Source organism: Bacillota bacterium (assembly GCA_030019365.1).
Taxonomy (GTDB): domain Bacteria; phylum Bacillota; class Sulfobacillia; order JACIYH01; family JACIYH01; genus JACIYH01.
Window position 1 is genome coordinate 288,358 of the sequence record JASEFA010000003.1, and the last position, 85,370, is coordinate 373,727.

At 68.7% G+C, this 85,370-nt stretch carries 74 protein-coding genes, 1 tRNA gene, 2 pseudogenes and 3 riboswitches (1 of these 80 running past the window's edge); of the genes and pseudogenes, 62 read left to right on the forward strand and 15 right to left on the reverse strand.

The window, feature by feature from the left end; translation table 11 throughout:
• From QME70_07485 to QME70_07530, 10 genes are all read left to right on the forward strand, one after another.
• Positions 1-2,610: the 3' portion of a BTAD domain-containing putative transcriptional regulator gene (locus QME70_07485; protein ID MDI6894436.1), read on the forward strand. Its footprint begins 1,107 nt before the window's first position; only the last 2,610 of its 3,717 coding nucleotides appear in the window; its start codon lies off the left edge, out of view; its stop codon occupies positions 2,608-2,610.
• A gap of 444 nt (positions 2,611-3,054) precedes the next feature.
• Positions 3,055-4,704, forward strand: a complete 1,650-nt coding sequence (locus tag QME70_07490) for a crosslink repair DNA glycosylase YcaQ family protein (protein MDI6894437.1) — start codon at positions 3,055-3,057, stop codon at positions 4,702-4,704.
• 303 nt (positions 4,705-5,007) lie between these two features.
• Positions 5,008-5,166, forward strand: coding sequence for a hypothetical protein (locus tag QME70_07495; protein ID MDI6894438.1), 159 nt, complete (start codon positions 5,008-5,010; stop codon positions 5,164-5,166).
• A gap of 86 nt (positions 5,167-5,252) precedes the next feature.
• Positions 5,253-7,046, forward strand: a complete 1,794-nt coding sequence (locus QME70_07500; GenBank protein MDI6894439.1) for an S-layer homology domain-containing protein — start codon at positions 5,253-5,255, stop codon at positions 7,044-7,046.
• 224 nt (positions 7,047-7,270) lie between these two features.
• A complete protein-coding gene (locus QME70_07505) occupies positions 7,271-9,760 on the forward strand; it encodes an O-antigen ligase family protein (protein ID MDI6894440.1) in 2,490 nt (829 codons plus the stop codon).
• Between the two features lie 30 nt (positions 9,761-9,790).
• Positions 9,791-11,122, forward strand: a complete 1,332-nt coding sequence (locus tag QME70_07510; protein ID MDI6894441.1) for a Wzz/FepE/Etk N-terminal domain-containing protein — start codon at positions 9,791-9,793, stop codon at positions 11,120-11,122.
• A 4-nt stretch (positions 11,123-11,126) separates the two neighbouring features.
• Positions 11,127-11,822, forward strand: a complete 696-nt coding sequence (locus QME70_07515) for a CpsD/CapB family tyrosine-protein kinase (protein MDI6894442.1) — start codon at positions 11,127-11,129, stop codon at positions 11,820-11,822.
• Between the two features lie 30 nt (positions 11,823-11,852).
• A complete protein-coding gene (locus QME70_07520) occupies positions 11,853-12,650 on the forward strand; it encodes a phosphotransferase (GenBank protein MDI6894443.1) in 798 nt (265 codons plus the stop codon).
• Positions 12,651-12,714: 64 nt separating this feature from the next.
• On the forward strand, positions 12,715-13,374 hold the full coding sequence (locus tag QME70_07525; protein ID MDI6894444.1) for a response regulator transcription factor: 660 nt from the start codon (positions 12,715-12,717) through the stop codon (positions 13,372-13,374).
• 252 nt (positions 13,375-13,626) lie between these two features.
• Entirely contained in the window at positions 13,627-14,901 is a 1,275-nt protein-coding gene (locus QME70_07530) for a GNVR domain-containing protein (protein MDI6894445.1), read from the forward strand.
• Positions 14,902-14,941: 40 nt separating this feature from the next.
• Here the strand turns inward: QME70_07530 and QME70_07535 are convergent.
• Positions 14,942-15,416: pseudogene (locus tag QME70_07535) on the reverse strand (FAD-dependent oxidoreductase).
• A 144-nt stretch (positions 15,417-15,560) separates the two neighbouring features.
• Here QME70_07535 and QME70_07540 point away from each other — a divergent pair.
• Positions 15,561-16,034: an NUDIX hydrolase gene (locus QME70_07540; GenBank protein MDI6894446.1), complete on the forward strand. Its 474-nt coding sequence runs from the start codon at positions 15,561-15,563 to the stop codon at positions 16,032-16,034.
• Positions 16,035-16,098: 64 nt separating this feature from the next.
• Positions 16,099-16,215: riboswitch (TPP riboswitch) on the reverse strand.
• A gap of 85 nt (positions 16,216-16,300) precedes the next feature.
• Here the strand turns inward: QME70_07540 and QME70_07545 are convergent.
• Both QME70_07545 and QME70_07550 read right to left on the reverse strand, forming a co-directional pair.
• Positions 16,301-16,741 carry a HEPN domain-containing protein gene (locus QME70_07545; GenBank protein MDI6894447.1) on the reverse strand — a complete coding sequence of 147 codons (441 nt, stop codon included), beginning with the start codon at positions 16,739-16,741 and terminating at the stop codon, positions 16,301-16,303.
• Positions 16,656-17,129 carry a nucleotidyltransferase domain-containing protein gene (locus tag QME70_07550; protein ID MDI6894448.1) on the reverse strand — a complete coding sequence of 158 codons (474 nt, stop codon included), beginning with the start codon at positions 17,127-17,129 and terminating at the stop codon, positions 16,656-16,658. Before QME70_07550 ends, QME70_07545 begins: the two co-directional genes overlap by 86 nt.
• Positions 17,130-17,525: 396 nt before the next feature.
• Here QME70_07550 and QME70_07555 point away from each other — a divergent pair, with 396 nt between their 5' ends.
• On the forward strand, positions 17,526-21,173 hold the full coding sequence (locus tag QME70_07555) for a DNA polymerase III subunit alpha (GenBank protein ID MDI6894449.1): 3,648 nt from the start codon (positions 17,526-17,528) through the stop codon (positions 21,171-21,173).
• 43 nt (positions 21,174-21,216) lie between these two features.
• Here QME70_07555 and QME70_07560 read toward each other — a convergent pair whose 3' ends face one another.
• The gene (locus QME70_07560) at positions 21,217-21,552 is read right to left on the reverse strand and encodes a helix-turn-helix domain-containing protein (GenBank protein ID MDI6894450.1); all 336 of its coding nucleotides are present in this window, start codon (positions 21,550-21,552) and stop codon (positions 21,217-21,219) included.
• Positions 21,553-21,811: 259 nt separating this feature from the next.
• On the opposite strand from QME70_07560, the gene QME70_07565 reads away from it, so the two are divergent.
• The 9 genes from QME70_07565 to QME70_07605 all read left to right on the forward strand — a co-directional run bounded on the left by QME70_07565 (position 21,812) and on the right by QME70_07605 (position 29,922).
• On the forward strand, positions 21,812-23,770 hold the full coding sequence (locus QME70_07565) for a sodium-translocating pyrophosphatase (GenBank protein MDI6894451.1): 1,959 nt from the start codon (positions 21,812-21,814) through the stop codon (positions 23,768-23,770).
• 19 nt (positions 23,771-23,789) lie between these two features.
• Complete coding sequence (locus QME70_07570; GenBank protein ID MDI6894452.1) at positions 23,790-24,401, forward strand: YeeE/YedE thiosulfate transporter family protein; 612 nt, start codon at positions 23,790-23,792, stop codon at positions 24,399-24,401.
• Positions 24,401-24,655 (forward strand): sulfurtransferase TusA family protein, encoded by a 255-nt coding sequence (locus QME70_07575; GenBank protein ID MDI6894453.1) that lies wholly within the window; start codon positions 24,401-24,403, stop codon positions 24,653-24,655. The genes QME70_07570 and QME70_07575 overlap by 1 nt, the downstream gene beginning before the upstream one ends.
• Entirely contained in the window at positions 24,648-25,157 is a 510-nt protein-coding gene (locus QME70_07580) for a YeeE/YedE thiosulfate transporter family protein (protein ID MDI6894454.1), read from the forward strand. The genes QME70_07575 and QME70_07580 overlap by 8 nt, the downstream gene beginning before the upstream one ends.
• A 217-nt stretch (positions 25,158-25,374) precedes the next feature.
• Entirely contained in the window at positions 25,375-26,439 is a 1,065-nt protein-coding gene (locus QME70_07585; protein ID MDI6894455.1) for a radical SAM protein, read from the forward strand.
• Positions 26,436-27,758 carry a glutamyl-tRNA reductase gene (gene hemA, locus QME70_07590; protein ID MDI6894456.1) on the forward strand — a complete coding sequence of 441 codons (1,323 nt, stop codon included), beginning with the start codon at positions 26,436-26,438 and terminating at the stop codon, positions 27,756-27,758. The genes QME70_07585 and hemA overlap by 4 nt, the downstream gene beginning before the upstream one ends.
• Entirely contained in the window at positions 27,730-28,995 is a 1,266-nt protein-coding gene (locus QME70_07595; protein MDI6894457.1) for a radical SAM protein, read from the forward strand. The genes hemA and QME70_07595 overlap by 29 nt, the downstream gene beginning before the upstream one ends.
• The gene (locus QME70_07600; protein MDI6894458.1) at positions 28,983-29,462 is read left to right on the forward strand and encodes an AsnC family transcriptional regulator; all 480 of its coding nucleotides are present in this window, start codon (positions 28,983-28,985) and stop codon (positions 29,460-29,462) included. Before QME70_07595 ends, QME70_07600 begins: the two co-directional genes overlap by 13 nt.
• Entirely contained in the window at positions 29,455-29,922 is a 468-nt protein-coding gene (locus tag QME70_07605; GenBank protein ID MDI6894459.1) for an AsnC family transcriptional regulator, read from the forward strand. Before QME70_07600 ends, QME70_07605 begins: the two co-directional genes overlap by 8 nt.
• 22 nt (positions 29,923-29,944) lie before the next feature.
• On the opposite strand, the gene QME70_07610 is transcribed toward QME70_07605, so the two are convergent.
• Complete coding sequence (locus QME70_07610; protein MDI6894460.1) at positions 29,945-30,844, reverse strand: LysR family transcriptional regulator; 900 nt, start codon at positions 30,842-30,844, stop codon at positions 29,945-29,947.
• Between the two features lie 322 nt (positions 30,845-31,166).
• On the opposite strand from QME70_07610, the gene QME70_07615 reads away from it, so the two are divergent.
• From QME70_07615 to QME70_07770, 32 genes and pseudogenes are all read left to right on the forward strand, one after another.
• Positions 31,167-33,395, forward strand: coding sequence for an ammonia-forming cytochrome c nitrite reductase subunit c552 (locus QME70_07615; GenBank protein ID MDI6894461.1), 2,229 nt, complete (start codon positions 31,167-31,169; stop codon positions 33,393-33,395).
• Positions 33,396-33,505: 110 nt separating this feature from the next.
• Positions 33,506-34,342 (forward strand): hypothetical protein, encoded by an 837-nt coding sequence (locus tag QME70_07620; protein ID MDI6894462.1) that lies wholly within the window; start codon positions 33,506-33,508, stop codon positions 34,340-34,342.
• Complete coding sequence (locus tag QME70_07625) at positions 34,339-35,145, forward strand: cytochrome b/b6 domain-containing protein (protein MDI6894463.1); 807 nt, start codon at positions 34,339-34,341, stop codon at positions 35,143-35,145. Before QME70_07620 ends, QME70_07625 begins: the two co-directional genes overlap by 4 nt.
• A 107-nt stretch (positions 35,146-35,252) precedes the next feature.
• Positions 35,253-35,780: a cytochrome c maturation protein CcmE gene (locus QME70_07630; GenBank protein ID MDI6894464.1), complete on the forward strand. Its 528-nt coding sequence runs from the start codon at positions 35,253-35,255 to the stop codon at positions 35,778-35,780.
• Complete coding sequence (locus QME70_07635; GenBank protein ID MDI6894465.1) at positions 35,780-37,864, forward strand: cytochrome c-type biogenesis CcmF C-terminal domain-containing protein; 2,085 nt, start codon at positions 35,780-35,782, stop codon at positions 37,862-37,864. Before QME70_07630 ends, QME70_07635 begins: the two co-directional genes overlap by 1 nt.
• Positions 37,857-38,588 carry a heme ABC exporter ATP-binding protein CcmA gene (gene ccmA / locus QME70_07640; protein MDI6894466.1) on the forward strand — a complete coding sequence of 244 codons (732 nt, stop codon included), beginning with the start codon at positions 37,857-37,859 and terminating at the stop codon, positions 38,586-38,588. Before QME70_07635 ends, ccmA begins: the two co-directional genes overlap by 8 nt.
• Positions 38,585-39,274, forward strand: a complete 690-nt coding sequence (locus tag QME70_07645; GenBank protein MDI6894467.1) for a heme exporter protein CcmB — start codon at positions 38,585-38,587, stop codon at positions 39,272-39,274. The genes ccmA and QME70_07645 overlap by 4 nt, the downstream gene beginning before the upstream one ends.
• 74 nt (positions 39,275-39,348) lie before the next feature.
• Positions 39,349-40,038 (forward strand): cytochrome c biogenesis protein CcsA, encoded by a 690-nt coding sequence (gene ccsA, locus QME70_07650; GenBank protein ID MDI6894468.1) that lies wholly within the window; start codon positions 39,349-39,351, stop codon positions 40,036-40,038.
• A complete protein-coding gene (locus QME70_07655) occupies positions 40,035-40,199 on the forward strand; it encodes a CcmD family protein (protein MDI6894469.1) in 165 nt (54 codons plus the stop codon). The genes ccsA and QME70_07655 overlap by 4 nt, the downstream gene beginning before the upstream one ends.
• Before the next feature lie 36 nt (positions 40,200-40,235).
• Positions 40,236-40,332 (forward strand) — tRNA-Sec (locus QME70_07660).
• 72 nt (positions 40,333-40,404) lie between these two features.
• Positions 40,405-40,650 carry a twin-arginine translocase TatA/TatE family subunit gene (locus QME70_07665; GenBank protein ID MDI6894470.1) on the forward strand — a complete coding sequence of 82 codons (246 nt, stop codon included), beginning with the start codon at positions 40,405-40,407 and terminating at the stop codon, positions 40,648-40,650.
• A gap of 3 nt (positions 40,651-40,653) precedes the next feature.
• Positions 40,654-40,869 carry a twin-arginine translocase TatA/TatE family subunit gene (locus QME70_07670; protein ID MDI6894471.1) on the forward strand — a complete coding sequence of 72 codons (216 nt, stop codon included), beginning with the start codon at positions 40,654-40,656 and terminating at the stop codon, positions 40,867-40,869.
• A 32-nt stretch (positions 40,870-40,901) separates the two neighbouring features.
• Positions 40,902-41,630: a twin-arginine translocase subunit TatC gene (gene tatC, locus QME70_07675; GenBank protein MDI6894472.1), complete on the forward strand. Its 729-nt coding sequence runs from the start codon at positions 40,902-40,904 to the stop codon at positions 41,628-41,630.
• A 90-nt stretch (positions 41,631-41,720) separates the two neighbouring features.
• On the forward strand, positions 41,721-42,944 hold the full coding sequence (locus QME70_07680) for a glycerate kinase (protein MDI6894473.1): 1,224 nt from the start codon (positions 41,721-41,723) through the stop codon (positions 42,942-42,944).
• Positions 42,945-43,045: 101 nt separating this feature from the next.
• Positions 43,046-43,477 (forward strand): NUDIX domain-containing protein, encoded by a 432-nt coding sequence (locus tag QME70_07685; protein MDI6894474.1) that lies wholly within the window; start codon positions 43,046-43,048, stop codon positions 43,475-43,477.
• Positions 43,478-43,523: 46 nt separating this feature from the next.
• Entirely contained in the window at positions 43,524-43,694 is a 171-nt protein-coding gene (locus QME70_07690; GenBank protein MDI6894475.1) for a hypothetical protein, read from the forward strand.
• Positions 43,678-43,938: pseudogene (locus tag QME70_07695) on the forward strand (ABC transporter permease subunit). The gene QME70_07690 and the pseudogene QME70_07695 overlap by 17 nt, the downstream one beginning before the upstream one ends.
• 95 nt (positions 43,939-44,033) lie before the next feature.
• A complete protein-coding gene (locus QME70_07700; protein MDI6894476.1) occupies positions 44,034-44,750 on the forward strand; it encodes a hypothetical protein in 717 nt (238 codons plus the stop codon).
• Positions 44,750-47,488, forward strand: a complete 2,739-nt coding sequence (locus QME70_07705) for a PKD domain-containing protein (GenBank protein MDI6894477.1) — start codon at positions 44,750-44,752, stop codon at positions 47,486-47,488. The genes QME70_07700 and QME70_07705 overlap by 1 nt, the downstream gene beginning before the upstream one ends.
• 264 nt (positions 47,489-47,752) lie before the next feature.
• Positions 47,753-48,007 (forward strand): FeoA family protein, encoded by a 255-nt coding sequence (locus QME70_07710; protein ID MDI6894478.1) that lies wholly within the window; start codon positions 47,753-47,755, stop codon positions 48,005-48,007.
• Between the two features lie 143 nt (positions 48,008-48,150).
• Positions 48,151-49,977 (forward strand): ferrous iron transport protein B, encoded by a 1,827-nt coding sequence (feoB, locus tag QME70_07715; protein ID MDI6894479.1) that lies wholly within the window; start codon positions 48,151-48,153, stop codon positions 49,975-49,977.
• Between the two features lie 9 nt (positions 49,978-49,986).
• Complete coding sequence (locus QME70_07720) at positions 49,987-50,751, forward strand: DUF1405 domain-containing protein (protein MDI6894480.1); 765 nt, start codon at positions 49,987-49,989, stop codon at positions 50,749-50,751.
• Positions 50,724-51,764 (forward strand): quinate 5-dehydrogenase, encoded by a 1,041-nt coding sequence (locus tag QME70_07725; protein MDI6894481.1) that lies wholly within the window; start codon positions 50,724-50,726, stop codon positions 51,762-51,764. Before QME70_07720 ends, QME70_07725 begins: the two co-directional genes overlap by 28 nt.
• Before the next feature lie 249 nt (positions 51,765-52,013).
• A complete protein-coding gene (locus QME70_07730) occupies positions 52,014-52,184 on the forward strand; it encodes a YHS domain-containing protein (protein ID MDI6894482.1) in 171 nt (56 codons plus the stop codon).
• Between the two features lie 37 nt (positions 52,185-52,221).
• The gene (locus tag QME70_07735; GenBank protein MDI6894483.1) at positions 52,222-54,543 is read left to right on the forward strand and encodes a heavy metal translocating P-type ATPase; all 2,322 of its coding nucleotides are present in this window, start codon (positions 52,222-52,224) and stop codon (positions 54,541-54,543) included.
• A gap of 84 nt (positions 54,544-54,627) precedes the next feature.
• Positions 54,628-55,317 carry a response regulator transcription factor gene (locus QME70_07740; GenBank protein ID MDI6894484.1) on the forward strand — a complete coding sequence of 230 codons (690 nt, stop codon included), beginning with the start codon at positions 54,628-54,630 and terminating at the stop codon, positions 55,315-55,317.
• Complete coding sequence (locus QME70_07745) at positions 55,314-56,891, forward strand: ATP-binding protein (protein ID MDI6894485.1); 1,578 nt, start codon at positions 55,314-55,316, stop codon at positions 56,889-56,891. Before QME70_07740 ends, QME70_07745 begins: the two co-directional genes overlap by 4 nt.
• 63 nt (positions 56,892-56,954) lie before the next feature.
• Complete coding sequence (locus QME70_07750; protein ID MDI6894486.1) at positions 56,955-57,533, forward strand: glycerol-3-phosphate acyltransferase; 579 nt, start codon at positions 56,955-56,957, stop codon at positions 57,531-57,533.
• Positions 57,534-57,606: 73 nt separating this feature from the next.
• Positions 57,607-57,900 (forward strand): metal-sensitive transcriptional regulator, encoded by a 294-nt coding sequence (locus QME70_07755; protein MDI6894487.1) that lies wholly within the window; start codon positions 57,607-57,609, stop codon positions 57,898-57,900.
• Between the two features lie 166 nt (positions 57,901-58,066).
• Positions 58,067-59,017: a thioredoxin-disulfide reductase gene (gene trxB, locus QME70_07760; GenBank protein MDI6894488.1), complete on the forward strand. Its 951-nt coding sequence runs from the start codon at positions 58,067-58,069 to the stop codon at positions 59,015-59,017.
• 13 nt (positions 59,018-59,030) lie between these two features.
• Positions 59,031-59,219, forward strand: a complete 189-nt coding sequence (locus QME70_07765) for a zinc ribbon domain-containing protein (GenBank protein MDI6894489.1) — start codon at positions 59,031-59,033, stop codon at positions 59,217-59,219.
• 515 nt (positions 59,220-59,734) lie between these two features.
• On the forward strand, positions 59,735-60,496 hold the full coding sequence (locus tag QME70_07770; protein MDI6894490.1) for a DUF6062 family protein: 762 nt from the start codon (positions 59,735-59,737) through the stop codon (positions 60,494-60,496).
• Positions 60,497-60,544: 48 nt separating this feature from the next.
• Here the strand turns inward: QME70_07770 and QME70_07775 are convergent, their stop codons facing one another.
• Genes QME70_07775 through QME70_07785 form a run of 3 tightly spaced genes read right to left on the reverse strand, consistent with a single transcriptional unit; the run spans position 60,545 to position 62,852 of the window.
• Positions 60,545-61,054 carry an NUDIX domain-containing protein gene (locus QME70_07775; protein MDI6894491.1) on the reverse strand — a complete coding sequence of 170 codons (510 nt, stop codon included), beginning with the start codon at positions 61,052-61,054 and terminating at the stop codon, positions 60,545-60,547.
• The gene (locus tag QME70_07780) at positions 61,047-62,312 is read right to left on the reverse strand and encodes a cation:proton antiporter (GenBank protein MDI6894492.1); all 1,266 of its coding nucleotides are present in this window, start codon (positions 62,310-62,312) and stop codon (positions 61,047-61,049) included. Before QME70_07780 ends, QME70_07775 begins: the two co-directional genes overlap by 8 nt.
• Positions 62,313-62,336: 24 nt before the next feature.
• Complete coding sequence (locus QME70_07785; GenBank protein MDI6894493.1) at positions 62,337-62,852, reverse strand: HEAT repeat domain-containing protein; 516 nt, start codon at positions 62,850-62,852, stop codon at positions 62,337-62,339.
• A 19-nt stretch (positions 62,853-62,871) separates the two neighbouring features.
• Positions 62,872-62,935: riboswitch (Fluoride riboswitch) on the reverse strand.
• 204 nt (positions 62,936-63,139) lie between these two features.
• Positions 63,140-63,200: riboswitch (Fluoride riboswitch) on the forward strand.
• Between the two features lie 42 nt (positions 63,201-63,242).
• On the opposite strand from QME70_07785, the gene QME70_07790 reads away from it, so the two are divergent.
• Entirely contained in the window at positions 63,243-65,315 is a 2,073-nt protein-coding gene (locus QME70_07790) for a sodium-translocating pyrophosphatase (GenBank protein MDI6894494.1), read from the forward strand.
• Here the strand turns inward: QME70_07790 and QME70_07795 are convergent.
• Positions 65,281-66,021: a hypothetical protein gene (locus QME70_07795; protein ID MDI6894495.1), complete on the reverse strand. Its 741-nt coding sequence runs from the start codon at positions 66,019-66,021 to the stop codon at positions 65,281-65,283. The genes QME70_07790 and QME70_07795 overlap by 35 nt on opposite strands.
• Before the next feature lie 264 nt (positions 66,022-66,285).
• Here QME70_07795 and QME70_07800 point away from each other — a divergent pair, with 264 nt between their 5' ends.
• On the forward strand, positions 66,286-66,861 hold the full coding sequence (locus tag QME70_07800) for a PepSY domain-containing protein (GenBank protein MDI6894496.1): 576 nt from the start codon (positions 66,286-66,288) through the stop codon (positions 66,859-66,861).
• Between the two features lie 177 nt (positions 66,862-67,038).
• On the opposite strand, the gene QME70_07805 is transcribed toward QME70_07800, so the two are convergent.
• The 4 genes from QME70_07805 to QME70_07820 form a co-directional block, all read right to left on the reverse strand.
• Positions 67,039-68,535, reverse strand: coding sequence for an ATP-binding protein (locus tag QME70_07805; protein MDI6894497.1), 1,497 nt, complete (start codon positions 68,533-68,535; stop codon positions 67,039-67,041).
• Positions 68,532-69,209: a response regulator transcription factor gene (locus tag QME70_07810; protein MDI6894498.1), complete on the reverse strand. Its 678-nt coding sequence runs from the start codon at positions 69,207-69,209 to the stop codon at positions 68,532-68,534. The genes QME70_07805 and QME70_07810 overlap by 4 nt, the downstream gene beginning before the upstream one ends.
• 126 nt (positions 69,210-69,335) lie before the next feature.
• Entirely contained in the window at positions 69,336-70,535 is a 1,200-nt protein-coding gene (locus tag QME70_07815) for an MFS transporter (protein MDI6894499.1), read from the reverse strand.
• A gap of 35 nt (positions 70,536-70,570) precedes the next feature.
• The gene (locus QME70_07820; protein ID MDI6894500.1) at positions 70,571-71,119 is read right to left on the reverse strand and encodes a chromate resistance protein ChrB; all 549 of its coding nucleotides are present in this window, start codon (positions 71,117-71,119) and stop codon (positions 70,571-70,573) included.
• 70 nt (positions 71,120-71,189) lie between these two features.
• On the opposite strand from QME70_07820, the gene QME70_07825 reads away from it, so the two are divergent.
• The 6 genes from QME70_07825 (at position 71,190) to QME70_07850 (ending at position 77,060) form a co-directional block, all read left to right on the forward strand.
• Positions 71,190-71,363, forward strand: coding sequence for a hypothetical protein (locus QME70_07825; protein ID MDI6894501.1), 174 nt, complete (start codon positions 71,190-71,192; stop codon positions 71,361-71,363).
• A 218-nt stretch (positions 71,364-71,581) separates the two neighbouring features.
• Positions 71,582-72,850, forward strand: coding sequence for a homoserine dehydrogenase (locus QME70_07830; GenBank protein MDI6894502.1), 1,269 nt, complete (start codon positions 71,582-71,584; stop codon positions 72,848-72,850).
• Positions 72,851-72,894: 44 nt separating this feature from the next.
• A complete protein-coding gene (gene thrC / locus QME70_07835) occupies positions 72,895-74,055 on the forward strand; it encodes a threonine synthase (protein ID MDI6894503.1) in 1,161 nt (386 codons plus the stop codon).
• Positions 74,052-74,969 carry a homoserine kinase gene (gene thrB / locus QME70_07840; GenBank protein ID MDI6894504.1) on the forward strand — a complete coding sequence of 306 codons (918 nt, stop codon included), beginning with the start codon at positions 74,052-74,054 and terminating at the stop codon, positions 74,967-74,969. The genes thrC and thrB overlap by 4 nt, the downstream gene beginning before the upstream one ends.
• Positions 74,970-74,997: 28 nt before the next feature.
• Entirely contained in the window at positions 74,998-76,215 is a 1,218-nt protein-coding gene (locus tag QME70_07845; GenBank protein MDI6894505.1) for an aspartate kinase, read from the forward strand.
• Between the two features lie 101 nt (positions 76,216-76,316).
• Positions 76,317-77,060: a LysE family transporter gene (locus QME70_07850; GenBank protein ID MDI6894506.1), complete on the forward strand. Its 744-nt coding sequence runs from the start codon at positions 76,317-76,319 to the stop codon at positions 77,058-77,060.
• A 50-nt stretch (positions 77,061-77,110) separates the two neighbouring features.
• Here QME70_07850 and QME70_07855 read toward each other — a convergent pair whose 3' ends face one another.
• On the reverse strand, positions 77,111-81,613 hold the full coding sequence (locus tag QME70_07855) for an FAD-dependent oxidoreductase (protein ID MDI6894507.1): 4,503 nt from the start codon (positions 81,611-81,613) through the stop codon (positions 77,111-77,113).
• 414 nt (positions 81,614-82,027) lie between these two features.
• Here QME70_07855 and QME70_07860 point away from each other — a divergent pair, with 414 nt between their 5' ends.
• Positions 82,028-83,935, forward strand: coding sequence for an alkaline phosphatase family protein (locus QME70_07860; GenBank protein MDI6894508.1), 1,908 nt, complete (start codon positions 82,028-82,030; stop codon positions 83,933-83,935).
• Here QME70_07860 and QME70_07865 read toward each other — a convergent pair.
• Complete coding sequence (locus QME70_07865; protein ID MDI6894509.1) at positions 83,928-85,235, reverse strand: aminotransferase class I/II-fold pyridoxal phosphate-dependent enzyme; 1,308 nt, start codon at positions 85,233-85,235, stop codon at positions 83,928-83,930. The two genes, QME70_07860 and QME70_07865, sit on opposite strands and share 8 nt — an antisense overlap.
• Positions 85,236-85,370 lie beyond the last annotated feature (135 nt).

Consider the following 85,370-nt stretch of genomic DNA (forward strand, 5'->3'; position numbering starts at 1 on the left):
GTGGAGAGGGTGCCCATGGTGTTTCCCCTGGGCGAGGGGCGGTACACGTACCATCCCATGTTGCGGGTCTTCCTGGTAGACAAGCTCCGGGAGGTAGCGGGGAACCGGCGTTTCCAGATGCTGCAGCGGCGGGCGGGAGACTATCTTGCCTCCCGCGGATGGCGCGAGGAGGCCCTTGATTGCTATGTGCAGGGCCGGGCGTGGAGCCGCGTGGCCCGGGTGCTCAGGGAACATGGCCGGACGTTCGTACGCAGTGGCTCCCTGCACGCCCTGGAAAGCTGGCTGGCACCTCTCCCTCCTGAGGTCCTGGGCCGCGAGCCCGAACTGCTTAACGTGCTGGCTGCCGTCCGGAGTGCGCAGGGGAAGGGTGATGCGGCCCTCGCGCTGTGGGAGAAGGCGGTAAGACTGAGCGAGGAGGCACTGGCCGGCACCGGGCAGGCAACCGTAGGGGTCGAGGTGGCCCCGGGCGGCTCCGGGGAGGCAGCGGCCGGTTCGACGGGAGCCGCATGGCGCCCAAAGTACCCGCGAGCGAGGCTGCCCTCTCTCCTCGTGGATTGCCGCACCCAGATGGCGGATGTCTTCACCGACCGTGGGCAGGCAGAGCGGGCCCGTGACACCCTGGCGCCCCTGATAGAGCAGACGGACGACGAAGTACCGGCGGATGCCCGCGCCAGGGTGTACCATTCCCTGGCGCGTGCCACCTGGATGAGCCTGGACTGGAATCGCACCCGGGTCCTGGTTGAGCAGGCTATGGAGCATTACGGGCGGGCCGGCGACCACCGGGGGCAGGCGGCCATGCTCAACGTCCTCGGGGCGACTGTTCACGAACCTCGGGGTGACCTGGAAAGGGCCCTGAGCGCGTACAGGCGGGCGCTGGAACTGGTTGAGGGAGAGCTGGCGTCTCCCCAGATGCTGCTGTACCGGGTCAACCGCGACCACATCCTGGCCGAGCTGGGCCTGACCGCGGAGGCCACGGCCGGGCTCGAGGAGACCGTGTCACTGGCGCGGCAGTGGGGCCTCGACAAGGTGCTGACCCTGGCCACCCTGTTCCTGGGGGAGGCCTACCTGGACGCGGGGCGGGTGGCCGATGCCCTTGCCACCCTCGAGCGGGCGCTGGAGATGGCGGCCGAGTCGGGCGACAAGCTGCGGGTGGCGGGTGCGCAGTACGGTCTGGCCAACGTGCACCGGGCCCGGGGCGAGCCCGACCGGGCCCTTGAGGCTGCGCAGGAAGACCTCCGTTTGGTCCGAGAGATCGGCAACCCCTACTTCCTGGCTCAGTCTCTGACCAATCTGGCCTTTCTCCACCTGGACCGGGGCGAGGCGGCAGCCATCGCGTACCTGGAAGAAGCCGAGTGCTCACTCGCGCAGCACCCCAACGCCTGGGAGCAGGTGCGGGTTCACCTGGGGCTGGCCCTGGCCCATCGTGAGGATGACCCGTCCCGCAGCCGGCATCATCTGCAGCGGTGCCTGGAGATGTGTGAGGGGCGCAACTACACCATGATCTTCCGGCGGGAGCGGGACCTGTGTGCGCCGCTGCTGGCCGATGCGTACCGCGACGGGGTCTGCCCCGCCACCGTATCGCGCATCCTGGCGGAACTCGGGGTGGGGATCCCTGAGTTGGGGTCGAGGGAGCCTGAGGCGCATGAAGCAGCGGCCGGCGGCGGCTTCGGGCCGGTGCCCACCCGCGCAACTCCTGCGGCACTGCCGGTCCTCGGGGCTGGTGCCGGGGAGGCGCCCTGTCTGGCGGGCGTCGCGGTGCAGTGCCTGGGGTCCCTGCGCGTCTGGGTGAACGGTGAGGAGGTAGCGAGGTCCGCCTGGGGCAAGGCCAAGGCCCTCCGGCTTTTCAAGTACCTGCTGGCCCACCGCAGGCGGTGGGTAGCCCTGGAGGACGTCCTGGACGCCCTCTGGCCGGAGATGGAGGCCGACGCGGCAGCGGCCAACTTCCGGGTGCTCCTCCACCATGCGCGACGGGCCCTGTCGGGGACCGCGCCGCCGGCGGCGCGCCGGGCGTGCACGGTTGCGGCGACGCCGCTTTCTCCGGGGGAGCGAGGGTCGGCTGCAGGGCGTGCTGCGGAGCCGGCGGCGGTACTCCTGTACGCGTCCGGGCGTTGCCGGGTCGACTGGCGGGCGCTGGCCTGGGTGGATGCGGACGAGTTCGCCCGTTGCGTAGAACAGGGGCGCGGCCTGGCACGGGAAGGGCGGGCGGAGGACGCGACCGCTCACTTTGCCCGGGCGGTCGACCTCTACCGGGGGGACTTCCTGGGGGAGGAGCCGCACGAGGAGTGGGCCGAGGCAGAACGGGAGATGTTGCGGGGGCTGGCCCTGGAGGCGCTGGAGTGGCTTTCCCGGCACGCTGCTGGCGGGGGCGATCACGGCCGGGCCGTCGCCCTGCTCCGGCGCGCCCTGGCCCTCGATCCTTACCGCGAGGATCTGCACCGTTTGCTGATGATTGAGCTGGTGGAAAGCGGTCGCCGGGCAGAGGCCCTGCAGCAGTACCGGCGCTGCGAAGAGATCCTGGCCCGGGAGCTGGATGCCGCCCCGGCGCCGGAGACGACTGAGCTTTACCGGCACCTGCTACGGGGCGCCGCGCGGCCGGCGGCCCTCGCCTGACCGCACTCGCGGTTCTCGCCGCCTGCGCACCCTGCAGCAGGAATACTTCCGTTTGGGTAACATATGGTTAACGCTCTGCTGCTATGCTTGGTGGGGGTGGCGGCGGGGGGTTGCTGGTTGGTAGCCCGCCCCCAGGGGCCCCTCGCCCTACCCACTTACATTGACCACTCCGCCTGACGGCCTATCCCTGGCGGGTGACGCACAGGCGGGCGCAAGATCAGGCTCGGGAGAGCACGACCCTGGGACATATGGGCTTCTCGGTCAAGGAGGACCGGTGGATCGGGCCGCGAACCGGCCGTCGGGCACAGGAGCGCGTTTTCGCCCGAATTGATTGGTGCGATGACGGGTTTAAGCAGGGGAATATCGCGTTATGCCATTGCATTCCAGCCTGATTTACCCCTATAATCGTTGTTTAGAGGGGGTTCCGCGAGAGGGTGAACCGCTGTGGATGAGGTGACCTTGCGTAGCCTGGTGGCTAGAGGCGAGGGGGAACAGCTCGAGTTCAAGCGGGGGACGGCGGAGTTCTCGGACCTGGCGGAAGCGGTGGTGTGCCTGGCCAACCACCGGGGAGGATGGGTGCTCCTGGGGGTGGATGACAGAGGCCGCATAACGGGTTGCGACCACGACGTGGGCCTGCTCAAGCGGGCGATTTTCGACAGCACCCAGCCCCCCCTTACCGTGGATGTCGAGGAGGCGGAAGTTTCCGAAGGCCGGGTCCTCTGCATCCGGGTGCCCGAGACTCCCTGGGTGGTGGCGACGGCCCGGGGGCGGTACCTGCGCCGGTCGGGGACGGATTGCCTGCCGGTGCCGCCCACCGCCCTGTTGGAACTGATGGTCTCCAGGGGGCAGGTGGACCTGTCCAGGTTAGTGGTGCGAGGTGCGTGCCTCCACGACCTGGATCCGGCCCAACTGGGTTCCCTCAGGGAATTGCTGCGCCTCAGAGGGCGGGCTCCGGACCTGGTGGCTCTGCGAGAGATGGACCTCATGGTGACACTGGGACTGGTCGAGCAGGCCGGGGATGAAGCCCGTCCCACCGTCACCGGCATGGTGGCGCTCGGGTATCCCGCCGCCTTGACACGGTTTGTGACCCAGTGGGAGATCAAATACCTGCATTTTGATGCGTCGGGAAGGCCGGAGACGAGAGAAGAGATCCGGCTTCCCCTGGTGCTTGCTCTGCGCCGCCTGGAGGAATTGGTCGAACTGCGCAACAGCAGGGTTGCGGTGCCGGTGGGCATGGCCCGGGTGGAGATCGCCGAGTTCCCGCCTGAGGTGTACCGCGAGGCGGTGCTCAACGCGCTGTGTCACCGCGACCTGAGCCGGGTGGAACCCATCTACGTGTATCATCACCCCGATCGTCTGACCGTGAGCAGTCCCGGAGGCCTGCCCGGAGATATCACCCCCGACAACATCATCCGGCACCGCGCCTACCATCGCAATCCCACCCTGGCCCTGCTGGTGGAACGCCTGGGGTACGTGGAGCGGGCGGGCATCGGTGTGGACATGATGTTCCGCGTGTGCCTGGAACAGGGCAAGGAGCCGCCGGAGATACGTGCCACTCCCGATTCGGTGGAGGTTATTCTGCGCAACGGCAAGGTCGCCGCGTCCTTTGTGAGGTTCGTGCAGCGCCGGGTTGAGCAGGGGAAGTTGCTTTCTCTGGACGAACTGCTTGTACTCAACCATTTCCGCCGTCATCCTGAGATAGACCGGGCGGGAGCCGCCCGTGTGTGCCAGTGTTCTGATCGCGAGGCCGCCGACATCCTGGACGGCATGGTGAACCGGGGCCTGCTGGTGCGGCTGGGCCGCACGAGGGGAAGCACGTACCGGCTGCATAGTGCGGTGATCGGGGAACTGGGCGACTGGGCCGCCAAGGCGATGCCTCATCCGCCCTATCCCGACACGGCCGCGCTGCGCCTGGTGGCGGAAAGGGGATTTCTGACCGCGGGTGATTGCCGCCAGGTTCTTGGGTTGACGCCTGCCCAATCGCGCAGGTTCCTGAAGGCCCTGGTGGAAAAGGGATGGCTCGAGAGGCGTGGCACCGGGAGGGGAGCCCGGTACGTAAGAGGGCCGGTTCAGCCCGAACCCCAAGATCAGTGAGTGCCGGTCGGCCGCCCTCCGCCCGTGAGGTGTCTCACCCCCCACCACAGCCCCGCCTGACCCCGTCGCCTTTGCAGAACAGGTAGGGGCGTGGCTTGCTCGTGTGCAGGGCGGGGCGTTAACGCCCCGTTAACGCCCGTCGGGTATGCTTGGTGGGGGATGGGTCCCCCGTCAGCCGATGACGGAGGAGGATTTACCTTCCTCGTGTGGTATTCTGCAGGTAGGCGACCCCCAGTTTTACTGCAACATGCCGCCTACCTGTGGCCACGGGTTCCGGCCTGATGAAGGCCGGGGTGGAATGCCATGGACGGCGCTTCACTGGAAGTGGCACTGGTGGGGGTAGCGGCCGGGGTCGCGGTCGCTCTTGCTGTGGTGGCCGTGGTGTGGTTCGCACGTGGCTGGCGTTTCCGGTTGTGGAAGTACCGCGTCCGGCGCTGGTTCGGTCGGCGTTACGGCACCTGATCGGAGTCGCCCCCCGTTCGCCGGTCCTGCGAGCGCGGGGTTACTTACCACACAAGAGAATACACACGGAAAGGAGGTGAAAACGGATGAGCACCATACGTCGCACAACTCTCGGGAACCTGGCCCTGGTCCTCTTCGTGGCCTTCCTGTTGCAGGTCGTGATGGCCACCGGCGGCCTGGTGGGCGACGCCCGCGCGGCTACGTCTCTCACCACCACCGGCGCCACGCTGTCCAAAACACCCGATGGGAAGGTGCACGTGACGGTCAGGTTGTCGCCCATCACAGCCGCCGATTTCAACGCTGGCTGGACGCTGAGGTTCAGCCTCCCGGGCCGCCAGGGCGTTGAGATCACCATGCCGGGCCTCACCTGGGACGTCGCTGGCCAGGTATACACTAGCGTGTACACAACTGGAGTCTACGCCAAGGTTTACGCCACGGTGTATGCCAACGTGTACCAGATGCTTCTCGCTCTGCACTACCTGCCGAGCCCTGACGTGTACGTAGGCCCCGGCTATTACGTGCGCTTTACGCGAGCCGAACTCGACGGCACACCGCCCACGGTGTACCTTGAGGGCGTGTTCGAACCGCCGGAAGCGCCGCCGGTGACGCCGGTGCCCACCACGGTGCCGACCGACACTGGCGTGTTGCGCATCGACCCGGCGCGGGATGAGGCTGTGCTGAGGGTCGATGCCGCCAAGGTCGAGACGCTGTTGAAAGATCCCCAGGTGGCGGAGGTCCGGCTGGGCATCCCGGCCACGGTCGACGCCGGAACCCTGGCGGTGGACATACCGCCGGCCACGGTGACGGGCTCCGAGACATACCAGAAGCCCCTGGTGGCTGAACTGGGGGCGGCGGGGCAAATCGAATTGAGGCCGGGCACGGTCACGGCCGACGACCTGAAGTACACCGACGAGCGGGGTGTCGAGCGGCAGGGTAACCTGCGCATCGCCGCCTCCCGTCTCAGCCAGGATGAGGCTGCGCCGCTGCTGGCGACGGCAGACAGGTCCCAGTTCGGGAACCAGCAGCCGGTGGCCCAGGTGTACGAAGTCGAGGCCCAGGTGGTGGCCGACGGCAAGGTGGTAGGCACCGCGCCGCGAGCGAAGAAGCCCCTGGTCCTGGTGCTGACCTTTGACAAGGGCAAAGTGGACGCGTCCGGGGCACCCATCGAGACCACCATGATCTACGTGTGGAACGAGACGGCCCAGACCTGGGATCCCTGCGCCAGCAAGGTGGACCCGGTTACCGGCAAGGTCACTACGGAGCGGCCTCGCCTGAGCAAGTACACCGTGATGGCATACAGGCGCACGTTCGCGGATATCGCGGGTCACTGGGCGCAGCGGGACATCGAGATCATGGCGGGTCGGTTGGTGGCCAGGGGTGTGACCCCCACCACCTTCCTGCCCGACGGTAAGGTGACCAGGGCGCAGTTCGCAGCCTTCCTGCAGCGGGCACTGGGCATCCCCGAGGAGAAGCCGGCGCAGCCGACCTTCTCCGACGTGGCTCCTGATGCCTGGTACTACGGCGCCGTGGAGGGTGCTGCCAAGGCCGGCCTGGTGCTGGGATGGGAGGGCAAGTTCCGGCCGGACCACCTGGTGACCAGGGAAGAGATGGCCACCATGGTGGTCCGCGGGATCGCCTACGACGGCAAGAAGGTGACCCTGGGTGAGCAGGAAGTGGCGACACTGCTGGCCGGGTTCACGGACCGTGGTTCGATCAGTGACTGGGCGCGCGATAACGCCGCCATAGCGGTGAAGGCCGGGATCGTCCTGGGCCGCAAGGTGGACAGCGAGCCGCCAGTATATGCTCCCAAGGACGATGCCATGAGGGCGGAAGCGGTGACCATGATCAAGCGCCTGCTCAAGTACCTGGGCTGGTTCTAGGGCAGAAGCGGAGCGCGGGGGTCGCCGGTTCCGCGGCGACCCCCGGTTCGTATTTCTGGGGCAGCGATGCTCGCGCGGGGGGCGTCACGGGGCGATGGTCGCGGCGGCGGCGTCACGGGGCGATGGTCGCGGCCGGGGCGCCCGGTGCGAAGCAGTTTAGCGAGAGAGATGAAGTATTCAGGAGGCGCGGGGTAGAACGCGCCGATGGCGGGGGAGGTCGGGTTTTGGCGGGTGTTGATGCGGCTCCACGCCCGCGCGACGGTGCGGCGGCGCGCGCGGGTGTGGGAGCCAGGCGGGTACTGAATATCGATACCGGGCCCCTGTACCGGGGCGGGCTGTACATATGCCTGGCCCTGGCTCCCTTTTTCCGCGGGCTGTTTTTCCCGGCCGAACTGTTGCCGGCTCAACTGGTGGTGGGGTTCCTCGGCCTCCTGTGGGTGCTGGACCACCTGGCCCGGGGGACGTCCCCCCTCGCGGAAGAGGCGGCGCTGAGGCCCTGGCACCGCCTGCAGGACTGGGGTGTGATCGCACTCTTTGCCTGCTATGCCCTCACGCTGGCCTGGGCGGTGGATGCCCAGGGGGCGGTGCGCGAGGCCCTCAAGGCGCTTACATACGTGCTGGTGTTCCTGATGGCGGCGGACCTGGCGGGGTCACCGCGGCGGGCGGAGGCCCTCCTGCAGGCGCTGGCGGTGGGTGGTGCCCTGGTGGCCCTGGTGGGGATCGGGGCCGCCTGCGGGGTGGTGGGCTTCCCGGGAGCTTTCGGCGGCAAGGCCATCATGTCCACCCTGCAGTACGAAAATGCCCTGGCCGGGTTCGCCATGGCGCTGAACATGGCGGTGGTGGGGTTGTGGGCCAGGCCCCTGGTGCGCCCGCGCACCCAGAGGGATCGCCGGCTGCAGGTGTTCTGGCGATTCGTCTACGCGGCCCTGGGTTACATGCTGGTGCTGGTGGTGGTGGGAACCCGTTCCCGGGGGGGATGGGTGATTTACCCGCTGGCGGCGGTGGCGGTGGTGGCCGGGATGGGGCGCGCCTACTTCTGGCGGGCCCTGTACAACCAGTTTCTGGTGTTCTCGGTGGCCATCCTGGTGGGCAAGCCCTTCTACGGGGCGGTCTTCTCCGGGGACGCGGCTGCCCGCCTGGGGGGCCTGCGCTGGTTCGGGGCCGGGCTGCTGGTGGTGCTGTTTGGTGAGGCTGCGTACTGGCTGGCCGGCTGGCTGTCGGGTCGCTCGCGCATGACGGACCAGGTGCAGTCCGTCCTGCGCGGGCTGGGCATAGCCTACGTGGCCGTTGTGCTCACGATCTACTTCTCGTATGCCGTGCGCGAGCTCCCCCTGGGGTGGAAGCAGGCCGTGCCCGTGCCCGTGGGGGAGACCCTGCCCACCGTGAGCCTGGAGGACCAGAGCTTCCTCATCCGCATGTACGCAAACCGCGATGCCCTGCGCATCGTGCGCGATTACCCCTGGGGGACGGGCGGGGGCGGCTGGAACGTCCTCTATCACCGGTACCAGAGCACCCTGTACTGGACCACCGAGGTCCACAACCATTTCTTGCAGGTGTGGGTGGAAGCCGGTACCGGCGGATTCCTCGCCTTCCTGGCCGTCTGGGTGGGTACCGGGATGGCTCTCTGGCGTCTGGGGCGGGTGGAGTCGGGGACCCCGCGCTGGCCCCTGGCCTGGGGGACGGGGGCGGCGGCCTTTACGCTGGGGGCGCACAGCGCCCTGGACTTCGACCTCTCGCTCTCCGCCGTGGCCGTCTACCTGTGGGTGATGCTGGGGGTGGTGGCCGGCCTGGCGGGCCGCCTCTTCCAGCCCGCCGGCCGCGGTGTCCATCGCACCATCGAGCCTGCTGCCGGCGGGCACCGCATCGGTTACGCCAGGGTGGCCGCCATGGGGCTGGCGGCGGTGCTGGCGGTGGGGCTGATGTGGAGCTCGGCAAGGCTCTATGCTGCGGGGCGCCTGGGGGCGGAGGCGGCGCAGAGCATGGTCAAGGGCGAACTGGCCGACGCGGAGGAGAAGTTCCTGCGGGCGGCCGCCCTTGACCCCTTCACGGCCAGCTACGCCGCCGACCTGGCCCAGATCTACACCGCCGTCGGGGTGATGTACCACGGCGAGGGGTCCTACTACGGGCAGGCCGACGAATGGCTGGGGCGGGCCCTCCGGGCGCAGCCCTGCTCCATCCGCCTGCGCATGGCGGCCTGCGATCTGCTCCTGCAGCGGGGCGAGGTGGATCGCGCCGCCCGCGAGGCGGAGGCGGTGCTGGACCTGGTGCCACTGGCCACCGAGTCCTGGGAGGGGGCGGCCCGCGCCTGGATGCTGGGGGCGCGCTTCCACCTGGACCGGGGTGCCCCGGCGGCGGCCCGAGCGCACATCGAGAAGATGCTGGAGCTTCCCGCGAGGATGGAGAAGGTGAACGAGCGGCAGCAAGAGGTGCGCCGGGGATTGTACCGGGGTCCCTCGTGGACACCGGCCCTGCAACTGGCCCTGGGCCAGGCCCGGTTCCTGAAGGGCGACTTCGCCGGGGCGCTGCAGGATTTGGAGAAGGTGAAGGCTGACCGCAACCTGGGAGCGATGGCGCAGGCGTGGATGGCGGCCGCCCAGTACCGCCTGGGCCACCAGGCAGAGGGGGACAGGATTGCTCGCGACCTGACAGCGCGGGACGCGGGGCTGGGTGAGGAGATCAGACGACTGTGCGAGCAGCCCGTGGCCGGGTCGTGACCCGGTGGTGAGGTGGGGGAGGGGTGGACGTTGGCAGTCTCCAGGAACGAAGTCATGGATCAGGGGGCGGAGCTACGGGAGGGTGAAATCGACCTCCGGCAACTCCTGCGAGTGCTGCGGAAGTGGTCGTGGGTGGTTGCCCTCATCACCGTGGTGGCAGTCATCAGCGCTGCTGTGCTCAGCTACTTCGTGCTCGACGCGGTGTACGAGGCCCAGGTCACCCTGATGGTCACTCAGGCCCTCCCCACCACCCAGCCCGGCGGGCAGCCCTTGCAGGGGCAGGGCCTGGAGCAGGTGATGGGCGTGCTGGCCCGGCTTCCCCAGATGACCCTGAATACCTACGTGGGTCAGTTGACCAGCGAGTCCCTCATGCAGCGGGTGCTGGACGCCCTGCACCTGGACCGCCAGGGGTACACGGCCCGCGGCCTGGCCGGCCTGGTGCAGGCCAAGAACATCAAGGACACCAACCTCATTCAGGTGACGGTTTCCCACACCGATCCCCACCTGGCGGCGGAAATTGCCAACGCCGTCTCCCGCCAGTTCGTCGACTTCGTGTCCGAACAGAACCGGGAGCAGATGGCCAAATCGGTGGAGTTCCTCGAGAAACAGAGCGCCGACGTAGAGGGGGAGCTCAAGGCGGCCCGGCAGAAACTCCACGATTTCCAGGTCCAGGCGCGCGGCGTGGCCGTGGTGCAGCAGGAGTTCGCCTCCAAGAGCGCGGACCTGGCGCGTATGCAGTCGGAAGCCGTCCAGCTCGGGGTGACCATCGACCAGTTGCAGGCGGGCGTGCGGGGGCTGCAGGGGACGCTGGCGTCGACGCCCAGGACGGTGGTGGTGGAGGAGGACGGCAAGAAGATCGAGCGGCTTAACGACGTGTACATCTCCCTGTCCCAGATGCTGGAGCAGAAGCAGGTGGAGCTTGCGGAGAAGCAGGCCCGTCTGGAGAGCACCCGCCGGTTCGTCGCCCAATTGGAAGCCGATCTGGCGGGCCTGCAGGCCGAACTGGTGGACAAGCAGGCCCGGGAGAGCGAACTGCAGGAGCGGGTCGATCAGCTGAACCAGACCTACCAGACCCTGCTGCAGAAGAAAACCGAGGTCCAGATCGCCCGTTCCATCAATCTGGGCGACACCTCCATCCTGCTGGTGTCCCCCGCGTACGTGCCTAGCCGCGCCGCCCGTCCCAACCGGCAGCTCAATATGGCGGTCTCCGGGGTGCTGGGCGTCATGGTGGGGGTCATGCTGGCCTTCCTGCTGGAATACCTGGACAACACGGTGAAGAGCGCCGAGGACGTGCAGCGCGTGCTGGGGGCGCCGGTGATCGGCAACGTGCCGCTTTTCACCGGTGCCGATCGGGGGAGGTAGGGCCGTGAACCTCTTACTTGTGAGTCACCGTCATCCCAAGTCGCCCGCCGCGGAGGCCTTCCGCACCCTGCGTACCAGCCTGGCCTTTGCCTCGCCCGAGCCGGTGCGCACCCTGCTGGTGACCAGCGCCGCGCCCGAGGAGGGGAAGAGCACCATCGCCAGCAACCTGGCCGTGGCCCTGGCCCAGGCGGGGAAGCGGGTGCTGGTGGTGGACGCCGACCTGCGCAAGCCCCAGCAGCACCGCATCTTTGACGTGCCCAACCACCGGGGACTCACCAACATCCTGGTGGGGGAAGCCGAGGCGGGGGAGGTCTTGAACGCCACACCCGTGCCGGGGTTGGATCTGGTCAGCTCCGGCCCCATCCCTCCCAACCCGGCGGAACTGCTGGACTCCGAACGGGCGCGCTCCCTGTGGCCCGCCCTGGCGGCCCAGTATCAGTGTGTGCTGATAGATTCCCCTCCCCTGGTGGCGGTGGCCGACAGCGTCATCCTCAGCCCCCAGGTGGAAGGGGTGCTGGTGGTGGTGAGGGCGGGCCAGACGCGCACCGACCTCCTGCGGGAGTCGCGGGCCCTGCTGGAGAAGGCGGGGGCGCGGGTGCTGGGTGCCGTCCTCAACGAGGTGCGCCACGCCCCGCGCGACTACCGCTATTACTACTACTACCACAGCGAGCAGAAACGCCGTGCCTCAGAGGAGGAATGAGGATCCGCAACGCAGCCGGGGGGTGCTCAGGTGGCAGCGCGTGCCAGAGGGGACGAGGCTACCGTGACGCGGGTCGGGACGGCAGCGGTGGGGGTTCAACCCGCGCGCGGGGCGACGCGGGTCGTCTGCGACATGCACGTACATGCGTTGCCGGGTGTGGATGACGGTGCCTCCGACTGGGACGAGAGCCTGGAGATGGCCCGCCAGGCGGCCGCCTGCGGAGTCACCCACATGGTGGTGACGCCCCATTACCTCCCCGGCGTGTACGACGCCGACACCTGCCTGGTGCGGAAACTTACCGGGGAGTTCCGGGAGCGCATCGCTGCGGTGGGGACACTCCTCGAGGTGCTGGAGGGTTCCGAGGTGTTCCTCTCCCTGGAGGTTCCCGACCTCCTGCGCAAGGGTGTCCTGATGACCCTGGGAGACGGTGGTGGCCACTTACTGGTGGAGATCCCGGCGGGCGAGTTCCCCGGCTGGACCGGCGAAGTTCTGTTTCGGGTGCGCGCACAGGGCGTGGTGCCCGTGTTGGCTCACCCGGAGCGAAACCGCGTCCTGCAGCAGAGGCCCGGCCTGCTGGGCGACCTGGTGAGGCAGGGAACGCTGGTGCAGGTGGAGGCGGGGAGCCTCACCGGGCTGCACGGCCGGCGCGCTCAGGCGGTGGCAGAACGCTGGATCCGGCAGGGGTGGGCGCACATGCTGGGGTCTGACGCCCACGGAGCGACCGGTCCCCGGACGCCCGCGCTATTGCGGGATGCCCTGGCCAGGCTGGGGGGCCGTGGCGCTGGCCTGGCTTGCCCGCGCGGCGTGCTGAAGCCGTGTTCGGGTTGACCTGCCCCGTAGCTCGTTGGAGGCGCCAACCTATCTGCGCGGGACGTGTTGAGGAGGATGTCGTATGAGTCTGGTGCCTGACAGGACCGCGTCCATCCGGGTCCTGGTGATCGAGCCGGAGACCCTGGCGAGGGAAAGCCTGGTGCTCGCCCTGCAGAGGGCGGCTGGCTTTTCCGCCCGCGGCTGTCCCCCCGAGCCGCGCCAGGTGGTGGAGGCCGCTCGCGCCTTCACTCCCCATGTGGGTCTGCTGGCGGTCACGCCCGACGGGGAACGTGTGGTGGAAGCCCTGGCCGGCGGAGCCCCGGACGTGCGTATCCTGGGGGTGGCTCCCACCCCCGACCTCATCTCTGCTTACCGCCTGATGAAGCTGGGCGTGGCGGGACTGATCCCCAGTTCTGTCGACATCCACGAGATGCTGCTCGCCCTGCGGGCGGTCGCCTCCGGCTATGCCGTAGTGGCCCCCGACGTGCTGAACGGGCTCATGGAGCAACTTGCCTCCCGGGGTCGCGGCCGATTCTCAGCGGCTTCCCAGCGCCTGACCCCCAGGCAACTGCGTATAGTGGGGGCGGTGAGCCAGGGCCTCACCGATGCCCAGATCGGCCGAGCCCTGGGTATCAGCGCCTCCCTGATCAAAGCGGAGGTCAAGTCCATCCTGCGCAAGACGGGGGCTCGGAACCGGACGGAGGTGGTGGCCCTGGCCCTCCGCCGCGGCCTCATCTCCTGACCGCGCGGCCGCAGGCGCGCTCGCCCATGCACTCCGCCGTCACGTCCCGACCACGTGACGCGCCCGTGTTGTCTCCGTGTTGTCGGCCGCAACCTCAGCGCTTGCGGTGCTAACGTTGTGCGCATTTCAGATCGATAATGCTTCCGGTATGAAAGGGGAATTGGCTGGCGCGTCGAATTCCCCGACGGGAGCGGGGCGAGCCCGGGGTGGTCCGGGCAAACCCTGCCTTTGCATTCCGGGAGGTTGGGCGACTTGGATGAGGAGATCTCGCTGCGGGAGATGGTGGAGGCGCTCTGGCGGCGCCGGGTGATCGTGGCCGGCGTCACCGGGGTGGCCGTCCTGGCGGCCGCGGTCCTGAGCTTTTGGGTGTTGCCCCCCGTATTCGAGGCGCGGGTGGTCCTCGCCGTCAGTCCGCCGCGCGAACCTGCGGCACCGCCTGCGTCAGAGGCGGACGGGTTGCTGGACTCGGTGGGCGTTTCTCTCCCTTCCGGCCTCGAGGCATACCGCATCCAGCTCACGCATCCCGACGTGCTGCAGAATGCCATAGCTCGCGCCCACCTGGGTTTGAGTCCGGAGCAACTGGCGTCCAGTGTGGATGCCAGGGTGCTCAAGGACACCAACCTCATCGAGGTTAAGGTGAGGCGCGGTAGTGCCCAGGAGGCGGCGCTGCTGGCCAACGCCCTGGTGCAGGAGTATGTCGTCCACGTGGGTGCCTTCGGAGCGCAGCGATCCGACACCGCCGTGGCCTACCTCAAGGAGCGGATGGCAGAAACGGAGACGGCCCTGGGGGACGCCATGCAGAACTGGAAGAAGTTCCTGGAGTCACCCCGGGGCACCCAGGAGTTGAACGCTGAGATTCAGGCTTGCATCCAGTCCCTGACGGGTGTCAAGCGGGAAGCGGAAAGCCTGGCGGTGGAGGCGGAGGGACTTTCGGCCGCGCTGGCCGAGGCCAGGTCCGTGGCGGAAGAGCAGCCACCTCTTCTGAAGGCGCGGCGTTCACTGGTGGAAGACGATGCCCTGCGGGAGTTCCTGGCCGGGTTGCCGGGCGGTAACCGCAGCGCTTTGGGCGCGGTATCGGTGGTCGACGAGGAAGTCAACCCCGCCCACGTGGAGGCCGTGAACCGCCTCAACGACCTGCGCGTCCGCCTGGCAGAGTGTGTCAGCCGGCGTAATGGCCTCCTCAAGGCGGCAACGTCGACCCAGCGTGAGTTGGAAGCCCTTCGCCTGGAGCTGGCGGAAAAGGAACTGGAAGAGGAACAACTGCAGACCCGCCTCCAGACGCTGAGGGACGCCTACCTGGGCCTGTCCAAACGTTACGAAGAAGTGCGCATGGCGGAGCCCGCCTGGCTCGCCCAGGCGAGCATCCAGGTGGTGGCTCCTGCCGTCGTACCGCCGGAGCCGGTGCGTCCCCGCAAGGCGCTGAACATCTCGGTGGCGGGAGTGCTCGGTCTCATGGCGGGTGTCTTCCTCGCCTTCTTCCTCGACTACTGGGAGCGCTCTGCCCCTGCCCGCGCTACCCCCGCCTGACCCCACCCCGCCCGCGTGCGCTCGCTGCCTGCCGCTGGGGTTACAGGCGCGCCAGGATGGCTTCGGCCACCTTCTTGCCCGAGAGCAGCATCCCCCCGAAGATGGGGCCCATGCGGTGCCCGCCCAACACGGCGCTGGCAGCCATGCGCACAGTTAAACATCCTGGCCCCCGCCTTGATGGCTTTCGAGGTGATGGTGGTTATCGTTTCCACGGAATCAGCGGTATAATATCCCTCGACGTAGGGCCGGGTGCGCGCGCCGAATTCGTCCAGGGTGGCTTTGGCGTCCTCCTGCACGACGATGTGGTTGAACATCATGCCCCCCCACATGCCGCCACCTATGCTGAGACGGCTCTCGAAGACCGCCACCTTCCTGCCCGCCCGCGCCAGGTAGTAGGCGGCGACAAGACCGGATGGACCTGCCCCCACAATGGCCACGTCGGAGAGGTAAGAGAGCAGATCCTCCGTGTACCTCTCCACGCTGGCGCGTGACACCGTTACATCGTCGAGCCGCATCCCCTACACCTCCCCGTCGTCGGTTGCACCCTGGTCCCCGCCGGCCGCCCGTGCCCGCCCCGTACCCCCCTGCTCACCGTGTGCGCCCGTGCCCACCGCCTGCCCCCGCGTGCTCACCGCCTGCCCGCCCTGCGAGGGATGACCATGACACCGGACACCAGGGAAGATAGCCTGCCGACCGGTGAGGGCCAGCTTGCCCGCCTGGCCGTAAGCGCGGCCGTGTTCGACGGCCAGGGGCGCGTGCTGCTCGTGCACCAGACCTATGGATCGCGCTGGTGGGCCCTGCCGGGCGGCTGGGTGGACCCCGGCGAGGACCTGGCCCAGGCGGCACGCCGGGAATTCCGCGAAGAGACGGGATATGAAGTACGCATCCTGCGTCCCTCCGGGATCTACTGGCGCCTGCCCAGGCGGCTCCTGGTCGTGGTCTTCCTGGGCGTTATCACCGGGGGATCTCCCCGCCCCAGCCCGGAGACGGACGGCTGCGCCTTCTTTGCCCTGGACGCCCTGCCCTCGCCCCTTTCTCCCTGCCTGGAGGAACGCCTGCGCGATGCCCGCGAGGTCGGCCTGGGCGGCCCTGCCCGCTACCGCCTCCAGATGAACCCGGAGCCCGCCCCGTAGTGAAGGCGGGCTCTCGTTCCCGACGGGTTCCCGTTCCCGGCCGGACTGCCGTTTCCGGGGGCTCCTTCTCCCGGGTCGCCCTCCCTACGCTGGCATTGCCCGGATCAGGTTCCAAGGGTTGAGCGGGGTGCTCTCCCAGCTCGCAGTTCTCTCCCCACCGCGAGCACCCCTGGGCGATTCGCTTTGCTCCAATGTGACACGGGTGAGCCCCGGCGGCAATACCGGTCGGGTCCGGCAGGCGGGCCAAACGACTTGTCAGGAGCGCCCTACGTTTCCCGCTCACCTTCTCCGGGGGACCCGTCCGAGGAAAGCAGGGCGGTGACCACTGCGACAACATCGGCCGCAAGTTCGACTGCTTCCGAGGCCGCCTTGCGGTTATACACGAGGGCGGGGATGCTGTCCGGGAGGCCGCTGGGATATCTCGTCGGGATGTAGTAGCCGTCGAGTATCGCCCAGGACTGACGCTTTTGGGCAACTCGCGCATCATGCTGCTCTGCCTTCTCGGCCAGCACAGTCACCGAGTGGCCGAGGACCAGGCTTTCTCCTTTCGCATACAGGAACCCCTTGATAGCTTTCTCCGCTACCTGTTGGGCCAGGAAGCACGCGAGGTGGTAGCCTCCCTCATCGGCCAGCCGCCGGGCCCACTTCAGGTCCTCTCTGGCCTGATCGAGCCAGCGGCGGCCTTCCTCGACGCCCGGTTTTCTCATAGAGCACCCTCCCTTCTCGCAGCACTTGCTGCCCGAATGGCCGGTCCTGCATCCGTTCCCACTCGCCCGGGGTGTACACCAGGATGTCGGCTGCCACGCGGGGCACGATGCGGCGGTACACTTCCGCCGTCCGTTCTACGAACGGCAGCTCACTGTCCATGACCACCACCAGGTCCAGGTCGGTGAGCGCATCCGCCCGTCCGCGGGCATACGAACCGAAGAGAATGATTTTCCGGGCGCCCATTTGCCGGAACTGGTTTGCGATCCGGTGCAGTTCGCTCTTAAGGAGGTCCGCGTGGTCGCGACCATCGCTCGAGGGCTGCCCTACTTCGCGGCCGGGCGCGGCCTCGCACCCGTTGGGATGCTGAACACCGGTGGAGTTGGTCACTGTACTGTCAGTCTCCCTATTGCCAAACCGTGCCTGCGCAGCTTCTGACGGTTAGGCCGTGTGGTTGGACAGCCTTATTCTACCTTCCGGAAGCAGTTGCCAGCAACCGGTCGAGCCGTGCCGAACCGGCAGTGGGAGGTCGAGTACCCCAACGGGCCCCAGCAGCCTCGGATACCCGGCACCGCGCGCTCGTCGTGCATCTGCGGTTCCTGCGGTTCGGTATTCTGTACCGCAACTGCGGTTCCTGCGGTTCAGTATTTCGTACCGCGCGGGCCCGTCAACTGCTGAACCCGGAAGCGGCTACCGGCAACCGGATCAATGGCGAACATATTTACGAAGCCCCCCCTGTTTGGTATACTGGGGGTGAACGGAGGTTTGAGTCGGAGGGGGCAGGTCGTGTTCGTTCACCTGCATGTGCATTCTCCGTTTTCTTTCCTCGACGGGGGAAGTCGGCTGGAAGAGCTGATTCGCACCGCTGCCGGGTATGACATGCCGGCACTGGCCATCACCGATCACCACACCGTTTCCGCCGCCGTGAGGTTCCGGCGTCTGGCGGAGGCGGCGGGGATCAAGCCCATCATAGGTGCCGAGGTGGAGGTGGAGGCCGCCGTGCCCCTCGCCGGCGGTACCCCGGCTCCCGTGACTGGCGGCAGCCCGGCTCCCCTCGCCGGCGGTCGCGGGGTGGGAGGCGCCGGTGACGCCTACCGTGGGGGCCACCTGGTCCTCCTCGCGCGCGATGCCGTGGGGTACGCCAACCTGTGCCGGCTGCTCACCGCCGCCCACCTGGGCAACCAGCGCGGGCAGCCGCTCGTGCGCTGGGCCGACCTGGAGCGCTATCATGAGGGGCTCATTGCCCTGTCGGGGTGCCGGCGGGGGGAGATCCCCCGACTCATCCTGGCGCGGCGCTACCGGGAGGCAGAGGAGGTGGCGCGGCGCCTGCAGGCCATCTTCTCCGGTCGAGCGCTCGCCGGGCTCGCTGATGGCCCGGCCGGTGCTACGACCGGTATCTCAGGCGGCACTCCGGGCGGCAACTTGGGGGAGAGCGACCTGGCCGGTAGCGTCCGCGCTGCCCGGGACGCGGCCACCGGGATCTGCAGTAGCGTGGGTGCCGGTGAGGCCGGCTTCTACATGGAGCTGCAGGGGAACCTGCTGCCCCGGGAGATGGCCCTCAACCGCGCCCTGGCCGAGCTGGGCAAGCACCTGGGCATTCCCCTGGTGGCGTCGGCGGATGTCCACTACGCGCGGCGCGAGGACTTCCCCGTCCACGACCTGCTCACCTGTGTGCGCACCCTCACCCGGGCGGATGACGTCCACCCCGAGCGGCGGCTCAACGCCCAGAACTACCTGCGCTCCCCCGCCGAGATGGAGGCCCTGTTCGCGGAGTGGTCCGAAGCCCTGAGCAACACCCTGGAGATCGCCGCCCGCTGCCAGCCCGCCCTGGAGGGCGTGATCCCCGGCCGCCGGGCACCGGCGGATCTGGAAGGCGTGGCCTCCGGCGCGTCCGCTGCGCGGCGAGGTGGCCGGGCGCCGGCGGGGGAGGGCTGGCTGTATCCGGCGTTCCCGCTGCCGCCGGAGGCGCCGGCGGGGATGACGGCGGCCGGGTTCCTGCGCCAGCAGGTGTACGAGGGTGCCCGGCAGCGCTACGGCACGGTGGCGGACCGCATCAGGGAGCGGCTGGAACACGAGCTGGACATCATCTGTCGCCTGGGGTTCGAGGATTACTTCCTTCTGGTGTGGGACGTGGCGCGCTTCGCCCGCGAGCGGGGTATCCGCTACGCGGGGCGGGGATCGGCGGCCGATTCGGCGGTGGCCTACTGCCTCTTCATCACGGAGGTGGATTCCATCCGGCGGGGGCTGCTCTTCGAGCGCTTCATGAGCCCGGAGCGGGCGGAGAAGCCCGACATCGACATCGACTTCGACGCCCGCTACCGGGACGAGGTCACCCGCTACGTGTACGAGAAGTACGGCGCCGACCACGTGGCCGGGGTGGCCACCTACAACACCTTCGGGGCACGGGCGGCGGTGCGCGACCTGGGCAAGGCCCTGGACCTGCCCCCGGCCGAGATCGACCGCTTCGCCAAACGGGTGCCCTACTACCTGGACGCCGACGACCTGGACCGCGCCTTTGCCAGCGTGCCGGAACTGCGCGATTCCGGCCTAGATCCGCGCCGGTTCCGCCTGCTCATCGAGATCGGGCGCCGGGTGGCCGGTTTCCCCCGCCACCTGGGCACCCACCTGGGCGGGGTGGTGATCAGCCGCCGTCCCCTGGTGGAGGTGAGCCCCCTGCAGATGGCGGCCAAGGGGATCACCATCGTCCAGTTCGACAAGGACGACGTGGAGACCCTGGGGCTGGTGAAGCTGGACCTCCTCTGCCTGCGCACCATGGGGGCCATCGAGGAAGCCTGTCGCAGCATTGCCGGCCGCGACCCCGGCTTCCGATACGGGGACATCCCTCTCGATGATCCTGCCACCTTCGAAATGATCAACGAGGGGCGCACCATCGGGGTGTTCCAACTGGAGAGCCCCGCCCAGCGGGCCCTGCAGGCCCGCCTGGGGGCTTCCTGCCAGGAGGACCTGGTGGCCAGCGTGGCCCTCATCCGACCGGGGCCCGTCAAGGGGAACATGGTGGAACCCTTCATCGCCCGCCGCCAGGGGAAGGAGCCCCCCCGGTACCTGCATCCCGCCCTGTGTCCCATCCTGGAGAAGACCTACGGGGTGGTGCTCTTCCAGGAGCAGGTGATCGAGATCGCCACCGCCGTGGCCGGCTTCACCCCCGGGGAGGCCGATCGCCTGCGCCGGGTGATGACCCACGCCCGCTCCCAGCGGGAGATGGAGGAGATCGGCCGCCACTTCGTGGAGAAGGCCCGCGCCCGCGGGGTGGAAGAGGAGGTGGCCCGCGCCATCTTCGCCCAGATCGCCGGCTACGCCAGCTACGGCTTCTGTGAGGCCCACGCCGCCGCCTTCGCCGACATCGCCTACCGCACCGCCTACCTGGTGCGCCACCATCCCGCCGACTTCTTCGCCGCCATCCTCACCCTGCAGCCCATGGGCTACTACCCGCCCGAGACGGTGGTGGTGGAGGCCCGGCGCCGGGGCATCCCCGTGCTGGGGCCGGACATCAACCGCAGCGAAGACCACTTCACCGTGGAGCCCCCGGCGGCATCCCCGCCCGCGGCTGCACCGGGGGCCGGACGCGAGCCGGGGTCTGGGTGTGAGCCTGGCCCCGAGTGCGGGGCCGGGCCTGCCGGGGGGCGGCTGGTCGTCCGCACTTCCCTGCGGGCGGTGAAGGGCATGCCCGAAAGGGGTCTTGAGGCCGTCCTGGAAGCCCGCCGCCGGGACGGCCCGTTTACCTCCCTGGAGGACTTCTGCCGCCGCCTGGTCCGCCCGCGTGACACCGCGGGTGTACGCGACGCCTGCGGTGTGTCACCGGGCGATGGCGCCGGTAGGGAGGTGGGCCCCGCCGGGCTCGATCAGGACGTGATAGAGAATCTCATCCTGTGCGGGGCCTTCGATTCCCTGCATCCGAATCGGCGCTCCCTCATGTGGGCGTTGCCGGCGCTGCTGCAGGGATGCCGTGGTGACCTCCTTCCCGGCCTCGCCCCGGGGCTCCCATCCGCGGTGGGCATGGCGTTGGCGGCCGATTTCACGCCGTTGGAGAAGCTGGCGTGGGAGCACGAGATCCTGGGGTTCGGCGTAAGCGGGCACCTCATGGGACACCTGCGCCCGTACCTGAAGCGGCGGGGGTATATGTCCAGCCGGGAGGTAGCCGGTATGCCCGAGGGCAGCCGGGTCAAGGTGGCCGGTGCGGCCATACGGCCCCACCGACCTCCCACGAAGAGCGGCCGCATCGTGGTGTTCCTGTCCCTGGAGGATGAGTTCGGCCTCGTCGACGTAACCGTTTTCGAAAGCGTGTACCGGCGCTATGGGGCCCACATCTTTGGAGAAGCAGTGCCGCCCCTGGCGGCCGGGGGAGTTCTCGAGCGCCGGGGGCGGGCGGTATCGGTCAGGGCGCGGTGGATTGTACCGCTGCCCCGCCTGAGGTGATCAGGTGCCGCGCGGCATAACCATGCTGCCCCGCCTGAAGTGATCAGGTGCCGCGCGGCGGTAGCCACCGCTGTCCATACTGTCCGAGGAAGTTGACCAGGGGTAGCAGCGCCCTGCCCTTCTCCGTAAGCCTGTACTCCACCCGCGGAGGGACCTCTGCATATACGTGGCGGGAGATAATTCCCAGACCGTCCAGCTGATGCAGGCGGTCGGAGAGAGTCTTGGGGCTGATTCCGGAGAGGTTGCGCTGAAGCTCATGGAAGCGCATGGGGCCCCTGGCCAGATGGCTGATGATGAGGAGTGTCCACTTTGCCGCCACCAGCCTGGCGGTGCGAGCTGCGGCGTCGCTTTGCGCGGAGTCGCTGTCCGGGGAGGTCATCTCCTATCTCTCCTCGCGGATGCGGGCCCGCAGGTGGTGCTGAGCAAATGAGGCCCGGTGTCTTGCCTGTTACATAATATGTGGGCGCGGGTGCCGCCGTCACCGCACGCACAGTCCCGCGCGCCGTCGTGCTGCAGGCCGGTGGTCACCCCTCGCCGGCGTCCCGCGCAAGGCGCTGTATTCCCTTTGACACCGTTTTGCGCCCCGACTATACTGGTTGCGGTTGTACGCAGGAAATGCGACGTGCGTCGTAGGGGGGATAGCTGAGTTGACCTGGCCGTTGGTGTCTCTCCTGGTGGGGGCGGTGGCGCTGGTTTTCGTGGCCTTTCTGTGGAGCAGCCTGTTGCGGATGCCCGCCGGCAGCGAACGCATGAGAGAGATCTCGGAAGCCATCCACGAGGGGGCGCGGGCGTTCCTGCTGCGCGAGTATCGCACCATCGCCGTCTTCGCGGTGGCGGTGTTCGTCGTCCTCGGGCTTGCGCTGTCCTGGAAGACCGCCGTGGCGTACCTGATCGGCGCCTCATGCTCGGTTCTGGCCGGCTATTTGGGGATGAGTGCGGCCACCCGGGCCAACGTGCGTACCACGGAAGCAGCGCGCGCCGGGCAGGTTCAGGCCCTGCGCGTTGCCTTTTCCGGCGGATCCATCATGGGCCTGGCGGTGGCGGGCCTGGGGCTCATCGGCCTGGCGGTAGTCTTCATGCTGTTTCCTGATCCCGTAATCGTAACAGGTTTTTCGTTTGGGGCCAGTTCCATAGCCCTGTTCGCCCGCGTGGGGGGAGGCATTTACACCAAGTCGGCGGACGTGGGCGCCGACCTGGTGGGAAAGGTGGAGGCCGGCATCCCCGAGGACGACCCCCGCAATCCGGCCGTGATCGCCGACAACGTGGGCGACAACGTGGGTGACGTGGCCGGCATGGGTGCCGACCTCTTCGAGTCCTACGTGGGCTCGGTGGTAGCCGCCATGGTGCTGGGCGCGGGTCTCAGCCCGGGTCACACCATTCTGCCCCTGGCCCTGGTGGCGACCGGGACGGTGGCCTCCTTCCTGGGTGTGGTGTATGTGCGCGCCCTGAGCGGGGCCAACCCCCAGGCGGCCCTGCGCTGGGGGACCTACGTGGCGGCGGGCGCCTTCGCCCTGCTGGCCTGGTGGCTGTGCGTGGCCCTGACCGGCAGCGTGGTCCTGCTGGGGGCGGTGCTCGCCGGCCTGATAGCGGGTATCCTGATCGGTCTGATCAGCGAGTACTTCACCTCCGGTCCTCCTATCAAGGGAGTGGCCCACTCCTGCACCACCGGGCCGGCCACCAACATCCTCACCGGCCTGGCCCTGGGGATGCGCAGCACAGCCCTGCCCGTGATCGCAGTGGCGGTGGCCATCTATGTGGCTTATTCCCTGGGCGGGCTCTACGGCATCGCCCTGGCGGGGGTGGGTATGCTGGCCACCATCGGGGTGGTGATGTCCGTGGATGCTTACGGCCCGGTGGCAGACAACGCGGGCGGCATCGCCGAGATGTCCGGCCTGGGCGAGGGCGTGCGCCGCATCACGGACCGCCTGGATGCCCTGGGGAATACCACCGCGGCCATCGGCAAGGGCTTTGCCATCGGATCGGCCGCCCTCACGGCCCTGGCCCTGTTCTCGGCGTACTCCCACAGCGTCGGGCTCAGCACCATCGACCTGAGCAGGCACACCACCCTCATCGGCCTCCTCATCGGCGCGCTGCTGCCCTTCCTGTTCGGTGCCATGGCCCTGGATGCGGTAGGGCGGGCGGCCCTGCGCATGGTGGAAGAGGTGAGGCGGCAGTTCCGCGAGGTGGCGGGCCTCATGGAAGGCCGGGCCCGGGCCGACTACGCCCGCTGTGTGGACATCGCCACCGCGGCCGCTTTGAAGGAGATGGTCGCCCCCGGCCTGCTGGCGGTGATCAGCCCCATCGTGATCGGCTTGCTGCTGGGCAGGGAAGCCCTGGGCGGGATGCTGGCCGGTTCCCTGGCGACCGGCTTCCTCATCGCCGTGACCATGGCCAACGCGGGTGCGGCCTGGGACAACGGCAAGAAGTTCATCGAGGCGGGTAACCTGGGTGGCAAGGGTTCTCCCGAGCACAAGGCAGCCGTGGTGGGCGACACGGTGGGCGATCCCTTCAAGGATACCGCCGGGCCCTCCATGAACATCCTCATCAAACTCATGTCCATCGTGGCCCTGGTGTTCGGGCCCCTGTTCATCCGTTGAGAGGAGAGTGCCGGGTAGCATGGCGGCGGTGATGGTGACGATCGCCGGTGCCGTGGCCATACTGCTCCTGAGCATGGGGTGGCGGGTGGCAGCGGGCTTCTGGGTGTGCGGGCTGGCGGTCGGGTACCTGGTGCAGCGGTCGCGGCTGTGCTTTGTGGGCGCGATACGGGATGCTTTCCTGTGGCGAATGCCGGCCCTGGCGCGGGCGATGCTCACCCTGCTGGCCGTTTCGCTGGTGGGCGTGGCCGCCGCCCAGTCCCTGGTCGGTGCTCCCGGCAACGTATTCGCCGTGGGCTGGCACACCGTGGCGGGGGGGCTGGTATTCGGCCTGGGGATGGGGCTGGCCGGCACCTGTGCTCTCACCACCCTGGTCCGTCTGGGGGAAGGTACGGTGGTGTACGCGCTGGCCGTGGCAGGCCTGATGGCGGGGGGCGAGGCGGGCCTGCGCCTGCGTGCCTGGTGGGCGGCCTGGGCCGGGCGGGGCACGGTGGTCTTCCTTCCGGACGTGCTGGGGTGGCCCACGGCCGTGCTGGTGGGGGTGGGCGCCCTGGCTCTCCTGGGATGGGTGCTGGAGATGTCCGGGCGGCTGCGCCGGGCTCCGCGGGCGGGACTGGGGGCGGGGGGAGAGTAGTGGCTGCCCGGTATCTGGACCTGGTGGAGGAGGTTTGTCCGGTGCCGCTGCTGCGCATCCAGGAGGCTCTGCGCGGGGCCCAACCCGGGGAGGCAGTGGTTGCCCGGCTCGGGTACGCCCGGTCCGTGCGCAATGTGATGGAATGGGCCGAGCGAGAGGGTGTTTCGTTCACGGTGGACGAACTGCCCGGCGGCGTGTGGGAGCTGACCCTGTGCAGACAGGCCGGCGGAAGCGGGGGATGGCGCCGTGCGTAGTGACAGCGGTACGGGCCACCGCCGACATGGCGATACGGGATGGTCCTACCTGGCCGGGGCACTCGGCCTGGCGGCCATCGAGGTAATGTTCACGTTCTGGACGGGGCGAACGCTGGGCATTACCTCCCACCTCATCGGCATACCGGTTACCTTTCCCCTGGTGGGTGCGCGGGGGACGGGAGAGCTGGTCCTGGCCGGTGCCCTCCTGGTGGGGGGAATGGTGGGCGGTGCCGCCCTGGGTGCGGTAAGGGGAGGGGAGTGGCGCCTGCGCCTGCCCCGGCGCTGGCAGCCGGCGGTGCTGGCTGGCATGGGGGGACTGCTCATGGGGGTAGGTGCCCGGCTGGCGCCCGGGTGCAACGTGGGAGGGGTAATGGGAGGAATCGTCTCCTCGTCCCTGCAGGGTTGGGTGGAAGGGGTTTTCATGGTGGCCGGTGCCCTGGTGGGGATCAGGGTGGCCCTGGCAGCCGAATCGCGCACCGGTCGTAGCCGTTCAGGGCGGTAGTGCTTCCCGGACCCGCCCCTTCCCCGCGGGGCCGCCCGGCGGGCCCCGTATAAGCGGGGGCTATGCGGCCTGCTAAAATCTGATACCCCACTGGTGGAGGAATAGCGCGGGGGTTTCTGAAAAATGTCTTGTTAGAACCATCACAAGCCTGGTCGTTGACCGGAGTCAATGCTCCGGTGGCACCGCTTTGTGATAGTGTATTGGGCGGAGGACGAGCATGGGGGAGCCTGAAACAGGTCCCGCGGTAATTGCCTGGGAGGCGACCCGGGCATGTAATCTGGTGTGCCGGCATTGCCGGGCAGAGGCCGTTCCCACCGGCGATCCGGCCGAGTTGAGCACGGCCGAAGCCCGTGCTCTTCTGGATGACGTGGCCTCCTTCTGCCGGCCGACATTCATCATAACCGGAGGGGAGCCACTGCTGCGGCCCGACATCCTGGATCTGGCCCGGTACGGCAGCAGCCTGGGTGTGCGCATGGTCATGTCCACCAACGGCACCACCCTCACGCCCGAGAGCGTACGGGCCATCCGGGAAGCGAGCATCGTGGCCCTTTCGGTGAGCATCGACGGGTCGGATGCGTCGTCTCATGACGCTTTCCGGGGCGTGCCGGGGTCCTTCGCTGCTGCGATGGCGGGCATGGGCCTGGCCCGGGAGGCGGGCCTGCCGTTTCAGGTGAACACCACAGTGACCCGGCACAACGTGGCCGAGCTTCCCCACCTGCTGGCGCTGGCGCGGGAAGTGGGGGCGGTAACCTGGGACGTGTTCCTGCTGGTGCCGACCGGTCGGGCCACGGTGGAGGACGAGATCCCCCCCCACGAGTACGAACGGGTGCTGGAGTGGTTGCTCGAGCAGTCTTCCCGGGCCGGCGTGCACCCGGTGCCGGGCGGAGGGATGCGTGTCAAGGTGACGTGCGGCCCCATGTATGCCCGCCTGTGGCTCCAGCGCCGCAGTCAGGGCAGGCGGCCGCGCGGCTGCATGGCGGGAGACGGCTTCGCGTTCATTTCCCGGACGGGCAAGGTTTACCCGTGCGGCTACTTCCCCCGGGAAGCAGGGGACATCCGGGAGCGGCCCTTTTCCCAGATCTACCAGGAGGCCCCCCTGTTCCGGGAGCTGAGAGATGCCGACCTCTTGCGCGGTAAGTGCGGCCGCTGCGAATTCCGGCGCGCCTGCCGGGGTTGCCGCGCCCGCGCCCTGGGAACGACGGGTGACTATCTGGCCGAGGAACCTTACTGCACCTATCAGCCGCGCACCGCGGAGGTGGCGGCCCGAGGAGGGGCGAGGTGAGGCAGGTGTATCGCCTGCTGGTATTGGGAGTTAGCTACCGGACTGCTTCCGTGGAAGTGCGGGAGCGGCTGGCCGTATCCGGACCGGATCTGCCCGCGTATCTGGCCGGGCTGCGACGCCTGACCGGGGCATGCGAGAGTGCCCTCCTGTGCACGTGCAACCGGGTGGAAGCATATCTGGTCGATCCTGCCCGTCCGGATAGCCTGGAGAAGGAGTGGGGAGGGAGGACGGGGGCCGGGGTAGGAGCCCTGGTGTACCGCCGACAAGGCGGTGAGGCGGCGCGGCACCTTTTCCGGGTGGCCGGCGGGCTGGACGCCATGGTGACCGGTGAAACTCAGGTTCTGGGTCAGGTGAGGCAGACCCTGCAGGCCGCGCGCGAGGCGGGCACGGCCGGTAAGATACTCAACGTGCTGTTCGAACACGCGGTGCGCGCCGCCCGCCGGGTGCATGCGGAAACGGCCGTGAGCAGCCGGACTGCCTCCGTGAGCTCGGTGGCGGTGAAGGTGGCGGCCGAGCAACTGGGTGGCCTGACCGGCCGGCGGGTGCTGGTGGTGGGGGCGGGCAAGATGGGACGGCTGGCCCTGTCCCAGCTCAGGCGGGAGGGCGTGGGCGAGGTGCTGGTGTGCACCCGCGATCCCGCCCGGACGAGGCAGGCGCTGGCCGGTCTCGGCATCGGCGGACCCGGCCGGGATGGGGGAGGAACCGACGGCTGGACCCTGTTGCCCCTGGAGGAGGAAAGCCTGAGGGAGACCCTGGCCGGAGTGGACCTGGTGATCAGCTGCACGGCGGCGCCCGGGGTGGTGCTCGGCCGGGAGCTGGTGGCGAAGGCTCTGGCGGGGCGGTCACGGCCCCTGGTCGTGTTCGACCTGGCCGTTCCCCGGGACGTGGACCCGGCCGCGGCCGACATACAGGGGGTGCGACTCTTCGATGTCGACTCGCTGGACGAGCACGTGGGGGAAGCCGGAAGGGACCAGGTCGACCGCGCGGAAGCCATCTGCGCCGACGAGGCAGGGGAGTTTGCCGCCTGGTTGCGCCAGCAGAGGGTCGTCCCGGTGATAAGGCGGGTGCGGGAGAAGGCGCTCCGCATCCGCGCAGAAGAGCTGGACCGGGCCATGCGGGAGCTGCCCGGCCTGGGCGAGCGGGAGCGCCGGGTGCTGGAGATGATGGCTCACCGCCTGGTGAACCGGGTGCTGGATGGTCCCATCGCCGGCATCAAGGGCCTGGCCCGGCAGCCGGACAGTGACCGGGCCGTGGAGGTTGTAGCCGAGACGTGGGAAGGGCGGGGTCGCGATGATAAGCGTCAGCAGGCTGCTCTGTGATACATCGGGATACGGGGACGGGTTGCGTTACGTCCCCTCGGCGCGATCTCAGGTGGCGGGTACGCACGCAGGGGCGGGGCCGGTGGTGGTATGGAACGTGACCCCGGCCTGCAACCTGCGTTGCTCCCACTGTTACTACGACGCCATCCCGGTCCCAAGAGCGGTGGGCGCCGGCGAACTCCCCTTTCGGAGGGAAGGGCCCTCCGCGCGAGGGGGAGCACCCGCCCCCCAGGGTGTGCCCGGCACGGAGGAGGCCCTCGACCTCATCGACGACCTGGCCCGCTTTCGCGTACCGGTGGTGTTGTTTTCGGGGGGGGAGCCCCTCCTGCGGCCGGACCTGGATCGTCTCATCGGGCGGGCGGTGGGGCTGGGCATCAGGACCGTGATCTCCACCAACGGAACTCTCATCACCCGCGAACGGGCGGGGCGGTTGCGCGAGTTGGGAGTCAGCTATGTGGGGGTAAGCCTGGACGGCATCGGCGAAGCCAACGACCGCATGCGCGGGGTACCCGGTGCCTTCGAGGCCGCCCTGGAGGGGATCCGCAACTGCCTGGCGGTGGGTCAGCGCGTGGGCCTGCGCTTCACCATGACGCGCCAGAACGTGGGCGATCTGGGGGCCATCTTCGACCTTATCGAGACGGAAGGCATCCCGCGGGCCTGCTTCTACCACCTGGTCTACTCGGGGCGGGGGGTAGCGATGATGGAGCAGGACCTGTCCCCGGCCGAGAGGAGGCAGGCCCTTGACCTCATCGTGGAGCGCACCCTCGGTATGCACGCCGCCGGGCGGCCGGCGGAGATCCTCACGGTGGACAATCATGCCGACGGTCCCTACCTGTACCTGTGGGCGTTGCGCCACCGTCCCCAGGTGGCACCCCGGGTGCTCGAGCTGCTGCGTCGCAGCGGGGGAAACCGCTCGGGCATCGCCATTGCTGCCATAGATCACCTGGGTGACGTGTACCCGGACCAGTTCAGTCGCCACCAGCCGGTGGGGAACGTGCGCCAGCGGCCCTTCTCCGAGATCTGGGGGCAGTCCGATCACCCCGTCTTGCGGGGGCTGCGCCAGCGCAAGGCCCTGCTGCAGGGCAGGTGCCGCCGGTGCGTGTGGCTGGATGTGTGCAACGGTAACTTCCGGGCCCGCGCCGGAGCTGCCGGGGACATGTGGGGCGACGACCCGGCATGTTACCTGAGCGACGACGAGATTGCCTGGTCGGGGGGGGAGGAGCAGTGGACGGCGTAGACCGCAGACTGCTGGACGTCCTACAGAGGGGGCTGCCTCTCTGCGCACGCCCCTTTGCAGCGGTGGCGGACGAGGTGGGCATCTCCGAGGAGGATTGCCTCCGGCGTGTCACCCGGTTGAAGGAGGAGGGCATCATCCGGCGCCTGGGAGGTGTGTTCAGCACCCGCGCCCTGGGCTTTCACAGTGCCCTGGTGGCGATGGTGGTGCCTCCGGAGGACCTGGACCGGGTGGCGGCCGTGGTGAGCGAGTATCCCGAGGTGACCCACAACTACGCCCGCCAGGGGCGGTACAACCTCTGGTTCACCCTGGTAACGGGCCGGGAAGCGGACGCCCGCGCCCTGTTGGATGAGATCAGGTCCCGCACCAGGGTGGAGGAGGTACATCTGGTGCCGGCCGGGCGCGTGTTCAAGATCAGAGCTCACTTTCCCATGGGCGCGACGGGCGAGGAGGCTGCCGGCTATGCTTGATGAGCTGGACCGGGCCATCGTGAGGGAGTTGCAGGGGGACATTCCCCTGGATCCGTGTCCCTTCGGGGCCATTGCCTCCCGGGTGGGGGCTTCCGAAGCCGAAGTGCTCAGGCGGATACGGTCTTACTGGGAGAGGGGATGGCTCCGCCGCGTGGCCGCCGTGTTATACCACCAGGCGGCCGGCTACCGCGGCAACGCTATGGTGGTGTGGAAGGTACCGCCCGACCAGGTAGAACGGTTTGGGCGACTGGCTGCCACTTTCCCTCAGGTTACCCACTGTTACGAGCGGGCCGGACTACCGGATTTCCCCTACAACGTCTACACCATGGTGCACGGGGGCGACGAAGAGGCCTGCGCGGAGGTGGCCCGGGCCATTTCTGCCACCACGGGCGTGTCCGAGTATCTCATCCTCGCCAGCGCCAAAGAGTACAAGAAGACCAGCGCCTGCTACATCCACTGAGTCAGCACACCGCAGTGCCGGCTCAGCAGAGATCGGCGGGGGTGAGAAAGCGGATGAAGCGCCGGGCCAGCCCCGAGAGGAGAGGGTCCCGGCGGTGAATGAGCAGGAACCGCATGGGTCCCAGGCCGCGGACGCGCAGGGCCCGCAGGCCTCCGGTGCGCAGCTCGCGCTGCACGGCCAGCCGGGACAGGATGGACGCTCCCCGCCCCGCAGAAACCGCCGACTTGATGGCCTCGTTTGAACCCATGACCGCTACCACCTGGAGCTGGGCGGGGTCGATGCCTGCGTGGGCCAGGCACTGCTCCACCGCCTCTCGGACCCCGGAACCCGGCTCCCGCAGCAGGAGGGGCATGCGCAGGAGTTCCCCCGGCTCCAGTTCCTCCGTGGCGGCCCACCTGCCGTCAGGGGCCACCACCGCCACCAGTTCGTCTGCGGTGATGGAGCGCGCCACCAGCTCGGGGTCTTTCATGGTCCCCTCATCGCACCCCTCCAGGACGCCCACGTCGAACTTGCCGTTTTGCACCCCGGCCACCACGTCGGCGGCCGAGACGATCTCCAGCCTGATGTCGCAGGTGGGGTTCTTCTCCTTGAAGGCCCACACAGTGCAGGGCAGGGCGTAATTCCCGACGGTCTGGGTGGCGGCGATGGTGAGCTGGCGCGTGTCGTCGGTGGCGCTGACGGCCTTCTCCATCCCTTCCACCAACTCCAGGATGCGGCGGGCGTAGTCGAAGACCACCTCGCCCGCGGGCGTGAGGTCTACGCCGTGGGCGTGGCGGCGGAAGAGGCGTACCCCGAAATGCTTTTCCAGGGAGAGGATCTGGGCACTGACCCCCGGCTGGGTGAGATGGAGCAGGCGCGCCGCCCGGGAGAAGCTCTTCACCCGGGCCACCGTACAGAATACCTCCAGCTGCCACACGTTCATGCCCTGACCCCCACTGGACACGCCTGCCCCATGCTGCCGGAGCTGTCCCTCACATTTACAGCAGCTATAAGTTCTCTTACTATCCCTATTCCTCCTGCTTGTGGGTGGCGCCTGCCGCCTGAGCGCGCATCACCGCCGCCGGCTGCCCGTTCCTCCTGCTTGTGGGGAGCGCGTGGACGATGGCGGGTGTGCCTCATAGCCCGCGCTTATGATGCGGGGCAAAGTGTGATGGCCCTGAGCGCAGGAGCGAGCCGGGCCCCCCTTGAACTTTTTGTTAAAGCTCTCACAAACTTAAACTGAGAAAGGGGGGAAACAGAGGAAAATGAGGAAGGTGATCGCTCTGGTGACCGTGCTGGCCATCCTGGCCCTGCTGGGGGCGGCCACGGCCTACGCCAAGGCGGCGTACGTGAACTCCCTGGTGTCTGCCTACCCCAACCTCAAGGGGTCCAAGCTGGCCGGTTGTGTGACGTGCCACACGTCGGACTTGAAGCTCAACCGCTACGGGGCTGACCTGGCGGCGGCAGGCATGGACTACCGCAAGGTGGAGGGGACGGACTCCGACCGGGACGGTTTCAGTAACCTGGCCGAAATCAAGGCTCTCACCTTCCCGGGCGACCCCACCAGCAAGCCGGCTGCTTCCCAGCCCACCACGGGCGGCGGCTCGTCCGGAGCGCCGGCAGCGGGAGGTACCACCCAGCCCCCCGCCAGGCCCGCCCTCTTCCGCGATATCGCCCGCCACCCGGCGCGTGAGGCCATCGAGACCCTGGCGGAGGCGGGCGTTGTCAAGGGTCGCCCCGGCAAGGTGTTCGCGCCCGACGCCAGGGTAACCCGGGCGGAGTTCGCCGCCATGGTGGAGCGGATCTTCGGCCTGCCCGAAGTGACGCCGTATTTGCCGGCATTCGGGGACGCGCCCAAGGATGCCTGGTACTGGAAGACAGTAGAAACGGTGGTCCGGGCGGGGCTCATGGCACCTGCCGGTCAGGGTGCTTTCGGTACCGGCGACGGGGTGACGCGGGTGGAGGCCGCCCGCGTAGCGGTGAAGGCATTGGGCCTCGAGCAGGAAGCGCAGGCGCTGCCGGACGTGGAGAAGACGGCCGTCCTGGGGAAGCTGGCTGATGGTGCCAGTATCCCGGCCGACTCTGCCGGCTATGTGGCGGTGGCCATCAGGAAGGGCCTCTTCCCGGCCGAGGGTAGGTTCGAGCCGTCACGAACGTTCACCCGCGCCGATGCCGCCGTGCTGCTGGTGAAGGTGTGGGAGGGCAAGAAGGGGATGCAGGATCCCCTGGCCGGCGTGGCGAGCTACGTGGTGGGACCGGAGCAGTGTGCCACCTGCCACAGCGAGGCTGTGGCCGCCTGGCGCACCACCATGCACAGCCGCATGGTGCAGGAGCCCGGGCCCGGCGTGACCAACGCCAACTTCGCCGATCCCCGGGCGGGCATCCAGCTTTCCGACGTGAAGTTCGTGGTCGGTGGCTTGACCAAGAACTACTTCGTGGGGGCGGATTACAAGTACCTGCCGGCGGGGTGGGACATCGAGAAGAAAGAGTGGCAGCCGCGCGCGGTATCGCCCTGGCTGGGAGCGTGCACGGGCTGCCACACCACCGGGTACGACAAGCAGCTCAACACCTTCGTGTCGCTGGGGATAAGCTGCGAGTCGTGCCACGGGCCCGGCTCCAAGCACGTGGCCACCGGCGGCAACACCGCTTACATCAAGGCCTCGCTGGACGTGGACGCCTGCGAGTCCTGCCACGGCGGGGACCGGCAGGTGGGCCAGCTCAAGGAAACCGGGCACTACTCCGTGTTCGCCAATATGGTGGATAAGCCCTTCTACAAGGAGAGCTGCATGGAGTGCCACTCGGCCACCGTGCGCCTGGCCGAAGAGAAAGGCCAGCCGGTGCCCACCCTCAAGGACTTCCGCGAGGGGGACCTGAAGGGAGACCGGGTGGGTATCACCTGCGTGGTGTGCCACGATCCCCACAAGCGGGACCACGAGGCCCAGCTGCGCAAGGATGCCCAGGAAACCTGCATCGAGTGCCACACCGGCGAGTTGAAGACGGAGACCTTTGCGCCCGGGACGGAAGTCCACCACGCGCAGAAGGAGATGTGGCTGGGCGTGGGTGCCATCGGGGTGCCCAACATGCCCGCGGCCAAGACGGCCACCTGCGTGGACTGCCACATGGTTGCTGGCAACCACTTGTTCAAGGCGGGCACGCCCAAGCTCACCATCACCCAGCACGGCAAGCCGGTGGAGCTGGATTCCTGCGACGCCTGCCACAAGACCATGACCGTGGAGAAGACCGAGGGGCTCCACCAGGAGTTTGACCGGCAGGTCAAGGAGCTCAAGGATCTGCTGGCCCGGGTGGATGCCCGCATCAAGGATCGCCAGGCCATGGGACTTGACGTCAAGGCGGCTCAGGAACTGCGTGATAAGGCGTTCACCAACATCTCCTTCGCCGAAGCCGACGCCTCGGGCGGCATCCACAACCCTGCCTATACGGACGAGATGCTGCGCGTGGCCCGGCAGTGGCTGCAGGAGGCGCTGACGAAGTAGGAGCGATTCAGGGTCGAGCCGGGGGAGACGTCTCCGGGGTCAGCTTCCCGCCCGGTCCTCGGGCCGGTGGTGGCCCGGGGCGCTTCCCCGGCTGCTCGGAGGTGGCCATGATGACATTGCCCAAGTTGCTCCTCGCCCTGGTGGCCGCGGGGGTAGTGCTGGCGGCCGCGCCGGGAGCGGCCCGGGCTCAGGCGGACAACCAGCTGTGCCTGGGGTGTCACGGGCAGCAGGGGCTCACCACCTTTGATGGTGAGAGGGAAGTCGATCTCTATGTCGACGCCCAGAAGTACGCATCATCCCCCCACGGCAAGGAGTCGTGCAATTCGTGTCATCCGCAGTTCCAGGGCTTCGACCACGGACGCGTGGCCCTGGGGGAGGAACTGCGTTCGCTCACCCTGCAGACATGCGTGAGCTGTCACCAGGGATACGATTTCGGGCAGGGCAAGGTCTCCTGTCATCCCGATCCCCTGACCTGCGACAAGTGCCACGGCCCCATCCACGCGCTGGTGCCGGCGAATGACCCCGCTTCGCCCATCAACCACGCCAATGTGGTGGGATTCTGTGCCTCGTGCCACGAGAAGGAGAAGGCGAGTTACGACTACAGCTTCCACGGGGCTGCCCGCCGGCTGGGGTCGCGGGAGGCCCCGCTGTGTACCGACTGTCACGGGCACCTCTCCCCGGTGAACGGGAACGTCCAGGAGGCCACCCTGATGTGCGGCAACTGCCACCGGGGCAGCCCGGCCGCCATGGCCAACCTCCTGCAGGGCAAGGAGCACGTTACGCCCCAGGATCGCAAGGACGGGTTCCCGCTGTGGGTGGTGTGGAAGTTCTTTCTGGCCGTGATCCTGGTCAACACGGCGAAGGATGGTTCGTTGGCCGTCCTCGATCTGACCCACCGTCTGCGGTCCCGCAGCGGGAAGGGTCCCGAGGGAGGTGCCCGTCCATGAGGCGGCGTGACCCCACCATGAGGTTTGACATCCACGCCCGGTTGCAGCACGGGCTGCTGGCGGTGAGCCTGGCCGTCCTGATGCTGACCGGGTTTCCCATCAAGTACTCCCACACAGCCTGGGCTCCCGCGGTGGTGCGGTTCTTCGGCAACTTCGACACCATGTTGCGGGTGCACCTGGTGGCGGCGGGCCTGCTGGCTTTCGTGGTGGTGTACCACGTGCTCCTCTGCGTATGGGGGCTGGTGCGCAGGCGGCTCGATTTCGCCGTGCTGCCCCGCTTGCGCGACTTCCAGGACTTCGCCCACCACCTGGGCTACCTGGCCGGGTGGCGCCACGAGCCGCCCCGCTTCGGCAAGTTCACCTGGTGGGAGAAGTTCGAGTACTGGGCGGTGGTGTGGGGCACCACGGTGATGGGAGTCTCCGGTCTCACCCTGGCGTTTCCCGAGTGGGCGGCAGCATATGTTCCCCGTTGGGTGATCGGTGCGTTGCGGGTGGCCCACAGCAACGAGGCCCTCCTGGCATTCCTGGCCGTGCTCATAGGCCATTCATTTGCCGTCCACTTGTCTCCCAGCGTCTTCCCTTCCAGTGCGGTATGGTACAGTGGTAAACTGAGATTGTCCCAGCTGATGGAGGATCATGCCCTCTTGTATGAGAGCATGGCCGGTTACGCGGCCGGCGATCTGGACCGGTTGCCCCGCAGTCGCTGGTCTCGCAACCGGGTGCTGATTGCCCTGGAACTGGTGGTGTATGTGGGACTGGTGGCCTGGGTGTTCGTGACTCTGGTTCCTCTCCTGCCCCGCTAGCCTGGCATGGGTGGTGGGAGACCGGGCCCGCTGGCCCCGGCAGTGAGGCAGCGGACCGGCCGGGGAGGCGGGTGGGTGCGATCGACGCAGAGGCGGAGGTAGTCGGGATGCGGCGGCGGTTGCTGTGGGCGGGTTTGCTGGTGCTGGCGGCGGTGGCGTACCTGGCGTATTCGGGCTGGCAGGGGGCGGCCCTGTATTACCTCACCCCTTCGGAGGCGCAGGCGCGGGGAGCGTCAACGACGACCTTCCGCGTGGCCGGGAACGTGGGCGCGGATGTGAGGTGGGACGCCGCAGCCATGGTCCTGCGGTTTGAGGTGACCGATGGTAGCGCTTCTGTGCCTGTCGTGTACCGGGGGGCGCCTCCGGATAACTTCGGCCCCGGGCAGCAGGTGGTGGTGGAGGGCACCGGCGACGGGCACGGGGTCATGGTGGCCAACCGCCTCATCATGAAGTGCCCGAGCAAGTACGAGCAGGCCCCTGCCGCGGCCGCCCGGAGAGGCAACAATGTGCTGTACCTGGGTGGCGCCGCCATGGTCCTGGCCATCGGCCTGGCGGCGGTGGCCAGTCGTCGCCTGGCGACGGCCGGCCGTCGCCCGGTCGCCGGTGACTCGGGAAGGGCAGGTACGCCGGCCTGATGGTGCAGCTAGCGGATCTTCTGGTGCTGGCCGGCCTGCTGGCCTCTGTCTACGGCAGCGGCGCCCTGGTACTGGGTATCGGATGGCAAAAGAAGGCCTGGCTCGAGCAGGGACGGGCAGCGGCAGTGGCGGGGACGGTGCTTTGCACCCTCACCTCTGCGCTGCTCGTCTACTTCCTGGCGGTATCTGACTTCCGCCTCGCCTACGTGGCCGACCACACCAGCCGCAACCTGCCCCTCGTATACAAGATATCTGCTTTCTGGGCGGGGCAGGAGGGCTCCCTGCTCCTCTGGGCGCTGGTGCTGTCCTGGTATGCCGCGTACGTGGCTCGTGTCACCTGGGCTCGCTCCCCCCAGCTGGCGGCCCGCGCCCTGGCCATGATGATGGGCGTGGAAGCCTTCTTCCTGCTCCTCCTGGCGTTCGTCACCAGCCCGTTCCGGGTACTCTCCCCGGTTCCCCCCGACGGGATGGGACTCAACCCCATGCTGCAGAACGTTGGGATGCTGCTTCACCCCGTCACCCTGTACCTGGGGTACGTTGGCTTCACCGTACCCTTTGCTTTTGCCCTGGCGGCCCTCCACGCCGGGCGCTCTGCCCCTGCCGTCAGCCTGGCCGGTGCCGGGCAGCGCGCCACGCCGCGGGCGGCAGACCGGGCCGGCTCCGGGGAGCACGCCACACCCGGGCCGGCGGACGCGGCCGGCTCCGGGCCCGGGTGGCTGTATCTCAGCCGGTCCTTCACGCTGTGGTCGTGGCTGTTCCTGTCGGTGGGGATCATCCTGGGGATGCAGTGGGCTTATGTGGAGCTGGGCTGGGGCGGGTACTGGGCCTGGGATCCGGTGGAAAACGCCTCGCTCCTGCCCTGGCTTACCGCCACCGCCTTCCTGCACTCCGCGCTGGTGCAGGAGAAGCGGGGCACCATGGCGGGATGGAACGTCATCCTGGTGGCGGTGACCTTCTTCCTCACCATCCTGGGCACCTTCCTCACCCGCAGCGGCGTTCTCTCCTCGGTGCACGCCTTCGCCCCCAGTGGCCTGGGTGTCTATTTCGTGGTATTCATGGGGTTGGTGTTGCTGGGTTCGGGCTACCTGCTGGTGCGCGGGTGGTCCCAGGTTGAGGAAACGCGCCCCCTGGAATCCCTGCTTTCCCGGGAGGCGGCCGTGATCGTGGCCGAGTTTTTCCTGGCGGCATTTGCCCTGGTGGTGTTCTGGGGAACCGTGTTCCCGCTGTTCTCCGGGATCACCGGGGGCAAGCAGGTGTCGGTGGGGCCGGCTTTCTATGTGCGGGCGGCGGTCCCCTTCGGAACCCTGGCAGTCGTGCTCCTGGGCATCTGCCAGGTGCTGGGATGGAGCCGCAGCCGGCCGGTGGCGGTGGCACGCGGCCTGGCCGTGCCGGGGGGACTGGCACTCCTGGCAACCGGGGCCCTGGGCGGGGTGCTGGCGCATCTGCACGGGTCCCGGCCCTCGGCGGGAATGCTGGTGGGGTTCTTGGCCGCGTTCCTGGCAGCGTTCGCCGGGCTGGCTCAGGTGGTGCGGGACGCCCGGGCCCGGCGTTTGTCCACCGGAGAAGGGTGGCTGGGTGCCCTGGCCGGTTTGATGGACCGCAACCCCCGCCGGTACGGGGCGCTGCTGGTGCACCTGGCGGTCGCCTGCATGGTGCTGGGGTTCTCCGGTTCGGCCCTCCGCCAGGAGGCCACCTTCACCCTGCAGCCGGGGCAGTCCACCGAAGCGGTCGGATACACCATCACCTACCGGGGCCTGGATGCCGCGCACCTGCCTCACCGGGTAAGCGTGTACGCCCACCTGGAGGTGGCCAGGAGCGGGCGGGCGATCGTGCTCCGGCCCGAGAAGCAGTATTATCCCAACTACGAATCGGCCTTCTCTGAGGTGGCGGTGCGGGGCGGGCTGGACGAGGACCTGTACACCATCCTGGACGCCTGGCAGCACGACGGTACCGCTTCATTCCGGGTGATAAGGGAACCCCTGGTGGCCTGGATCTGGGTGGGTGGTTACCTGCTGGTGGCGGGGATGCTGGTACTCGCCTGGCCCCGCCGCCGCGTCGGGCGGGGAGGCCGGGGTCGTGGCTGAGCCGCGCCGACCGGCGGTGGTGGTGCGCGAGCTCGTGCAGCGCCTGGGCGGCTCCGAGGTCCTGCGGGGGGTGAGCTTTGACCTCTCCGACGGGCAGGTGCTGGCCGTCATGGGGCCGAATGGGGCGGGCAAGACCACCCTGTTGCGGGTCCTGGGTACCTTGCTTCCGCCCACCCGCGGCCAGGTGCTGATCGGGGGGCGGGATGTGCGCCGGAGCGGACCCGCCCTGCGCGGGCACATCGGGTTCCTGGGCCACCACACCTTCCTTTATCCCCAGCTCACGGGATGGGAAAACCTGTGGTTCTGGGCGCGGGCGTTCGGTGTCCCCAACCCGGAAGCCCGGGTGAAGGAGATGCTGGATGGTGTGGGCCTGGGGCTTTTCGCCCACGAGCCGGCGCGCCACTATTCGCGGGGGATGCAGCAGCGCCTGGCCCTGGCCCGGGCCCTCCTGCACGATCCCGTGCTTCTCCTGCTGGACGAACCCTACACGGGCCTCGACCGCGAAGCGGCAGCGCTGCTGGACACTGTGATCCGACGCTGGGGGGAGCGCGGCCGGTCCGTGGTGATGACCAGCCACGACCCGGGACGGGCCCTGGCGGCCAGCGACCGCGTCATGGTGCTGCAACGGGGACGGGTGACGCTGCTCGGCCCGAGCCGGGACCTGGATGGAGCCCGCCTGGAGGAAGCCTGCCGGCCGCGTGCGGGGGCTGGTGAGCTGCTTTGAGCGGGCGGACGGGGTGGTGGCAGCAGGTCACGGCCCTGGTGTGGAAGGAACTGCGGGCGGAAGTGCGCACGCGGGAGACCCTCACCCCCATGGTGGTTTTCGCTCTGGTGGTGGTGACCGTTTTCGGATTCGGCCTGCGTGCCACCGGGGCCGACCTCGAGCCCGTGTTCCCGGGTCTCCTCTGGATTTCCTTCTATTTCGTCGGCCTGCTGGGCCTGGGGCGCTCTTTCTCCAGCGAGCGCGCCCAGGAAACCCTGCCCGGCCTGCTGCTGGTGCCGGCCGACCGCTCCTTCATCTTCGTGGGGAAGGCCCTGGCCAACCTGGTCTTCCTGGGGGTAGTGGAACTGGTCTCACTGCCCCTCTTCTTCGGGCTGCTGGGAGTCTCTTTCACCGCGCCGTTCGTGCCTTTCTGTGTTACCATCATCCTGGGCACGGTGGGCTTCGCCAGCATCGGGACGCTGCTGTCCGCCCTGGCCGCCCACACCCGCGCGGCCGAAATGCTGCTGCCTGTCCTCGTGTTCCCGATCCTGATCCCGGCCGTGATCGGCGCGGTGGAGGCCACCGCCTCCCTGCTGGGGGTGGGTGATCCCCTGGCGTGGAGGAGGTGGCTGGGTCTGCTGCTGGCTTACGATGCCCTGTTCGTCGCCCTGCCCATGGTGCTCTTCGATTACCTGGTGGAACCCTGACGACGGGCGGGAAGCGGGACCGCCCGGCAGGAAGCGTAGCTTGAGGCCCGATGTGTATGACGGGAGGTGAACGGTTGAGCTCGCGAAGTCTGCTGGCCTGGATCACCTTTGTGGCCATCCTGGGGGCGCTGTTCCTGGCCTTTCTCTATGCTCCTCCCGACGCGAAGCTGGGTGACACCCAGAGGATCTTCTACTTCCATGTGGCATCGGCGTGGACGGGCCTGCTGGCCTTTACCGTGGTGTGCGTGGCCGGTATCGCCTACCTGCGCAGCGCGACGCCAGCCTGGGACCGGCTGGGCCTGGCGTCTGCCGAGGTGGGCCTGCTGTTCATCACCATGGCGGTGGTGACTGGGTCCATCTGGGCCCGCTTTGCCTGGGGCACCTGGTGGGAGTGGGAACCGCGACTCACCAGCGCCTTCGTCCTGTGGCTCATGTATGCGGCCACCCTGCTGGTGAGGAACCTGGTGGAGGAGCCGGGGCGCCGGGCGCGTTATGCCGCGGTCTTCGGCATCATCGCCTTCGCCGATGTGCCCATCGTGTTCATGTCGGTGCGCTGGTGGCGGTCATATCACCCCGTGGTGGTGTCGGCCGCCGGGCTCGATCTGGAACCGCCCATGGTGCTGGCCATGGTGGTGGCCGTGGTTGCTTTCACGCTGCTGTACGTCCTGCTCACGGGCGAGCGGGTGCATCTGGCCCGGCTCGAACAGGAGCTGGCGGAGTGCAAGCGCACCTGGCGCGAGGAAGGGGGGGAAACCCGGCGATGACGTATCTCTTCCTGGGATACACGGTCATCTGGACCCTGCTGTTCGTTTACTTGCTGTACATCTCCGGCCGGCAGCGCGCCCTGGAGCGCGAGATGACCTGGATCCGCGACCACCTGTCGACACGCGCCCCTGAGGAATCGTCGCAGGCGCAGTCGGGTTGAGGCGGGTGACGCATGGTGCTAAAATACGCAATAGTCGGGGGCAGATGGGGACTGGTGTCTCTCGCGGCCTTCAAAGCCGTTGTCGGGTGCCGTGAGTGCCCGTGGTGGGTTCGATTCCCACCTGCTCCCGCCAGCTTGTGTGGGCGCGGGTTTGTCAATCCGGGCAGTCGCCTGACGAAAGATGCGGTCGGGGAGTGATGAGAGAATGCCGTTCAACATCGGGTTGCCGGAACTCCTGGTCATCCTGTTCATCTGTCTCATCGTCTTTGGGGCGGGAAAGCTCCCGGGGGTGGGGCGGGCTTTGGGACAGAGCCTGCGCGAGTTCCGCCAGGCTTCCCAGGGTAAGGCCGAGTCCGAGAAATCCGGGTCCGGGCAACCCGGCTCCGGGCAACCCGGCTCCGGACAGGAAGGGGCTGTGGGTGCGGGGACGGAGTCGCGGAAGGAAGGCTAGACCGTGAACATCAACGGCGGGGAACTCCTGATCATCCTGCTGGTCGCCCTGGTGGTCCTGGGGCCGAAGGAGCTCCCCAAGATGGGCCGCACCCTGGGCACCATGGTGCGGGAGTTCCGCCGCGCTTCCCGGGGCATCATGGACGAGCTGGGGCTGGGCGATGGGGCCGAGGACAAGAATCGCCCGCGCGGCGGGACCGAGGGCGATCGGGAGAAGTGAGGGTGCGCTCGTCCCGACAGAGGAAAGCGGAGATGAGCCTGATGGAGCACCTGGAGGAACTGCGCCGTGTCCTGGTGGTATGCACGGTGGCCGTCGGGGTGTCCACGGGCTTCGTGTACGGGTTCTTCCGCCGGCAACTCTACGACCTGGTCACCTTTCCCCTGCGCCAGTACGAGGCTCCCCTGATCTTCATCGGCCTGGGCGAGGCCTTCATGACCCAGATCAAGCTGGCTCTGGCGGCCGGGTTCGTCCTGGCCCTCCCGGTCATCCTTTGGCAGGTGTGGGGTTTCGTCGTGCCCGCCCTGAGGTCCGAGGAAAGGCGCACGGTGGGAGTGACGGCGCTGGCTTCGCTGGTCATGTTCTTTGCCGGAGCCGCCTTCGCCTATTTCACCGTTTTTCGCTTCGCCGCCCGTTTTCTCATCACCGTGGCGGGCCCCGAGGTCAGGCCCATGCTGTCCATCGGGCACTACGTGTCGTTTCTGATTTCCTTTCTGATTCCCTTCGGCCTGGCCTTCGAGTTGCCCGTCGTGGTGTACTTCCTGGCCCGGTGGGGCGTGGTGACGAGCTCCTGGCTGGCCAGGAACCGCCGGCCGGTGATCGTGATCATCTTCATCGCGGCCGCCGCCCTCACGCCGGGACCGGACGTCTTCTCCCAGTTGCTCATGGCGGGCCCCCTGCTGGCGCTGTATGAGATCAGTATCCTGGTGGCCAGGATGGCAGCCCGCCGGGCCGCAGCGGCCCGCCCGGCCCGGGAGGGATAACCACGCGCGGGCCGGTGGCGGTGGACACTGCTCAGGAGGGGTAGTCGTGTGCATGCCCGTGGCAGTGGACCCGGCTCAGGAGGTGGGGGGATGCGCATTCTGGTGGCGCCCGATTCCTTCAAGGGCAGCCTGAGCGCGGCCCGGGTGGCACAGGCCCTGGGCCGCGGCCTCACCCGGGCCTTGCCAGGTGCCGTCGTGCTCGCCTGCCCGGTGGCCGATGGGGGTGAGGGCACCGCCGAGGTGCTGTGCCTGAATACGGGCGGCCGCATGGTGCGGAGGCGGGTGGCGGGGCCGCTGGGGGAACCGGTGGACGCCTGCTTCGCCGTGCTGGGTGACGGCGAAACGGCGGTGGTGGAGATAGCCGCCGCCTCAGGACTCCCCCTGGTTCCACCCGACCGGCGGGACCCCATGGTCGCCACCAGTCTCGGCACGGGCGAGCTGATCATGGCGGCCATCGGGGAAGGATGCCGCCGGGTGATGGTGGCCCTGGGGGGAAGCGCCACCGTGGACGGGGGCCTGGGCATGCTGGAGGCTCTCGGATTCCGGCATCTGGATGCGGCGGGCCAACCCGTCCCCCGGGGAGGGAGAGGGCTGGCCCGGGTGGCGACGGCCCGGCGGCCCGACGGAGTGGCCGCCCAGCGGCCGGACGAACCCGGGGGGCCGCAACCGCAGGGGATGCCGTCCTCGCGGCCCGGCGGTGCGGTGGAGTTCCTGGCGGCCTGCGATGTGGACAATCCTCTGGTGGGGGAGCACGGCGCTGCCCGCGTGTACGGCCCCCAGAAGGGCGCCACTCCCGGCATGGTGGAAGAGCTGGACCGCGGCCTCGCCCACCTGGCCGCGGTGTGGAAGCGCGATTGGGGGGTCGATGTGGCCGGCCTCGCGGGAGCGGGCGCGGCGGGGGGTGCAGGAGCCGCCCTGGCCGCGGCGCTGGGAGCGCCCCTGCTTTCGGGGGCCCGGCTGGTGATACAATACAGCGGGCTGGAGGAACTCCTGCCGGACGCGGATCTGGTGGTCACGGGAGAGGGTCGCATGGATTCCCAGACCAGGCGGGGCAAGGCCCCGGCCACCGTGGCGGCCGCGGCCGGGCGAGCGGGTGTGCCCGTGGTGGCGGTGTGCGGTTCCCTGGCGGCGTCACCGGAGCAGCTGAGAGAAATGGGGTTTGCTACCGCCCTCAGCATCGCGGAAGGCCCCCTCTCCCCGGAGGAGAGCATGGCGCGGGCGGCCGAGCTCCTGGAAAGGACGGGGGAGCGGCTGGGTACACTCCTGCGACTGGGCGGTGCCCTGGCCCACCGCCTGACCGGCCCTGCGCGGTAAGCCGTTTTCCCCCGCCATGGTGCGGGCGCGCGCGGCCGGGGCTTTCCGCCCGGCGCGCAGCATCGGGTCGGCGGGGGAAACGCCGGAGAAGGGAGACGGTGATGCGGAGGGAGTTTTCTGCGGGCGGCGTGGTGTACCGGTTCCGGAACGCACATGATCCCGAGTTCCTGCTGATCCGGGACGCATGGGGGCGATGGACCCTCCCCAAGGGCCTCATTGAGAAGGGCGAAAAGCCGCTGCAGGCGGCCCTGCGCGAGGTCAGGGAGGAGACCGGCATCCAGGTGGCCCCGGCCGGCGACCTGGACCGCATCCACTACTTCTACCGCGATCCCGCAGGTGAGCTGGTTTACAAGACGGTGTATTACTTCCTGATGGAGGCCGCCGGTGGGGCGGTAAGCCCTCAGCTGGAGGAGATCTCCGACGCCCGCTGGGTGGCTGCCTCGCAGGCGGTGGAGAAGTGCGGATACGAAGACACGAGGCCGGTGCTGGAGAAGGCTCTCGCGCGAGTGACCCAGAGTGGTTTGCAGACATAGTGCGGACATAGCGTGAGGTACACCACGTATCGCGGAGGTGGGGGCATTGGGACTGTTCGTGGTCGTCGGGGTGGCTGCCATTGCCCTGACGGTGTACTGGGTGTTGCTGGCGGAGAGGGCGACGCGGGCTCTCGAGCGTTCTGCCGCCGCCCTGGAGCGGGCGGCTGCCGCGCTGGAGCAGGGAGGCCCGCCCCCGGGCCCTTTCCCCCATCCCTGAGGTGCGCATGACCATGGATATGGGAGGCGTTATCCTCACGGCGGCGGGGCTGAGCTTCATCGGTTTCGGCGCTCAGCCACCGACCCCCGAGTGGGGCGTGATGATCAGCGAGGGGCGGGACTACATCATGAGCCACTGGTGGATATCCACCTGGCCGGGGCTCGCCATCTTCACCGTTGTCATGGGATTCAACCTCCTGGGCGACGGGCTGCGCGACCTCCTCGACCCCCGCCTGAAGGAGTAGCACGCTCGGTGCGGGGTTGACAGATTGCGGTACTGCTGGTATAGTGTGGGAGACGTGAGGCGCCGGTAGCTCCCCCCACAGGGGGGCTTTTGACTATGCGGAGGTTTTCAGGGTGGGCGGCGACCCTGCTGGCTGTGGGGCTGGCAGGGGGCGTCCTGGTCTGGTGGTTCTGGCCCCGAGCGGAGTACGTCTTTCTGGTCGTGGACGAGGCTAACGGTTCACCCCCGGCGGACTGGTCGGGCACGGAGCTGGCTCCGGTAGCGTGGTACGACGGCGAGGGGAGCCTGCACGTCCCCCGGGGTGCCGTGCGTCCCTGGCACCGGGTGGTGTGCCTGCACGAGGTGGACGCCGCCGGAGTCAGGGTGGCCTCCCGCATCCTGACTGCAGGAAGTCTCCCTGCCCGTATCCCCCTTGGCCGCGCCGTTCCCGGGCTGGAGACGGACCGGCGCGCCCTGGCCGGTCCTCTGGAGGCGCTCCGCCCCGCAGCCGGCGGCAGCCTGCGCCTGCGCTACGGAGGCGAAGAGAAATCCCTGGCGCCCGGTGAGAGCTGGGCGCAACTGCGGATCAACGGGCCCCAGGGCCAGCAGATCATCTCTGTCGAAAACCCGGACGGGTGGAAGGAGGCCGTGGAGGAGGCGCTCGCGCGGGGATATCCCGTCACCCGCCTGGTGGTCACTTACCACGGGATGTGGCCGCGGTCCCGCATCAGGCCAATCGGGCAGGCCTCCCCTGAAAACGGCCTGCCGTGGGCGGTGATGTCGGCAACCGTGGGGAGCGACATCACCGAAATGCCACCGGGGAGGTGCGCCTGATGGCCCGGGGCGGGTTGCGCCTGCTGGCGTGCCTGCTGGCGTGCGTCCTGGCGGCGATCGTGCCGGCGGCGGCCTTCGCCGGTGCGGCCCGCGCGCTCCCGATGCCGGCCGCCGCTGCGGACGGCGTACCGGTGGCGTGGCCGCCTCCCTGGGGGTCCCCGGCCGGGCAGCCCGTGTTGCTGGTGGCGGGTCCGGGCGCAGATCCCGAGCAGGTGTGGGGAGGGAAAGCCGGGTTGCGGGCCAGGCTGGAGGCGGCGGGGTACCGGGTGTGGGTAGCTGACCTCTCGCGGGAGGAGGACCCCGACCCGGAGCGGCTGGCCCGTCTGGTGATCGGGCCGGCGGCCGGGCGGGTGCTGGCCGCGTGCGGGGCGCAACGGCTGCATGTGGTGGCCCACGGGCTGGGGGCCCTGGCGGCCCGCTACTGGGTGGAAGCGGGCGGGGGTGACCGGGTGGGCACCCTGGTCATGCTGGGCCCGCCCAACCACGGCTCCTTTGCCATGAACATGCTCCACCTCGCAGCCGCCCTCTCGGCCCGGGACGCCGGGCTGGCGGAACCTGGGGCAGCGGCATCCTCCCCGCAGGGGGCCGGTCTGACGGCCGGGTCCGCCGCGGGGGCTGGGTCGCCCCTGTGGAGTTACGTATGGGACAAGGCGGCTTCCGTATACCGGTCCCTCTACCGGCGCTACGTAACAGAATACCGGCTGGGGGTACCGCCCAGCGACGTACTGGAGGGGGCGCGGCGGCTGCTGGGGCGGTTACCCTTCGAGGGCTGGCTCGCCCACGAAGAGCCTCAGCTCTTCACGCGGGAGTTCCGCGCGGCTCAGGAGCCCCTCGAGGGTACTTCGGTTACCATGGCATACGCCCACGCTGCCGCGCTCGGCGTGGCCCGGGCGGAGGAGTTGCGGGCCCTGCTCCGCGGCCCCGGCCTCGCCCAATCCCTGCTGGAGGATCCTCTCATTACTTCGGACTGGAAGGAGATGGCGCGCCATTATGGCCTGAAGGCCGCCCGCTGGGCGGGGCGCCAGCTGGCGGACTGGCTCACGCGCCAGGGGCAAGGGCTAATGCTCCGCCAGGCCCCTGTCCTGCTGGGCGTGGATCCCTTTGCCCCGGGCATGGAGCGGGTCCTGGAGGAGTATTTCTCCCTGCCGCTGGGCCCGGAGCCGGACGGGCGGCCGCGCTACGAGCGTTTGTTGGGCAACTGGTTTCTCAAGCGGTGGAACGACGATACCGCCAGGCGGGACTTGACCCGCTACGTCGTGGTGGCCGGAAGGGTTCCCAACCTCTGGCGGCTGGGGTGGAAGCAGGTGGGCGAGAACGATTCTTGGGTGCAGGTGGATTCGTGCTTTCTGGCCCCGCGACCCGACGACCGCTTCATCCTGGTGGAGGACAGGGGCTTTTCCGCCAGCCACGGAGGTCTCCCCCGCAACCCCCGGGTGCAGCAGATCGTGCTGGACGAGTTGCGCTTTGTCGCCTCCCGTGTGCTCTATCCCCGCGCTGGCCTGCCCAGCAGGACGATATCGTGGAGCGGCGAGCGCGAGATGCCCCTCTCTCCCTGGTGCCCCGGCTACCTGAGGATCGACAGCCGTTACCTCAACCAGCGGGGAGACCTGGAGGTCGAGCTGGAGCCCCACGTATCCACACGTGCGGGCATGCCCCCCGCCTGGGCGTGGGTGGAGAGGGTGGGGGGCAGCTGGGAACGGATGAAGATCGAGTGGAGCGGAGACCGCGCCCGGCTCACTGTCTCGGGTTTCGGACAGGACGTGAATGCGGTGCTCATCGGTGCCCGTCTTCCGCTGGCTCCCGCCCGGGGATTGATTCCCTCCTACCGGGAACCGGTCAGGGGCGAGATAGCCTGCCGGGCCGTTCTCCGCCCCTCGTCCGGACCGGCTGCCCAAGAGCCTGATCGCCCCGGCCCGGAGGAACCTGACCTTACGCGGGATCAGGCCGGCACGGTTCCGGTGATCAGAGCCGTGCTACGGACCAAGCTGACCACCCACAGAAAGGAGCGGCGCACCTACCACGTCCGCTGGGAGTGGGACTTCGGGGACGGGAGCTCCTTCGTCGATGACGACCCCGCGCACACTTCGGTTACCGTGAGCCACGTCTTCGCCGGTGCCGGTGACTACACGGTGCGGGCCCGTTCGTACGCCAACGACGGGCGCATCCTGCGGGAGAGGGTCTGGCATGTCAGCGTCTCTCTGGAGGATGTTGCCAGTTCCCCCGTCAACAGACCCGACAGCGGCGGTTCCCCGGTCGGCCCGCCGGACAGCGCCGGTTCCCCCCTTGCCGGCCCCGATGAGGCCGGTCCGCCCGTTGCTGGCTCCGACGGGGCGAGGTCGACGGTCATCGGCGCGGAGGCCGTGGAGGGGGTAGCGGCCGCCCCTGACGGAGCGGTGACGGTGGTGGTGGGTCAGCCCTGGCAGGCCACCGTGGAAACGGCGCGAGAACCGAAGGTGAGGGCCGCCATAGACAGCCCCGAAGAGTGGATGTCCGGCCGTCCTGCCCGCATCGGGGTGTCCGTGCAGGTGGACGAGGTTCCATCGGTGGTGGAACGGAGAGTGGAGGTCGATCCCGGCCGGGAGTTCGTGATGGTGTGGGAGCGAGCGGGATTGTTCCCGGTGCGCGTTGCCGTGACCGTGACGCTGCGCTATCGGTTCCCCGAGGCCGAGTATACGGTGCGCAACACCTACCTGTTCGAGCGCTGGGTGAAAGTGCTCACCACGTCGGGTACCGACTGACGGCCACCGCAAGACCCGGTCGCTTTCTCCCAGGTTGCACCTGGGCACCCGAAACGGCCGTCGCAGGTCGGGGACAGCCGGCCCTGAGAGCGTTCTGGGGGCCGCACGCTGCCGTGCGCCGGGGAGTACTTGTTTCCTCTTCCCCTCCTTGCTATAATGACCGTGAGAGTCATTATCAGCAGGGGGCTTACGGGTTTGGCCATGGAATTTCGCAGGCAAGCCCCCCATCCGCCAGCCATAGAGTTACACGAGGGGGCGGACGGAGTGGGGGCGAGGGATGGGCGGGTGGTGACCCTGGCTGCCGCTCCGTTGGGTGCCCGGGTGCGCATCCGGTACCTGGGCGACCCGGGTTTACGCGCCCAGGCCATCCGGTTGGGGCTCGGGCCCGGTTCGGAGGTGACGGTATGGGCCAGCCTGGCAGGCGGACCCGTGCTCCTGAATCGGGGGAACCAGAGGATGGCTGTGGGCCGCAGGCTGGCCGAGCTGACCTGGGTGGAAATCACAGGAGCTTCTTCCTGAAGGCAGAAGGTGGTCTGGTGCGGCATCGTCATCGGCATCGGCATGGGCAGCTCCCGGGCGGCCTCCCGGGAGACGGTGCGGCGGGATGCCACGCCGGCGGTTCCCCCGCACGGGATCATACGCCCGGGCGGTTGGTAGCGCTGGTGGGGAACCCTAACACCGGCAAGTCGATCGTGTTCCATTACCTGACCCGCCGGTACGTGGAAGTATCCAACTATCCCGGCACCACCGTGGAAGTGAGCAGCGGGTGGGCCGGGGACGACCTGGTGGTGGACACCCCCGGTGTCTACGGCATTTCCGGCCTGAACGACGAGGAGCGGGTGACCAGGGATGCGGTGCTGCAGGCGGACCTGGTCGTCAACGTGGTGGATGCCGCCCACCTTTCCCGCGACCTCTTCCTCACCCTGCAACTCTGTGACCTGGGAGTACCCATGGTCGTTTGTCTGAACATGATGGATGAGGCCCGCAGCGAAGGCCGGGTGCCGGTTGCGGCAGCGCTGGAAGAGGCCCTGGGGGTACCGGTGATCCCCACCGTGGCCACCAGGCGGCAGGGTCTGGCCGATCTGCGGGGGGCCCTGGCCCGGGCCGTGCCCGGTCGACCCGACCCGGAGCTGGCCACCAGGCTGGTTCGGGAGTTGCCGCCCGCAGTGGTGTCCGAGGCCGAGACGGACGGGCGGGGCCGGCGCGCGCTGGCCTACCTGTATCTGGAGGGCGATGACCTGGCGGCGCGCCGGTTAGGCCTGCCTCCCGGGGGGCATCGGGAGGCAGTCTGGGCTCACCGGCGCCGGCGGGCCGACGACCTGGCGGCACGGGTGTTGCAGGAGACTGGCCGCCGGAGCGAAGACTGGCGGGGGATGGTGGATCACCTGCTCACCTGGCCGCTCTCCGGGCTGCTGGTGCTGGTCGTCATCCTGGCGGCGGCGTACTGGTTCCTCGGTACGGTGGTGGCCGGTACCGTGGTGGACTTCCTCGAAGGCACGATGATGCGGGGCTACTGGGAGCCTGCCGTACGCCGGGTGGTCGGGCAGGTGGTGTCTCCGGGCAGTGTCCCGGGGCAGTTGCTGGTCGGGGAGTTCGGGCTCCTCACGATGACCGTCACGTATATCATGGGTCTGCTGCTGCCCCTGGTGGTGGGGTTTTACCTTCTCATGGGTTTCCTGGAGGATTCGGGGTACATGCCGCGGGTGGCGGTGCTCTTCGACCGCGCCCTCAGCCCATTGGGGTTGAACGGGCGGGCCGTCATCCCCTTCATGCTGGGATTCGGTTGCGTGACCATGGCCATCGTATCCACGCGCGTCCTCAACACCAGCCGGGAGCGTCGCATCGCCATTATCCTGCTCAGTCTGGCCATCCCGTGCTCGGCCCAGCTGGGCGTGGTCACGGGCATGATCAGCCCGCTGGGGTGGCGGGTCCTGGTGACATACGGTGTCATCGTCCTGAGCGTCTTCGCCATGGCGGGAGTGCTCCTCAATCGACTATTCCCGGGGATCTCGAGCCCCCTGCTCATGGACCTTCCTCCCCTGCGCATACCTCGTCTGGACAACCTCCTCTACAAGACCGCCTACCGGGCCGTTATGTTCATCCGCGAGGCGGGGCCCCTGTTCTTCTATGGGGCGGCGGGCCTGGGTCTGCTGCAGGTGACCGGGGCGCTGGACCGCCTGCAGGACGTCCTTGCCCCTGTCATTACGCGCTGGCTGGGGTTGCCCCCTCAGGCCTCGACTGCCTTCGTAATGGGGTTCGTGCGCCGTGACTTCGGCGCCGCCGGCCTGTACCACCTGGGCTTGACCGCGGTCCAGACCCTGGTGGCGGTGGCCACCATCACCCTGTTCGTGCCGTGCATCGCCTCGGTGATGATGATCGGCAAGGAACGTGGTTGGAAGGAGGCTGCTGTAATCTGGGCCGCCAACATCGTCATCGCCTTCGCCGTGGGAGGTGTGGTGGAACGCCTGGCCCGCCTGGTAATCGGGTGAACCCGGCTGTTGGCGAGGCGGGCTCGGCTGGTGGCGGGGTGGGCGCTGCCGGTGGTAAGATGGTGGCCGGAGGGACAGGCGCTGTTGGGCGGGGAAGGGACGTCATCGCAGCGAGCGTTGGGGAGGCGGGGACCGGCGCCAGGGTGGTACGACCCGGTCGCCCTTGTAGAGCTTGTGAAGGGGATTCCCCGGGACAGGCGCTGGCTGCTCTTCCTTACCGTGGTGAACCTGGGCGGGTTCGTCTACGGGATGGACTGGTACCGCGGGCAGCTTGCCTCCCTTCCCGTCTGGACCTGGCCGGTGGTGGCGGATTGCCCGGTTTCGGCCCTCCTGTTCGGGTGCCTGACCGGTGCGCTCGCCCTGGGTGTTGCTCCCGGTGCCCTGGAGGGGCTGGCGGACGTGGCCGCCCTGAAGTACGGCATGTGGACGGTGCTCGTAATCGGCCAGTCCTGGCTGGCCGGGGAATCCATGGATGTGGACCGTTTCAACCTGTTGTGGACGCACGCGGGAATGGTGGCCGAATCGCTGCTGTTTGGCGTGGTGCGGCGACCCCCTTTGCGCTGGGTGGCCTTGGGGGCGGCGTGGGTCGCGCTGAACAGCTTGCTGGACTATGGTTGCGGCCTTCACCCCACCCTGCCTGACCAGACCCCCGTGTCGCTCGCTCTGGCGGCATCGGTGGGTCTGGGCCTTCTGGCAGTGGGGTTCTTCGCGGCCCTGGCCGTGAAGCGGCGGGGGGGCCTGGTGCCGTGGCGGAGAGACGGGTTCTGGGGGTAAGCCTGGGTTCGCCCGCCCGTGACTTCCGCAGCAGGTGGGAATGCGCGGGCGGGGTGGTGGACATCTGTCGCGTGGGCACGGGAGGAGACGTGGCCCGCGCGGCGTCCCTTCTGGCGGGGTATGACGGTGAGGTCGATGCCTTCGGCCTGGGCGGCGTCAACCTCTACCTGCAGGTGAGGGAGCGTCGCTACCGGTTGCCGGTGGGGGAGCGCCTGGCGTCCATCCCCCGCCGTACGCCGGTGTGCGACGGCACCTTTATCAAGACGTGGTGGGAACCCCGAGCCCTGGATATGGCGTGTGGCGAATCCCGGCTCGACCTGTCCGGTCGCACGATTCTTTTCTCCTCCGTGCTGGACCGGTGGGCCCTGGCAGAAGCCCTGCACAAGCGGGGCGCCCGCGTGCTGGTGGGAGATGCTGCCTTTGCCCTGCGCCTGCCCGTCCTATTCCCGGGGCTGAACTGGTTCCACCCCTTTGCGGTAACCATGCTGCCCGTGCTGCGGCACCTGCCCCTCTCCTTTCTCTACCCTTTGGGCCGCAGGCGCCAGGAACCCCGCCCCGGCCTGGAAGGTGCCTTCGCCGGGGCCGAGGTGCTGGCGGGCGACTTTCACTTCCTGCGGTCCCGGCTGCCCGCCCGCCTCGACGGCAGGTGGGTGATCGCCACGGGACTGGATGAGGCCGATCTGGCTCTGCTCGCAGCTCGAGGTGTGTCCCTGGTGGTGGAGCTGGGGCCGGTCGTCCCCGCTTGCCCGCCCTCCGTGGTGGATGGGAGTGGGCCCGGGGCGGCCCGCATCACAGCCGCTCCGGCAGGCGCAGGGCGGGGGCTTTCAGCGAACCTGGCGGAAGCACTGGTGGTGGCCTCGAGCGGGCAAAACCCTTCCGCGCTGGGGCCGGAGAGGATGCTGGCCTGGTGCCGCCGGCTCGGTTTTCACCCCGCCGTATACCAACCGCCGCATGCGACTCGCAGTTGCGGCATAATGCCATCGGGTGATATCATTCCGGTGCAACCCAGGTGAACTCTACGAGCGTGCCTGGCGGATCGCCGATGAGTTGGGCTTTCCCGTCGTCCACGACGCAGTCATCTGACGGTAGCGGAGCTCCACGGTGCCACTTTTTTGGACGGCCGATCGGCAGCTATTTGAACGGGCCCGGGGAAGGGGATACATGCGCTTCCTTGGGGTCAAATTTATGGGCGCAGAGGCTCGCTCGCTGCGGGTTCCGGACCCACGCCGGATGGAGGAGTACCTGACACGGAGGTGACGGAAATGGCGAAGGATCCGGTGTGCCACATGGAGGTGCGGGAGGACGTCCCTTTCCGATCCGAGTATGAGGGGCGCACCTATTACTTCTGCTGCCGGGGGTGTAAAGTCGCGTTCGACCGCGATCCCCGGCGCTACACAGAAGGAGGGGGAGAAACCCACGAGAAGGGGCACTAGGGAGATGACACCCTCCCGGGGACAGGGGGCCGGGCGGGTGCCGTCGCCGGGGCGGCGGGATGCGGGCGAACGGGCGGCGACCGATGACCGGACGTTGACGCTGGCAGTGCGGGGGATGATGTGCGCCTCCTGCGTCGCCCACGTGGAGAAGGCGCTGCGCGGGGTGGCCGGAGTGGCCGGAGCGGAGGTCAACCTGGCCAGCGAGCGGGCCACCGTCCACCTCACCGGCGATGTGGCCGTCGAGCAGCTCCTGAAGGCAGTGGAGGACGCCGGCTACGAAGCCGAGCTCCCGGCCGCAGGCGTGGAGCCGGCCCGGGCTGCGGACCGCGAGAGGGCGGCGCGCCAGGCCGAAATCGCCGGTCTGCGGCGGGCCTTCCTGATCAGCCTGGCGCTCACCATCCCCGTCTTCCTGCTCAGCATGACCGGCATGTGGCCTGGCATCCACGCGGGGTGGCGTAATGCCTGGTTGCTGTGGGCCTTCGCCACCCCGGTGCAGTTCTGGGCGGGATGGCGTTTCTACCGGGGGGCGTGGTCCGCGCTCCGGCACGGCCTGGCGGACATGAACGTGCTGGTCGCCGTGGGGACCTCCGCCGCGTACCTGTACAGCCTGGCCATGACCGTGGCGCCGGGGTACTTCCGCAGCCGCGGGTTCGGTACCGACGTGTACTACGACACTTCCTGCGTGATCATCACGCTGGTGCTGTTCGGACGGTGGCTGGAGGCCATGGCCAGGGGGCGCACGTCGGAGGCCATCCGGCGTCTGATGAAGCTGGCACCCCCGACCGCGCGCGTCCTCCGCGAGAATGGCGAGGTGGAGATCCCGGTCGAGCAGGTGCTGCCGGGAGACCTGGTGGTGGTCCGGCCGGGTGAGAGGATCCCGGTGGACGGCGAAGTACTGGAAGGCCACAGCGCCGTGGATGAGTCCATGCTCACCGGGGAGAGCCTCCCCGTGGACAAGCAGCCCGGCGACGAGGTGGTGGGGGGCACGATGAACCAGACGGGCTCCCTAGGCTTCCGGGCCACCCGGGTGGGCCGGGACACTGTGCTTTCCCAGATCGTGCGCCTGGTCGAAGAGGCCCAGTCAGCGAAGCCTCCCATTCAGCGACTGGCCGACCGGGTGGCCGGTTACTTCGTCCCCACCGTGATCGGTATCGCCGCCCTGACGCTCGTGGTGTGGTACCTGGTGGGGCCAGCACCGTCCTTCCTGTACGCCCTGCTCAACTTCGTGGCCGTGCTCATCGTGGCCTGTCCCTGCGCCCTGGGACTGGCCACCCCCACCGCCATCATGGTGGGGACGGGCCGGGGGGCGGAGCTGGGGGTGCTGGTGCGGGACGGAGGCAGCCTGGAGGAGTTGGACCGGGTGCGGGCCGTGGTGCTGGACAAGACGGGCACCATCACCCGCGGCGAGCCGTCCCTCACCGATGTGATCCCGGTGGCGGGGGAAGCGCCCCGCGCCGGCGCCATCCCTGCGGCGGCGGTGCTGCGCCGGGCGGCAGCGGTGGAGAACCAGTCGGAGCATCCCCTCGCCCGCGCGGTGGTGGCGGGAGCCGCGGCCGGGAGCATCGAGTTGCCGCCCTGCCAGGACTTCACTGCTACTCCGGGGAAGGGAGTCACCGGTATCGTGGAGGGGCACCGGGTGAGCGTGGGATCGGCTCGCCTGCTCCAGGAGGAGGGACTGGTCGAGCCCGACAGCCTGAAGGAGGAGGCCGACCGCCTGGCCGGGGCGGGCAAGACGGTGATGTACGTGGTGGAGGACGATCGGGTGATGGGTCTGCTGGCCGTGGCCGACACGGTGAAGCCGGGGGCGGCGGAGGCGGTGCGGGCCATGCGGCAGATGGGGTTGCAGGTGATCATGCTCACGGGCGACAACCGGCGGGCGGCGGGAGCGGTGGCGCAGCAGGTGGCGATAGAGCGGGTGCTGGCGGAGGTGCTGCCCACCCAAAAGGCCTGGGCGGTAGAGGGGTTGCAGCAGGAGGGACTGCGGGTGGCCATGGTGGGCGACGGAATCAACGACGCTCCCGCTCTGGCCCGGGCGGACGTGGGCATCGCCATCGGCACCGGCACCGACGTGGCCATGGAGGCGGCCGACATCACGGTGATGTCCGGCGACCTGCGCGGGGTGGTCACGGCGCTCCAGCTGGGGCGGGCCACCATCCGCACCATCAGGGCCAACCTGTTCTGGGCTTTCATATACAACAGCCTGGGGATTCCGGTGGCGGCGGGTGTGCTCTACCCCTTCTTCGGCATACTGCTCAATCCCATGCTGGCCGCCCTGGCCATGGCCCTGAGTTCGGTGTCGGTGGTGACCAACTCCCTGCGCCTGCGCCGGTTCCGGTCGTCCCTGCAGGCGGTGGGGTGAGGCGCACAGGCGTTCGGCCAGGTCGTCCCTGCAGGCGGTCGGCCTGACCGGGTTACCCGCATCGGCAGCATCGGGGGAAGTGCGGTGGCGCAGGAACGCATCCTGGTGGTGGAAGACGAACCCGGCATCCGGAAGGTGGTGCGTGCCTACCTGGAGCGGGCCGGATACGAGGTCCTGGAGGCGCCCGATGGCGAGGAGGGGCTGGAGCTTGCCGCGTCCCGGCGCCCGGCCCTGGTAATCCTGGACCTCATGCTTCCCGGCATCCCCGGGGAAGAGGTATGCCAGCGCCTGCGGCGGGATTCCGACGTGCCCATCGTCATGCTCACGGCCCGGGCGCAGGAGGACGACCGGGTGGCCGGCCTGGGCCTGGGGGCTGACGATTACGTGGTCAAGCCTTTCAGCCCCCGGGAGCTGGTGGCCCGCGTGAAGGCGGTGCTGCGCCGGGCGGGTCGACCGGCAGGGGAACCGCTGCATCGGGGCGACCTGGTCATAGACCCCGAGCGCCGTGAGGTGAGACGGGGGGAGGAAGTCATCCCCGTCACCGCCTCCGAGTTTCGGTTGCTGTACGCTCTCGCCCGTGAGCCCAGCCGGGTGTTCACCCGGGAGGAACTGGTGGCGCGGGTGGCAGGCGAAGATTTCGAGGGATACGACCGCACCGTGGACGCCCACGTGAAGAACCTGCGCCAGAAGCTGGGTGATTCCGCCCGCCAGCCCCGCTACGTTGCCTCGGTGTACGGAGTCGGGTATCGCTTTGTGGGGGAGCCCGGACCATGACGACATCCGGACCGGACCAGACGGACGCGCACCTGCCGCCCGGTTCGCCCCCGCGTGCGGGTTCGGCTCGGGGTCCGGGTTCGCGCACGGGCCTGGGCAGCCTGCCGGTGCGCCTGACCGCGGCCTTTGTGGCGGTGGCCCTGGTGGGCATTGCGGTGACCGCCATCGCCACCGGAACCGCCGTCCTGCGCCGGTTCGACGTCTATGTGGGGCGCTACCAGCGCCTCCGTGCCGAGCAGGCCGCCGACGTGCTGGAAGACGCCTACCGGCGGGGAGGCATGGACCAGGTGGTGCGGGAGGCAGAGCGGCTGGCGGGGATGACCGGCCTGCACGCCTGGCTGGTGGATGCCTCCGGCGCCGTGATCTGGGAGTGGATACCGCGCCTGGAGCAGTTTCCGCCGTCCGACCAGCCTCCCCGTATGGGTTCGCCCGGGCCTTACGCGGGCGGCCCCCCCTGGCGCCGCGGGATGCGGCTGCCGCGCCAGCAGGCCATCCCTCTGCAGGTGGGCGGCCAGCAGGTGGGCACCCTGTACGTGGCAGCCCCGGAGGGTTCCCGCTGGATGGCCGAAGAACTGGCGTTCCTGGCCGGGGTGCGCCGGTCGCTGTGGTTGGGCGGTGCTCTGGCTGCCCTGGTGGCGGTGGTGGTGGGTCTGGGGATGGCCCGGGGCATCAGCATGCCCCTGCTCAGGCTGCGGGACGCGGCCGACCGCCTGCGGGAAGGGGACCTGACCCAGCAGGTGCCGGAAGAGGGCAGCCACGAGATGGTGGCCCTGGCCCGCGCCTTCAATCACCTGGTGCACAGCCTGGCCCGACAGTACGAGTGGCGCCACAACCTTACGGCGGATGTGGCGCACGAGTTGCGCACGCCCTTGGCCGTGGTACGCGCCCACATCGAAGCCATGCAGGACGGAGTGTGGGAGGCCTCTGCCGAGAACCTGGCCGCGCTGCATGCGGAGATCATGCGCCTGGTGCGGCTGGTGGGGGACCTGGAGAAGCTGAGCGAGGCGGAAAGCGGCGCTCTGGAACTGGCCCGGACCCCCGTCGACGTGGGCGAGGTGGCCCGCCGGGTGGCGGCCGCTTTCGGTCCCTCTTTCGAACAGAAGGGTGTGGGCTTCCGCCTGGACGTGGAGCCCGGCCTGCTCCGGGTGGACGGAGACCAGGACCGGTTGTCCCAGGTGGTGTGGAACCTCCTTTCCAACGCCCTCAAGTTCACCCCGCCGGGGGGAGAAGTCGCCGTCCATGTCTACCGGAGAACCGCTCCTGCTCCGGGAATCAGGCCCGGCGGCCCTTCCGGGCCCGGACAGTCCCGGGACGCGGGTGCCGGTACCGTATGCCTGGCGGTGACGGATACCGGCCCGGGCATCCCGGCCGAAGAGTTGCCCTACGTGTTTGAGCGTTTCCACCGCGTAGGCACGCGGTCGCCGGACCGGGGGACGGGGCTGGGTCTGGCGATTTCTCAGGCCGTGGCCCGCGCCCATGGCGGGCACATCGAGGTGCAGAGCGAGCCCGGCCGGGGTTCCACCTTCACGCTCGTCATCCCCGTGGCGTCCGGCGCCGGTCATGGCAGGCGATGAGAGCGGCCCGCAGGCAGGGTGCCCAGGGGTTTGCGGCGAATTGGCGGGGCGGGAGGTGGCGACGTGCATTACGGCCTCGTGGCGTTGGCAGGCTATCTCATCGGCTCGGTGCCCTCGGCCTATCTGGTGGGCAGGATGTTCGGCCGGGTCGACATCCGCCGGGTGGGAACGGGCAATGTGGGCGCCACCAACGTGGTGCGCAACGTGGGGTGGGCGGCCGGCATCCTCACCGGCGTGCTGGATGTGGGCAAGGGGATGGCGGCCGTGCTCGTGGGAAAGACCTTCGGCCTGGGAGCGGCTGCCCCGCTCCTGGCCGTGATTTGCGCCGTGATAGGGCACAACTGGCCGGTCTGGCTGAGGTTCCACGGAGGAGGCGGCCTTGCCACCTTCGGTGGCGGGCTCGCCTTCACCGTACCCATCTGGCAGATCGTGCTGGCGGGTTGCCTGTACGGGCTGGTCTACCTGCTGACGAAGCACAAGTATTTCAGTTCCCTGTTCATGTGCGCCGCCATCCCCGTGTGGCTGGGCCTGAGCAGATCTTCCTGGGATTATTTCCTCTTCGGACTGGCCGGGGGCACCGCCCTGGGATTGAAGCAGGTGCGCGCCTGGCTCAGATGCGGCTTCCCCCGAACGAGGGGTTGACAGGGGCGGGGAGGGGGAAATATAATCGGAGCGAAATACCCCCCTGGGTAATCTGAGCTGGGGAGGGTGTGTCTTGCCGGACGCGGCTTTGCCGGAGACGGTATTGCAGGAGAAAAGTGCCGTGCGCGAGCTGTGCAACCGCCTCCGGAGGGTGGAAGGGCAGGCCCGGGGAGTGGTGCGCATGATAGAGGAGGGCCGCAGTTGCGCGGACATCGCCGTGCAGATGGCGGCCCTGAAGGCGGCCGTGAACCGGGCGGCCATGGCCTTTGTGGCGTCTTACCTCCAGCAGTGTCTGGCAGAGGCTAAGGAGGAAGACGCTGCCGACGCCCTGAGCCGGGTGGCGCAGATGTTCATGCGCCTGGCCTGACGCGAACCGGGCGGGGCGAAGCCCGCACCGGGGTCGGCGGCGAGCGCGCGCCGGAGATGGCGGCGAGCCGCGCGGTTGCCAGCGGAGGTCCTGGCGAGGTGGCGGGGCGCGGATCGGGTTGCGGCAGGGCCGGGCACCCCAACCGATGAGGCGTGGAGGGTGGGCTGTGGAAGCAGAGATCCACGACGTGGTCATCCTGGGAGCAGGACCGGCCGGGCTCACGGCGGCGATTTACGCCGGCCGGGCCAGGCTGGACACCGTGGTGATCGACCGGGGCGTCCCGGGTGGCCAGGTGGCCACCACCGATATGGTGGAGAACTACCCGGGATTCCCTAATGGGGTCTCGGGGGTCGAACTGGCCGGGCTGATGAGCGAGCAGGCGGAGCGTTTCGGAGCCCGTGCCGAGATGCTCGAGGTGGAGGGCCTCAGCCGGGACGGCGACCTGTGGCGGGTGGGTACCTCGGAGGGCCCGTATCTGGCACGGGCGGTGATCGTGGCCACCGGGACGCGTCCCCGCGAGCTGGGCGTGCCGGGGGAAAAGGAGTTCCGGGGCAGGGGTATCTCGTACTGCGCCACCTGCGACGGTGCCTTCTTCCGGGACAAGCCCGTAATGGTGGTGGGTGGGGGCGATTCGGCGGTGACCGAGGCGGAGTTCCTCACCCGCTTCGCCAGCCGGGTGACCGTCGTGCACCGTCGCGACGAACTGCGGGCTGCCCGTTCCCTGCAGGAAAGGGTGCTGGGCAACCCGAAGATCAACGTGCGGTGGAACGCCGTGGTCACGGCCTTCCTGGGTAAGGAGAGGCTGCAGCGGGTGCACCTGCGGGACGTGAAGACGGGCGCCGAGTCTGACGTAGAGGCCGAGGGAGCGTTCATCTACGTCGGGCTCCTTCCGAATACCGGTTTCTTGACCGGGGTGGTGCCCCTCGACGAAGCGGGCTATCTGGTCACCGATGACACCATGGCTCTACCGGTGCCGGGCCTGTTTGCCGCCGGAGACGTCCGGCGCAAGCACCTGCGGCAGGTAGCCACCGCCGTCAGCGACGGCGCGGTGGCGGCCATGGCCGCCGAGGAATACATCGTGGGCAAGTTCGGGCGGGAGCCCGCGAAGACGAAGTAGGGGGTGGGGGCAGGTGCCGGATTACGAGTTCACGTGCAAGAAGTGCGGGCATCAGTTCACGGTGAATGTCCCCTGGCAGCGCAAGCACGAGGTGACGTGCCCGAGCTGCGGGAGTCCTGAGCTCAAGGAGAAGTTCTCCCTGTGGGGTTGGTCCCGCGGGGGGACGTCTGACGCGGGTGCGTGCAGTCCCCGCTTTGGCTGACGCTAGCCCGTGGGGGGACAGTTTGTCCCCCTGATCCTCCCCTGTACGGTGGACGGTCGTTACCAGCTGCGCGGCCGTCTGCCGCCCGATAGCCTCCTCTTGCGGGGAGGCCCCTTTTTGGCCAGGGTCCCTTCTGGCACCTCCGCCCGGCTGGTTCCCCCGGCGCGGGTAGCGCCGGCTGGCTCCCCGCAGCCGGGTGGCCGACACCACTTTGGGCCCGGGCTGTGCGCCGTAGCGCAACGCAAAAGCGCGACGATCTGAAGGAAAGGCGACGCGGGCGGAGAAGACAGGTACGACAACACTGCAGGCGATGGAGCCCGCCCTTTGCTGCGGAGCAGCTGATGGCTCCTGGCGCAACCGTGCCAGGAGCCGTTCGCGTTCCGGGGCGACCTGCTGCCGCAGGTGCGAGTTGGTGGGCACTGTGTGCAAGGTCCGTCGCCCCCGCGCGGGTGGTCGGGCAGCAAGGGGCGGCGGCAGTGGCAGCGGAAGGTTGTCGGACGCGGGTAGGACGGTCAATGTTCGCGGGTTCGGAGGAGCGGTGGGAAGTGATCCTGGAAGCGGAGTTGTGGGAGGCCCTCGGCCAGTCTGGTTGTCCGCTGTGCAGGCTGGCTCACGCGGCCGAGCAAACGTACTGGACGTGGTTTGTGCTGGAGAACTACTACTCCGGGCCCACGCTGGAAACGCTGTGCCGGGGTGGCTTCTGCCGCACGCACGCCTGGCGAGCGGCACAGCTGGCGGGAAACCGACTGGCCGCCACGTATGACGTGCTGGCCCGGGATGCCCAGGAGCGGCTGCGCACTGCGCTGGGGGTGATCGGGGCAAGTGGGGCACGAGTGACCAGGCGCCGCTGGCGTGCGCTCCTCGCGGGAACTCTGGAACGGAAGGGGCCGTGTCCTGTCTGCCAGACTGCGGCCCAGCGGGCGGGGGTGGGGGCGAGGCACCTGGTCGTCTTGCTGGCCGAGGAAGGCGGCCGGGCCCGGTATGCCGCCTCCGACGGGCTCTGCTGGAACCACCTGGTGGAAGCCTGCCGCCTGGGCGATCATCCCGTGACAGCTTTCCTGGTGGAAGACTTCCTCGTACGCCTGGGCAGGCTGGAAGAAGGCCTGCAGGAGTTTTTCCGCAAGTCGGACTACCGGTTCGCCCACGAACCCAAGGGGTCAGAACAGCAGGCATACCTCGACGCCATTGAGAGGTTCTCGGGACCCCCAGACGGTGTATCCGACATCGCTGTCCCGGGCCGGGCGAGGTTCCCCGGTCGTACCACGCCGGGAGCTTGAGACGGTTTCCCGGACTCCCCGCGGCGAACACGGTGAGCCCGGCGGCGTTTACAGGAGAGATTCGGGCCAGAGAGAGAACGGGCTGGCGGTTCCCACCGGTTCCACTGGAAACACGAAGTGGGCCGGCTGGTCCGGGAACCCTTCCGTGAGTGCATGCACCAGCCAGTGGTTGATGCGCGGGTACAGGTTGAGCGATTCAATCTCTTGCGCTGGTACCCAGGCGGGCACGCTCAGGGCTGCGATTTCCCGTGTCTCACCTGACACCTGCGTTACCCAGTGCACCAGTTCGACCACATGCCGGTTGTCACGGTAGTATGAAGTAAGCCTGGCGGGGACCGTTTCCACGATGGCCAGCAGCCTGCCGGGCTCCACGCTGAGAGAAGTTTCCTCCTTCAGTTCCCTTCTCAGGCAGTCTGGTATGCTTTCCTGTAGATCCAGCCCCCCACCGGGCAGCACATGGTAGCGGCGACCCTGCCTGAGGTGAATCATGGTAAGCAGCTTGCCGTCCCGAACGATGACGCCTGATACCCGTACCTTCACTCCCGCTGTCTCAGGCATACGGATCCGCCTCCCCTGAACGTCTTGCCGGGCACTCACCACTTTGCTTGTTCCCGCGACAACCGCTGTGGATCTCCGCCCCCCGGGGAGTGGCTGGCTCCCTCGCTATGTTCCACGTCGCGCCTGGGGCGGATGCTACCTGAGGGGACTGCGGCCGGAAGAAGGCCTGCGCGATGAGGGTAGGTACCACCGCGCTCAGGACTACCACTGTGACCAGGACGGTGTACTGCGGCCGGTCGATGATACCGTGCTGTAAGCCGAACAACGAGGAGATGGTCCCGAAGGTGAGCCCCGTGGACATGAGCAGGGTGGCATAGGTGCCTTCCCGCCTTCTGAACCGGAACAGCGAAGTGAGCGGCTGTACTGCCATGAACTTGCAGCCGATCTTGACGGCAAGAAACAGAATCACCGTCCCCAGGCCCGCGGCCAGGGCGGGCAGGGAAACAAACAGGCCGGCCTTCATGAAGTAGAAGGGCGTAAGCAGTAAGAAGGCGGTGGCCCGCAGCTTGTGAAGGAGGTGGGGGTGCTCGCCCAGGGTGCCGGCCATGGCCAGGCCGAGAAGGTAAGCCGGCAGGACGGCCTCGCTACCTGCTGCCAGCGCCAGCCCGCCCAGGGTGAACAGGGTAGCGGCCACCATCTTGCCCTCGAGTTCGGCCACGTGGTTGCGGAAGTGGCAGAATAACCTGGGGGATAGGCGGCCGACCACTGCCAGCGAAGCCGCGGTAACGGTCGCGAAGGTGAGGAGTTTCCAATCCGAGCGGGCGAAGAACGCCCCCAGGGCCACAACCGTCCCCAGGTCTGTCACGAAGCAGGCGGCCAGTATGTTCTTACCGATCTCGGTCCGGTTCAGCCCGGTTTCCACCATGACCGCATATACCACCGCCACAGAGGTGGTGGAGAGGGCAATGCCCGCGATCTGGGCGGCTTGTGCGTCCCAGCCGGTCACGTAGCGGGCGCAAAACATCGCCCCCAGGAACGGGGCCAGAAACGACGCCATCCCTATGGAGACACTTTCTTTGGCCTTGCTCCGGAGCACCGCCGGATCCACTTCCGCCCCCGCCAGGAACGTGAGCATAATGCTGCCGAATCCCGCCAGAAACTCCAGCCATTGGGGAGGGTCGAGAGACAGGAGGTTCCCTGCCAGCACCCCCGCTCCTATCTCCACCAGGGGCACAGATACGCCTGACAGGCGGGCAAGCACCCCTGCGCCGAGCGCCAGCCACATCCAGGTCGCTGCTGAGAACCAGGTTGCTTCCACTCATTGCCACCTCACTTGCGTCGATTATTCTTCTGTACTTCCCCGATTTGGGTTGGGCGTGGGGTCGGTCGTGCCGGCCTGCAGGAATTGGGCTGCGGCTTCCCGCACGGCGGAACTGGGGTCGGTCGGGGCTCGCCCCAGTGCTTCGCGGGCGTCCGGTGTGCCGATGCGGGCAAGCGCCTCAACCGCCGCCAGCCTGACTACCAGGTAGGAGGCGTCCAGCAGGTCGGCCAGCAGGGGTATGGCGCCCGGGTTTCCGATGGCACCCAGCGCCTGCACCGCCGTGGCAACGAAATAGCGGTCGCTTTCGCGGAAGCGGGCGATAGCGGCCAGCAGGGCTGGCACCGCCTGCGCAGCCTTCTTTCGCCCCAGCATCCAGGCGGCAAACTGTCTCGTGTCCGGTTCCGGGTGCCGGAGGGCCCCGATGAGCGCGCTCACGTAGCGGTCGGCGCCCTGAACCTGTCCTCCTCCGCCGGCGTGAGGTGCGTTGACGGCATTTGGGAGGCACGTCGGTTCACTCAAGTCGTCGGAACAGAGCAACGGCTCCTACCCCCTTTGCTTGCCGGTAGGAGCCATCAGCGTCCCCGCGCGGTTAGAAGGCGAGCTCCATCGCCTGCTGCCACCACAGTATACAGGTGCGGCGCCGGATGTCAATGCGTCTGCGGGAGGCGGGAGGTAACGGGAGGTAAGAGGGGAGGGGCACCGTCAGCCTCCCCAGGAGCCCGGATTCGTGCCATCTCCTCACGTGCCCACCTGCGAGGAGAGCCCCCGGCGGCAGGCGCCTGTTCTCGCCGCGATTGACGGGCCCAAGTCGCATGGATATACTGGCTGTTGACGGCGATGGAGCTCGCCCGAAGTGCGTGCCGCGCTGATAGCTCCTACCTGGTGGGGTCAGGGGCTGTTTTCATTTGCCGGGAGGTGACAGGTGAGATGGGAGGACCCATATTGCTCGTGCCCGTTGCTGGTGCGGTGGCGGCGGTGGCCAGTGCCTATCTGGTGCGTTACGTGGTGAGGCAGCCGGCCGGAGATGAGAAGATGCAGGCCATAGCGGGGGCCATTCGGGAGGGGGCTCTGGCCTTCCTCAGCCGGCAGTACCGTACCATCGCCGGGCTGGCCATCGCGGTAGCGGCGGTGCTCGCCATCGCCATCCGGCCCCCCGAGGGGTGGCATACGGGGGTTGCCTTCCTGACCGGGGCGCTGGCCTCGGCCCTGTCCGGCTACATAGGCATGTACACCGCCGTGACCGCCAACCTGCGCACGGCGGCAGCGGCCCGGCGGTCGTTGAACGATGCCCTGCGCATAGCGTTCCGGGGCGGGGCCATCACGGGCCTGGCCGTCACCACGTTGAGCCTGCTCGGCGTTACGGGTATCTTTTACGCCTATGGTGGCGCCGTGCGGCCCCAGGAGACGCCGTTGCTCATTGTGGGATTTGGCTTTGGGGCGAGCTTCGTGGCGCTGTTTGCTCAGCTGGGCGGGGGCATATACACCAAGGCGGCAGACGTGGGGGCAGACCTGGTGGGGAAGATCGAGGCGGGCATCCCCGAGGACGACCCCCGCAACCCGGCGGTGATTGCCGACCTGGTGGGCGACAACGTGGGGGACTGCGCCGGTCGCGGTGCCGATCTGTTCGAATCGACGGCCGCCGAGAACATCGGGGCCATGATCCTGGGCATCGCCCTCTTCCCCGTGTTCGGGGTGGGCGGCATCCTGTTCCCGCTGGTGGCGCGGGCGGTAGGCCTGCTGGCCTCCATCGTGGGCATCATGACGGTGCGGGTGCGCCGGGATGACGAGCCGCCCATGGATGCCCTCAACCGGGGATTTCTGGTCACGGCGGTGCTGGCCGCGGTTGGCCTTTTCTTCGTTACCCGCACCATGCTGGCCGGGGATGGCAGGGTTAACCCGCTCTATTTCTTCGGGGCCGCCCTGGTGGGGGTGGTCACCAGCTACATCTTTCTGTGGACCACCCAGTATTACACCGAGTATCGCTACCGTCCGGTGAGGGAGATCGCACAGGCTTCGGTGACGGGACCGGCCACCAACATCATCGCGGGGGTGTCAGCGGGGTTCGAGAGCGTGGCCATCCCCACGGTGGTTATGTCGGCTGCCATCCTGGCTGCCTACGGATTGGGTTACCTGGCCATGCCTGGGGGCGGTCTCTACGGGACCGCCGTGGCCACCATGGGCATGCTCTCGACGGTTGCCTACGTGCTGGCCATGGACACCTACGGACCCATCTGCGATAACGCGGGCGGCATCGTGGAGATGAGCGGTGCTGCCGAGGGGGCACGGCGGCGCACTGAGTTGCTCGATGCCAGCGGGAACACCACCAAGGCTCTCACCAAGGGCTATGCGGTGGGTTCGGCCGCCCTGGCCGCCTTCCTCCTGTTCTCGGCCTACGTTGACGAGGTCAAGCACCTCCTGGGGATGACGCCGGAGCAGCCCTATCCCATCGACATCGGGCAACCGCGGGTGTTCGTGGGGGCGTTCATCGGGGCCATGCTGGTGCTGCTCTTCACTTCCACTGCCATCCGGGCGGTGGGGCGGGCGGCACAGGTGGTCATCCAGGAAGTCCGGCGGCAGTTCCGGGAAATCCCGGGGATCATGGCGGGAACCGCCCGGCCCGAGTATGGCCGCTGTGTAGACATCGTGACCGTGGGTGCCCTCAAGCAGATGGTGCTGCCGGGACTGGTCGTGGTGGTGGTCCCCGTCCTGGTAGGGGCCATCCTGAAGGCGGAGGCGGCGGCGGCCTTCCTGATGATCGCGACCATTGCCGGAGTGTTGATCGCCCTCTTCCTGAACAACGGGGGAGCGGCCTGGGATAACGCCAAGAAGTTCATCGAGGCCGGGAGCCTGGGCGGCAAGGGATCGGAGCCCCACAAGGCGGCCGTGGTGGGGGATACGGTGGGCGATCCCTTCAAGGACACGGCCGGCCCCAGCCTGCACGTGCTGGTGAAGCTCCTTTCCACCATCACCCTGGTGCTGGCCTGGCTGTTCGTCCGCTGACCTCAGCGAAGAAGGATATCTCGGCCCGCAGGGCGTTGATGTGAAGCTGCACCACGCGGCTGTCGTACTGCCTGGCCCACAATTCGTAGTTCAGGGCGGCAGCACGACCGCGCACGCGACTGATCAGGCGGGCCAGCCCCTCGCTATACCCATCCAACCCGGAGACGACGGAAGCTGCGCAGCCGTACGCCAGGGCCTGAGCGAGCAATCTTCCGGTTTCGCCGGGGTCTGCGCGGGTCTCGCCGGCCAGGCTCTCCAGCAGCGCCACCTGCCCGGGGCTGAGGCAGACGTCGACTTTTCGGGTCGGAACCCGCAGGCGCGACGGCGGTGAGGGGGTCGCGGGGGTCGCCTGCGTCGTAGCGGTGGTTGGGGTTGGAGAAGGCGCAGGTGCGGACGGGGCCGCCGACGGGGGAGTGCCCGCGACGCTGGCCCGCAGCCGGGCAAGCCGGGCGTGTAACCGGTCCTCTTCCTGCTCGAGCTCCCCGAGCTTGCTGTCGGCGCGGGCGTGGCTCACCGCCAGCAGCGTGTATTCTCCGAATGCCTCCACGTAGGCCTCGGCAAGAGACAGATCCTGCAACCTGACGGGGCCGTCATGGCCACGGGCCAGTACCCCGAGGCCCACGTCCAGGGCCTGCGCCCTTTGTGCGGACGGCAGGGTTTCGTACCACGCGGCGACTTCCTCGGTCGTTTCCACCGTTACCTCCACTTTTCCACACCACCTGTACGTTTTAGAACGAAAACGGCTCCCGGCTGCTGCCAGGAGCCATCAGTTGCCCGGAGGCAACGAAAGCGGGCCCCATCGCTGTCCGCGTTTGCGGTTATGCTTCTCCTCCCCCGGAGTTCTTTCCTGCTCCGGCCTGCGTGAGAAAAGTCTCATGTCTTTCTCACTCTGTCTTCATCCCCGGTGCTGATAATAGGCGCGGGATGGCACCCCAGATGGTGCCCGCGACCCAACGGGGAGGGATGTGGCGTGAAGAAGAGGATGCTGGGGATGCTGACGGCGGCCGTGCTGCTGGTCGGTATCCTGGGCGTGGCGGTGGCAACCCATGCCCAGGGGCCGTCGGCTGCCTCCGCCCCGGCCGCACTGACGCAGGCGTCAGGCGCTGCCCAGGGGGCCGAGGAGGACAAGGAGGTGGCGGCCAAGGCTCCCGACACCGACCAGGTCGAGGAGCAGGTAGAGGAGCAGTCGGGGACGCAGGTGGAGGACGGCAGCCAGGATGTCGGCCCGGACCAGGCCCAGCCGGCTTACACCGGCTCAGTGAAGGTGGGCCACCCCGAGCCGGCGGATCTCAGCAAGCTGGCCACCGTCACGGTGGACCAGGCTAAGGCGGTAGCGATGGCGGCGAATCCTGGGACCACGGCGGTCAAGGTCGAACTGGACAACGAGAACGGCTACCTGGTGTACAGCGTGGAGTTGAGCAACGGCGCTGACGTGAAGGTCGACGCCGGCACCGGGAAGGTGCTCCATACCGAGCAGGCCGGTGCGGACGACCAGCGGGAGACGGCCGCAGGAGCGGAGGAAGCGGAGGCCGGCGGGACCCGGTAGACCGCGGAGTTACCCGGTGATGATGCCGTAGCCGTCCGTTCCAGCATGTCCGCTCCGCCCGGCGGCAGAGGCAAGGAGCGGAGAGAGCAGCCCGCCCCCGGGAGCCCGGGGGCGGGCTGGTTGTGCGCCCGGCCGTGCGGTGGAACCCGGTACCACCGGTGGCTGCGGGTAGGGGCCTCAGGGGTGGGGGGCGAGAGGCAAGCGCAAAACGAAGGTGCTGCCCCCGCCGGGAGTGCTGGTGGCAGCGATGTCGCCACCGTGGGCCCCCGCGATGGAGCGGGCGATGGTGAGGCCGAGTCCGGCTCCTGCCCCGGACGCGGGTTCCTCGCTCCCTGTCCGGGTACGGGCCCGGTCCGCCCGGAAGAAGCGGTCGAAAACGTGAGGGAGGTCCTCGGGGGAGATGCCCGGGCCGTCGTCCGCCACCCGCACCTCGGCCGTGGCGTGCGCGGTCGATGGGGCAACGAGCGGAGTGTTGGTACCCTGGGGACGGGCGAGGATCTGTCCGGACACGCGCACGTGTCCACCGGCGGTGGTGTACTTGACGCCGTTGTGAACCAGGTTGTAAATGGCACGGCCCAGCCGGTCGGGGTCGCCCGCAACCGGAAGGGGAACAGGCATATCAAGCTCGAGGAACACGCCCCTGGCGGTGGCGAAGGACCGCAGCCGTTCTACGGCCAGGGCGGCAACCTGCGCCAGGTCGGCAGTGGAGCCCTGGTCCCCGGGAGCGGTGCTCTCGCTGCGGGCCAGGGTGAGCAGGTCCTCGGCGAGGGCGATCAGGCGGTCGACCTCTGCTTCCAGGTTGCGCAGGACCTCGCGGTACTGGGCGGCGGTGCGGGGGCGGTGGAGGGCCACCCCGATGGCACCTTTGAGAACGGTGAGGGGGGTGCGCAGTTCGTGGGCGGCGTCCGAGGTGAATTGCCGTTCCCGCCGGAAGGCTTTGTCCAGGCGGGCCAGCATCTCGTCGAAGGTGCGTGCCAGGCGTCCCACCTCGTCGTCGGGTAGCTTGAGGTTGAGGCGGCGGCCCAGGTCCTCAGCCCCGACGCGGCGGGCTTCCCTGGTGATGCGGTCGATGGGGCGCAGGGCGCGGTCGGCCAGGAAGGCGCCCCCGGCGGCGGCCAGGATCACAGCCACCGGTATGGCAAAGGCGAGGAGAAGGCGCATTTGCCCCTCCGCTTCCCGCACGCCCGCCAGCGACTGGGCCACCTGCAGGTAAGTGCGGACGCCTGCGCCCGTCCCCGCCGACGCCGACCCCTCAGAGGGACCCTCGTGGTCGGGCAGGTATGTCAGGGCGGTGGTGTACAGGCGCCACGGTTCGCCGGCTGCCATACAGGTGGCGAGGCCCGGTGCGGGGACGACAACAGGCAGCCGGCGGTATTCTCCGGTGCCGTCCAGGACCTCTCCCGTGTCCGCGAGCAGGCGAATGACATAGCCCCGCGCGGCCAGGAGAGCGGGCAGGGGACCGGGCTCGTCCGAGTTCTGGAGCGCGGGCCTACCGTCTTCGTCCTGGAGGTTGGCTACTGCCTGGCTCGCCACCAGCTGGAGGGAGGTGTCGACCTGGGTGTGCAGGGCACGGGCGGTGGTGAAGTAGAGGAAAAGTCCGAAACAGAGCAGTGCCAGCGCGAGGATCAGGGTGTACCACAGAGTGAGACGCAGCCGGATGGGGAGACTGCTCATCTGGTGGAGCCCTCCATCTTGTAGCCCACGCCGCGGACAGTATGGATGAGCCTGGGCTGGAAGGCCTCGTCTATCTTCTGGCGGAGGTAGCGCACGTAGACGTCCACCACGTTGGACTGGTGGTAGAAGTTGAAGTTCCAGACGTGTTCCGCGATCTGGGTGCGGCTCAGTACCTGTCCGGGGTGGCGCATGAAGAGCTCCAGCAGCGAGAATTCCCGGTGAGTCAGTTCGATGGACCTGCCCGCCCTTTCCACGCGCCGGGTAACGGGGTCGAGGACGAGATCCCCCACCTGCAGGCGGGTGGGAAGGCTGGCTGCGGGACGCCTGAGGAGAGCCCGCAGGCGGGCCAGGAGCTCGGGGAAGGCGAAGGGCTTCATCAGGTAGTCGTCTGCCCCCGTGTCCAGGCCTCGCACCCGGTCGTCTACGGCACCCCGGGCGGTGAGCATGAGGATGGGGGTCCGTATGCCGCGACGCCGCAAGTCCGCGCAGACGTCGAAGCCGTCCTTCTTGGGCAGCAGGATGTCGAGGACGATGGCGTCGTACGGGGCGGAGAGGGCAAACTCGACGGCCTGCTCGCCGTCCTTGGCCACGTCTACCGCATACCCTTCTTCCGTGAGACCCTGCCTGAGGAAGGCTGCGATCCTGGGCTCGTCTTCCACGACCAGCAGTCGCAAGAACCTTACCCTCCGCTTCCCGGCCTGTACCTCATTCTTGCACACCTGAATTAGAATTTCATTAGGACCCCTTGGGGCGGGTACCCGGCAGGGCCGCGGTGGTTCGCCTCTGCGGACCCTGCCCGCCTAAGGTGCAGCCGCTGTCTTTGCCGACCTGGCCACCAGGAAGATGAGGGGCACGGAGGCAAGCTCCACCAGCAGCGCGAAGAGGATCACGTAGGGGACGCCCAGCTCGTAGAGGACGCCCATGGCGGCGCTGCCCGCGAACCAGGCCACTCCGTAGACGGTGTTGAAGATCCCGTAGGCCATGCCTCGCCGCGCGGACGGGATCAGCTCGGCGATGGCAGCGCGCATGATGGTTTCCTGCACGGCCATGGCTGCTCCCCACAGTACCACCCCCGGGATGGCCAGGTGGTAGGACCGGGAGAAGACCAGGAAAGGGATGGGCACGGTGAGCGCGGGCAGGACGGCCAGGGTGAGGAGGCCCTTCCGGTCGAACAGGTGCCCCACGGGCAGGGCCACCAGGGCGTCCACGCCCATGGCCAGTGCGAAGAGGATGGGGATCTGGGGGTCCGGTACCACGCCCCGGACCTTGAAGTGGTAGGAGACCAGCTGGAAGTGGGCGAAGCCACCGATGCTGGCGGCCGTGAACAGGGTGTACATCCAGAAGACCCGGGGCAGCTTCCCCTCGTCAGGCTGCGGCAATGTCTCTACGGGTGAACCTTCCAGTGCCTCGGGCCTGGGGTAGAGGAGTCGGGAAATGGCCAGCAACAGCAGGGCCGTCAGGGCCGGGGCCAGGAGTACGGCAAAGGCGGGCTGGTAGCGGCCGCCGCGCAGGTAGAGCACGCCCGCTACTATCAGCGGTCCGGTCAGGGCCCCGACTTGGTCCAGCAGTTCGTGCAGGCCGAATCCTACACCGCTTCCCACCTGACGGCTGGCATGGGAGAGGATGGCGTCCCGCGAGGGCGTGCGGATGGCCTTGCCCAGGCGTTCCGCCACGATGAGCAGGGCCGCCACTTCCCATCTTCCCGCCAGCGCCAGCAGAGGGACGGCCAGCATGTTCACACCGTACCCCAGGATGGCGATCATCCAGTACCGCCGGGTGCGGTCGGCCAGGTAGCCCGAGAACAGGCGCAGGCCGTATCCGACCAGTTCCCCCAGGCCTCCCACGAACCCCACTGCGGCGGCGCTGGCTCCCAGAAATGAGAGATAGGGGCCGGTTACGCTGCGGGCCCCCTCGTACGTAACGTCGGCAAACAGGCTCACTACCCCCATGAGAACGATGAGCCTGAATGCGTTCCTCCGCCGCAATCCGTTATCATTCACCCCCCGGTTCCCCCCTTCACTCTGCAGTTTCCCCTTCATGGCTGGCCGCCCTCGCTGGCGGCGAAGATCCTGGCTGCAAACCCCTCGAGCGCTTCCCGGCAATCGCGCAGGCGGGCCTGTGCCTCTTCCGCTTTCCCCGCACCGAAGAGGTCGCGCTGCCCGATCCTGGCCAGCCAGCTTTCCAGCCGCTTCAGCCCCTCCTCGTTTTCCTCCAGTTCGGCGAAGGTGAAGTTGCGGCGCCCGGTCTCGTACCGTATCTCCTCCAGGAAGGCGGCGCACTGTTCCAGGAACTCGGCGTACTCGATGTCCCGTTCGGCTTTGAACCGCGCCACGACCTTTTGCTCCTCGGTGCTCCCAGGCGCTTCCGCCAGCAACATCACACTTTCCCCGCCCGCCTCTTCGATTTCCCGGGCAACGGCAGCAAAGAGGCTGCGGTGGGCGGGGGATTCCGGCAGGACGCAGACGGAGTTCTGCAGGTAGACTGCACCTGCCCCCTTGAGCCGGCGCCAGATGGCCACCCGGTACCGGGATGGCTCAGGCGGTATCTTGTACACGAGCAGCAACCACCTTTGAGGCTCCGGCACAGTTCACCTCCCGTAACGGCCGCTACATCAAGATAGCAGGTAACGGCCGTTACGTCAAGTGCTCCACATGGTGAGGGCGGTGAAGGTGACCTTCGAAGCCAGGATCAGGGACGTCTCCCTGTACCCCCTTCTCGAGGCCTTCGCCGCCCTGTTTGGCTGTGTGGAACGGGCACTCTTCCGTGACCACTACGTGCGTGGCGAGCCCCTTTCCAGGATGGAAGAAGTCGTAACGTTCGTCGGCTGAGCCGCCAGGAGAGGCGACGCGACCGCCACATCCGGGGCCAGGGATTGCACGCGGAGACTAACGCTGCAGCCAGGGCCGGGGCCAGCAGGCGGGGGCGAGTGCCGCACCCCGGGCCGGGGCCAGCAGGGATTGAACCGGCTGGTGGCGAATAGCCACCGCATTATTATGTAGGCCCCATCATACCGAGTGGGCCGCCAGGGGCTGGTGGGGGGAGAGGGATGCGGATCGGGTTCCTGGGCCTGGGGACCGTGGGCCAGGCCGTGGTGCGGTTGCTCCATGAGGAGGGGGAACGGCTGGGCGCCGCCGGTTGGGCACTGGAACCCGTGCGGGCGCTGGTACGGGATGCTGCCCGCCCCCGGGCGGTGCCGGTGGACCTGGATCTCACCGCCGATCCGGCCCGCGTGGTGGAAGATCCCGCCATCGATCTGGTGGTGGAGGTGATGGGCGGGGTGGAGCCCGCCACCTCTTACATGCTGCGAGCGCTGCGGGCGGGTAAGCCGGTGGTCACCGCTAACAAGGAGGCCATCGCCCACCGGGGCAAGGACCTGCTGGAGGCGGCGGCAGAGGTGGGTGTACCCCTGCGGTTCGAGGCCTGCGTGGCCGCTGCCATCCCTATCGTCCGTGCCTTGAAGGACTCCCTGGCCGGAGATCGGATCACCGAGATCGCCGGCATCGTCAACGGCACGTCCAACTACGTGCTGGGGCTGATGGAACAGGGCTGCGACCTGAAGGTGGCGGTGAGGATGGCCCAGGAGCGCGGCTATGCCGAGCCCGATCCCACCCGGGACCTGGACGGCTCCGATGCCGCCTGCAAGCTGGCCATCCTGGCCTCCATCGCCTTCTCCGCCCGGGTGCGGCCCGAGCAGGTGGGCACCCATGGCATCCAGATGGTGAGCAGGGAGGATCTGCGCTGGGGGCGGGAGATGGGGTATCGCCTCAAGCTGCTGGCTCTGGCCCGGCGCGCGGAAGCGGGGATCGAGGCCCACGTGCGGCCCACTTTCCTGCCTGTCTCCCATCCCCTGGCCGGCGTGGGCGGGGTGACCAATGCCCTCCTGGTGCGCGGGGAGAGGTGCGGGGACCTGGTGTTCCAGGGGCCGGGGGCCGGCGGCGACGCTACCGCCACGGCGGTGGTGGGTGACATGCTGGAGATCGCCCGCCGCGCCGCGGTGGGGGCCCGGGATGGTGCCTACTGCACCTGCCGGGAGCAGGTGGAGGTGGTTCCCCCCCGCCGATGCGTGACGGGTGCCTACCTGCACCTGGAGGTGGCCGATCGCCCGGGCGTGCTCGCCCAGGTGGCGGGCTGCCTGGCCGCCCACCAGGTGAGCATCGCCGAGGCCCTGCAGAAGGCGCGCGGGGAGGGTCCGGTGCCGGTGCTGTTCATCACCCACGCTTCGCCCTGGGGACCACTGGAGGCGGCGGTGGAAGAAATCGGCCGGCTCCCGGTGGTGGCGCAGGTGGCGGGCCTCATGGCCGTCCTGGGAAGATGAGCAGCGAGGCCCGGCGGAAATGGATAGACGGAGTTGAAGGAGCCATGACCAACAGGGGACTGATTGCGCGTTATAGCGAGTTCCTGCCGGTGGGACCGGCTACGCCCGTCGTTACGCTGGGCGAGGGGGATACCCCCCTCATCCCTTCGCGGGAACTCGGCCCGCGCTGGGGCCTCGACCTCTATTTCAAGTACGAGGGGGCCAACCCCACCGGGTCCTTCAAGGACCGCGGGATGACGGTGGCGGTGAGCCTGGCGGTGGAGGGCGGTGCCCATGCGGTCATCTGCGCCTCCACCGGCAACACGGCGGCATCGGCCGCTGCTTACGCCGCACGGGCGGGCCTGGCCTGCCTGGTGGTGCTGCCGCGGGGGGCCGTGGCCCGGGGCAAGCTGGCCCAGGCCCTGGCCCACGGGGCGAAGGTACTCGAGATCGAGGGGGATTTCGATGCCGCCCTGGCGGCAGTTCGGGAACTGGCCACCACCCTCCCCGTCACCCTGGTGAACTCGGTGAACCCCCACCGCATCGAGGGGCAGAAGACGGGGGCCTTCGAGATCTGCGATTCCCTCGGGGACGCCCCGGCTTACCTGGCCATCCCGGTGGGCAACGCCGGCAACATCACCGCCTACTGGAAGGGGTTCCGGGAGTACCGCGACGCGGGGAGGTGTGCGCGCCTGCCCCGTATGCTGGGCTTCCAGGCGGCCGGGGCGGCACCGCTGGTGGAGGGTCGCCCGGTGCCCAATCCGCGTACGGTGGCCACCGCCATCCGCATCGGCAACCCGGCGAGCTGGCAGGGCGCCGTGGAGGCGGTGGCCGGGTCGGGGGGCCTGTTCGAGAAGGTGCAGGACGGGGAGATCATGGCCGCTTACCGGCTGCTGGCCTCGCGGGAGGGGATCTTCGCCGAGCCCGCCTCCTGCGCTTCCGTGGCGGGCGTGGCCCAGCTGGCCGGGCGGGGTTTCTTCGGCCCGGGGGATCGGGCGGTGTGCGTGCTCACCGGCCACGGCCTCAAGGACCCCGACTCGGCCGCGGCCGGCGCGCAGGCCGGGGGGCCGCAGGGGCCGGGCGTCCCCGTGCTGCCCGCTCGGGTAGATGCCCTGGCGGAGGCCATCCGCGCCGCGCTGGCCGGCGGCGGGCAGGGTGCCGCCATGGGTGGGGCCACGGGTGGGCGGGCGCACCGGTCAGCGGATGGGGCGATGGCGGAGGGGTGAGGGGCGTGGTCGGGCGGGTGCGGGTGTCCGTACCGGCAAGCGTGGCCAACCTGGGCCCCGGATTCGACACCCTGGGCCTGGCCCTGGACCTCTTCAACGTGGTCGAGGTCGAGACCGGTGGGGGCGATGTCCGGGTAGACATGGTGGGCGAGGCCCGCCACCTCCCTCTGGCGGACAACCTGGTCCTGCGTGCTATTCGGCACGCCTTCGCCGCGGCGGGATCGGCCCTGCCTCCCCTGTCCCTGCGGCTGACCAACCGCATCCCGGCGGGATGCGGGATGGGTTCGTCGGCGGCGGCCATCGTGGCGGGGGTGGTGGTGGCCAACTCCCTCCTGGGCGAGCCCTGGCCGCCCGAGGGGCTCCTGGCCCTGGCCACCGAACTGGAGGGACACCCTGACAACGTGGCCCCTGCCCTCTGGGGTGGCCTGGTGGTGAGTTGCCTCAGCCCGGAGGGTGTCCGCTGGGTGCGGCTGGAGGCCCCCTCGGAACTGCAGGCCGTCCTGGTCATCCCGGAGATCGAGGTGCCCACCAGGGAGGCCCGCCGGGTGCTACCGGAAACTGTTCCCTTCCGGGACGCCGTGTTCAACGTGGGCCGGGTCGCCCTGCTGGTGGCTGCGTTGTCGGGGAGGCGGTACGACCTCCTGCGGGAGGCCATGCGCGACCGCCTCCATCAGCCCTACCGGGCACCGCTGGTGCCCGGGCTGGAGGACGGCCTGCGGGCGGCGGAGCGGGCGGGCGCCCTGGGAGCGGCCCTCAGCGGGGCCGGTCCCGGCCTCTTGGCCTTTGCCGTGGGGGACTACCGCCCCATAGTGGAAGCGGTGCAGGCGGCCCTGGCCCGCCATGGGCTGTCCAGTGCCTGGATGGTGGCCCGCCCCACCGATTGGGGCGCCCTGGCCACCGTCCGCTGCCGCTGATGCCGGGTAGGACGAGGGGGACTTCGGGTTGGCGGTGGTAGTGCAGAAGTACGGCGGTACATCGGTGGCGGACATCGCGCGCATCCGCCACGTGGCTGCCCGCCTGGCGCGGGCGCGGGACGAGGGTCACGACGTGGTGGCGGTGGTATCGGCCATGGGTGACGCCACCGACGAGTTGCTGGAGATGGCGCGGCAGTTGACCGAGCGTCCCTCCCGGCGGGAGCTGGACATGTTGCTGGCCACCGGCGAGCAGGTCTCCAGCGCCCTGCTGGCCCTGGCGGTCAACTCTCTGGGATATCGGGCCGTCGCCCTCACCGGTGCCCAGGGGGGGATCATCACCGACGGGGGATTCACCCGCGCTCGCATCCTGAGGGTAGATCCCGCCCGCATCCGCGAGGAGCTGGCCCGTGGCAATATCGTGGTGGTGGCCGGGTTCCAGGGAGTCGGCCCGGGCGACGACATCACCACCCTGGGCCGGGGCGGGTCCGACGCCACTGCAGTGGCGCTGGCCGCCGCCCTGGGAGCGCCGGTATGCGACATCTGTACCGATGTAGACGGCGTCTATACCGCCGACCCCCGTGTGGTGCGCCACGCCCGCAAGCTCCCCGTGATCTCCTACGAGGAAATGATGGAGCTGGCCTACGTGGGTGCCCGCGTGCTGCAGGCGCGGGCCGTGGAAATCGCCAGCCAGCAGCGGGTGTTCATCCACCTTCGCTCCAGCTTCTCGGACGAACCCGGTACTCTGGTGAAGGAGGTCCCGGCCGTGGAAAACGCAAGACCGGTGGTGGGCGTGGTGCATGACCCAGACGTGGCCCGCGTCACCATCCTCTCGGTTCCCGACCGGCCCGGGGTGGCTCACCGCATCTTCAGCGCCCTGGCCGAAGCGGGCATCAACGTGGACATGATCGTGCAGAGTACCCGCCACGAAGCGTCCACTGATGTCCTCTTCACGGTGGCCCGCTCCGACCTCATGCAGGCTATGGAGATCGTGCAGGCGGTGGGCCGGGAACTGGGGGCGGGCGGCTGCGTCTACGATGCCGGTGTGGGGAAGGTGTCCATCGTGGGGTCGGGAATGGCTACCCACCCCGGGGTGGCGGCCCGCATGTTCGGGGCCCTGGCCCGGAATGGCATCAACATCCAGGTCATATCCACTTCGGAGATCCGGATCTCCTGCCTGATCGACGCCGCCGACATGGAGCGGGCGGTGACCGCCCTCCATCACGAATTCGAACTCGGCCTCGCCTGACCCCTTGGGTGAGCCGGCATCACCGTGTGGCGCCCACCCTAGCCTCATCCAACCCGGGTTACGGCAAGTAGGGGGTTAGTACACTGAGTCTCTTCGGGATCATGCTGAGCTCATTCCTGGTCGGGCTGTCGGGGGCCCTCATGCCGGGGCCGCTCACCACCCTGGCCATGGAGCAATCGAGCCGCCGGGGGGCCGGTGCCGGCCTGGCGGTGGCGCTGGGGCACAGCCTGCTGGAACTGGTGACGGTCATAGCCCTGGCCCTGGGACTGGGGCAGGTGCTGGGCCAGCCCGCGGTGGCGGGCGGAGTTGGCCTGGTAGGGGCCGTGGTGCTCGCCTGGATGGGCTGGGGCACCGTCAGGAGCGCCCCGGCCGTCGCCGCCGCCTCGGTGGGCCTTTCCGCCAAGGCTTCCGTCACTACGGCGGCGCCTGCCCCCCCGGAGACGCGTCAGCCCGCGGGTCAGCCCCGTCGCCTACTGGCAGTGCCAGGCGAAGTGATGGCTCTTCCGGCGGGGGCGATGGCGAAGGGGATAGTGGTCAGCCTGGCCAACCCCTACTGGTCGCTGTGGTGGGCCACCATCGGTACCACCTACCTGGGGCTGTGGGGCGGTACGCGACCGGCCAGCCTGGCCGCCTTTTACCTGGGTCACATATCTTCGGATATCCTCTGGCTGGGCCTGCTCTCGCTGGGGGTGGCCCGGGGCGTACGCTACCTGTCCGCCAGGGCCTACCGGGACGTACTGGTGGTCCTGGGGGTCTTCCTCATCGCCCTGGCTGTCGTTTGTCTTTGCGCGGCGATCAGGCTACTCGGGCCGCTCGCCTGCCGGGTGCAGTGCAGGCCAGTTTAGCTATACTGGTAAGCCTTAGCCCGGGTATCCTGCCAAACAGCGTTCCCTGATCAACCGCTTGACAAGTTCGGCCTCCGGCTTTCGGCGAAGAGGCCGGTGAGCATGGCCGCCAGCTGGTCCTTGTGGTAGCCGGGCAGGGTGATGGCGGCAGCCGGGCACTCGGCGGCGCAGGTGCCGCAACCCCGGCACTGCACGGGGTCGATCTGGGCCACGTTGCGCTGGTTGATGAAGGGCACCCGGTAGGGGCAGACCCGTACGCAGGTCAGGCAGGCGGCGCACTTGTCCTCGGTGACGGTGGCCACGATGCCACCGGCCAGCAACTCTTCCTTCGCCAGGAGCGAGGCAGCCCGTGCTGCGGCACCCTGGGCCTGGAAGATGGTCTCCGAGATGGCCTTGGGAGCGTGGGCGGCACCGCACACGTAGATACCGTTGGAGGGCAGGTCCATGGGGCTCATCTTGGGGTGCAGTTCCAGGAAGAAGCCGTGCTCATCGAGGGGGACTTTGAGCAGGGAAGCGAGGTGCGCCACCCCGTCGGCGGGCACGGCCGCCGTGGAGAGGACCACCAGGTCGGGGTGGACGGTGATGCGGCGGCCGCTCTGCACGTCGGTGGCGGCGAGCAGGAGGTCGCCTGCACCGGTGATGCCGACCCGCGGCGGCTCCTCGGCCCGGTAACGCAGGAAGGACACGCCGCGGCGGCGGGCTTCCCGGTAGTACAGCTCGCGGGTGCCATAGGTGCGCATGTCACGGTAGAGCACGATGACCTGGGCGTCGGGGTTCAGTTCCTTGATGCGCAGGGCGTTCTTCACCGTCTGGGAGCAGCACGTGCGGCTGCAGTACTGCCTGCCCGTGGTGCGGGAGCCCACGCAGCCGATAAAGGCCAGCGTACCCAGGCCCCGGACCTGCTCGGGCCGGGACGCCAGCAGTTCCTCGAACTCCAGCCGGGTGAGCACACGGGGATCCTCCCCGTACAGGTACTCGGTGGGACGGTACTCCTCGGTGCCCGTGGCCAGGATGAGGGCGCCGTGCTCGAACTCCCTGGTCGAGCCGTCGGGCAGGCGGATCAGGCTGCGGTAGTGACCGGCGTGGCCGGAGAACTCCAGGAGGTGGCTGCCGGTGAAGACCTCGATGTGGGGATTCTCCGTCACGCGCCGGCGCAGGTCGGCCAGGATGGGGGCCACCGGCCCAGTTTCCAGGGTGGAGTGCAGGCGCCGCAACATGCCGCCCAGCTCGGGCTGCCGTTCCACCAGGTAAGTGTGGAATCCCTGGTCGGCCAGGGAGAGGGCGGCCTGCATCCCCGCCAGCCCGCCGCCCGCCACCAGGGCGCGCGGGATCACCGGTACCGTGAAGAGGGTGAGGGGCTCGGCCCGCGCCACCTTGGCCACCGCCATGCGCACCAGGTCGGTGGCCTTGGCGGTGGCCGCCGCGGGGTCGTCCCGGTGCACCCAGGAGCACTGCTCGCGGATGTTGGCCATCTCGAACAGGAAGGGGTTGAGGCCGGCCTCGCGCAGGGTCTCCTGGAAGAGGGAGCGGTGGGTGCGGATGGTGCAGGAAGCCACCACCACCCGGTTCAGCCCCTTCTCGGCGATGAGCTCGCGGATGCGGCCCAGGTGTGCCTGCGAGCACGCGTACATGGTGGCCTCGGCGTGCACTACCTCCGGCAGGGTGGCGGCGGCCCGGGCCACCTCCTCCACATCCACCACCGAGGCGATGTTGGTGCCGCAGTGGCAGACGAACACCCCCACCCGGGGCGGCTGCCCGGTCACCGGGAGGGGGGGCGGGTATTCCTTCTTCCTGATCATCTGGCCGCGGGCATCCCGGAGCAGGGCGCCGGCCTGCGCGGCCGCGGCGCTGGCCATCATCACCGACTCGGGGATGTCGCGGGGAGCGGTGAAGCCACCCACGGCAAACACTCCCTCCCTGCTGGTCTTGACGGGGGCCAGGGGATCGACGGCGGCAAAGCCGTGGCGGTCGAGGGCGATGCCGGCGGCCCGGGCCAGCTCCCCTGCGGCGGCCGGGGGCCTGGCGGCGGTGGCCAGCACCACCAGGTCGAACTCCTCCTGGTGCAGGCGGCCGTCCAGCCAGTACCTGATCACCAGGTTGCCGGTGGTGGGATCTTCCTTGAGGGTGGAGATCATGGTGGGCAGGTAGCGCACGCCCCGCTCCTGGGCCGAGAGCAGGTACTTGTCGAAACCCTTGCCCACGGCCCGCAGGTCGCCGTAAAAGACGGTGATCTCGGTGTCGGGGTGGTGATCCTTCACCATGATGGCCTGCTTGGTGGCGTACATGCAGCACACCGAGGAGCAGTAGGGGGCGTGGTTGTCGTCCCGCGAGCCGGCGCACTGGATGAAGGCCACCCGGTGCGGCGCCTTGCCGTCGGAGGGCCGCTCCACGTGGCCGCCGGTGGGACCGGTGGCGGAGAGCAGCCGCTCCAGCTCCTGGCCGCTGACCACATTGCGGTAGATGCCGTGGCCATACGCGGGAACGGTGGCGGCGTCGATGAGGTCGAATCCCGGGGCCAGCACCACCGCGCCCACCTTCAGCTCCACGGTGGCGGGTCCGTCGCCGTGGCGGACGGCCTGCTTCTGGCAGGCCGATTCGCACTGCAGGCACTCCGAGCAGATCCCGCAGTCCAGGCAGCGGGAGGCCTCCCGGCGGGCCTCCTCTTCGGTGTAGGGGAGCACCACCTCCGCGAAGCTCCTCACCCGCGAGGCGGGAGCCAGCTTGCGCGGGTGCACCCGGCGCTGGCGGGGCACGCCGGAGGTGTCGAATTCGAGGTGCGCGATCTCCTCCAGGAGGGGACGCGCGCTGCGCCCGGCCCGCAGGTCCTCCCCCTGCAGGAAGCGGTGGATGGACTCCGCCGCCTCCCGGCCGGCGGCCATGGCCTCGATCACGGTGGCGGGGCCGGTGACGGCGTCCCCGCCCGCGAACACGCCCGGCAGGTTGGTGGCCAGGGTGACCGGATCCACCACCAGGGTACCCACCGGGGTGCGGATGAGGCCGGAGTCGGCCAGGAACACCTGGTCGGGGGCCTGGCTGACGGCGGTGATCACCGTCTGGCAGGGCACTTCGAGCTCCGAGCCGGGGACGGGCACCGGGCGCCGGCGGCCGCGGGCGTCGGGGTCTGCCAGGCGGTTGCGGATCAGGCGCAACCCGGTGACGCCCACGTGCTCGCCGCGGTGGCCGTCCTCGGGGGCGCGGGCGCGGCCATCGCCCAGCACGGCCACCGGGCTGGCCAGGAACACGAAGCGCACCCCTTCCTCGCGGGCTTCCTCCACCTCTTCGGGGAGGGCGGTCATCTCCTCGGGGGAGCGGCGGTAGTATACGGTGACCTCTTCGGCGCCCAGGCGCAGGGCGGTGCGGGCGGCGTCGATGGCGGTGTTGCCGCCGCCGATCACCGCCACCTGCTTCCCCACCCGCAGGGGCTGGCCCAGGTTGGCCAGGCGCAGGAAGGTCACGCCGTGGTACACGCCGGGCAGGTTCTCCCCGGGCAGGCCGATGAAAAGGGGCTCGTGGGCGCCGATGCCCAGGAACACGGCCCGGAACCCCGTGTCGAACAATTGCCCGAGCGGTAGCTGGGGCCCCACCGCCACCCCGGTGCGGAACTCCACTCCCATGCGGCGGATGAGGTCGATCTCGGCGTCCAGCATCTCCTTGGGGAGCCGGTAGGGCGGGATGCCCACCCGCAGCATACCCCCCAGCACGGGCAGCGCCTCGTACACGGCGACCGGGTAGCCCCGGCGGGCCAGGTGATAGGCGCACGCCATCCCGGCGGGGCCGGAGCCCACCACCGCAACCCTTTCCGGGCGCGGGGGATCCATGTCTTCCCGGATGATGCGGTCCAGTTCCTCCACCTGGCGGAGGACGTACTCGCCCACGAAGCGCTTGATGCGGGACTTGGCCACCGGCTCGTCCACCGTGCCCCGCTGGCACACGGTCTCGCAGGGGTGGTGGCACACCGTCCCGCAGATGATGGGGAAGGGTATGGCCCGGCGGATGAGCCGCCACGCGTCCACGTACTTGCCCTGCCGGACCAGGGCCACGTACCCGTGGGGGTTGACCCCCGAGGGGCAGGCCTGCTGGCAGGGGGATTTGCCCCGCTTGTCGATGAGGAACTTGTTGGGTACCGCCTGGGGGAAGGGGCGGTGGATGGCCTTCCGCCGGCTCAGCCCCAGGTTGAACTCGTCGGGTACCTCCACCGGGCACACCGCCGTGCAGTCGCCGCAGCCGGTGCATTCCCCTTCGTCCACGTAGCGGGGACGGCGGAGCAGCCTGGCCCGGAAGTGGCCGGGCTCCCCGTCCAGATCCTGCAGGGTGGTGAGGGTGTGGATCTGGATGCTGGGATGGTTGAGGCACTCGGTCATGCGGGGCCCCAGCAGGCACATGGCGCAGTCGTTGGTGGGAAAGGTCTTGTCGAGCTGGGCCATGCGTCCCCCCAGGCTGGCCCCCGACGTGACCAGGTGGACAAAGTAGCCGCCCTCGGCCAGGTCCAGGGCGGCCTGCATGCCGGCGATCCCGCCGCCGACCACCAGCAAGGAGCCCACCGTTTCTGCCATGATCGTTGCCCCCCGTGAACGTGTGCGGTTTCTCATGCGCCATTTCCATTATAGCGGCAAGCTGGAATATTTGCCAAATTAGTGCTTGCGGGGACAATTACAGCGGTGTTGCAGAGCAAGTGCCCTGGGGATCTCGTCACAAGCTTGGCCCGACGCGCTTACGTTCCAGTCCCTGCCGGCCGGCCGGGTGCATGTGACCACGGGAGCGATGGCACCCTGCTTGCATAATCATGCGCCACCCCCGCTTCCCTGCGTGTGCATGGATGGGCGGTGGGTGCCAGAGCAGGCCGGGGGGCGCAGTCGCCGGGGGGTCATCGGATGGGGAGGAGAGGAGGGGAGGGGCTGCGGGGCGACCCAATGGGGGGCAGGAAGACCGGGGGGTACGGCGAACCTGTGGGTGGGAGGGATCTAATGGTGGGAGAGAGGGCTGCGCGGTGGAGCTGGCGCTGGTTGGGCCTGGTCGTCTTGCCCCTGGTGATGCTGGGAGCGTCCGCGGGTGCGGCCGTGGTGGCACTCGGTCTGCAGGGAGACCTGGACGCATATGCTCCGGTCGATGTTGGCCCCCTGGCCGCGGGCGAGAACAGCGCCCGGCTGGCGCAAAGGGTAGTGGTGGTGGTCGTGGATGGTCTGCGGGTGGATGTCTCCCGCCAGATGCCGTTCCTGGAGTCGCTGCGGGGCCGGGGAGCCTGGACATCCCTCACTACCGGGCAACCCTCCTTCTCCAAGCCCGGGTACGCCGTCCTTTCCACCGGGACCTGGCAGGAGTACCACGGGGTGACCATGAACAGCCACCCCGGACAGGTGAAGGTGGATACCATCTTCACGGTGGCCCGCAACGCCGGCCTGCGCACCGCCCTGTTCGGCTACACCTACTGGGGTGAGGTCAACCCCGTCGTGGATCGCTCCCTGGTAGGGGAATACCCCGACCACGAGCTGTATGCCCGCGCCCGGTCATCCCTGGAGGCGCGGGAAGCCGATCTTACATACGTGCATCTCAGCGCGGTAGACGTGGCCGGGCACGAATCCGGCGGTGGCATGTCCCAGCAATACCTGGAGGCCGCCCGCCAGGTGGACGGCATGATCGCCGGCCTGGTCTCCTGCCTGGACCTGAGTCACGACGTGCTGATCGTCACCGCCGACCACGGTCAGCTGGACCGCAACAACCGGGGCGGCAGCGGCCACGGGGGCTGGGAGCGGGTAGTTACCACCGTTCCCCTGATCATGGTGGGGTCCCATGTGCGGGAAGGCGAAATCCCTTCGGGCCGCCAGGCGGACGTCGTGCCCACGGCGGCCGCACTGCTCGGCCTGCCCGTTCCGGCCCAGCGCCTCGGCAATGTGCTCTGGGCGGGGCTCGATGTCCCCGATGACGTCCGTGCCGATAAAGAGGTCAAGGGTGCCTCCGAGACTCTCGCTCTGGCCCGTGCTTACGTGGGCGCGGTGGCCCAGCTGCTCGGGCAGCCCTCATCGGCGGGGAGTTCGTCTTCCCCGTCCTCCACCGCCTCCTTGGGCAGCCCCGAAACCCCGGATCCGCTGGCCGAAGCGAGCGCCACCTATGAGGAGGCCCGCAGCCGGTTGCAGGCCTCCGAATACCAGCAGGCCTTCGAGCTGGCCCAAAAGAGCATGGACCAGGCGAAAGGCGCCATGATGGCCGCCCGGTCGCGACTGGTGTGGGCCCACCGGTGGCCGCGGCTGCCCTTCCTGCTGGTGCCCCTGGTAGTCCTGGGACTGCTGGCCTGGAAGAAACGCCGTCCCCTGCTGGAGATTCTGGCCTGGGGAGGGGCGTACCTGGTCCTCTACCATGTGCTTTACCGCTGGGTGTTCGGAGACGTCTACTCCCTGAGCGTGTTTCCCGATGGATCGCTGCCCACCATGTTTCGCCTTTTCGGCCTCCCCGCCTACCTGGCGCTGGCCATCGTCATCGGCGCTGCCCTGTGGCGGGGCACCGCCGTGCAGCAGACGGTGCCGGCGGGATGGAGCGGGCGACAGCATCTGATCTGGCTGGTGGAGAAAACGATCCTGGGCCCCTATGTGATCCTGGGCCTGGGAGTTGTCCTGGGCCTGTTCGCCGTCGGGTACCGCCTGGGTCCGTACCTGCCCTCGTTTCGGGCCAACTTCCTTTACTTCTCTGCCCTGCTCCAGCTCCTGTGGCTGGGCCCGATCGCCGTCATTGCCCCCGTGGTGGCCTGCCTGGTCACCAGGCAGCGCGTTGGGCCGGAGACAGCCACGCCTTCAGCCCCCACCGGTGCAGCATCTGGCGGGGCGCCGTCGGGCGGCGCAGCAGGCGGTGGTGCAGCATCGGGCGGGAGTGCAGGCGTCAGATGACGCCCAGCTCGCGGCCGATATCGGCGCAGGCGTCCAGGGTGAGGTCGAGGTCCTCCCGGGTGTGGGTAGCCATGAGGCTCAGGCGGACGCGGGAGAGCTTCCGCGACACCGCCGGGTAGAACACCGGATTGACGAAGATGCCCCGTTCGTGCAGCCGGCGAGCCATTTCGTTGACCTTGTAATCGTCCCCGATGATGAGGGGGACGATGGCGGTTTGGGCGTTACCCAGGTTGAATCCCAGCGAGCGCAGGTGGGAAGTCAGGTGGCGGATGTTGTCCCAGAGTTGCTCCCGCAGTTCCGGTTCGTTTTCGATGACGTCCAGGGCAGCCAGCACCGAGGCGGTGACCGCCGGGGGCAGGGCACTGGAGAACATGTAGGGACGGGCGAAGATGCGCAGGTAGTCGATGACCTCCCGGGTGGAGGCCACAAAGCCGCCCACTCCGCCCAGCGCCTTGCTGAGGGTGCCGAAGACCACATCCACCTGTCCCTCCACTCCCCAGTGCTCCGGGGTGCCCCGGCCGTGGGCGCCGATCACCCCGGTGGCGTGGGCTTCGTCGATCATGAGGCGGGCACCGTGGCGGCGGCATATGGTGATCAGTTCGGGAAGGGGCGCGATGTCCCCGTCCATGCTGAACACCCCGTCCACCACCACCATCTTGCCGCGGTACTGGTCTTGCGCCTTCTCCAGGATGCGCTCCAGGGAGTGCAGGTCCAGGTGCGGGTAGACTTTGCTGGTGGCGCCCGACATGCGGCACCCGTCCACGATGCTGGCGTGGTTCAGGATGTCGTTCACCACCAGGTCGCCGGGGCGCAACAGGCCGGCGAGAGCTCCCAGGTTGCCGGCGTACCCGGCTGCGAATATCATGGCGTCTTCGCATCCCTTGCAGGCGGCCAGCCGCTCCTCCAGCTGGCGGTGGATGCCCATCGTTCCCGCCAGGAGGGGGACGCTGCCGGCCCCTGCCCCGTACTCCCGGATGGCGCGCATGGCCGCCTCCACCACGCGGGGGTGGGAAGTCAGCCCCAGGTAGTTGTTGGAAGCCATCATGACCATCTCGCGGACCTGGCCGGTGAAGGGGTCGCGGATATGTACCCGGTGGCCGGAGCTGGAGACCAGGGTGCGGCGGTACAGGTCATGCTGGCGGGCGCGCACGCCGGCCAGATAGGTGGAGAACGCATGGGCCTTGCCGAAGACATCGGCGTCTTCCCACTGGTAGTAGTCCGCCAGGCTGGTGCCGATTCTCTCGTTCTCACCCGGGCTGGCGCCCATCCCGTCATTCTCGGCCAGAGCCTGCTCGTGCATGGGCCTACCTCCTGTGCACAAAACTGTGCTCAGCCCTATCATAGCATGCCCGCCGCCATCCCGCAAGCCCGCGGACAGCACTGAGATCTTGAAAGTACGCCCAGAAAGAGGGTCCAGATCCAGATCCCAGTATAG

What these genes read in the sequence shown, in the direction of transcription:
- QME70_07495 (MDI6894438.1), top strand. Translation starts at nt 5,008, where the DNA reads ATGGACGGCGCTTCACTGGAAGTGGCACTGGTGGGGGTAGCGGCCGGG.
- QME70_07500 (MDI6894439.1), top strand. Translation starts at nt 5,253, where the DNA reads ATGAGCACCATACGTCGCACAACTCTCGGGAACCTGGCCCTGGTCCTC.
- QME70_07525 (MDI6894444.1), top strand. Translation starts at nt 12,715, where the DNA reads ATGAGTCTGGTGCCTGACAGGACCGCGTCCATCCGGGTCCTGGTGATC.
- QME70_07540 (MDI6894446.1), top strand. Translation starts at nt 15,561, where the DNA reads ATGACACCGGACACCAGGGAAGATAGCCTGCCGACCGGTGAGGGCCAG.
- QME70_07545 (MDI6894447.1), bottom strand. Translation starts at nt 16,741, where the DNA reads ATGAGAAAACCGGGCGTCGAGGAAGGCCGCCGCTGGCTCGATCAGGCC.
- QME70_07560 (MDI6894450.1), bottom strand. Translation starts at nt 21,552, where the DNA reads ATGACCTCCCCGGACAGCGACTCCGCGCAAAGCGACGCCGCAGCTCGC.
- QME70_07570 (MDI6894452.1), top strand. Translation starts at nt 23,790, where the DNA reads ATGGCGGCGGTGATGGTGACGATCGCCGGTGCCGTGGCCATACTGCTC.
- QME70_07585 (MDI6894455.1), top strand. Translation starts at nt 25,375, where the DNA reads ATGGGGGAGCCTGAAACAGGTCCCGCGGTAATTGCCTGGGAGGCGACC.
- QME70_07595 (MDI6894457.1), top strand. Translation starts at nt 27,730, where the DNA reads ATGATAAGCGTCAGCAGGCTGCTCTGTGATACATCGGGATACGGGGAC.
- QME70_07605 (MDI6894459.1), top strand. Translation starts at nt 29,455, where the DNA reads ATGCTTGATGAGCTGGACCGGGCCATCGTGAGGGAGTTGCAGGGGGAC.
- QME70_07610 (MDI6894460.1), bottom strand. Translation starts at nt 30,844, where the DNA reads ATGAACGTGTGGCAGCTGGAGGTATTCTGTACGGTGGCCCGGGTGAAG.
- QME70_07615 (MDI6894461.1), top strand. Translation starts at nt 31,167, where the DNA reads ATGAGGAAGGTGATCGCTCTGGTGACCGTGCTGGCCATCCTGGCCCTG.
- QME70_07620 (MDI6894462.1), top strand. Translation starts at nt 33,506, where the DNA reads ATGACATTGCCCAAGTTGCTCCTCGCCCTGGTGGCCGCGGGGGTAGTG.
- QME70_07625 (MDI6894463.1), top strand. Translation starts at nt 34,339, where the DNA reads ATGAGGCGGCGTGACCCCACCATGAGGTTTGACATCCACGCCCGGTTG.
- QME70_07630 (MDI6894464.1), top strand. Translation starts at nt 35,253, where the DNA reads ATGCGGCGGCGGTTGCTGTGGGCGGGTTTGCTGGTGCTGGCGGCGGTG.
- QME70_07635 (MDI6894465.1), top strand. Translation starts at nt 35,780, where the DNA reads ATGGTGCAGCTAGCGGATCTTCTGGTGCTGGCCGGCCTGCTGGCCTCT.
- QME70_07655 (MDI6894469.1), top strand. Translation starts at nt 40,035, where the DNA reads ATGACGTATCTCTTCCTGGGATACACGGTCATCTGGACCCTGCTGTTC.
- QME70_07665 (MDI6894470.1), top strand. Translation starts at nt 40,405, where the DNA reads ATGCCGTTCAACATCGGGTTGCCGGAACTCCTGGTCATCCTGTTCATC.
- tatC (MDI6894472.1), top strand. Translation starts at nt 40,902, where the DNA reads ATGAGCCTGATGGAGCACCTGGAGGAACTGCGCCGTGTCCTGGTGGTA.
- QME70_07680 (MDI6894473.1), top strand. Translation starts at nt 41,721, where the DNA reads ATGCGCATTCTGGTGGCGCCCGATTCCTTCAAGGGCAGCCTGAGCGCG.
- QME70_07685 (MDI6894474.1), top strand. Translation starts at nt 43,046, where the DNA reads ATGCGGAGGGAGTTTTCTGCGGGCGGCGTGGTGTACCGGTTCCGGAAC.
- QME70_07700 (MDI6894476.1), top strand. Translation starts at nt 44,034, where the DNA reads ATGCGGAGGTTTTCAGGGTGGGCGGCGACCCTGCTGGCTGTGGGGCTG.
- QME70_07705 (MDI6894477.1), top strand. Translation starts at nt 44,750, where the DNA reads ATGGCCCGGGGCGGGTTGCGCCTGCTGGCGTGCCTGCTGGCGTGCGTC.
- QME70_07730 (MDI6894482.1), top strand. Translation starts at nt 52,014, where the DNA reads ATGGCGAAGGATCCGGTGTGCCACATGGAGGTGCGGGAGGACGTCCCT.
- QME70_07745 (MDI6894485.1), top strand. Translation starts at nt 55,314, where the DNA reads ATGACGACATCCGGACCGGACCAGACGGACGCGCACCTGCCGCCCGGT.
- QME70_07770 (MDI6894490.1), top strand. Translation starts at nt 59,735, where the DNA reads ATGTTCGCGGGTTCGGAGGAGCGGTGGGAAGTGATCCTGGAAGCGGAG.
- QME70_07775 (MDI6894491.1), bottom strand. Translation starts at nt 61,054, where the DNA reads ATGCCTGAGACAGCGGGAGTGAAGGTACGGGTATCAGGCGTCATCGTT.
- QME70_07790 (MDI6894494.1), top strand. Translation starts at nt 63,243, where the DNA reads ATGGGAGGACCCATATTGCTCGTGCCCGTTGCTGGTGCGGTGGCGGCG.
- QME70_07805 (MDI6894497.1), bottom strand. Translation starts at nt 68,535, where the DNA reads ATGAGCAGTCTCCCCATCCGGCTGCGTCTCACTCTGTGGTACACCCTG.
- QME70_07830 (MDI6894502.1), top strand. Translation starts at nt 71,582, where the DNA reads ATGCGGATCGGGTTCCTGGGCCTGGGGACCGTGGGCCAGGCCGTGGTG.
- thrC (MDI6894503.1), top strand. Translation starts at nt 72,895, where the DNA reads ATGACCAACAGGGGACTGATTGCGCGTTATAGCGAGTTCCTGCCGGTG.
- QME70_07850 (MDI6894506.1), top strand. Translation starts at nt 76,317, where the DNA reads ATGCTGAGCTCATTCCTGGTCGGGCTGTCGGGGGCCCTCATGCCGGGG.
- QME70_07855 (MDI6894507.1), bottom strand. Translation starts at nt 81,613, where the DNA reads ATGGCAGAAACGGTGGGCTCCTTGCTGGTGGTCGGCGGCGGGATCGCC.
- QME70_07865 (MDI6894509.1), bottom strand. Translation starts at nt 85,235, where the DNA reads ATGCACGAGCAGGCTCTGGCCGAGAATGACGGGATGGGCGCCAGCCCG.